Source organism: Anaerocolumna sp. (assembly GCF_032079385.1).
Taxonomy (GTDB): Bacteria; Bacillota; Clostridia; order Lachnospirales; family Lachnospiraceae; genus Anaerocolumna.
Map to the genome: position 1 here is coordinate 57,672 of NZ_DAMAUC010000009.1, position 108,316 is coordinate 165,987.

Genomic DNA, 108,316 nt, shown 5'->3' on the forward strand with positions numbered 1-108,316 from the left:
AAAAGAGTGGCGCAAAAGACAAAGAAGGCGGAAAAGAAACCTTTTACTTTTTAAAATATTAACATTGGTACTGGTAGTAACCGGTATTGGTTATGGGGGAAAAAAATTATACGGTAAATTTAATGCGGAGGCATCAAAAGACAGCCCTGCTTCTGAAACACCAAATATAGTGGAGCCTGTTGACGATTCAAAAGAAACGAATGAACCTGATCAAACAGATAACACTAATATTCCGGAGGCTCTGGATACAAAGGAGAAACCAAATTCTCCTGGAAACACAGATATAATAGATAAGGATCCATCCGAGAATCCTAATGATCATAAAGAGCCGGATTCACCAAAAAATTCAGATGAAAAGGAAAATCCGAATTCTTCAAAAAATCCCGATGAAGGAAAAGAACCAGATTCTTCAGAGAAGCCAGAGAACCCCGCAAAGCCAGAAAAACCGGATACTGGTAAGTCTGATGAGACCAAAAAACCTGATAATCCAAAAAAGGATGACGATACAGCGAAAGTTGATGACTCCTATTTTGATGATGCAGTCTTTGTTGGAGATTCCAGGACAGAGGGTTTTGGAATGTATTCCGGTTTAAAAAATGCTACTTTTTATGCTGAAAAAGGATTAATGGTAGATACTATCTTTAAAGATAAAGCGGTTAAAATTAATGGAGAGAAAGTGACCATTATGGACGCATTAAAGAAACGTTCTTTTGGTAAGGTTTATATTATGCTCGGGGTGAATGAACTTGGCTGGCCTTATGATGATGTTTTTATCGACCATTATAAAAAAGTTGTTGATGCAGTAAAAGAAGCGCAGCCACAGGCTGATATTTACATTCAAAGTATTATTCATGTGAGCCAGGAAAAAGATAAGAGTTCACCTTCTTATATAAGCAATAAGCAGATTAACAGAAGAAATAAATTAATCAAAGAAATGGCTGAAGAAGAAAGCGTTAATTATCTGGATCTAAACGAAGTTCTAACGGATAGCACAGGCAGCTTATTTGCAGATGCCTCCACCGATGGGTTACATTTAAATCAACGGTACTGTTTGGTCTGGAAAGATTATTTATTTAAACATACATTAAATTAAAAGGAGAAATGTAAGATGAGATTAAACAGAATGAAGAAAAAAATAATGATAGGATTAATCGGAACAGCTGCATTAATGGCATTTACCGGCTGCGGTAAAAAAGAAGCGAAAGACATTGATGTAAAAGCAACAGCAAACAGCTTGCTGTCAGAAATAAAATACGAAGATCAGCTGTCAGAAGTAAATTATGATATTGTCTATGATATGGAAGACATTAATATTACAGAAAGTGTTGTCTATGTAAGCAGCGGTGCTACCGCAGAGGAAATTGCCGCTATAAAATGCGAAACAAAAGAAGATGCTGCAAAAGTAGAAACTGCTTTAAAGGAACGGGTAGAGGAACAAAAGGAATCTTTTGAAAATTATGTTCCAGAAGAACTTGATAAATTAGGTAAAGCAGTTATCGTAAAATCCGGCAATACGGTAGTATTAAGTGTATCCAATGATGATGCAAAGGCAAAAGAAATTATTGAAAAAGCATCCAAATAATTGAAATATTATCGTGAGGGGAATATGTAAATTATAGAGTGTAAATTATTTTGTATCTTCCCTGAATTAATAAAAATAAAGGCTCTCAATTGGAGAATGTAAATTATATTGTGTAAACGCCTTGAATCAGTGAAAAATATCAGGACTTAAAGTTATTACTTTAGTTATAATTGCACATGGAAAGAGACTGTTGCAAAATGAATATTTTATACCAGATATAGATATAATATTAACTAAATCTTCCACATCTAGTATCTTTATTCCATTTTGCAACAGTCTCTTTTTATTTCACATATTATAATTTAATTTATGTTTTACTGAATCTCATAACTCAGAATAATATAAAATATCAGCCGTTTACATAGCAATATTTTTCTTAATTGCCTTCTTTCATGCGGATAATGATTCCTTCATCTCCGTCTTCGATTATTTCTGCATCATCTGCTGAGATACTTTCATCGTCAATATTATTTTCTTCTGAGTTATCAATTTCCTCTGTAGGATTCCACTCCTTCTCTAACTGTTCCAAATATTCCTGTGCTTTTTTACTGTCTGCCTTAGCAGGATCCAGCTCCATAGGGAATAAAACATTGGTTCCTTTATAATCTTCATTGACGGTAATCAGTCCGGTTGCTTCATCATAATTAAAGGCTTCCACACTAAAAAAGTTGGTATCTGACACTGCCAGATATAGGTTTCTATCCGCAAATATTTCTACGTTATCACATTCTATAATACGGTAATGTACACCGTCAATAACGTCTGCCACATAGCCCCCATTCATACTTGCAATGTTATATTGCCAAGGTTTCAACCCCTGAATCAAAGGTGTAACAAATAAACTTTCTTCAAAGTCCTTACTCATATCAGTGCCATCCACTTTTTCGATGGCCACAGCCACATAGGTTCTTTCCGGATGAAGATCCCATGAGGAAGCAACTCTTTCACTTATGGACTTTCCTGATACATGCCCAAGATAGGTAACCTTATATTCTCCATCGGTTACGGTTTGAATTACTTCCTTACCATCCTTTTCGAAAGCCTCACTTAGTAAATTATCTCCTACTTCTACCGCTGCCTCTTTGGGAGATAAATATTTATATGCTGCATAAATGGATGTCGGTAAAAGTAGTGCACATAATGCAATACTTGCTGCCATTAATATTTTTTTACTTTTCATTTTCATTTTGCCACTCTCCTTAATTTGATTTAATATCTTCTGATTCAGTTCTTCTGAAGGACATTCGGAAGGAGAAAGGGTAGCTTTTAAGATCTTATCTATATCAGGATATTCCATAATCTTGCACCTCCAGAAATTCTTTAATAAGTTTCCTTCCCTTATGAAGCCTGCTTTTGACAGTTCCTTTGGGTATATGTAATGTCTTCGCTATATCTTCCACAGACATTTCGGCGGTGTAGTACATATAAAGAACCGTCTGCATTTTTTCAGGTAGTTGTTTCATTCCTTCACGTACCGCATGAATTGTTTCTTTTCTTATTATTACAGACTCCGGTTGATTACTTATGTCATTCAGGTTCTGCATGAGATTTTCATCAAGTTCTTCCATCTGAATAATGTTATTTCTTATTGCATATTTTTTCTTTTGATTCTGCCATATCTTAACCGATATGCCCATTAGATAACTTTTGGGGTTGCCACTGCTGTCGAGTCTGTGGCGTAACTCAACAGCTTTTAAGATGGTATCTTGATACAGGTCATCAGCTTCTATCCTGCTTCCTGTAAGGTTACAACAGAAACTATATACATGCTTTTCGCATTCAGTGATTAAGTTATACAATTCATCCGCTGTCATTCCTGCTGTCTCCTTTCCAGTAATATCAACCTGTATTTTAACCTTCTTACTGTTTATTGTCGTGAGAATGGAATTGGTTCATTTTAAATTGATTTAAATTTAAGTTTGAAATTCCTAATGCAGTTAGAATTCCGTAATTCTTTTTCTGTCTCGCCAAATAGTAATTAAATGCATAATTCATAAAGATCACTTCAACTACTATCATAAATGAAGTATAAATGATAAACATACCACTTACATTGTCATAAGCATTTGCCATATTTGAAAACATGCTGATAGAAGATAAAAATGTAAATGTTATAAAAAACATAGCCGTTGAAATAGTTAAACATGTATAATAAATGATATAACTACTTAGATTAGATTTATGTTTGTAATTTTTTATAATAATTTTAATTAACTGCATGGAAAGTACTCCTTTATTCTCTATTGTAATCGGTAAGTACAAACCCAACATTTTACCTGACAAAGATATTATACCTTATTTTACCACTTATTTCTATAATATTTCCATTAAAAAGAAATGGGAAACCTTTATTCTGGTTTCCCATTCCTTTTTATGACTTACAGTTACTTATTAGCTTTTGTAGTTTTTGTACATCTTCATTTCCAGCGTATGAAAACCCCTCATTCTTTAACTGCTTTTTTCATCTGGCTTTTTTCTATCTTCCATTTATTCAAGTTAATCCTTTGTAATCGCCGATACTCCTGTATCTATATTAGTTTCCCCTATACTTTCACCAGCCAATGCTTTCGCTGCAGTTTTCATACCTTCATAGCCCATTACATCAGGGTTTTGAGCCATAGTACATAGGAGGTGTCCTCCATTAATTAACTCAAGAATTGTATCTGATTTATCAAATCCTACGCCTATAATGGTTTCACCGGCTTCTTGTATTGCAATACCAATACCTACAGTAGAGCCTTCATTTGCTCCAAATAAACCAACACAGCCTGAAGTTATATAGTTTGCTGCTATATCCTTAGATTTCGCTGCATCACCTTCGCCGTATTGTGTCTCAAGTAATTCAAAAGCAGTTCCTTCAAATGCAGAACGGAAACCTTTTTCTCTGGCTACACAGGATGCGGTTGCTGAATTCACATTAACAATACCAATTTTACCTTCTGCTATTCCTGCTGCCTTTAGGCCTTTAATCATTTCTTCACCTGCAGTTCTGCCTGCTGCTTCATTATCCGTTGCTAATGTCTGAATAGCTGGATAATCAGCGGCTGAGTCAACATAGATGATTTTTACACCTGCTGCTTCTGCTTCTTCCAGTGCAGAAGTAACAGCATCAGGGCCATTTGCTGCAAGAAGGATGGCATCGGCACCGCCGGCTACAGCATTATTGATACACTCAATCTGCTTTGCATCATCTTTCACATCGGGAGCCAGCCATTCATAATCAATATTGTCAAGTTCTTTCACTGCTTTTTTACATCCTGCATCCACATTAACCCAATGCTGGTCCATCTGGTCCATGGTTATTAAATATACCTTGTATCTTTCTGAATCAGCCTGTTTATTAGTATCTGTTGATGTCTCAGCTTTACTTTCATTCTCATTTTCTTTTGTGCCTGAACCGCTTGTAGGCTTATCTTTGGAACATGCTGCCACAAAAATCATGCATAGGCAAATGATAATTGATAATACCCTTTTCTTCATTGTTTAAATCCTCCCTTTTATATTGTTTTATTATTAAAGCTTTGTGCCTTAATCCCCAATTAATATGTAGTTAACTTGCTTTTCTTTTTCTATGCTTTCCAGTTCGCACCACAACGTCTAAAAGCACGGATACTACTACTATGATTCCTATGGTAATATTTCTGATTGCAACCGGTGCACCGGCAAATTGGAGACCATTTTGGAGAACTCCCCATATGGAGGCACCTACTACGGTTCCGAGAAGAAGTCCCTGACCACCAAGAGTGCTGACTCCGCCTATTACGGATGCTGCTACTGCATACATTTCATAGCTGTTACCGGCATCCATAGTTCCCATACCCGTTGTTGCACAAGTCATAAGTCCTACCGTACATGCACAGATGGCGCTAACCATATAAGCCTTAATTGTTGTAGTATGTACATTAACGCCGGAAAGTCTGGCCGCATCAACGTTACTTCCAATTGCGTAAATATGACGGCCGGTTCTTGTCTTACTTAATAAAAAGTTAAATACAATCCACATCACAATGGTTATCCATATTGCATTATATAAACCTGCTGTCTTACCATAATAGAAGAAATTTCGAAATCCTTTTGCTCTTTCCCCAATAGAACCGGTATTGTAATTGTTATTAACAATTTGTGCAATACCTCTTGCAATAGTCATTGTACCAAGAGTAGCTATAAATGGGGGCAGCTTACATTTAGATACCAATTCACCATTTAGTAAGCCTACCGCCAGGCAACAGATAAATGTAACTAATACCGCAGCCCAGGGATTCACTCCTTTTGTCATCATGGTTGCCGAAATCATACAACTCATTCCTACTACTGAACCTATGGAAAGATCAATATTACCTGTTATTAAAACATAAGACTGCCCAATACCGATAATCAAAATAGGCGCAATCTGACGAAGCAGATTGGCTATGTTCTTTCCTGAAAAAAAGATTGGATTAACGATACTAAAAACAATGCACAGAATTATAAGTCCTATGGTAACTGTGATTACCTGCCCCATACCCCTTACCGCTAATATTCTTTTTATCCTGTTTTGTTTGCCCATCTTAACCATTATAAATTCTCCTTCTATTTGACTATAAATATTGCGCAGCATTGTCAATTTTTTTATCAAAGCTGGTTGCGTATTGCAGAATAATATCCTGAGTTGCTTCTTCTGTCTTTAATTCTCCGGTGATCTTACCATCACACATAACAATAATCCGGTCACTAATTCCAATAACCTCAGGCAGTTCGGAAGAAACAAACAGCACTCCGATTCCCTGTTCTTTTAACTCATTCATCAGATTATATATTTCAACCTTTGCAGCCACATCAATACCTCGAGTAGGTTCATCAAATATCACTACTCTGGATTTTCTTCTGAGCCACTTTCCAACAACAACCTTCTGCTGGTTTCCTCCGGACAGGCTGCCTGCATTTACTTCAATATCAGGAAGCTTTATTTTTAAATCGGATACTGCTTTATCTGCCATCTCTTTTTCTATTGTACTATTTATAATTCCTGCTTTCTTACAAATAATATCCAAATTGGGGAGTGCTATGTTATCCCGAATACTAAGCTTTGTGCATAATCCGTCTTTTTTCCTGTCCTCGGGAACTAATACAATTCCTTGACTTATGGCGTCCATTGGCTTTTCTATTTTTATAGTTTTTCCATCCAGAATGATCTCGCCGCTTTCCTTGGCATCGATTCCAAAGATAGCCCTTGTTGTTTCCGTTCTTCCTGCACCCATAAGACCTGCTATACCAACAATTTCTCCCTCATATAAGTCTAAATTAATATTTCTGACCATTGGCCCGGCATTCAGTTTTTTAACTTCAAGGATTTTCTTACCTCTTTTGCATGTGATTCTTGGAAATTTCTCTTTAATATTACGTCCTACCATACAGGATATAATCTCCGGTAAAGAAGTCTCCTTGAAGTTCATACTATTGATGTACTGCCCATCCCGTAATATAGTCACCCGGTCAACAATATGCTCTAATTCTTCCAAACGGTGTGATATGTACACAATGCCGCAGCCTTCCTTCTTTAGTTTCTTTATAATCAGAAACAAGTCTTCAATTTCTTTGGCAGTTAAGGCTGAGGTTGGTTCATCCATAATTAAAATCTTGGAATCCGTAGATAATGCTTTTGCAATCTCCACCATTTGCTGCTTGGATACGGACAAGTCTCCCACAATCATTTCAGGATCAATATCAATATTTAAACTGTCCAGTATTCTTTTTGCTTCACTATTCATTTTGCTTGCAGACAGCATTCCATATCCGGTAATTTCCCGTCCCAGAAAAATATTCTGTGCTACCGTTAAATGAGAACACAAATTCAATTCCTGATGAATAATTGCAATACCAAGTTCCCCAGCCTTCTTAGCACTCATATTATCTACAATCTGACCAAAGATCTTTATAGTACCACTATCTTTGGTATATACACCGCTTAATATTTTCATTAATGTTGATTTACCGGCACCATTCTCTCCTAATAATGCCAATACTTCACCTGACTTTAAATCAAAAGATACATCATCCAATGCTAATACGCCCGGGAAGCTTTTCGATACATGTTCTAGTTCAACAATATATTTATCCATACATATACCTAATCTTTCTCTGTTTTGTTTATCTGTTATATAAAAGTATATCACCCCTATTAATCAATAACAGGGGTGATTCTTTGGATTTGGGGGTATATTCTTTTGATATATTAAGAAAATCCCCCGCTTGCAGAAGCGAGGGACTTCCCTGATGAAGTTACGCTATAACATGAATAGAGTCAAACTCATCTTTTGAATATTCTTTTAATACAGCTCCTTGTTCAATTATCATGAGACGGTCCGCTACCGATAGTGTATCCGAAATATTAACTGCTATAATAATGATTGTAATACCTTTTTTCTTCAGCTCATAAATCAGATCGGAAATATGTTTTCTAAGATACATGTCGGCACCTGAAAATGGCTGAATGCAGAAAACAATATTAGGGTTATACAGATGAAGCCGGTAATAGACCAGATTGTACAAAGAAGCCGGCTCAAGGTCCGTAAGATCATTTATATGAATTTCTTCACCTAGAATATTTTCATATTCTTTAATAATACTTTTCTTAATTTTTCGTTTCATAATCCTCTTTTCTATTTTCTTATCAATTAAAAAACAAAGATTATCTACATAATTTAAATTATAAAAAATCATTTTTTGAATGGAATCTTCCGAAATTACCGCTATGCCATTTTCCAATGCTTTTTTAGCTGCACTTTCGGAATATATCTGATTATTGTATAAAATCTGGCCGCATATTGGATTTAGTTCCCCATTCATTAAATCAAGCAAATCGGAATAAATGGTATTATTCCTGTCAAAAAGCACAACACACTCTCCCTTTTTAACAGAGAAGGACATTTTATTCAGGTTATTGGTGCAAATATTTTCAAATTCTAAAATTCCCTGACCAATGTACCTGTCTATTTTCTGCTTATTATCCGTAAAGGAAATAGTGTAAAACTTAATCAGATCATTTTTCATATCCTGATCATCTAATACTTTTATTATTGAACCATCCTTCATCAACGATACTCTGTCACAAATCGTGAACATTTCTTCATGATGATTACCAATAAATAAAAAGGAATACCCTTTATGAGAATAGAAATTAACCAATTGATACAGTTTTGATAAATCCACTACACTTAAGATATTGGTAATGTCACTGATAATTATCAGGTTGGCACCAGTAATAACAGCCTTAACCAGCTCAACACAACACTGTTGGAAAGGATTAAGATTAGCTGCCAGTTCATCGGGATTAATATAGATACCAATTTCTTTTAAGTATTTATTAACCTGTACCCTCAATACTTTATTATTAATTACATATTTTTTAAAGCCTCTCCGAAGAACAAAAATGTTGTCCGACACGGTTAAGTCCTGAATCAGCTTACTCTTTTGATCAATAACATACACACGGTTTATACTATTACTGCTATGCTCATAATAGTTAACCAATTCATTATTAATGTATATCCGTCCATAATCAATGGGGCTATTCTGGCAAAGCAGCTCGATAAGCTCCGGTTTTCCCTGCCGATTGATGGGGATAAGCCCCATGATCTCACCTTTATATATTTGCATATTAAAGTTATCCAGGTAAATAACCCCTGCATAGGACTTTGTAACATTTTCCATTCGAAGTATTTCTTTTCTCATAAGAACTCCCATCTGCGTGCTTAAGCAAGTAAAATCAGGATGTTGAAAGTGCATTTCTTTCAACCTGCAAGACATGCCGTTTTAGGGGCACAAACAATCAAATATGAAACTTAGAATTTCTTTTCACATTCCCCTACAGATTACTCTTTCACTTTTGGCAATGTAATAGTAACATCCGTTCCGACATGAATGGTACTTGTAATATAAATTCCGTATTCATCACCAAACAATAGTTTAATACGGTTATTTACATTTACTATGGCTATACCGCCTTGTTTACCTTTTAGTTGGATTACATCCTCCAAATAAGTAGACCTAAGTTTTTTATTCAGCAGATCCAGCTGCTCCTTTTCAATTCCAAGTCCATCATCTGATATTACAATAATCAGGCGATCCGTAGTTGCCTGTATCTTTATTCTCAAACTACCTTTGCCTATCTTACGCTCGATTCCATGATAAATGGAGTTCTCCACTATTGGCTGGAGGGTCAGCTTGGGCAATAAGAGCATTAATACATCCTTTTCCTCTTCCTCATATTCTACACTTACACTCAGCCTGTCCCCAAAGCGGTATTGCTGTATCATATAATAATTCTGTATATTGGACAGTTCATCTTCCAGCGTAACTAAATGATCCACATTGGATATGGTATATCTAAAAAAGGTGCCCAGAGCCTCCGTCATATTCGCCACTCCATCCATTCCTGCACACAAAGCTTCGCTTCGGATGCCTTCCAGAGTATTATATAAAAAATGTGGATTGATTTGATTTTGTAATGCTAAATACTCTGCCTGCTTCTTTGAAAGTTTAAATAGCTCTTTAGTATCTAACATTACTTTAAACCGCTTTGTGGCATCATCCATTTTCTCACTTAAGGGACACCTAAGTTCAAAAATTCCCTGCAAAATGGATCCCTCTGAAAACAGACTAAGCGTTTTATTCGTCTCCTGATAGGGCTTATATACCCACTTATAACTTAGATAAAGAAGTACTACAAAGAAAATATATCCCACAACTGCCAGTAGAATATACCTATTTTCCCGTAATGCAATAATAGTGAAAAATAATTGCATAATAAATGCAAGTAATGTCATTAAACAAAATAATATACCCACCCTAAAAGAAAGATACCTGCTTTTATGTTTCATCTTACTTCCTATCCCTTCATTATGAATATAACTTTCGATACTCATTTGGTTTCAAATTCGTATGTTTCACAAATGTTTTCGTAAAATGTTTAATATCACTGTAACCTACATTCTCACAGATTACCATGACACTATAATTGGTATCTTTTAAAAGTTCTTTTGCTTTATTAATACGCACCTCAGAAAGATATTCCAAAAATGTATAGCCGGTTTCTTTCTTAAACAAGGAACTAAAATAGGTAGCATTAAAACCAACTTTTCCGCTGACTTCTTCCAGTGTTATTTGCCTATTATAGTTATCCTGTATAAACTGCTTTGCATCTCGAATAGGTTTTGTATCACTCTGCCTCTTATCTTCTATTATCTTATCCATACTGTTAACAATAACGTCTGTAAGGTATTGATATAACTTATAAACAGAACCAATGTCATTGGCATTCATGCTAAAATTCTCAAGGAAATTATCTCCCCCTTCCACAGGAAGCTTATTGTAACGCATAGTAAATAAAAACAGATTACAGATCTCCTTGGTCATTTGAAGTAATTCATGTCCGCTGGTTTCCGGCCGGTTTCTTAAACCTTCCCTTATGTAATGAATGGCTCCAATAACTGCTTCTTTATCAAGCCTTTCCAGAGCGGTTCTCATATCTTTGTTAAAATCATGAAACAATCTGCTGTCTACAAAATTATTTGAAGTAATTAATTTGCCTTCTATTATCCTGTTGGTACCAAGTACTAATCTTTGCTGATATGCCCAGACAGCCCCCTTGTAAGAATCATCAATCATAGAAATATCATGTTCCACCGTACCAAGCCCAATGGTAACCTCTAAATTCTCAAATATTTCTCTTTGCAAAAGCAATTCATCCATTAGCCTCTTGCATTGGCGACGAATGTTCTTTTTACTGCCGGAATCGTAGTTTATAATGCCATAGATTATGTTATTTTCAAAATAATTCTCCATATCATAACAATATTCCTTTAGATTATTCTGAATTATTTTGAGTATTTTTTCTTCAAGAAAGGTAACTGTAGTAGAATAAGACCGTCCCACCCCATCTAATTTTACGATTATGATTTGAAATAAACCTTCCTTAAACCGGTATCCATAGTCATTATTTATAAAATCAATGGTTATGTTTTTTGTCCTATTATAAAATAGCACCGAGTTAAACAGACCGGTTCTTAATTTATAAATATTATTTCTTATACTTAGTTCTGACTGTTCTTCTTTCGTCAGCAGCTCCACCCGTTCCATGTATTGATTCTTTATCTTGGTTAAAGTGGCTAAAAGTTCATTCTTTTTAATTGGCTTAAGTAGATAGTCAATAACCCCATACTTAATTGCTTTCTGGGCATATTCAAATTGTTGATAACCGCTGATAATTACAAATTGGATATGGGGATTTATTTCTCTTGTTCTTGATATGAATTCCAAGCCATCATAACCGGGCATTCTAATATCTGTGATTATAATATCCGGATTGTTTAATTTTACTAACTCCAGTGCTTCAATTCCGTTATGTGCAATGGCTTCAACCTTCATATCGAGGGATTCCCAGTCAATTAATTTGTATATTAGCTGGCATATCTTATCTTCATCATCCGCTACAATTACTTTTAGCATCCTTGACTCCTTTCCAAGGATTCCGGGTAATAACCCAAAATACCTTGTGCATCCTTAAGGCTGCCAGGTACGATATAATCTTCTATGTCACATACTCTCTTCCGTATATATCCCCTAACATTCTTTCTCATTAGACATTTGATAAATACCAATGTATTTTAATATTATCTTATTCTCCGATTCTTTTATCTACTTGCCTTCTTTTTCCTTCTTTTTTTCTTCCGTATTTTAACACTTTTTACGGTTTCATTATATACATGTGACAATTTTTTGTCAAGATTTTATCAATTTTAGTAATTATGCATAAATTTTCTTTTAAATGTTTAATTCAAAACACAAAATTCTCTATGGGAATATTTAATCATAAAATAAGAGGTGTTCGCAAAAGATGCATACACAAATAGACTTTTAATGAAGGGGCAGTTACAAAATCAAATGAAAATACCAGCTATTTAGAATAAAGTTGATATTCGTCCATAACCGGTATAAGGCATCATTTCCAGGTATCCATTCAATTTATAATTAGAAATTTCTTTTGTTTATTTAGATATACTAGAAAATAACTGTTGCTTCATAGCTATTTAGCTCTTTAGCTATTAGCTCTTTGGCTATTAACTCTTTAGATATTAACTCTTTAGATATTAACTCTTTAGATATTCTGTAAAAATACCTGCCATATAATTAAGTGACCAACTTTAGAGACGAAGCAATTCCGAGATATCCCTGATAGTATGAGTCGCACTTGACAGAACCTGATTTTCCGAAGGGCTAAAGAGGCAGGAATCTATGCCGGCGTTTATAGCTCCCTGTATATCTGAGGATATGCTGTCTCCTACCATGATTGTCTTTTCTTTTTCAAAATCCGGAATATTATTAAAACAATACTCAAAAAATGGGAGAGCCGGTTTTTCATATCCCACTTTTTCCGATATGAACATCCCATGGAAAAGATCATAGATACCGGCATTTTTAAGCCTTTGTATTTGGGTTTCATATACCCCATTGGATGCGGAATATAATTTTTTTCCCTGCTCCTTTAACTGCAGCAGTGTTTCTTTTGCATTTTGAACCAGGTCAGAGCTGTCTCCGAGATGTTTCCGGAAACGAGATTCCGCTTCTTTCCCGCTGGCTTCTATATGATAGTGACTGAAGAATTCTCCAAAACGTGTGTTTAATACTTCTTCTTTACTTATTTTTCCCTGCTCCAGTAAGCTCCAGAGATTTCGGTTTATTTTTTGATATTGCTCCAGCATTTCGCTGTCATATTCTACCTCATAGGATTCAATCACCTTTCTGAATCCCCTTTTCTCTGCCGCATTGAAATCTAATAGTGTATTGTCGATATCCAATAAAAAAACCTGGTACATATTTTATTCCTCCATAGTTAGATGTTTTTTGAAAAATTCATAACAAATCCCTAACAGCGTTGATAAAAGGAAAATGCTGATAACGGTCCCTTCCCTGATCTGTAAGGGGGTATGTGCCAATACTGTTATAATTAAAGTGATTACTAAGAATATTATATCAAAGCTCATCCGTACAGCGGTAAATTTCTTTTTAAACACTTCACTAATGGTCAGGCAAAGGCTTTCTAATGGGAATTTTATAATTCCAATAGCAAGAACGGCTCCCAGGCTGATAGACGCTATGCCCAAACCAACCATATAAAGTACAATTCTATAAAAATAATTTTCTACCACAAATATAGAAAGTACATTATAGAGAAAAAAATTGATGATAGCTCCATTGGTGATAGTTGCGATTATTTGTATAGCATCCTTATAGTTTAACCGGGAACGCCGTAAAAGTAAATATGTTGCAAAGAAAAGCGAGTTAATCACATTGAGTATGGTACCAATTTTCAAATGAACCGTGTCAGACAATGTAACCGCTAATGCATTTAAAACGCTTTGGCCAATGGCTGCCTTTAGTTGCAGCGAAATTCCAAAACCAAAAAGCAAAAAGGATAAAATAGAGTAGAACATATATTTCGTGTATTTCTTATTTTTTTTAATCATTGTTTTCACCTCAGCGATATGATATCATAAAAATTCAATAAACAACTATGAGAATTATCATATTGGGGAATAAAAAGTTGAAAGAAAATAAATGCAAAGAAAGGTACCACAAAATCATTCTTTCAATCTGTTTATTTGTGGCAGTATCACATCTGCAAAACAGATATGATATGCAATGGGTGTAAAAATGAAAGTAAACCATAACTGTGAAATACCGGAAAGTCTAAGGGTTCTGGGCGTCGAGAAGAAGTTTTCCAAGGGAGAGAATATTTTTAAAGCCAGTAAAAAAATTTCCCATTGTTATTTAATTCTTTCCGGAACGGTAAAAATCTATATTGACCATGAAAATGGACGTCGGTCAATCCTTGATTTTGTGGGAAAGTCTGATTGGCTGGGAGAACTTTCTTTGTTCCGCGATGAAGACTACATTAAGGAGAATAAAGTTGTAGATGATACTGTCTGCCTGGAATTTGATTTGAAAGAAGTAAGGAATATCTGTAAAAAAGATGGGGAAGCCTCTTTTTACTTTGCCTCCTACATTTCTAATAAACTAATGCTTAGAAGTTACCGGATGAGTGAATATATGAATTATTCACTGGAAAAACGGCTTGCCTCGTTCATACTAAGACACCAGCAAAACGGAAGGTACAATCTATCCCATACGGATGTATCCGAGTATATGAATATCAGTTATCGTCATGTACTATTTGTTATGAAGAAATTTTGCGATGATGGAATTTTGAAAAAGGATAAGGGATATATCATTATGGATTACCAAAAGCTAAAAGAGATTTCAGACAGCGTCACTTAGACCTAAAACAACGATACGCTTAAGCTATTCAACACTTTTAGAAACAGTTGTTATTTGCAAAGAAAAGCTTTAACTAATGTGCTGAAAACCTCTGTTGCTGAATTTATAATAAAAAGGAGCTTTTGTTTTATAGCTGATTGTTCAGCTACTCTACAAAAAGCTCCTTATATAATTATCTATAACATATCAGTATAGTGACATATTACAGCGGTTGTTAGAAATCTACTTCGGTATCGTAATAGCAGGTATATAATAATTTTTCCATTTCTTTCGGGGTAATTGCTCTTGGATTGGATCCAGTACATGCATCACCTACAGCAAGTTCAGCAACTTTAGGAAGCTTTTCAAGGAATTCTTTCTCGTCAATAATTCCGCCTTCGTAATCCTTTATGCAACTAGGAATATCTAATTCTTTATTCATTGCATTGATATGTTTAATTAATGCATCTGCACTAGGTTCCAGTCCCAGGAATGCTGCAATCTCAGCATAACGTTTTGCTGCAATTTCATCTTTAGCATTATATTTAATAACCTTCGGAAGATACATAGCATTGGCACAGCCATGTACAATGTGACCGCCACTATAAGCAGCACCGGTTTTATGTGCCATTGAGTGTACAATACCAAGCAGCGCATTGGAGAATGCCATACCTGCAAGACATTGAGCGTTATGCATTTTAGCACGTGCTTCCATGTCTCCATTGTAAGATTTTATCAAATATTCACTTACCATTTTAATAGCATGAAGTGCCAATGGATCGGTATAATCACTATTTAGTGTAGAAACATATGCTTCAATGGCATGGGTCATGGCATCCATTCCGGTATGTGCTGTAAGTTTCTTAGGCATTGTTTCAGCCAGGTCAGGATCTACAATTGCAACATCCGGTGTTATATTAAAGTCAGCCAAAGGATATTTAACACCCTTTGCATAGTCTGTAATTACAGAAAACGCAGTAACTTCGGTTGCTGTACCGGAAGTAGAAGGAATAGCACAGAATTTAGCCTTTGTACGAAGGGTTGGAAAATTAAATGGTATGCAAAGATCTTCAAAGGTTGTCTCAGGATATTCATAGAAAGCCCACATTGCTTTTGCCGCATCTATAGGTGAACCACCACCAATTGATACAATCCAATCTGGTTGGAATTCGCGCATGGCTTCTGCACCTTTCATAACGGTTTCAACAGAAGGATCCGGTTCTACCCCTTCAAATAGCTTAACTTCCATTCCTGCTTCTTTCAGATAATCTACAACTTTATCTAAAAATCCGAAACGTTTCATACTACCGCCGCCTACAACAACGATTGCTTTTGTTCCGGTTAAAGTCTTTAAAGCCTCAATAGATCCTTTACCATGATAAACATCTCTGGGTATTGTAAATCTTGACATACTATTTCCTCCTTAATTATACCAAGTTTACATACTGTTTCTTTAATTCATACAGTATGTAGTTATATGTGATTGCTTTGTTTGTTTATATTTTAACAATCTCTTGCCTAAATGTAAAATGCAAAATTGTTTTATCGATATTCCATTATCGATATATTGATTGTTATTATATTTTTTGTGGTTTTTAGCTATTATTCGTTCAAATTTATCAAGAACTTGCTTATATAGAGGCCTTAATTGCCAAAAGCTGATTGATAAATATTTGTCACAGCATGCGGGTTATTCCAATATCGGAATATGGCTATTCCTATATAGACATACCTATAAAGAAAGAGGTTGCAGTAAATTTAGATGAAAATAAGTCATTGCTGCAAAACGCTTAACTGCAATGACTTATTTCTTATTACTTTTCTTTTCTATTTATATTCTTTAAAAGCAACCTCATTTTTTGCCTCTGATAATTTGTCAACAAATTTTCGTTCAAGTGCAGTGAGCTTATAATCTTTAGAATATATGAATACATCTTTATACCTGTGTCCGGAAGCTTTACATCTTCGCTGTGTGAGGCTGTATTGAGTTAACCATTTTTCCGATATGGGAGAGCCCCACATATAGGTTGTTGGAATGGTGCGTAGAATATCATACTGGCTGCACCAGTCATCAATACAAATACGTTTTGAAGTTTTCCCATTATTGTTTGCCCTGCTGTTGCTTTGCATCAGGTAAGGAATAATTGTATCCTCGTAAGATATCTCTGTATATTCTCTAAGTTCTTCATAGTTTATTTTTTCACACCGGATCAAAGGATGATTCACCGACATAAGTGCAAGATGCTCAAACTCCCACAGAATTTCATACTGCAGCTGTTTTTCCATCAAATAGTCAAAAAAATAGTTTTCATATTCTACCTGGTAGCGTATAATTCCCAGCCGGAAAGAGCCATCTGTTACATTATTGATTATCTGAAAGGAACTGGTTTCCTGGACATTTACGTTAATTCCCCTGTTTTCGTCTAGGTCTGCCATAAAACTTACAATAGCGTCTGTGATATAACCGGCCCTGGGTATGGATATACTGAAGTTCTGGGTGTTGCTATTAGCAGTTTCAGAAAGCGCCTCCATCTTTTCTATTTGCAAAAGTATATTCCTTGCATATACTAAAAACTCCTGCCCTTTTTGTGTTGGGCTCACTCCCCTGGAAGTTCGCTCAAATATAGCATATCCAAGGGAATCTTCTAATTCTTTAATTACTTTACTTAAAGTTGGCTGTCCCATAAAAAGATTTTCCGCGGCCTGGGAAATGGAACAGGTTCTCTCCACCTCAATTACGTATTTTAAATGCTTTGTATTCATTCAGATTCCTACTTTCCAGCTAACAGTATGTATGCAAACTAAATTATATCAATTGTTCTTTAAGATGTTTGGATAATACCGCAAGTGATGCAGCTAAATTTTCATTCTGTACGAGAATGTGATCCGGTACGGACAGATGCACCGGAGCAAAATTCCATATAGCAAGAACCCCTCCGGCTACCAGCTGATCGCATACAATCTGGGCTTGAGCTGCCGGAACGGTAATAATGCCGATATGCACCTTCATACGGCGGCACAAATCACTGACTTTCTCTGCAGGAAGAATTTTGGTACCATTGATTTCCAAACCAATATAAGCAGCATTATTATCAAAAGCTGCTACTATTCTTATTCCATAGTTTTTCAATTCTTCATATGCCAGCAAGGCATGTGCCAGTGAACCCACTCCAACCAGAACCGCTTCCTCAGTATTATCATATCCCAGAAGCTTCTCCATATTCGTAATTAATTCAGAAACAGAAAAACCAGCCTTTGGTTTTCCCTTTGATAAACTTACTGACGCAAAATCCTTACGTACCTGAACCTCATTAAGATGAAGCAATTCTGCAATTTTGGGTGCTGAGATGGTTTCTACATTATTCTTTTGCAACATTTTAAGTTGCTGCATATAATATGGCATCCTTCGCAATGCCTGTATGGTCACTGTACATTTATTATCATCCTTCACCGGAAAACACCTCTATTCATCCGTATTCATTTATTATAGTGTATACTATAAGCTGCTAATTCACAATAGTTTATTACCATCTCACAGGGCAGATTCCGGACTTGCACCGGTTAGTAACGTCCGCCGCCGGGCGCACAACCAAAAAGGAAGCCAAATTATTTTCAGCCTCCTTTTCCTTATACTATATATATTCCATCACTATATCTTCCACTTATGAATTTCTTTATCTCTAGATGTATTTGGGGTATTCCTGAACATAATCCCTAGTGATATTCCACGTGACTATTAAACGATTTCATCTCTCCTGAAACCAATTTCCCTTCAATAAATACAGCTTCTACAGTCGTTCCAAGCTCAAATGGATTGCCGTCGGTGATCACAATATCCCCATCCTTACCTATTTCGACAGATCCAACCCTGTCGGCAATTCCAATATGTCTTGCCGGGTTAATGGTTATAGCACGTAATGCATCAAAAGGTTTCATCCCTGATTTTACTGCAAGTCCTGCGCACAGCGGCAAATATTCCTGCGGAATAACAGGTGCATCCGTAATAATAGATACCTTGCAGCCAGCATTGGCTAGTACGCCTGGTGTCTCCCAAGTCTTATTACGAAGTTCGAACTTCGTAGGATGTCCAAAAGAAGGTCCCACTGCCAAAGGAATGTTTTCTTTAGCCAGTTCCTCCACAATCAGATGTCCTTCCGTCACATGCTCCAATGTAATATCAACTCCGAACTCTCTGGCAATGCGTATTGCGGTAAACATATCATTTGCCTGGTGGGCATGAGCTTTTAGCGGAATTTCTTTTCTGAGCACAGGAAGTAGCGCCTCCAGCTTTATATCAAATAAAGGACGCTTGCTTTCATCTTCCCCAGCCGCCTCAATCTTTCTCGCATATTCCCTTGCTTTAAATAACATCTCCCGTAATTTTGCAGCCGTTGACATTCTGGTAGTATCAAACTTATCGCGGTAACAACGCTTTGGGTTCTCGCCAAATGCACACTTCATAGCAATGGCTGGCCGGATCACCATATCGTCAATTCGCTTTCCAATTGTCTTAATCGCGGTAAAGGTACCTCCTAAAACATTGGAGCTTCCCGGCCCTGTTGCCACGGATGTAATTCCTGCCTTCACAGCCTTTAAAAATGCCTCATCCATCGGTTGAATAGCATCAATTGCCCTTAACTGGGGAGTAACGATATCATTCAGCTCATTATAATCCTGTCCTTCATATCCAATACCATATCCATCCAAACCAATATGACTATGAGCATCAATAAAACCCGGGTATATGTATTTACCAGCGGCATCAAATACCGCAGTCTCTTTATCAGGAATAATATTGGGTTCTATCTTTATGATTTTACCCTGTGAGACAAGAATGTCTGAAAGATAAGGCTCCTCATGAACTGCATCATTAATTGTTCCATTTTTAATTAGTAACATATTAAAATCCTTTCTTCTGTAATATTTATAGGGTGGTTGACCTTCATTCTGCATAGAATGGAGGTGATACATATGAGCAATAAGTTTGATATTAAAGATCTCATTCAATTTGCCATGTTCATTATAGCACTACTGATATTTATTTGTTTGTAACTAACGTAAAAAACCTTCCCTGTACTTTGCCCAGTCCAGGAAGGTTTTCTATTTTTCCATTGTTCAGCCACCCTGTGGCGATTGCCTTTTCTGATTATATTATAGCAAATTATCAGAATATAGCAAGTGTTAAACTATTACCCTACGTTCTGTGCTTCACTATGATTTAATGTTCTTGTTTCCTTATTGCTCCTATTCTTTTAATCTTCATTATAATAGATAAAATGCAGTTAATTATTGTAAGAACTTCCCACACAAATATTGCATTGGACATCCATACCCTCATTAAGTAATAATTATAGTTAAATAAATAAGGCCAAATAATTACAAATACTAAGAAAATTATTCTTAATATAAGTCTTATGACAATGCTAATTATTCTCCCTGCACTAGTGTTTTTATTTTTAATAGCATGCTTTTTCCCTTTAACTAAATTTAGAATCCTTATGCTAAAACTCACCACCGCTATTATAGATAAGCTGGAGAATATCAAATCCAGTAATATATAGGTATCATCATAACTAAATTTACTCATCTGGATACCATTTAGATTTTTAAGTGTATTGTCAGCAATTTGAGCGGGTACGCTAGAATCTAAATTGGCTAGTACAAATATAGCTTCTTGTTTTTCTAAATCTATAACAACCTGAGAAGAATAATTTGGATTACTTCCTCCATGTTTAATTACTTTATTCTCTATATCATTACTCCATCCATAAGAATAATATTTATCCATATTTACATATCCGGCAATTTCTCTGTCTACATCGTGGGATCTGATTATAGCACTTCTAAGCTTCTCCGGTATGTTACCGAATCCCAACTGGGCATTCAACCAAAACCCTAAATCCTTAATATTAGTAACCAAGTATCCTGCTGCCATATTACCATAATATCTGGGAGCTTTATATTCTAAGCTTTTACCAAAGAATAATTTATAACCTTTGGCAAGTTTAGCAGATACCTCTTCTTGACCGGTAGAAAAATAACTCTCTGTCATTCCTAATGGGAGCAATATATTATCTGTTATAAAATCCTGATATTTTTCTCCTGTAACCTCTTCAATGATAAGAGCTAATACATCATAATTAATAGTTGCATAACTATGTTTTATCCCAGGGTATGTATCTAATTTAATAGTTGATATATTCCGTATGGTTTTTTCAAGCATTTCATCTGAAGTTCCCTCCGGAATCAACTGGATACTCCATGAGGGAATGCCGCTGGTATGTGCTAGCAACTGATCAATAGTTATATCTGCTCGTTCACCGTTATAAGTAGGTGCAAACCAGGACAAATAATCCGTTACACGGTCTGAGCCTCTTAAATATCCCTCATCTTCCAATAATATGATAGCCAAAGCCGTAAATGCCTTTGTTGTTGAACACAATTCAAACAAAGATTCTTCCGTAACCTTCTCTTGATTTTTAACATCCGCATACCCGTAGCATTTATAATCTATCTTACCACCCTTTGATATTACCAGAGCCACCCCTGGAGTAGCTGACTTATTCATTATAGTTTCTACCATATTATCTACATTAGCGTAACTCCCTGCCGCAAAAAAAGCACTAAGTTCCTTCTTCCAAATTAGTACTGCAATTATTATTGCAAGTAAGGTAACTATTACTGTTGTTCCTGCTTTCTTTAATATTTTCATACCTGTATTCCTCTCCCCTATGAGTCTAACCCTTTATTTTATATTTCTATTATACACCGTTTCTAATTTTTTAGAAATTTAAAGTAAATAAAAATTTCGGGGCTGCAGCACTAATTCAACAGCAGCAATGGTCTTTCTTGGTTCCCCAGGTGCAATTTCCATGTAAATCCTATACATAATATAGTACAATATGTCTTTCTTTTTCTCAACCTTTTTGATATCCTAAGTACAACAAAACACCCTACCACTTTTACATGATAGGGTGTTACTATATTTCTGTTATTCAATATGGTCTGACTCAGTCAAACCACTTAAAAACGTTGATATTTTAATTATTTTGCCTGATTTAAAACTGCCTGTGCTGCTGCAAGTCTAGCAATTGGCACACGGTATGGTGAACAGGATACATAGTTTAAACCAACCTTATGGCAGAATTCGATAGTGGATGGATCTCCACCATGTTCTCCACAGATACCTAATTTTAATTTAGGGCTTGTTGCACGGCCTTTTTCAGCTGCCATTTGAACAAGTTGGCCAACACCTTCCTGATCAAGTCTTGCAAATGGATCTGATTCGTAAATCTTGTTAGAGTAGTAAGAATCTAAGAACTTACCAGCATCATCACGAGAGAATCCAAATGTCATCTGTGTTAAGTCGTTTGTACCGAAGGAGAAGAATTCAGCTTCTTCTGCGATTTCGTTAGCAAGTAAGCATGCACGAGGAATTTCAATCATAGTACCAACCATGTACTTGATATCAGAGCCGTATTCAGCGATTACTTTTTCTGCTGTTTCAACAACAACATCTTTAACGAATTTTAATTCTCTCTTCTCACCAACTAATGGGATCATGATTTCAGGAACGATATCGTATCCTTTTTCATTCTTAACTTCGATAGCTGCTTCCATAACTGCTCTTGTCTGCATCTTAGCGATTTCTGGATAAGTTACAGCAAGACGGCAACCTCTGTGTCCCATCATAGGGTTGAATTCATGTAAGGAGTCGCAAGTAGCTTTTACTTCTTCTACAGTAAGACCCATATCTTCTGCTAATTCTTTGATATCTTCTTCATTTGTAGGTACGAATTCATGTAATGGCGGATCTAAGAAACGGATAGTAACTGGTCTTCCTTCCATTGCTTCGTAGATACCTTTAAAGTCACCTTTTTGGAATGGAATTAATTCTTCAAGAGCTGCTTCTCTTGCTTCTACTGTCTTAGAAAGGATCATCTTTCTAATCTTAGGAATTCTATCTTCATTAAAGAACATATGCTCTGTACGGCAAAGGCCGATACCTTCTGCACCGAATTTAACTGCGTTAGCAGCATCTTCAGGAGTATCTGCATTTGTTCTAACTTTTAATGTTCTGATTTCGTCAGCCCATTGCATAAGTCTGTCAAAGTTACCACTGATAGAAGCTTCTTCTGTAGGAAGATCACCTACATAAATTTTACCGGTAGAACCGTCTAAGGAAATATACTCTCCTTCTTTGATTGTTTCTCCGCCAAGTGTAAAATATTTTGCTTCTTCATTGATTTTAATATCACCACAACCGGATACGCAGCAAGTTCCCATACCACGAGCTACTACAGCTGCGTGAGATGTCATACCACCACGTACTGTTAAGATACCTTCGGATGCATGCATACCTTCAATATCTTCTGGTGAAGTTTCCAAACGAACAAGGACAACTCTTTCACCTTTTTCATGATGCTCTTTTGCTTCATCAGCGGTAAAGTATACTCTACCTGCTGCTGCACCAGGAGATGCAGGAAGTGCACTGCCAATAGGTTTTGCAGCTTTAAGTGCAACCTGATCAAATGCAGGGTGTAATAATTGATCCAAGGATTTTGCTTCAATTCTCTTAACAGCTTCTTCTTTTGTAATCTTTCCTTCATCCACTAAATCGCAAGCGATTTTTAAAGCAGCTGCAGCTGTTCTCTTACCGTTACGAGTTTGTAAGAAGTAAAGTTTTTTATCTTCAATTGTGAATTCCATATCTTGCATATCTTTGTAATGATCTTCAAGTAAGGTTGCAATTCTCATGAATTCATCAAATACTTCTGGCATATCCTCATGTAGTTTTGTAATAGGCTGAGGAGTTCTGATACCTGCAACAACGTCTTCACCTTGTGCATTAATCAGGTATTCACCATAAATCTTAGCTTCACCAGTAGACGGGTTACGCGTAAATGCAACACCAGTTCCTGATGTATCACCCATGTTACCAAATACCATGGCTTGTACGTTAACAGCGGTTCCCCAATCTCCAGGAATATCATTCATTCTTCTATAGTAGATTGCACGAGGATTGTCCCATGAACGGAATACTGCTGTAACTGCTTCGATTAACTGTTCTGTTGGTTCCTGAGGGAATTCAGTTCCTTTTTCTTCTTTATATAATGCTTTAAATTGTGTAATAACATCTTTTAAATCTTCTGCTGTAAGTTCATTGTCATAATGAACGCCTTTTTTCTCTTTGATTTCATCTAAAACTCTTTCGAATTTAGATTTGCTGATTTCCATAACTACGTCAGAGAACATTTGAATAAATCTTCTGTAGGAATCGTATGCGAATCTGGAGTTACCAGTTTTCTTTGCAAAGCCTTCTACAGCAACATCATTCAATCCTAAGTTAAGGATAGTATCCATCATACCTGGCATAGAAGCTCTTGCACCAGAACGAACAGATACTAATAAAGGATTCTCGGTATCTCCGAATTTTTTGCCTTGTTCTTCTTCAAGAATTTTTAAAGCATCAAAGATTTGACCTTTAATTTCGTCTGATATAGTTTTATTATTGTTATAATAATCTGTACACGCTTCTGTTGTTACAGTAAAACCTTGTGGAATTGGAAGTCCTAAATTAGTCATTTCAGCTAAGTTAGCTCCTTTACCACCAAGCAGATTCTTCATATCCGCTTTACCTTCTTTAAACAAATATACCCATTTTGCCATTTTAGTCTTTTTACCTCCTAAAATATCTGTTAATTGTTTGACTCTATCGTCGACATCCAACATTATAACACATGTCACATAAATATGGGAAGTTATTTTTGCCTTTTTCATCGATTTTATAAAGATAAAATTGACTATTGACATAATTCCTTGTAAATATGCCCTCTCAAGGTGATTTTTTATAAGTTATTTTATCTTTATAAAGTTTTGACCCAATCAATTTCACACCATATTTCTGAAATATTGTTAAATCCCAGATTTTCCAAAGCCCAAATTCTCCAACATTATCTCACAACCTCTATCATGAAAGTCTGAATATACGCAAAAAGGACATCCCTTTCGGAATATCCTTTTGTAAGTTCAATCTGCTATATTATAATATTACCTTTAACATATGTTAAAATTCAAATTTCTTCTCAAAATAAGCCTTTAGGTCCGCAATTTTAATACGTTCCTGCTCCATTGTATCCCGATCACGAACGGTTACAGATTGATCTTCTTCTGATTCAAAATCATAGGTAATACAGAATGGAGTACCTATTTCATCTTGTCTTCTATAACGTTTACCAATATTACCTCTGTCATCGAATTCACAGTTATAATACTTGGATAATTCCTGATATATCTTTTCTGCTCCCTCAGAGAGCTTCTTGGATAATGGTAATACACCAATCTTAACCGGTGCTAATGCAGGATGGAAATGAAGAACCGTACGAACATCGCCTTCTCCGATTTCTTCTTCATCATATGCACCGCAAAGGAATGCTAATGTTACACGGTCTGCACCTAAAGATGGCTCTACTACATAAGGCACATACTTAATCTTCTTCTCATCATCAAAATAGCTCATATCCTCTTTAGATATATTCTGATGCTGTGTTAAATCATAATCCGTTCTGTCGGCGATACCCCATAATTCACCCCATCCAAATGGGAATAGGAATTCGATATCTGTTGTAGCTTTACTATAAAAGGAAAGTTCAGCCGCTTCATGGTCACGAACTCTCATTTCTTCTTCTTTCATTCCAAGAGATTTTAACCAGTCAATACAGAATTGTTTCCAGTATGCAAACCATTCTAAATCTGTATCCGGTTCACAGAAGAATTCTAATTCCATCTGTTCGAACTCTCTTGTACGGAATGTAAAGTTACCAGGTGTAATTTCATTACGGAAAGATTTACCCACCTGTCCAATACCAAATGGTATCTTCTTTCTTGAAGTTCTTTGCACATTCTTAAAGTTAACAAAGATACCCTGTGCTGTTTCCGGTCTTAAATATACTACATTCTTTGCATCTTCTGTAACACCCTGGAAGGTTTTAAACATAAGATTAAATTGACGTATATCTGTGAAATTATGTTTTCCGCAAGTCGGACATGGTATGTTATGTTCAGCAATATATTTGGACATATCTTCATGAGTCCAGGCATCTACAGCGCCTTCTAAAGTAAGATTATTATCATGAGCATAATCTTCTATGATTTTATCTGCACGGAATCTTTCGTGGCATTCTTTACAATCCATTAAAGGATCGGAGAAACTGCCAAGATGTCCGGAAGCTACCCATGTTTGTGGATTCATAAGGATTGCGCAGTCAACACCTACATTATAAGGATTTTCCTGTATAAATTTTTTCCACCATGCCTTTTTAACATTATTCTTCAGTTCAACGCCTAAGTTGCCGTAGTCCCAGGTATTCGCCAATCCTCCATATATTTCTGAACCCGGATATACAAATCCTCTGGCCTTTGCTAAGGCAACAATTTTCTCCATTGTTTTTTCCATCTTACTTTCATTCCTTTCAATAAGTTATCTAGTTTTCTTATCTTCATAATAGATATTCTAAAATTAAGCTTTTGTAAGTGAGCGGCCACCGCAATGCTTTCACTTTATAAAGAACATGCAAATATTTATAAATATATCATTCTGAGCCTGAACGGCGAAGAATCTCTATAAAAGAAATTCTTCGAGCTTAGAATTCAGCTTATCTGAATCAGCTCTCAGAATGACAGATATTATGGTTTATATATAATGACGGAAGCGCCTTCCTGTGCGGTTTGAATGGTGTAGGAATTCACTAATATACAATTAGCATAATACTTAATTGACCCTTCCACCATTAAATTCACATTGTCATTTATCATAACTACTTTATATTTTTCATTCTTTATAGCTTCCTCTTTCTTTACATAAGCACCGCCATCTTCCTTTACAAAAACATCAGGTAGTTCCAATTTGCTGCCTGAAAGAGCATCCACTCCTACCGTTACCGCTTCTACCTTGTTAAAGGCCGCATAAGCATCCAGGTTTTGATACGTTAATATAAGGACGGCAGAGTTTCCGTTCATCTCCAAGGAATCTATGATAATTGCAGTTTCTGATCCCAGAGTTTTATTAAACTTGTTGATTTCTTTTGCAATAAAACTATTTAACGCATCCAGGCTGTAGTACTCTTTACCAAATTCTTCTACCGTTGCTGCCTGTACCGTACCGTCTTTTTTGATTACAACGGTATTAGCCTCCGCATCTTTGGTATTTAACTTTATGTTTTTTCTTTTACAACCGGCCAACAGGATAAATGATAAGACCAGAATTGTATAAAGAACTGTCTTTTTCATAAAAGCTCCTCCATCTAGACTTAGAATAAGTTTTCTATCATTGTAACCTTAAAATAAATATATTTCAACTAAATTTTATATCAGAACAATTTCTCTAAAATTTCTAAAGATTTCATCTTTTTGTCTATGTAGTATTCTTTATAACTGTTCATGCATTGTTTTAGTTCTTCCAATACTTCCGTTGATACGGTAAATGTATACAATTTTTCAATGGAAGAGGTTATGATATATTGCATCGTGTAAATAGCAGAGGAACTCAGCCTTATGTTCTTTCCAATTACCTCTCCATGCTGGCAGTCCTTACAGATAAGGCCCCCTTCTCTACTGTTAAAAAAATAATAGTCTTCTTCATTTCCGCATTTCACACATTGAAATACTTGAGGTGCTACACCATGAATAACCAATATTTTTAATTCAAATATATACCGCACCAGGTTCTTTCCAATGGATTCCATGGTCAAGGCTCTAAGGGATTGGTACAGTAGTTTTAGAATCTCCGTCCCATCTTCATTCTCATTGGTAAAATAATCCGCCAGTTCACAAAAATAAATTCCATAATAGGCAGCTTCTATATCGTTTCTTAAAGCTTCAAAGTAATTTGATATGGTAACGGATATTAAATTATAAGAAGACCTTCCTTCATATAAAGAGAATTCACCAAATGAAAAAGGCTGACTACATGCCAAAAAGGCACTATTTGGTTTTCTAGCGCCTTTTGCAAATGCAGTTATTTTTCCACGTTCCTTAGTTAAAATAACCAAACGTTTATCATAATCTCCAATTGGCATGGCTGATAAAACCATCCCTATCATAGGCGTTGCCATCATCATTACAACCACCTTCTTTTATATCATTTCGTCTATAGCCTGCTGCATCTTCTATAGTACAGGCCGTATAGTTTAAATAATCAAGAATGGAACCTGTTTCTTCAAACTTTTTCCAATAATATGATTGATTCATCTAAATTCCCCCTAACTGTAAATAATAAGTGTAATACTTAAGTTCCTAATAATAGTTTATCCAACCATTTTCATTCTAAACTAATAAAAAAATACCATATCCTATTTTACGTAAGGGGTAAGTACTAATGTCCTTTAGAAATACGGAATATTTCTTCAAGGTATATTAGTATAATAAAAGTTTTCCTAATATAAACCTACAAATCTGTTTTGTTATATCCATAGTTTTTAATTAAGAAATCACTGTCTCTCCAGTCTTTTTTTACTTTTACCCAAAGTTGCAAATTCACCCGCATATCCAGAAGATTTTCGATCTCCTGTCTTGCCTGCATACCGATTTGTTTTAATTTTTCTCCTTTTTTACCTATGATAATTCCTTTATGAGAATCTCTTTCACAGATAATGGTAGCATCAATATCTACAAGCTTACCATCCGGTCTTTCTTTCATACTTTCAATTGATACGGCAATCCCGTGAGGTATCTCATCCCCTAAAAGTCTTAAGGCCTTTTCTCGTACTAATTCTGCAACAATCTGCCTTTCTGGCTGATCCGTAATAACATCCTCATCAAAATATCTGGGGCCTTCCGGCAAATACTTGAATATAGTCTGAATCAGAGCTTCTGTATTATCTCCTTTAAGAGCAGATACAGGCACTATATCCGCAAAGGAGCACACATCTTTATAAGCATCGATAAATTTTAAGATTTCCTCTTTTTTTACTGTATCCACTTTATTAATGACTAAAATAACCGGTGTTTTAACTTTATTTAGCTGCTCCACTATATGCTTTTCTCCAGCACCTATAAAAGTAGTAGGCTCAACCAGCCAAAGTATCACATCTACCTCTTTTAAAGTTCTCTCCGCAACTGACACCATATATTCTCCAAGCTTATTTTTCGCTTTGTGAATTCCTGGTGTATCAATGAAGATAATCTGCCCTTGTTCTGCGGTATAAACGGTCTGTATTCGATTTCTTGTGGTTTGAGGCTTATTGGATGTAATGGCAATCTTTTGGCCAATTAGATAGTTCATTAATGTGGATTTTCCCACATTAGGTCTTCCAATAAGGGTAACAAAACCGGATTTGTATTCATTCTTTTTCATATGTTGTTTGTATACTCCCTTTTTAACTAAGAGTCTTTATTTCTATAAATAAATCTCTGTTTTCTTCTATTTTCTTTTCATTTCCAATAACACAGATATTCCCTTCATCCACAATAGTTCTAATGATATCAGCAAGGTTACGAATATCTTCCATGGTTACATTTATAATCTCATCTCTTTGCTTTTGAATATCTTCCATGGTCATTCCTGTTAAATAGGCTCCCATAGAGGTGTTTCCTTTGATACGTGGTGTGCGGGGTGTGTCAATTCCACTAATGGTACCTATAATATACTTCGTCATGTCTCTCTCATCTACCGTAAAATTCTTTACATATTCATAAGCTTTCTCATAAATATCGTTAGTCTCTTTTATATTCGGATCCCTGTAGGAAGTAAAGTAACCATTACCGCTGATATTAGAGAACCCACACATACAGCCATAGGCTCCGCCCTTTACACGGATGTTATTCCAAAGATAATCATAGCTCATTATTACTTTTAATACTTCCAGAGCACCTGTATACTGATAACCTGCTTTTATGAAGTTTCCGGTTCTGGCTACATATTGAACCTGACTGGAAGTTTTAAATCCTTCATTCAATCGTTTTAATTCAAAATGTTCTTCCACCGACTCCGTTGGATCCTTTTTTAATTGCTCAACAAAAGGCAACAGCTTTCCGGATAATGTTTTCAAACCTTCTTCGTCAGAAGTAAAGCTGATAATCAGATTCTCTTTTCTAAAGATATAAACCATTAAGTCTTGCAAGTTCTTAATTAAGCCAGCAACTTCTTCTTTATAATTTTTCTCTAATCCTTCAATAAATTTTAGATAAGATATACCGCTGGTTTCTTCATTAAACCGGGCAGACTCTGAAAAATAGGAAGTAGCACGATTCACAGCCGCAATATGTCCTGCTGAATTTATTCGCATTTGCAGTCTTGATTTTACTTCTGAAATAATCTCAAGAAGACGTTTTTCATCGTCCAAATTGGTAAAGCTGATAATCTCTTTTAATAGATCAAAGGCATTGTCCATTTCGTCATATAATACCTTCACATCAATCTGAAATGCAGGTAAATATTCTAAAGGACTTCCCATCTTTCCATAAGTGGCTACATCAGAAGTAATACCTCCGGTATGAATATTAATTTCATTGGCAAGCTCTAGGAAGCTGTAATGTTCGGTATCAATATAGCCTAAAACCGTTGAAAGTAAGCCGGCATATGGAATTAATTCTTTAGGAACACCGCTTAAATCAAAAATCAAACGCATATAAGCAATTCCATTGGTGAACACATTGTGATGAGTAAAGGGTATTCCATCAATTTCCTCTTCATCGTTATAGATTGGCTGTGCCTTTTCACCAATATCCTCACGGCTTAACATTGGAATCTTCTCCACATCTTCTTTTGAGGACGGTTCTTCCTGATATTCTTTCAGATGTTTGGTATCTTCAATAATTTTCCTGATTTCTTCCTGTGTAAAGCTTGCTTTGTAATTAGCCAGCTTTTCTCTCAATTCCATTTCTCTTCGGGCAGATAATCCGGCTTGTGGTTTTAAGGTAACCAGTGTAACATGATCGTTATTTAGTAAATACTCTACGATTAACTTAGTATAATAATCTGTTCCGATTTTATCTTTTAAGAACTGAAAAACTTTATTGGCATTTAATAATGTAAATGGTTTGTTATCATCATACAGCCAGCTGCTTAACATTTGAATTCCATACATTAATCCCTTAGGGAATTGGCCAAAATCAGCCTCTCTGTATTTAAATTCATAAAAGTTTATGGCTGCTTTTATAGACTTTTCATCTAAACCGTCACGTACCAACTGTTCCAGTGTAGTGCGAATCAAGGAAGTAAACAGTTCTTTTTGTTCCAATTCTGCATTCTTTGCAATAATTGAGAAGGTGGGCTGAAAGATGCTGTTATCGTAACTGCTGAATACATCCTTACCAATTCCCGCATCCAAAAGAGCTTGTTTTAATGGAGCTCCCGGTGCAGACAGAAGAACGTAGTCAAGAATTTGCATAGCCATACCTAAATCTTTATCCAAACTGGTACCAATGGACATATTATAGCTTAGATACGTATTATTAACCGTACTCTCATTTTCACCTAAAGGGTAGAACATTTCTACATCATTTACCTTCTCAAAAGGGTGCTGATAACGGATCTCCGAATCTATGGATTTCTCATCAAAATACTGTAAGTATTCCCTGTCTATCCAATTTAACTTTTCTTCAATGTCCATATCCCCGTACAGATATATATAACTATTAGAAGGATGATAATATTTCTTATGAAAATCCAGAAACTCCTCATAGGATAATTCCGGAATAAAGTTTGGATCACCGCCTGATTCTACTCCATAAGCGGTATCCGGGAACAGAGAGTTTTGGATGGTTCTAAACAGCAGTTGTTCCGGTGAAGAAAACGCACCTTTCATTTCGTTATAAACAACCCCATTATATTTTAATTCTCCATCTTCACTGTCTAATTCGTAGTGCCAGCCTTCCTGCTTAAATATTTCTTCCCTTTGATAGATATTTGGATAAAATACTGCATCCAAATATACGTGCACTAAATTTTGAAAGTCTTTATCATTGCAGCTTGCCACCGGATACATTGTCTTATCCGGATAAGTCATTGCATTTAAAAAAGTATTCAAAGAGCCCTTTGTCAATTCTATAAAGGGATCTTTAGCAGGGAATTTTTTAGATCCGCATAACACGGAATGTTCAATAATATGAGGTACACCGGTACTATTAAAAGGCGGTGTTCGAAAGCCAATGGAAAATACCTTATTATCATCATCATTGGTAATTACGGCAATTCTTGCGCCGGTTTTTTTATGTTTAAAAAGTAGTCCCAAACTATTAAGATCTACTAAGTCTTCTTCTTTCAATAAGTCATAACCAGTTAATTCATTTAACTCTTTACTGCTTTTCAGATTCTTAGCCATGATTTCTCCTCCTTATTTACTTACCAGTAACTAACTACATTCTCCCATCGCATACAGCGTCTGCTTGCAGATGGGTCACTGCCACAAATCAGGGTGTAAATTATGCATTACAATAATTCACACTAGTTATCTGGTTATTATAACATAACCTTTTATTATTGTCATGAGAATAATAGTCATCATGAGAATATCTTTCCCATGAAAGGTAGGAACAATATTAATGTTCCATACCGTATTTGAGTAAAGTTATAGAATCTTCCCATCTTCCGGATGCAGTAGAGTTCATAATAACACTGATAAATTGTTTATCCTCATTTTCTGCTGCCGATACCAAACAACTTCCGGCTAAAGAACTGCTTCCTGTTTTTAATCCAATAGCATATTTATAAAATACTCCGCTGCCGTTTACTACTAATTTATTGGTAGACTTCCAAGTTACATCTTCACCGCTTAAGAATATATTTCGTGCTTTATCCTTTTCTGTTATTTCGCGTATAATATCCTTCTTTATTGCTTCCTGAGAGATTATTCCCATATCATAGGCAGTCGTATACTGTCCTTCTGCATCATATCCATCGGGGTTTTTAAAATTCGTATCATTTAGACCAAGTTCTTTGACTTTTTCATTCATTTTATTTACGAAAGCCTTTACAGCCTTTTTAACATCCGCGGATTTATCTTTTAAAATAATTCTTCCACCGTGAGCTGCTAAGGCATATGCAGCATCGTTGCCTGAAGGTAATAGCATTCCTTCAAGAAGCATTTGTACGGTTAATTTTTCACCTTCCTGCAGATAAGCACGGCTGGAATCCGGTGCGATTAATTGTATTTCCTGTCCTACCTTAACAGTATCATTTAGGTCACAAAGTTCCAAAATAACCAGTGCCGTCATTAATTTAGTGGTACTTGCCGGGTAAACCGGTTCGGTAGCATTCTTGTGGTATAACACCTTACCATTTTTACTATCAATAAGAATTGCACTTTTTGCATCAATAGAAATAGATGGATTTTTTATATTTAAAGCCATTTTAGGAGAAGAATTCACTTCCACACTTGGCTCTTCCCATTCAGAAGGATCTAATCCATCTGCGTTACTATAATATCCATCTTCTATGCTTTTATCTATAGGTTCCGGGGAAGGCTTTTCCGATTCATTCTCTTTTTCCCCTGTTTTGTCCTTTTTCGATTCCAATGTGGAATTTTCTATATCAGAAATTCCCATGGTCGTTTTATTCCTTTCGTTTATATCCTGATCTAACTCTTTTTTTGAGTCAGAATTGGCTTTATCCTGTAGTATTTGCTTGATTTCTTTATAAGATAAATCTTGAGATTTTTCCAGATCTTTTTCAGCACTTTCTTCGATGGTATACTGTATGGTTTTTATCAGCATAGTTCCAAATATTGCACCTAAACCTACAACCAGTACTGTTCCAATAATAAATACTGTTTTTTTCACGATTACGCCCATCCCTTCAATTTTTGATTCAATAAAATTGAGTATGCTTAAATCTATATTATTTATTATTATTCTCGTTATAGCCAATTTATATTATTCTATTATTTATTTCCAGTAATCGCAATAGTATTCTTTTTGTAATTTTAAAATATTTAAGTGTATTCCCTATAAACAAAAACTGTCATTCCTGGAGCACTTTATCCGAAACATCTCACATTTACATTGAGATGATTCTTCAGTCCAACTTCGTTGAACGATTGCTCAGAATGACAGTTTTTCAACAGCATTTTTAAACTATATTTATTCAAAATTTATACTGATATCTCCAACTCCCCCATCAATATCTAAGGAGTTTTCCGCCCTTACGCTATTCCAGTTTGTATTGGAGTATTTTTCTCCATTAATCTTAACATTTCCAAGACCTTTATCTATTTTTATATTGTAGTCATCCATTGATCCTATTAAATCCAGATCAACATTACCTACACCACAATCAATATCTGTTTTTCCAAATAAGTATCCCTTAATATCAACATTACCTACTCCGGAATCAATAGTCGTGTTATTTAAGGTAACTTCTTTAAAATTAACATTTCCTACACCGCCGTCAATTTCTGCGGACTGGGCAATAATGTTATTAGCTCTTATATCTCCGGCTCCGCCATTGATCTCTAATTCCTTGGTCTCAAGACCCTCAATATTTACATCTCCAGCTCCAGCATCGATTATAAATTTTTCTGCCACAAAATCTTTCGGTAAATATACAGTAACATCTGATTTAAGGTTACCATCGAACCAATTCCAGAACCAAAATCTTGTTCTGTTTTTCAAAGTCAGATTACCGCTAAAGCTTTTTTCAATCGTATAGTGTTCACTTACATTGTTTGCAACAATTTCTACTTTATCACTTTCTCCGGTACGAACTTTAAGAGTTCCCACACCATGATTTATGGTTATACTTTTTACACCATCAAAAGATTTGTTTATATCAATAGCTTCCCCGCTTGTAGTAAACCCATTGAATACTCCTGTCAAAGCAAAGATACCTGTTGCGATTCCACCAATTATGGTTACGGTTAAGAATATCGCAAATCCCATTGCAAGATATTTAATTACTTTTTGAAATTCATTCATTTTATATCCAGCCCTCCAAACATACAGGTTGAGTTAATAAAGATAGTTGGTGCATTCATATCAACTATAGTGGGTGCTTTGTTATCAACTCCACCAAAGATAGGAACATTAGATACCTTTACTTTTACGTTGGCAGGAACGAATATATCAATACCTCCAAAGATTGCCGTTGCATTGATTACAATGTCTTCATCAATGATGGCATTTCTTAAATCCAGTTCAACTCCACCAAAGATTGCATTGATTGTTGTCCCCAGAAACTTTTCTCCTACTATCTGATGTCTGCTTCCGGAGAAAACAGCAGTATATTCTGAGGAACCACCTTGATATGTTGGGTTACTACTTCTGCCACTTTCTCCTATGTGGAAAAAATTCTTAAATATCATGCTTAAACCTATAAACACGAAGATAACCGGTACAATTAATTTCCCAAATACTTCAAAGCTAAAAAAGTCTTGTATGGATAATAGTAGTAATATACCAATGGTCAATACAATAAGAGATGAGGTACGAAAACCATTCTGAAAAATACTAATCAGACTGGGAACAATAATGAATAAAGTCCACCATCCATCAAAAAATATATTGAACTTCCATAGATGAAATGCATTTCCTGCGATTATGACGCCAATTAGTATAAAAAATACTCCCCATAATGCATTCGATATTTTATTTCTCATATAGAAAACCTCCCAAATGCTAATTTTTTTATTTATGTTTCTATATGTATCATACTTTATCACCTATGCATTAACAAGTTACATTTGTCATATTGTTTGGCTGAAAAATGTCACATCTATTGCTCTTTACCAAATACTTGCTTCATGATTTATTATGGAATATAATAAACCATATGTTTAATGTAATGCTTCCTTTTTTAGTTCTTATCCCTGGATTCCTTATATTTTACATTCTATTAAATCGTACATAAAACCAGGAGGTATGTCCGTGTACAAAATATTAATTGTAGAAGATGATACAATCATTGCAAAATCAATGCAGAAACATATAGAAACCTGGGGCTACGAAGCAGGATATGTGACTGATTTTAAAGATGTTCTTTCAAAATTTGTCTCTTTCCAGCCTCAGTTGATATTATTGGATATTTCTCTACCCTTTTATAATGGTTTCTATTGGTGCAGCGAAATTAGAAAAGTATCTAAAGTCCCCATTATTTTCGTCTCCTCTGCTTCCGACAATATGAACATTGTTATGGCAATGAATATGGGCGGAGATGACTTTATCGCCAAACCATTTGATTTGTCCGTATTAATGGCTAAAGTACAGGCTATGTTACGGCGAACTTATGATTTTGCAGGACAGTCCAGCCTAATTGAACACAAAGGAGCCATTTTAGATACAAGTGATGCTACTCTAGCTTATAACGGTGAAAAGATTGACTTAACAAAGAACGATAATCGTATTTTGCAAATTCTTATGGAGAATAAGGGTAAAATCGTAAGCAGGGATTCCATAATGACTAAGCTATGGGAAACAGACAATTATATAGACGATAATACATTGACCGTTAATATGACAAGGCTTCGTAAGAAACTTGAATCTATTGGCTTAACTGACTTTATAATAACCAGGAAGGGAATTGGCTATATAATTGAATAATCAGAAAGGAATGGGGGACAAAAGAATATGAAAACTCCAGCCATTTTTTCTTATATCCGTCAGCATATTAAAACTTTTATTACTTTTATATTGTTTGGCATTATATTTATCGTTGTTTTATTTCTTTACAATCTGCCGGTAGAACCGGTTTTATACTCCGCTGTCTTATGTATAATAATCGGTATAATTCTCTTTATTCTGGATTTTATTCATTATTATAGGAAGCACAGATTACTATATCAATTACAAAAACAAGTTACATTAAGCATCGATGATCTTCCTCAAGCCAAGTCTTTGTTGGAAAAAGACTATCAGGAATTAATTCAGATTCTTTTTGCAGATAAAACTTCCCTTGTTTCCGGGGCAGATGCTGCGAGAAACGATCTGATCGATTATTACACACTATGGGTCCATCAGATTAAAACACCCATTTCTGCTATGAGGCTCCTTCTGCAAACCGAAGAAAACACTCAGAATTCGGAACTCTCTATGGAGCTGTTCAAGATCGAACAATATGTGGAAATGGTTCTTCAATATCTTCGCCTGGACAGTTACTATTCTGATCTAGTCATTAAAAAGTATAATCTTGATGAAATTGTCCGACAGGCAGTTCGCAAATATGCCAAGATATTTATAGGACAAAAAATCAGTTTGAATTACGAAGAGCTGAATTGCCAGGTATTAACAGATGAGAAATGGCTGGTATTTGTAATTGAGCAGCTACTGTCTAATGCATTAAAATACACCAAGGAAGGCAGTATATCTATTTATATGGAAGGAAAAGATAACAACACCCTGGTTATTGAAGATACGGGTATCGGAATAGCACCAGAGGATTTACCCCGGGTGTTTGAAAAAGGATATACGGGCTATAATGGACATGCCGACAAAAAATCTACAGGAATTGGCTTGTATTTATGCAAACGTATTATTAAAAATTTATCCCATACTATAGAAATAGAGTCTCAGGTAGGGAACGGTACAAAGGTTAAAATATGCCTGGATCACATTGATATAAGATTTGAATAATTTTGCTTTAATTCTTTTTCTATTGTACTTTTTGTTCACTTGCATATATCTCTTTTGAAAAAATTAATCTTACAAAAATGTAAGTTTCATTCAGGAAATGTAAGTCAAAGTTATGGCTGCTCATTTCCTTTCTTAGTATACTTGAACATGAAAAACACAAGGAGGTTACAACATGTCAATTTTAGAAGTAAATAATGTAAAGAAAGTATATACCACCCGCTTTGGTGGAAATCATGTTCAAGCTTTAACCAATGTATCTTTTACGGTGGAAGAAGGAGAATATGTAGCAATTATGGGTGAATCCGGTTCCGGTAAAACTACGTTGCTGAATATTCTTGCTTCCCTTGATAAGCCAACCAGCGGTGAGGTGTTGTTAAATGGAAAAAGTATTGTTTCCATCACTGAAAAAGAGATCTCTGCATTCCGACGTGATAATCTAGGTTTCGTATTTCAGGATTTTAATTTATTAGATACGTTTTCTTTGCAGGATAATATATTTTTACCTTTGGTACTTTCCGGCAAATCTTATGAAGAAATGAGCGACCGTTTAAAACCAATTGCAGCCAAATTAGGAATTAGTGATATTCTTGCCAAATACCCTTATGAAGTGTCCGGAGGTCAGAAACAAAGAGCAGCCGTTGCCAGAGCATTAATCACAGGCCCCCAGCTTGTTCTTGCCGATGAACCTACCGGTGCGCTGGATTCCCGTGCTGCTGACGGATTGCTTCGCCTATTTAACGAAATTAACGATGAAGGCCAGACTATCTTAATGGTAACTCATAGTATAAAAGCTGCCAGTCATGCAAAACGGGTACTGTTTATTAAAGATGGACAGGTATTTCATCAGCTGTATAAGGCATCTATGGACAATGAAGCAATGTATCAGAAGATTTCAGATACACTCACTATGATAGCGACAGGTGGTGCAAGAAATGAGTAAATTATTTTATCCAAAGCTTGCCGCCACCAATATCAAAAAAAATTATCAAACCTACATCCCTTATATCCTAACAAGTATTGGTACAATTATGATGTATTACATTTTGAAATCTATTTCCCTGGATAAAGGGCTGGACAGTATGTCCGGTGGTGACAGCTTAAAAACCATACTGGCTATGGGGTCTTTTGTAATAGGTTTATTCTCATTTATATTTTTATTCTATACCAATAGCTTTTTAATAAAAAGGCGTAAAAAAGAATTCGGACTTTTCAATATTCTTGGTATGGAAAAGAAACATATATCCCGAATTATGTTTTTTGAAACCATCTATGTATCAATCATTAGCATAATCATTGGTCTTCTTGGAGGTATTGTTTTATCCAAACTTATGTATATGCTTTTACTTAAATTATTAAGATTTAAAGTTCCAATGGGATATGCTATATCATTTAAGGCTGTTTATAATACTTTAATATTGTTTGGATGTATATTTTTATTAACATTTATAAACAACCTCAGGCAGATCCATTTGACTAAACCGATTGAACTATTAAAAGGAGGGCAGGTTGGAGAAAAAGAGCCAAAAACCAAATGGCTGCTCACTTTAATTGGCTTAGCCGCACTTTCAGCAGGCTATGTTATTGCTCTTATTACAGAATCTCCTATAGCCGCCTTATATATGTTCTTTATTGCAGTTATATTAGTCATTATCGGTACCTATTGCCTTTTTACAGCAGGAAGTATCGCACTTTTAAAACTGCTGAAAAAGAATAAAAAATACTACTATAAAACGAAACATTTTATCACTGTATCCGGTATGATGTACAGAATGAAGCAAAATGCCGTAGGACTGGCAAATATATGTATCTTGTCAACAGCTGTGCTTGTTATGCTGTCTACAACGGTATCATTATATATTGGTATGGAGGATGTGCTTCGTACCAGATATGCAAGAAACCTCTTAATCACTTCCACTGATATTACGGAAGAATATCAAGCAGGAATAAAGGATACTGTTTCAAATACCTTGGAACAGCATGGCACAGAAGCAGAAAATATACTGGAATACCGTTATCTGAGCTTTCCTGCAGTAAGAAATGAAGACACCTTCGTTACTGGTGATGAAGTAATCAACTCCTTTTCATCTGATATTAAAATGCTATATTTTATACCTTTGGAAGACTATAATGCTATGAATCATACCTCATATACCTTGGATCACAATGAAGTATTCCTGATTGCCAATGGAGAAAGGTATACCCAGGAAAACTTCACAATATTTGATACTCCTCTACACATAAAAGAGCATAATAATACTTTAGGTGAACGTCTGTCAGACATTGGAGATGTCATCGATAGTTATTATGTAATTACAAATGATGTGGATCAGTTAGAAGAAATGTACCGTCAGGAACAGGGGAATTCCGATGAAACCGTAAGTTATTTTCGGTATATTTATGGATTTGATATTAATACAGAGGACGAAGAAACCATTCAAATATCACAAGATATTAGCTCCTCTTTACATGATAAAGATTATGAAAATAGTTATGTGGAATCTGCTGCTGGATCAAAAGAAGAGTTCTTCTCCTTATACGGCGGTCTGTTCTTCCTTGGTATATTCCTAGGCGGATTATTCATTATGGCAACTGTACTAATTATATACTACAAACAGATTACAGAGGGATATGATGATAAATCACGTTTTGAAATTATGCAAAAGGTTGGTATGAGCCGTACCGAAATAAAGAAATCAATCGGAAGCCAGGTATTGACCGTATTCTTTCTTCCTATAGTAACGGCAGCTGTTCACATTGCCTTTGCCTTTAAAGTAATCACTAAATTATTAGCTCTGTTGGGCCTTACTAATGTAGTTTTATTTGCATGGTGTACACTTGGCACATTATTGGTTTTTGCAGTATTCTATGCAATCATTTATGTAATGACGGCAAAGGTTTATTATAAGATAGTGCGGTAGTATTTAGTCAGGATGCTTTGCTTAATATGGGTTATTCAGACCATATTAAGCAAAGCTGTTTATTGAATTATTAATTTTGGTTATTATAACCATTTTGTTTATAAAAAAATGGAGTAATACCAATGGAAACTATTAATCCTATGCGTATGAACGAAGAAATCACTTTCTAAGCTATGAATTAAATAACGAACTCTTTACAATGTGATTTTCTACATAACAAATATTATCTTATCATCTGCTAAATACCTATAGACAGCTTTACCCCCATAAATCAGATCGACCTTCCTGAGTATGGGATGCTATGTGGTTTTTGTGACTTTGGGAAATTCGCCATGGTTCTTATACGGTAGGAATCGCGACAATATTTAAAAATTGTGATGTCTGAGCCGGGTATAACCCGGCGAGTTCGCAATTTTTAAATATGCTTTAAGCGATTCCTATCGTATTAGAACCATCGAATTCCCCTATGGAACAAAAACCACATAGCATCCCATACTCAGGAAGGTCTGAATAACCTTAAGATGGGTAAAGCGTCCTATTTGAATAAACTATAGTTTATCTTTGAACATCCCTTTTCTTTTTAAATGTAACAATTACAACCCCTAATGTCCCTAAGCCTGCAATAGCCACCGGCATAATTGGCGATACGGATCGGCTCCTTGCCGACACCAAACGAATTATAGTAAGTAATAAAAGAAAGGCTGAAACAGCCACACAGATATGCAAGCAATTAATAAATCTGGATTATGATATAAATGGCCATACAAGAATCTTATTACAACCGGAAGAATAGTTCTTACAGGATGAAGTCTTTTCTATTCATCCTGTAATTTCCTGACTACTACTGCTAACCTTCCACAATACCCAACATTCCTTTCGCTGTTATCCGATATAAAAAAGTTATGTCAACTTCTAATTAAGACTGGGTTCACCTGTCCTTACTTTTCAATTATACCATCTGATTTACAGTTTTACATTACATTTATTAGATCAATTAATCAGAACATTCATTGACTTTATTATGGATATCATATAAAATTTATTTAAAGAAAGTATATATTTTGTATACCATGGTAGATTGGAGTTCTCTATGTATTATTTTATTGTAAATCCAAATTCCCGCTCCGGGAATGGAATTAAGATATGGTATTTAGTAAAAAACGAATTAGATTCCTTAGAAGTACACTATAGAGCTTATTTTACAGAACATAATCTGCATGCAGCAGAAATTGTTCAAGAAATATGCGAAAGTACCTCCGGCGTTAAAAATATAGTTGTTTTAGGCGGAGACGGAACTATGAATGAAGTTATAAACGGTATCAAAGATTATGATGAGGTAGTTTTGGGTTATATTCCCTCCGGTTCCAGTAATGATTTAGCGAGAAGCTTAAATCTTCCTAAAGACCCCATTGAAAGTCTTAAAAACATTCTGACTCCAAATCACTTTCAATATGTGGATACCGGCTGCCTTAATTCTGTTTCAAATGATTTTCAGCGTAAGTTCACAGTAAGCTGCGGTTTAGGTTTTGATGCAAATATATGTTTAGAAACCAACCGTTCCAAACTAAAGAAGGTATTAAATAAATATGGGCTTGGAAAGCTGACATATATCATGATTACTCTGAAAGAACTGGCCTCTACCCCATATATGGATGCTGAAATTACCATTGATAACAAGACTGCCAAATCCTATAAAAAAGTTTTATTAATAACAAGCATGATACATAAATATGAGGGCGGTGGTTTAAAAATTGCTCCTGCTGCCGATCCATACGATGGTAAGCTTTCCATATGTATGGTACATGGTTTGTCCCGTTTAAAGATTTTATTCCTGCTGCCAACTCTGTTATTCGGTAAACATACTGGTTTAAAAGGAATCGAAACTTTCGATTGTAAAACACTGGACATTACCTTGGATAATCCCGCTTCCATTCACTTTGACGGTGAAGTGCCAGGTATGCTCAATCACGTTAACATATCCTGCACTGCAAAGCAGCTCAGGATCATTAAATAAACTATTTATAGCCGCTCATCTTTCAGCTATGCTTTATAGTACTTATTATTTGTGTTAAAGATTCTATTAAGAAACAGTAAATAAAATAAAAAGAACTTTTTATTAAAATAGTGTCTGCTGAATTAAGCTTAGCTTGGCTTAATCATCAGACACTATTTATTAACTTTTATTCCAAAAACATTCTAATTCTGTTTCCATGGATTGTAAATCCACCGTAATATTAGGAAACCATTCTCTGGGGAATAAGCTTATATATTGTTTTTGCACAAAACGTTCATCCAGTAGAAGTATGGCACCTTTATCCTCCATAGTCCGTATTACGCGGCCGGCAGACTGCTGTACTTTATTCATCCCCTGATATAGATAGGAATAGTCGAAACCTCTGCCGTTAATACTGTCATAATAACTACGGAAAAGTTCACGTTCATTGCCCACCATAGGCAGCCCCGTCCCTACAATAACAGCACCAATTAACCTGTCACTTTTTAAGTCAATCCCTTCACTGAAGATACCACCCATGACGCAAAATCCTATTCTGCTTGTCTCAGGCTCTGTAGTGAATTCCTCCAAAAAGGCCTCTTTTTCCAATTCAGTCATATAACTTTTTTGAATGACCAGACCCTCCAAAGAACCTTCTGCCAATTGAGCAATACTATTTAACATCTGGTAAGAGGGGAAAAACACCATGTAATTTCCTTTTTTAGCACTTGTAAAGGAATATATATACTCACATATTCTTTTATACTCTGTTTCGTTACGCCTTGTATATTTCGTACTTACATCCCTTCCAATCATAAGCAGCCTGTTATCCGTATGAAAAGGTGATGGGGCATAAACTGCATAATCTTCTTCCCTTCCCCCTAATTGTTCCTTATAGTAATGAATGGGCAATAAGGTGGCAGAAAAGAACACCGCACTTTTTCCTTTCTCCAGACATTTATTTAGATTACAGGAAGGATCCATGCATAGCAATTTGATCCGAAATTCTCCTTGTTCATCATAATCGGTATAGGTCAGGTATTTTTCATTATAGATATCATAAATATTCAAGAAATGCCTGATATCAAGATATAGTTGGAGAACCTCTTCCTTTCCTTCTATATTGGAATTATCCTGTAAAAACTCATCATACTCAGTCATTAAACGAAGTAAATGAAGAACAAAGTCGGTAATGTTTTCAACCACATTACAATTATCGCATTCCCGCTTTAATTTTAGTAAATCTTCATTACAGGTTTGCAGCCTTCTTTCTAATTTTTTACTTACTGCCTTCACTAAATTTTTCACTGTCAGGAATTGCTTTTTATAAAGAACGGCACTATACATCTCTCTTGCCCGTTCAACCAGATTATGTGCTTCATCTATTAAGAATACATAGTCATTCTTTTTCTCATTTATAAAGAATCTCCGCAAATACACATTAGGGTCAAATACATAGTTATAATCACATATTATACTATCTGCCCAAAGAGTTACATCCAAAGACATTTCAAAGGGGCATACCATATGTTTTTCTGCATACTCCTGAATTAACTCTCTGGAGATTTCATTTTCATTATTTAATAAATCAAATACAGCATCGTTAACCCGGTCATAATGTCCTTTTGCTCGGGGACAGGCAGCGGGGTTACAATCCGGTTTATCTAAAATACATATTTTTTCTTTTGCAGTTATGGTAACGGACTTTAAATGCAGCCCTTTTTTAACTAGCAGCTGAAAGGTCTCTTCTGCTACCGTTCTTGTTATGGTTTTAGCAGTCAGGTAGAATACCTTCATAACAAATCCTTCTCCCATTGCTTTCACTGTGGGAAATACAGTAGAAATTGTTTTACCTACTCCGGTAGGTGCTTCTATAAACAGCCGTTTATCCCGTATAATCGTTCTGTAAACATCAGCAACCAGCTTCTTTTGCCCCGGCCTATATTCAAAGGGAAATTCAATTTCTTTAATACTTTTATTCCTGTATAAGGACCAATTATACTGCCAGGCAGCCCACTTCCCATATTCCTCTATCACTTTTTGAAACCAATCTTCTAAATCTTCTATGGAAAAAGTCTCTTCAAAATACCGGATATTCTCCGTTTCCATATTACAGTAGGTCATACGGATTCCGATGGTATTGTGCATATGCTGTTTTGCATAAATATAGGCATAACACATAGCTTGGGCACGATGTACCGGAACAGGCGCCTCTAGATGGCTTAGCTCCATATATACACCCTTGATTTCATCAATGACAATAGATGGACTTTCTTCTGGCAGACTAATAATACCATCCGCCCTTCCTTCTACTGTTATTTCCAATTCCAGCTCATCTCTCTTAACTGGCACCATAATACTAAGGGGGAATTCTGCATTGTAATTAGAACCCATCCTCTTTTGTATCTTTCGATGAATCCTGCTGCCTTCCTGCATAGCCTCGGTATCTTTTCTGCCGCCGGTTCTATTATCCAAATCGCCAGATTTTAGAACGAACTCTACCAGAGACCTTACTGATATTTTAATTTCATTCTTATCCTTTTCCATAACTACATCTCTTCCTACGAAAAAAGGTATCCAAATGGTGTGCCAATTAGATACCTTTCTTATTTTATGTTATATTGACCATGTATACTTAGTTCATATCTGTATTTTATCACTTATCCAGAAAGAAATAAACTATACCGTCAACTTTTCTTATAAATATTCTGTATAAATCTCATCATCGTCATCAAAGAGCCCTTTTTCATATCCTTTTGTCCAGTCAATGTTATTCGTTCTCCTGTGTTTTACCAAAGGTTTATTTGGTTTTTCAGACTTACCGCTGAATTCCTGATCCAGCTTCTTCTGTTTGACTTTTTTCTCTTTTTCTAATCTTTTCAGTGTCTCAAATTTGTCAGGCTGTTGCTCTCTTTCTTTTGTCTGACCAGATTTTGATCTGGATTCTGAGCGTTGGTTACCTTTGCCATAGTTTTTGTCGTTTTCGTAATCATCGTCTTTGTTAAAGGAATTACTCTTAAAATCTCTGTTTTTGTTGTAGCCTCCTGTTTTACCGGATCTCTCTTTATTCCCACCTTGAGAATTTCCTCCGAAGGAGGTTCGACCGGCAGGCCTATTCTCTCTTTTTTCCGGAATGGAAGCTCCTTTATTACCCCCATTATCACGACTTGTTCTTGGCTTGTAATTTTCATTCGATCTAGACTGTCTTCCTAGATTTTCTCTTGGTCTGCTATCCCTAGCATTGGTTGTAACCACTGAAGTTCTCCTCTCTTAACTTTGAAATACTTCTTTCATTAAAATATTGCTTATTATGACCGGAAAGCTTGTTTATAACTGCATTGTTTTACCACAATCATATTGTATATTTTATTCTATTTTAATATAAAGTCAATCACTTTTTGTAAATTTTAAGATAAATTTAAATAATTAATATACCTAGAATTACCTTGCTTTTTTGTAATAAATCTGTTAAAGTCAAATTGTTAGAAATAATAGAATTGGTTATCCTATTCTTATTGTTTTAATATTTATAGAGCCCAGGCAGACACCCTGTAAATGGGCATGAAAGAGAGGTATTTATGAGCGAACACGGATGCGGATGCGGTTGTGGACACGATCACGAACACGAACATGAACATGATCAGTTGAATGTAACATTAACACTTGATGACGGTACCGAATTAGAATGTGCAGTTCTTTGCATCTTCCCAGTTGGAGATAAAGATTATATTGCACTTGTACCTGTTGATAATGAAGATGAAGAAGAGGGAGAAATCTTCTTATACCAATTCATAGAGCATGAGAATGAAGAAATCGAATTACTTAATATTGAAAATGATGATGAGTTTGAAGCAGTTTCAGATGCTTTCGATGAATTAATGGACAGTGAAGAATTTGATGAAATGTTCGATGATGAGGAAGATGAGGAAGATGGCGAAGAATAATTCCTTTGTATTCCAATAGGACGCTTTACCTTGTAGTTGTTAATAAAACGTTACAATCATATAAGGTTTAAAACTATAAAAGGGCTGTTGTAAAATGAATGTTTTATACCGTATATGGAGGATCAGTCTAATTCTCTATATCTGTTATCACATTTCATTTTGCAGCGGCCCCTTTTATAATTAATATAAAATGGTAATCATAATTACTCCAATTCCACACTCTTATTGTGTCTCTTCTATAATAGTCAACAACATGTTCTGAATGCAAAATTCTAAGTCTAATGTCCTCTCCTTCTTTAACCGGTCAAAATAGATCACCAATCTGCCTTGTTTATTTTCTTTGATTTCACCAAGTCCATAGGTTTTATGCTCAACTTTTGTGCCGGGGATTAATTTTTCTCTGTCTAAGAGAATTTCTCCAACGAATCTGGAACAGGTCAGCTCCTTATTATAACGTTCTTTTACGGAATAGATATGTAAATATTCTTTGGCACGGGTCATGGCTACATAAAACAGTCTTCTTTCTTCTTCTAAATCTGCATCAACCACCGCTTTTCGATGGGGGGTAATGCCTTCGTTAGCATCTACGATAAAAACAGCTTCATATTCCAGACCTTTAGAACTATGCATAGTTGCCATAGTTACACTATCCCTGTCTTTGTTCTTCCTATTATTTGCTTGTTCCTTTAATTCTTCTTTATATTCTTCAATATGATCAAACCATTCTTCATAGCTTTTATATGGTTTTGCAGCTTCTTGCAATTCATTCAGGGTTTCCATTAGCTCGTCCCCTTTTATTCTCCGATAGTCTGCATATTCGGATAAATATTCTTCATAGCCGATTCCCTTTCGAATATAATTGATAGCCGCAAAAGGACTCATGGTTTTCAGCAGGTGTATATCATATTCCAGTTTATCAATCCGGTCTATCATCCAATCCTTGTCCTTATAATATTCCCTTAACTTTGGAAATTCCACATAAGGCTCATCAAAACATTCTCTGTTCAGATATCTTTTAGGGCGATTGGAAATCTGTAGAAATAGCCCTCTTTCCCTGCTTCCCATTGCTATTTTAATATAAGTTATAATATTGGCAGCAATCCAGTGGTCATAAATATTTGGAACCATATCCTTCATCTGAAAAGGAACGTTATATTCCATCATCTTTTCAATTAAGGCTCTTGGTCCGGTATTGGTTCGAAATAGTACAGCCATATTGGAAAATGGCATCCCCAGTTTATAATATTGCAATATATTCGCCACTACCATACTATTTTGTTCTTTTAATTCTTTGAAGGTTTTTATTACCACATCATGACCATATGGCTTAACCGCTTTTATGTTCTTGGCATATCTTTTTGTATTATTTTTTACTAAAGATGCGGCTTTACTTACAATATTAGCCGATGAACGGTAATTGGTATCCAGCAGTATCTTTTTAGCACTGGGATAATCATTTTGAAAGTTTAGCATAATTTCAGGCTTAGCACCACGAAAACGATAGATGGATTGGTCATCATCCCCTACAATAAACAGGTTGTTTTCTGGTAAGGCAAGAAGCCTTATAATTTCATACTGCACTCTATTAATATCCTGAAACTCATCAATTAAAATATATTGAAACTTCTGCTGCCATACCCTTAATATATCCGGTCTTTCTTTTAACAGTTCATAACACATAATCAGCATATCATCAAAATCTATCATATTAGCTCTTCGAAGCCGATTATCGTATGCCGTATATATTTTCTTAAAGACCTCTTCCGAACAGTTAATAGAATAATAATGTTCTAAGTCCAGTCCTTCCCCTTTAACCAAGCTAATTTCAGAGAATATGCCGGAAATAAAATCTTTTTCATCTTCAATCTCTAAATTATTCTGTTCAATAATCTCTCTCATATATTGGTATCTTTGTTCTTCACGGATAATATTAGACGCTTGAAAGCGATAGGCATATTTTAGAATTGTAAAAAACACAGCATGAAAAGTTCCAAAATTTACTCCATTACATTTACCGGAAGTCAATCGGAGAAACCGTTCTTTCATCTCTTCTGCTGCTGCCTTAGTAAATGTAATTACTAAGATATTATGAGGATTCACTCCGTATTCTTCAATCAACTTGGCAGTTCTTCTTGTAATAACAAGAGTTTTTCCAGAGCCGGGCCCTGCTAATACCAGCATGGGCCCTTTATTATGATTAATTGCTTTTATTTGTGATTCGTTTATATCCATAGGCATTAAAGATTGCTTAATTTATCTATAGCAATTTTGATGCGGCGAATGCTTTCTTCCTTACCGATTATATTCATGATTTCATATGCACCGCCTGGTGTTGACTGTTTTCCGGATACTGCCGTTCTAAGAGGCCATAATCCGGTACCATTCTTAATACCTTTTTGTCCGATATAATTCATAACTACTTCCTCAATAGCTGGAATAGAGTAATCCACTAAGGCTTCTAATAATGGTAATTGTTCCTTTAAAACCTCTAAAGATATTTCTTCATTGGTTTTCATCTTTTTATGAGTATACATGGCTGTATCATATTCCGGTAATTCGTCAAAGAAATCAATCAGATCCTTGATGTCCAGGAAAGTTTCTATTCTGGATTTTACCAAATCAGCTATTTTGTATAGGTCTAAATCTTTATGAATGGCTTCTTTAATATAAGGAATGGCCATTTCGTAATATTTTTCATTGTCCATTTTCTTAATATATTCGCTGTTCATCCATCTTAGCTTGTTCATATCAAAAACAGCTGGTGCCTTATTAATATGAAGATAATCAAATTCTTTTATTAAGTCTTCTAAGGAAAATATTTCTTCATTACTGGAAGAGCTCCAGCCAAGAAGAGCGATAAAGTTAACAATGGCTTCTGTTACAAATCCCTGCTCCAACAAATCTTCGAAAGAAGAGTGTCCGCTTCGTTTTGACAATTTTTTATGCTCTTCATTGGTAATCAAAGGACAATGTACATAAATTGGTTCTTCCCATCCAAAGGCTTGGTAAAGTCTTGTATATTTTGGTGATGAGGATAAATATTCATTTCCCCTAACTACATGAGTTATGCTCATAAAATGATCGTCTACTACATTGGCAAAATTATAGGTAGGAAAACCATCAGACTTTATTAGAATCATATCATCCAGTTCTTCGTTATCAACTGTAATATCTCCATAAATAGCATCATGGAATGTAGTGGTTCCCTCCGTCGGATTATTCTGTCTGATAACATAAGGCATGCCTGCTGCAAGATTTGCTTCCACTTCTTCTTTTGATAAGTGCAAACAGTGCTTATCATATTTTATGATTTCTTTATCTTCTTCTTCAGAAACCACGCTTTTTAGAGTTTCTAATCTTTCTTTGGTACAGAAACAGTAATAAGCCTCTCCCTTTTCAATTAATTCTTTTGCATATTTTAAATAGATGCCTTCCTTTTGACGTTCACTTTGTACGTATGGTCCGCATCCCCCATCTTTATCCGGTCCTTCATCATGAATCAAACCGGTCTTTTCCAGGGTTCTATAAATAATTTCAGTGGCACCTTCCACAAATCTTTCCTGATCCGTATCTTCAATTCTTAGAATAAAATCTCCGCCCTCATGTTTTGCAATTAAATATTCATACAGTGCGGTTCTTAGATTGCCAACATGCATTCTTCCTGTTGGACTTGGTGCATAACGAGTTCTTATTCTGCTCATGTTTTATCCTGCTTTCTTTATTTATCTGGGTATCATGCAGCTTTTATATATAATGAGCTGATAATGTGGTAAAAATCATTCTATTTTTCTGCTGCAGATATTGGTTATCATAGGTAATAATATAATCCATGTACTGGCGTATGTCAAGCATTGCAAAGTGTGATAAATGAATTATAATTCATATAAAATAAGAAGATTCTATACTAAAAAAACAAAAATAACTCCTATAAAATAATACTAAAGTTGTGATGCACAAAACCGGTATAGTATTCGTCCTTCTCCTCCTTTTTAATCAGATATTTGCATACTTGATTATCAGAATCTCTTTACCTCATTATTGATCCTTTGAAAACATATTTTACACCTAAATTCTATTGCAGTAATCCGTTTTACGTTATATGATAGAAACATATAAAAGATTCAAATGTAATAAACATAAAAATTAGAAAGAGGTGCACTATGTATTCAGCCAATGAAAAACGTTACGATACAATGATATACAACCGTTGCGGTAAAAGCGGTCTTAAACTTCCCGCTTTATCTCTAGGTTTATGGCATAATTTTGGTTCTTCCAATATATACGACAATATGGTTGATATGGTTACAACTGCTTTTGATCATGGAATTACACATTTTGACCTTGCAAATAATTATGGACCAAAGCCAGGTTCAGCGGAAGAAAACTTTGGAAGAATTTTAAAGAATGAAATGAAACCATATCGTGATGAAATTGTTATTTCATCCAAAGCCGGTTATTATATGTGGCCGGGCCCTTATGGTGAATGGGGAAGCAAGAAATATTTAATATCCAGTTTGGATCAAAGTCTGAAAAGACTAGGCGTAGATTATGTAGATATCTTTTATTCTCATAGACCAGATCCGGAAACACCACTGGAAGAAACCATGATGGCACTGGATCAGATTGTTCGTTCCGGTAAAGCACTTTATGTAGGTATATCCAGTTATAGTCCGGAGCAAACCAAAGAAGCTATTAAGATATTAAAAGACTTAGGAACCCCGCTTCTTATACATCAACCAATCTATAATATGTTTGACCGTTGGGTTGAAGATGGATTACAAGATGTACTGAGTAAAAATGGAGTTGGAAGTATCGCTTTCTGTCCATTGGCACAAGGCCTTCTTACCAACAAATATATCCATGGAATTCCCACAGATTCTCGTGCAGCGGACTCAAGAACCTCTTCCCTAACTTCAGAATCCATAAGTGAATCTGATATTGATAAAGTTAGAAAACTTGAGCAAATCGCCAAAGACCGTGGTCAAACAATGGCTCAGCTTGCATTGGCATGGGTACTGCGAAATGGAAAAGTTACCTCTGCATTAATTGGCGCCAGCAAATCTTCACAAATACTTGAAAACATTGATACTTTAAAGAACTTAAACTTTACCCAAGATGAATTAAAAGCTATTGATACTATATTAAAGTAGAGCATTATTAATCAGATTAAGACTTTTATAAAACATTAAACTGCCATTCTGAGCCCATATACAGCATATCCGAATAAAGATAAAGAATTACTCTTTTTAATGAGATTTCTCCTTTATTCAGCTGTGCTGAATATACCCTTAGAATGACAGTTTTGTACAGACAATATATCTTAATAAAATTGATCCATATTGTAGAATTCTCTCATATACTCTGAAAACTCTCCACTCATAATCATATTCATAGTAGATGCAAGGAATATAACCAATAATACAATACTGATTAAAATTACAACCAGACTTGCTCTTGCCCAATTCTTTTTAGAAGGGGGAGTATCATTGCTAAAAGCCCAAACTAACAGTAGTACCGGATACGCAAATATACCTACAAAAGGAATAAATGGTACCAACATAGATAACAACCAATTACCAAAGGAAATTGTTTTTTCTTTATCTTGTTCTTGAACTTCTTGATTAGTTTGATTTATCCCGGAATTATATTCCGTTATTGCAGAACCATTCTCACGGAATGAGTTTCCACAGTACTCACAGAAATTAGCATTCTCATTCTCTGTATTTCTACCGCACATTTTACAAATCATTGCTTGTTCATCCTTTCCTTTTCATATAACACCATTAATCCGATTATATCACATTTATCCAAAAAGCTAAACTTATTTTTATGGGGTTTTTATCCTTAGTGTTTGAAAAATACTGCAATCCCTTAGATTTGAACTATGCTTATCCAATCTGTTTCTACTCAAATTTGCCTTATAAAGCAAATTTGACCTTTAAAAGTATGAGACCCGTTTCATCTCATACTTTCAAAGGTCCAAATATCCTATATAGGCCAAAGTATACTTAGTTCCTCATCATCCGTCGGTCTTCATAGCTTCAATTGCACTGATTTTAGTTGCTCTACGTGCAGGATAATATCCTGAAACAAGCCCGATAACAATTGCAATTCCTGCTGCTACGAATGGCAGCCATATTGGAATGACTGAAAATTTAGTATTCTCCATATTATACATATAGTTTCCTGAAAATAATGATTTAAATAAAGGTTGACCGAACTTATTGATTCCCCATGAAGTTATGTAACTTAAGATGATTCCTATAATTCCTCCCATGAGTCCTATGATACCAGCTTCAAATAAAAACAATTTCTTTATGTCCCTGATAAAACAGCCCAGTACCTTCATGATACCAATTTCCTTCGTTCGTTCATAAATTGACATAACCATTGTGTTTGCTATATTAATGGCGGATACCAACATGGAAATAGCACCGATCCCACCTAAAACCATTTGAAGCATTCTAGAGGTTTCCTGCATTGGTTTTAAGAAAGTTCCTAAACTTGTTGGCTGGTATCCCATTTCCTTAATTGCATTTTGAACTTTATCTAAGTTTTTAACATTATCTACTGATATTTGTATACGTTCATAGGTCTCTAAGGATTTCAACGCTTTTTTACGATCTTCTGTCTTTAAAGAACTGGCATACTTTTTATAAAGACTTTCAAAGTAAGCAATGTCCATATAAACATTTCCGTCATATTGCCAGTTATCTGTCTTCTCCATCACGGCGTAATCTGTCACTGTCATGGAAAATTGCTTTTTACTTTCCTCTGGCATATATTCATATCCAAAGCGAAATATTATTTTGTCATTTTCTAAATCTACGGTAGTCGGTTCCCATCTTCTTGATCTGGGATCGTAAAAATTATTAGGAATTTCTGCACCCATTACCACGACTTTATTATTTTCATCTGTTGGATAACTTCCACTGGTTAAAGCCGGAAAATCAAAATCTTCAAAGGTACTGCTGTCCATAGCCATAATTTGTATGTAATTTTCGTACTTTCCACTGATTAACATGGCACTTTTACTGACAACTGGAGATACCGCCCTTACATGCTTTATTTCTTTTATCCGTTCGACCAGACTGTCATCCATTGATTGTTCCTTCATGTCTACATAATTACCTTCCTCATCCATGATCGGGGCATGCCTCTCAACTGTGATAGTGGTCAGACTACCCAGTTCCATGACCTGAGATTCGTAATTCTTATTCATTCCCACACCAATAGAAACCATAACCACAATGGAGATAGTACCAATGATGACACCAATAACCGTTAATGCGGTTCTTGCCTTACGTCTGCTTAAATTTCTTAGACCCATGATAAATAAGTCACTAATCTTCATACAGCTCAAGTCCTTTTTTGATTTTTCTCTTTGCTAACAATACTCCTATCCCTATTGATACGGCTAATGATACGGCAGTAATTCCTATTACAAATATCCAGTTGGAAAGCAGGGGATCTTTTGTTTTCATTCCTCCCATATCACCTCCCATGTCGCCTTCTATAAAGCCGCCTTCCATACCATCAATATTAATATCTGCACTTTCACTGATGATGGAATGATTAAAGGAATTGGCTGCATCTAGAAGTACTTGCACATTCATATCCTGATCTATTAATACTTTCATATTTGTTCTCCCTTCTAGTCTTTATATTATTCTCCTAATTCCATATCTTCTTTTTTTCTTAATTTTTTTAAATGCAAACCTAATACGATTTTTCTGCTTACAGGTATACCTACCACTAAGACACCAGCTTGAATAATTACAAACAGCCAGATTGGAAGGATTGGCTTTTTAACAGAGGCCTCCACCGGGAACTCTCCGCCCATACCGTCACCGCCTGGGAACTCAGGAACAAATTCTCCTTGAACTACGGATTCAAATTCTTTAGTAACTTTTACTTCTTCACCGTTACTATCTTCGAAGCTAATAACTAGATTACCTTTAGCAGTTCCCTCCAATGTTGGTATAATTTCCATTTCTACATATTCAGAAGCACCGGATTGTACATTTCCAATATAATACATATTTCCAGTAGTTAGTGTATAATCTCCTTCTACAGTAGCATATACATTGTTAAGAGTAGATTTACCCATGTTATAGAATTCAAAGGTAACTGCTGTAGGCTGGTTAACAGTAGGAGTACCCCAGGAACCTACATAGATATTATTTACAACCGGTCTTGAATTCTCTACTGCCTGCAAATTAATAGTTTCTGTTACTTTCTCGCCGATTTCACCGGTAGTTGGATTAACTTCCGCTCCGGCATATTCATATTCAAATTTAATTTCTAACGGATATGCTTTTGTAACTGCGTCTGACTTTACCTTTAATTCGATGGAATTCTCCTTGGTTTGTCCGGCAGATATCTTGTCAATATAGAAAGTATTACTGCCTTTGGTTACTGCAAATACATTCTCTGCCTGTGATACCGTTACTTTAATATTCTTGGCATCCACATTAGAATGAGTATTGTAGATATCGAATATGAAGTTAAATGTACTTCCTGCTCTTAATTCTTCTATGTCTGTTGAAAAGTTACTAATGATTAATTTCGGCTTACTGGTTGCTCCACTATTTTGTACATCCAATACATAAATAGTTGCGGGATCTGACTGTGGAGTTCCGCTATTATCTTTATAGTCACATTTTATTTCTAATGTATGTACACCTTCTGCAGCTTCGTTGGAAACTAATAAAGGCATGGTAATTCTTGCTTTTTTCCCACCTTCTAACTTCTCAAGGTATTGGTAAGGATCAGAATTAACAGGACTGAAATTAGTATTAGACAAATTAGTAGCTGCTATTTTTATTTCATTAATATCAATTTTACTTTTATTTATCAAATCAAAAGATACATCCACTCTTCCACCTGCATTTGGTGAGTTGGGACTTTGGGTTACATTACTGATTACAATATTGGGTTTTCCTTCAGAAGATACTCCGTCAGCCGCTGTTACCTCCAAATATAAAGTATTGGTAGCTGTATAAGGATTTCCTTTACTATCTTTATAAGAAATCTTAACTGTAACTGTTTTTAGCCCTCCTTTTGCTTCTTTTGAAACAATCAACGGAACTTTTGCATCAATTTTTTTACTTTGTTTTAAATTTCCTACTTTTACTGTTTTTGTAGTGTAATTAGGAAGAAAACTCTCAACTCCCAGTCCTTCAATTTCAACTTCTATATCTTTTGCCTCGGATGCACCTGCATTGCGTAAAGTAGTAACCAGGTTAAAAGTACTTCCAGCTTTTAATTCACCTGCATGTTTGGTACTGTCAATTTCAATTTTTGGTGCATTACTGTTTTCATCAATATTAATATAAATTTTATTTTCGGTCTTTGTTTCAACACCATCTATATCTTTTGAAGTCATATTAATGGTCAATGTTTTAGAACCAGCTGTTGCAGTTGATAAAATACTTACTGGGAGTATCACCTGAAAAGACTCTCCTGCAGTCAGTTTTCCATTATAACCTGCCTCCTGATTTAATTTGGAGTATTTAGGTGATATACCTGCTGCCTCATACCCATCTACACTAAAGCGTGTATTCAGAGCGGTTATTTCACCTTCATTCTTTATAACAAAAGATAAATCTGCACTGCTTCCTATGATAGCATTATCAAATGCAACATTATCAACTGTTAATTGTGCAGGTTCTTTTTCTTCTGAAATAACAACATCAAGACTTGGAACCTGAAGGGTAACTTCCTCACTTTGATTCTCCTCATTAAAAGCTGTATATTTAACGTAGATCTTTAATGGATAAGCACCAATCTTCGCCGTCTCTTTTACCTTTAAATCAAATTCTATGTAAGTAGTAGCAGCGGATATACCCACAGGTGGATTGTTTGATGAGTAACCGTCTGCGCTTAGTTGAATATTCTCAGCAGTAAAAGGTACATCTTTTTTATCCACTGAAATTCTTGGATTTGATATATAAGTACCTGTTGATCTAACTGGTAACTTAACATGAACTGTTTTACCAGGAATTCCAACAATATCATTTACTTTTTCAGTAAAGCTTAAAGATGCAGTGGCCGCATTCACGGATAATGGAGTTCCTGATAAATTGCTGATTATTAAAGCAAATATCACAATTAGCATTAATATTTTTCTTGCTTTTTTCATTCTTAATCCCTCTTCTTCCTTTTTAATTAGCTTTATTTATATCTCATTCTTCCTCAAGTCTACTCTGATTCCGTCCTTTATTTTTATGTATATGCATCTTTATTCTTTCGTAGATGCAATGTCTGACATATGGTCTATATTGTTGTCTTTTGACGGTGTTTCTGAATCAACTTCCTCCGGATACACAATATCTACATTCATATCAAAGATACCGTCTAAATCTATCTTTATATCTAGCTCTGTATCTGTATTACTTTTTGAATCTATATTCTCTTTTGTATCTGTAGTACTTCCCACATCTATTTTGTTCCTTGTATCTGAATTGCCTATTGTTTTTGCATTTTTGTCTTTCGCATTTTTGTCTTTCGCATTTGCATTTTTGCGTTTTGTGCTTGCGTTACGTTTCGAATTCTCATTTCTTTTCATATCCGCATTTCTGTCTTCATCTGCATTAACTCTCTCATCCGCATTTCGTTTCACATCTGCAGATTGTTTCCCATCCACATTGGTTTTTACAACCGCATCGGTTTTCATATCTACATTATTTTTTGATTCTGCATTATCTTTCGCAGCAACATTGGTTTTTGCAACTGTGCTGTTTTTCGCACTTACATTATCGTTTGCATCTACATTGATTTTTACATCCGGTTTATTCTCAGTTCCCTCCGGGCTCTGTTCTGAATCTTCATCATTATTCTGAGTAATATCCCGTCTGATTTCAATATCCTGAATTTTACCGTCCAATATATGTATAATCTTGTCTGCAAATTCTGCTAAACGTCTATCATGGGTTACCATTACAATGGTCTGTTTGTTTTCTTTAGCTATCTGACGTATCAGACCCATGACCTCCATAGTCGTTTTGGTATCCAGATTACCCGTAGGTTCGTCTGCAAATACAATTTCTGGTTTCGCAACAAAAGCCCTGGCAATACCAACTCTCTGCTGCTGACCGCCACTCATTTCTTTAGGTTTATGAGCAACACGGTTTCCCAAACCAACCTTTTTCAGCATATCCTTTGCCAGGGATTTTCTTTTCTTCGCCTTCACTCTTTTAAACACCAGAGGGAATTCTACATTCTCCAACGCAGTCATAGAATTAATCAGATTATAGGATTGAAAAACAAATCCTAAGTACCGCTGCCGAAATCTTGCTAAGCTGCTTTCGTTCATTCGATGTATTTTCTTTCCCTTTATAATAATCTGACCGGCTGATAGTTTCTCAATGCCGGCCATTAGATTTAGTAAAGTTGATTTACCTGAACCGGATGTTCCAAGCAAGCAACAGAATTCACCTTTTAAAATGTCAAAGCTCACATCATCTACCGCAAATATTCTCTCTGTTCCCATTCTGTATATCTTCTTTACATTCTTAACCTGAATTACAGTTTCAACCTGGTTTTGCACTCTAGCTCCACCTCCTAAATTATTCCTTGGTTTCTAAATAATCCTACTCTAAAAATCTTAAATAAAGACTATATAATTTCTTAAGAATTTCTGAATTCATAGCATATACTGTCATATTTTATATTATGACATTCCAATATGATCTTTGATTTTTGTTCTATTTTAATTTATTAATTATGTCTTATATCTTTTTTCTTTCCTGCACTCTTTCCAATTGTACTTTTTTTTCCTTTTCCCCCTTCTCTTCTCCTTCTTCCCCATTTTTCTTTTCCAGTCTGTAATCTATATATCTGACAAATAAGACTTTAATTAATGCACCTACTGGAACTGCCAATAACATACCCAGTAACCCGCCAATTGCATTACCGAATATTAAGGATATGATTACCAATACCGGATGAATCTCTATACTTTGGCTAAGTAATTTTGGTTGTATAACATTTCCATCCAATGTTTGAACAATAAACAGGGCAATAACGGCAATTAACAATTCCCTGTACTGTCCGTTAATAAGACATACGATTGCAGAACCTCCGTAGGCAATAAAAGGCCCAAGATAAGGCACTAAATTACCGATTCCTGCTATGATTCCTATAAGAAAAGCAAACTTCACCCCAACAACGGATAAGGTTAAGCTAATTAATATCATCATAACCACCGCATCTGTTAACTGCCCTCTGATATAGCCGCTAAATACATGGTCTACATCCTCTATAAATCTGCTGATTCTTTTATTTGACTTTTCACCTAATAAGGCTTTACCTACTTTACTAACAAACTTCTTAATCATAGCCCCATCAATCATAAAATATATGCCTATAATGGTAGAGAATATAAATGTAGTTAAGTAGGAGGATATATTACTAATAGAAGACACCAGAGAACTTGCCATAACTTTTAACCCATCTAATAACTTTGTGGAAACAAGTCTTACATAGTCTGATACTTCTTCGGATTGAATATCTAATTTATTTAATTGAACTAAAACAGAACTATAGAAATCATTGATATTCTTCTTGTAGGATTCTGCCAGTATTATAAGGTCATCAAAGTTAGCAAAACGGATTTGATCCGTTACGCTGAACACCAATAAGGATATTATACCAGATAACACAAATACAATAAGGATGATTGTAGTTAATACTGCTAATGTTCTGGGAGACTTGAGATGTCTTTCCTTCCCTTTTCTTCCTATCTTTATCTTTCTATAATTCTTTTCAAAGAATTCAATTACCGGATCAAAGATATATGCAAATACAAATGCCAAGACTATTGGCCTTGCTACTCTCACCAGCCAGGACAATTTATCCATGATAAATTGAAAGATTGCCGGTGCGCTTTTAGCAACTAAACTTAAGCTATAAATAATCATAGCTGTTACGATTACGTAGATGGATATTAAGGTGTATTTCTCATTCAGCTTTTTATTCAGTTTCATTCATTTTTTATCTCCCTATAATATTCTAGGTAATTATGAAATGATTCTTTCATATCATAATTACCTAGTTACATTTTTAAATATTAGATCTTATGTTCAATATAGTTCTTTATACATTCCACACAATTATCAATACCTATATAATCACTGCGCAGGGATAAGTGATAATTCTCTGCTTTTCCCCATTTCTCATTGGCATGGTAATTATAATAATTGGCTCTTCTTTTGTCAATTCTACGGATTTCTTCCTCTACTTTATCCTTAGGCATATGATCTAATTCCATCGCTCTCTTTTTCCTAAATTCTAAACTGGCCCATATAAATATATTTACTACATCCGGCATATCTTTTAGTATATAGTCAGCACATCTTCCTACTATTACACAAGGTCCTTCCTGTGCAACTTTACGTATTACGTCGGATTGAACAAGATATATTCTATCATCTAAAGAAAGATGAGTGAAACCAAGTTCCTGGCTGCCATAAGCATTTAATCCCATGGCAATAGAATAGAGTAAGCTATTGGTTGCTTTTCTTTCTGCATTCTCAAATGCTGCTGCCGCAAAACCACTTTCTTTTACTGCTCTGGCAATTAATTCGTTATCGTAGAAAGGAATGTTTAGGTTAGCTGCAAGCTTTTTACCGATTTCTCTTCCTCCGCTTCCGTACTGTCTGCTAATGGTTATAATTTTACTCATATAATCACTCCATTCTTTCATTTCAGGTAATATGTTCATGTACTAGTACATGGACGCACAAATGGTTATTGTTCTCTCCTATATTATACCATATTGCCAAGACTATGTGAACTTAATTTTTTTAAGTTTAATTTTTGAATAATATACCCATTTAGGCTAACAACTATCATACCATTTAGGCAAACAGCTATCAAAACCTTGACAAAATCTTGTTTAGCAAGTATACTAGCAAATGATAAGGGAGTAATTAGCACAATGTTTGTGTGATAAAGTCAACATACTGATGTTTTACATCTGGCTTTATAAACTTCAATTGCATTTAAAATTGTTAGTATAATGAGACTTATCTGCGGGAGAAGACTGCAGATTGGTCTTTTTTTGTACTAAAAATTAATATACTAAAGGAGTTTTTAAAATGAGTTTACTAGAGTTATTTCTGATTGCTGTTGCTGTTTCTATGGATGCTTTTGCTGTTGCTATTTGTAAAGGTTTATCCATGCACAAAGTCACCTTTAAGAAAGCTTTGACAGTAGGTTTGTATTTTGGGATATTTCAGGCGGGTATGCCCTTAATCGGTTACTTCCTGGGAGTGCAGTTTAGAGATATCATCACTTCCATTGATCATTGGTTTGCCTTTTTCTTATTAGCTTTTATTGGTATTAGTATGATCAAGGAATCCATGAGAAATGAAGGATGTCCAAGTGGTGATCTTGGTTTTAAAAACATGGTGATTCTTGCTTTTAGTACAAGTATAGACGCTTTGGCGGTTGGTATTACTTTAGCTTTTCTTAAAGTGGATGTTATTTATTCTGTTTCATTTATTGGTATTGTTACTTTTATCTTATCTATGGTTGGAGTTAAAATTGGAAATATTTTTGGAATAAGATATAAATCAAAGGCAGAATTGGTAGGGGGTATTGTGTTAGTCTGTATGGGGCTTAAAATTCTTCTTGAACATACGGGGATTTTGTGATTGTACTTAAATGTTGATGAGTCTCCTGCTATACTTTCTTAGTAGGGTTGTAGACAAGATGAGAGGAAGGGTAACTGTTAATAAAGTGTCTTTCTCTTGCTACGAGCATTTCAGCTCGATTGTTCGCTTTGAAAAGTCAACAAGTTGACTTCTCCAATCGTACAATCGGGCTGAAATGCTCGTAGCAAGAGAAAGACACTTTATTAACAGTTACCCTTCCTCTCATCTTGAGTTTACTTTGTTGGGGAAAGTATAGCAGGAGACAAGTTACGTTTTCGATTATAAAATATAAAATTTAGGAAACAGAAATGGGAAGTTAAAATATTGGTTATAGTTATAGGATGAATGGTTTGTTTTTGTTGGCAGATAAGAAAATAGCCGGGTGGGAATGTAATATAATGATAATCATTCCTCCGGCTATTTTTAGATATGTCTATTGGGGATAGGATGTTAATCCTATGGTTAGTTTTGTTTTTGGATATTTATATTGGATATTTTATTTTTATTGTGATTGTTAAGTATTTGTTCGATTTTATTATTCTTATTTTGCTCTTACTTTACTTTCGAATTTCTCCCTGTGGGAGCCATCGCAATATGGTTTGTTTTTGGATAGGCCACATCTGCATAAGTGTAGTTCGGATGAGGTTTCTATTGCTTTTCCTTCACCGTCTATTAATTCTGCTTCACCTTTTATGATAAGAGGTGCGTTATCTAATACTTGTACTGTTATCTTTGACATTTGTTTATCCTCCTTTATTTTAGTTCTTGTTTATTTAATTCATTTATTTGTAATAGTCCTAATAGCATATACTATTGTATGGATTTGGTTTCTTTGTTATTTGGGCAAAAAACCTGTCAATAAAATGTTTTTGCTTTTATTGACAGGTTTTTATATCTCTGATAGGCATTCATTTATTTAAATAAGTGTATGGTTCCTTCGTCATTCATTTTCTTTAATATGGTTACAATAATCGGGAACATAAATAATCCTAGTATTCCAAGGAGCTGAACTCCTACGAACATACAGATTAAAGTTACAACTGGATGGAGACCAATTTGCTGTCCTACTACTCTTGGTTCTAAGGCCTGCCTTACTGCAGTTATAATCAGGTACAAGATTAACATTCCAATACCGATTTTGGTATTTCCCAGTACGAACCCTATAATTGACCATGGTATTAAGATGGCTCCGGTTCCTAATATAGGCATTATATCTACAATTGCAACGACAACTCCCAGTAATATTGCATTAGGTATGCTTAAAATCGAAAATCCTAAGGACAATTCCACAAAAGTTATGGTTATTAGTGTAGCATATGCTTTGATAAATTTACCTAATGTTCCTATAATATTGTCCTTTATTCTGATTACCATCTGACGTTTTTCATCAGATAATTGTCTTAATACAAAGTCAACAATCTTGTGAAAATCAATTGTAAAGAAGAAAGAGGATACAATGGTGAATATTAGATTAATAATCATGGATGGAATTTGCGTAGCTATCCTGGTAACAGCCCCAATTACTGATTCTGACGTGGACTTTATGTAGCCAAAGACGGCATCATTTATAGTATCCAATCGTTCTTCTAAAAATGGTTCGATATTAGGGAATCTTGTAAGTAAATCATCATTTAATGAATTTAATGCCGGTTCTAACTTTTCTGCGTATAATCCGGGCAGCTTAGAAAATAATTCTACAATAAAGGATATTACTTTTGCTCCAACCATAATTGCTAACAATACGATAATACTATAAAAAACAAGCAGAATGAATATGGAAACAAAAGAACGTTTTACATGTGTTTTCTTTGATATAAAATCAATGGATTTACGCAAAATAGCCGCAACCAACATACCAATGACAAAAGGCATCAAAATAGGTAAAAAATATTTAAAGCCAATATAGATAATTCCCAGTGTCACTGCTATAAAAAGAAAATGTATCAAAAACGCTTTTTGTTTTTCCAAATTCATTCTGCCGCTCCTCCTTTGTTAACGAATACCTCTTAAAAACAGTTCAAATTTCTTAAGATCATCTCTTTTACCAACAACCACTACTTTATCATCTTCTCTAAGAACATAATCCGGAGTAATGTCGGTAATGGTATCTCCTTCGCGTTCAATAGCAATAATATTTAATTTATATTTTTGACGTAAATTTGCTTCTAATACAGTTTGACCTGCAATTTTATTCGTTAATTTCACTTCTGATATATTAATATCACCTTTTAATTCAATGCAATCCACTGTGCTGGATGATATCAGCCTGTTTGCAAGGCGTATTGCCATATCATTTTCTGGATAAATAACCTCCGCACCGATTTTTTCTAAAATCAAACCTTGCTCGTAACTAAAAGCTTTTGCTATTACTCTTGGCACACCCATACTGATAACATTTAGAGTGGTTAAAATGCTTACGTCAACCTTCTCACCAATACATACTATGACAGTACCACAGTTTTGTATTCCTGCATCCTCTAAACTTTCTTTATCTAAGGGTCCCACTACGAAAGCATTTTCCGTAATATTTCTTATTTGTTTGATTTTACTTTCATTATTGTCAATTACCAGTACTTCTTTTCCTGCATCTGCTAAAGTTTTTGCAAGTGCAAAGCCAAATCTTCCAAGACCGATAATACCAAATTCGATAATTGCTTTATGCTGTAACATTGCATATCCTCCTTAATAAAAAACATCTTACATTAAGATTATTTTATGCTGCAAATTAATATTCACAGCCTGTTTGGATAGCTATACGCTTATCCAATTGTAATACTTTCTTCTGAATAGGTCACACTTGATAGTGGTTTAAAGATCCATATAGTTGCTATAGTTAAAGGTCCCAAACGACCAATAAACATAGTAAATATAACAATCAATTTACTTATTACACTTAAATCTGGTGTAATTCCCGTTGAAAGACCAACGGTACCAAATGCAGATACCACTTCAAAAAGTATTTGAATAAATGTATATTGCGGTTCCAGAATACTGATAATAAAGGAATCAACACATACTAAAACAACAGATAAAAAGGTAAGTACAAATGCTTTATAAATAATTTCATTTGGCATCTTTCTCTTAAATGCGGTACAATGTTTATTGGTTGCTACACTTATTGTGCTCTTTATCAACGCAAAGAATGTAGTTGTTTTGATACCGCCGCCGGTTGATGCCGGAGATGCACCGATGAACATTAATATAATTAAAGCAAATAGACCTGCATTTGTAAAATTACCAACCGGATACGAACTAAAACCGGCTGTTCTTGCTGAGGTACTAAAGAAAAATGCACCTAACCAGGTAATGTCTTCTGTTAGTTTCAGTGTTACAGTACCTATAATTAGTAACGCTGCTGTCATAGTAATTACAACTTTTGAGTGCAGCGTAAATTTCTTAAAATTTCTTTTGTGTACAATCTCTTTAATTACAAAAAAGCCCAACCCGCCAAAAATGATCAAGCCACATGTAGTTAGGTTTAATAAGACATTATTTTGATATGGTATTAAGTTACGCAAACCTCCCAGAATATCAAAACCCGAGTTATTAAAAGCAGCTACCGAATGGAATAAACTGATTCCCAAAGCTTTCAGTGGTGGATAATCCTTTGAAAAGACGATAAAGCTTAGGATTGTACCTATTGTCTCAAAAAATAAGGTAACATAAAGTATGGATTTAACCAGCTTTACAATACCTTTCATAGAGTCCAGATTATACGCTTCTTTAACCAGTATACGATCTTTAAAGCTTACTTTTTTCCCAGCAAGTATAATAATACCGACTCCCACTGAAGTGACACCCAGGCCACCGATTTGAATCAACATAGCCACAACTGTTTGTCCAAAAACATTAAAATGATCTGCCGTATCCACAGCAATTAATCCCGTAACACAAACTGCACTTGTGGAGGTAAATAATGCATCAATAAAAGCCACTTCTACTCCATCATTCTGAGAGATAGGGAGATATAATATTAGTGCTCCCAATAATATTACCGTCATAAATCCAAGAGTAATAAATCTTCCCGGACTCATTTTCTTCAAAACAGCCATATTTCCTTCTTTCTGCAACGTACAAAATTGCTTACCATGAAATGTACTACTGCATAATAACACAATTAAATTGTAATATCAATATGGTAATTGTAAAATTTAGTTCTAGAAAATATACTTAATATTTAATGCCATAAACTATTAAAAAAATGACCATTTGGGATAATGGCCATTTTTTTAATAAACATTTAAATCTTTTATGAAAGCTCAAATGCACCGGTATAAAGTTGATGATATTTTCCTTTTTTCTCAATAAGTTCTTTATGGCTTCCTCTTTCGATTACTCTGCCTTGTTCTAATACCATAATCACATCAGAATTCTTAACTGTAGATAATCTGTGGGCAATAACGAATACCGTTCTTCCCTCCATCAACTTATCCATACCTTCCTGCACGATTTTTTCTGTTCTTGTGTCAATACTGGAGGTGGCTTCGTCCAATATTAGAACCGGTGGATCTGCTATGGCGGCCCTTGCAATGGCAAGGAGCTGCCTTTGTCCCTGTGAAAGATTTCCTCCGTCACCGGTTATCATCGTCTGATAACCCTCCGCCAAATGTCTGATAAACATATCTGCATTAGCTAATTTAGCTGCTGCTATTACTTCTTCGTCTGTGGCATCAAGCTTGCCATATCGAATATTATCTGCAACGGTTCCGGTAAACAGGTGGGTATCCTGCAATACGATGCCAAGGGATTTTCTTAAATCTGCTTTTTTAATTTTGTTGATATTGATATCATCATACTTAATTTTACCGTCCTGAATATCATAAAAACGGTTTATTAAATTAGTTATGGTAGTTTTACCGGCTCCGGTTGCACCAACAAAGGCGACCTTCTGCCCCTGCTTTGCATATAAAGAAATATTGTGTAATACAATTTTCTCTTCTGAGTATCCAAAATCAACATTATCAAAAACCACTTCTCCATGCATTTTCTTATAAGATACTGTACCATCACCATGAGGATGCTTCCATGCCCATATTCCTGTACGTTCCGGCACTTCTTCAATTTCACCCTTTTCATTAATTTTTGCATTTACCAGGTTTACATAACCATCGTCTGTTTCCGGCTCTTCATCCATTAAAATAAAGATTCGTTCTGCACCTGCTAAAGCCATAATAACTGCATTAATCTGATTGGAGATTTGTCCGACCGTTCCATTTAGGTTTCGTGACAATTGTAAAAAGGCTGCAATTCCTCCAAGAGTAAAACCGCTTACATGATGAATTGCTAGCAGAGAGCCCACTACCGCCACCAATACGAAATTCAAATAGCCGATATTACCTAATATAGGCATTAAGGAATTGGCAAATTTATTTGCATTGTAAGCACTTTGGCGTAGATTACCATTTAACTGGTCAAATTTCGCCTTGGATTCTTCCTCATAATTAAATACTTTAACGACTTTTTGACCCTCCATCATTTCTTCGATATAGCCGTTTAGAATACCCAGATTCTTTTGTTGTTCCATAAAGTGCTTCCCGCTTTTTCCGGCTACTTTCTTAGTGACCATTGTCATTAAAAGGATCATAAAGATCTCAACAATGGTTAAAGGTATATTCATTACAACCATAGAAATAAATACACTGATTATAGTAATGACCGAAGCCAGCAGCTGAGGTAAACTCTGGCTGATCATTTCTCTTAAAGTATCCGTATCATTGGTATATAGACTCATAATATCACCATGTGCATGACTATCAAAGAATTTGATCGGTAATGTCTGCATGTGGATAAACATATCATCTCTGATTTTCTTTAGAGTACCCTGAGATACTTTCATCATCATTCGGTTATATATATAAGTGAATACCACACCGCTGTAATAGATAAAAGCAAGAGTTAGGATACCTTTTAACAATGGGACAAAACTGGTTTCTGATTTATTTAATAATGGGGTAATATAGTCATCAAATAATACCCTAAGAAATAAAATACCGCTTAAATTTGCAAGAGAGCTTAATAGGATTGCTATAATTACAAAGAATAAGTAAAATTTGTATTCTCTTAAGATAATGTTTAACAATCTTTTAACGGTTTTTAGAGGGCTGGTTTTTGCAATCTTTTTTTCCCCTGCTTTATCTGCCATAGCTGCTCTTCTATTCTTCATCTGCGTCGGCCCCCTTTCCCTGTGATTCAAAAACTTCCTTATAAATGTCATTATTCTTTAATAGCTCTTCATGGGTTCCAAATCCATGGATTCTGCCATCATCCAGTACAATAATCTTATCCGCTTCCTGTACGGATGAAATACGCTGGGCAATTATAATCTTTGTTGTCTCCGGAATAGTTTCTTTCATGGCCTTCTGTATTAAGGCATCTGTTTTTGTATCTACTGCACTGGTAGAGTCATCCAAGATCAGAATCTTAGGTTTTTTAAGCAAAGCTCTGGCAATGGTAAGCCTTTGCTTTTGTCCGCCGGATACGTTGGTACCACCCTGTTCAATGTAGGTATCGTACTTCTGCGGAAATGTATCTATGAACTCACTGGCTTGGGCCAACCTGCAAGCTTCTATGATTTCTTCTTCAGACGCATATTTATTTCCCCATCTTAGGTTCTCTTTAATAGTACCGGAGAATAGGACATTCTTTTGAAGTACCATGGAAACCTGATCTCTTAACGTTTTAAGGTCATAGTCTCTTACGTCCACTCCACCAATCTTTATGGAACCACCGGTTACATCATAAAGTCTTGGTATTAATTGTACAAAAGTAGTTTTTGCACTGCCGGTACCACCGATAATTCCAATGGTCTCTCCTGAATGAATGGTTAAGTTAATATCTTCCAGATTTAAATTATCTTCTTTACCCGCATAGCTAAAATTCACATGTTCAAAAACAACAGAACCGTCTTTTACTTCGTATATTGGATTCGTTCTATTCGTTAAATCACTTTTCTCATCTAACACTTCCACGATTCTTTCCATAGCCGGTCTGGCCAAAATCATCATAACAAATATCATGGACAGCATCATTAAGCTGTTCAGGATTATGGCAGAATAAGTAAATAGAATCATAAGTTCACCGGTTGTCATGGTATTGGATACAATTTGCTTTGCCCCCAGCCAAGATAAAAGAAGTACAGAGCTATACATTGCAAATTGCATAACCGGAGCATTGAATATAACGTAATTTAATGCCTTTAAAAAGTATTGGTATATCACCTCAGATGCTTTTTTAAATTTATTTATTTCATGTTCTTCTCTCACATAAGCTTTTACAAACCGAATTCCAGTTAAATTCTCCTGTACACTGGCATTTAAAGCATCATACTTTTCAAATACTTTTACAAAATTAGGATGGGCATGCATGATTATCCAATATAGTGCAAAACCGAGAAAGGCTATTGTACCTAAGAATATAAGGGCTGCTTGACGGCTTATATAAAAACTCATAATCATAGATGCAACTAACATAATTGGTGCTCTTACCGCTACTCGAATTATCATTTGAAAGGCATTCTGAACATTGGTAACATCAGTGGTTAACCTTGTTATTAAACCTGACGTTGAATATTTGTCCGTATTGGCAAAGGAAAATTCCTGAATGTTATAATAGATCCCCTGTCTTAAGTTCCCCGCAAAACCAGAAGCAGCTCTGGCTGCATATCTTCCTGACAGTACGCCAAACAGTAAAGCTATCATAGAAACTCCCACCATAAGGAGTCCGCTTTTATATACATGCTCCATATTTCCGCTTCCTACGCCAATATCAATCATACTAGCCATTAGGTAGGGAATGATAATGTCCGCTATAACTTCTAAAATAATAAAAACCGGTGATAAAATGGCGGCTTTTTTATATTCACCCACATACTTTGCTATCTTTTTTATCATATAACTATCTCCTTTAAAAAATTGTTACTGCATTCTCAAAAAATCAATCGTCTATTTTTTTTGATAACTTATCTAATAATTCCTTGAGAATACCCTCCTCTTCCTTTGTCAATGCACTGGATAATAAGTTTTCCATATCAATTAATTCTTTATAAACCACATCATAAAGTTCATTACCTTTATCCATAAGGAGGATTTTTTTACACCGGCCGTCTTCGGCAGCACAAGCACGTCTTAGAATTCCACGGCTTTCCATTAAGTTCAATACACTTGTTACAGAAGATCCCCTTATATTAAATCTTTCTTCAATATCTTTTTGAAAGATATCACGTTTGGGAGATTCCCTATATACAAAACTGATGATTCTTCCCTGAATGTTTGTTAAACCATATTGGGAAATGTTCCTTCCAACTATTCTGTCAATTTTACGTGACAAATGAATTATCTTTTGCCCAATATATTCCTGCTTCAATTTCTGACCTCACTTTTCAATTAAAATTAATTAGATTTCTAACTAATTATAAATATGAAGTATATAAAAGTCAATATAAATGCTCTTGCAATTATCAAAGCTAGTGTATTTATTATGGTGATTTACTGTTTATAAAAATAGTATATAACCAGAAATCTCAATACTTACTTCAATTAAAAAGAAGAGGCTGTAAAAGCAATACCAGTCTCTTCTTTAGAGGTTAAAAGAATTATTCATCCATATTATCATTTTGAGCGGTCAAAACGCTTTGTGCCAAAAGCATTGCTCCATATTTCAATGCATTGTCGTCCGTAGCAAAGTCAGCATAATGCCAGGGAGAACTGCCCCCCTCTTTTCCAACTCCAAGCCAATAAAAAAAGGTAGGAACATATTCAGAATAAACTGCAAAGTCTTCAGAACCAAGACAAGGTTCGGTACTTACCACCGCTTCTTCTCCCATGGCTTGTACAGCCGCCTTATAGGCTAATTGATACATGGCTTCCGAATTACTTAAAAGTGGAACCCCGCCAGATTCATATGAAACTTCAGCTTTACAGTTGTAAGCACTTGCAGTATTCACAACAATCCCTTCCAGTCTTTTCTTAGCCAGTTCATGTCCTTTCTTAGATAAGGCACGAATGGATCCAGTCATATTAAGTTTGTCAACTATAAGATTATCTGGAGTTCCTCCGTGTATGGAGCAAATGGATACTACTGCTGAATCCAGAGGATCCATATTACGGCTTACAATAGTTTGGACAGCGCTAATGATACCGGCGCCACAAACAATGGGGTCAATGGTTTGATGAGGCATACCTCCGTGACCGCCTTTTCCGGTAATTTGGATTGAAAAGTTATCCTTGGCCGCCATAAGGCTGCCTTTTTTCACCGCAACTTTCCCCGTTACAATTTCAGGACGATTATGCAATCCAAATAAATAATCTATTTTTACTTTCTCAAATAGACCATGTTGGATTAATGCTGCCGCTCCGGTAGTGGTTTCTTCTGCAGGTTGGAATAGAAATACCACATCCCCGGTAAGTTTCTCGTTATGGTCTGTCAATAATTTGGCGGCTCCCAGTAAAGAAGTCGTGTGGAAGTCATGTCCGCAGGCATGCATAATTCCTTTTACTAAGGATTTCGCCTCTACCTCTGCTGTTTCTACACATTTTATAGCATCAATATCTGCGCGCAATCCTACAACCGGTCCGTTTTTACCGGTTTTTAAAATTCCTACTATCCCCGTATCCATTCCCAAGTCAACCATTTCAATTCCCAGTGCCATCAGCTTTTCTTTTATGAATTTGGTTGTTTCGTACTCCTCCATGGAAGTCTCGGGATGTTGATGTAAATGGGTTTTTATCTCTTTTAATTTCTTTTCTTCTAACTCTGTAATATATAACATGATGTCCTCCAAATACTATAAAAAGATTCCTTCTGGTAAATTTTATCTCTTTTTTAATTCTGTATAGAAGCGTTCTGTAACCGGTAAACTTAACCCATACTTTTTGCCTTCTTCCAATAAATAACCACTGAAGGTATCCAGTTCGTTTGGCTTTCCTGAATCCATGTCTCTTCGAAGGGAACTGGTGGCATCTTCTGTCTGTATATATAATAAATGTTTCAATTGTTCTTCTTCCATATTATCCGGGATAGAAACACCTTTTGTCCTTCCCACCAGACACGCCTCAGCCAATAAGTCTTTAAATTCCTCCACTTTTTTTGGATCTTTTCTCAATTCCCCGGTGGTAGCTCTGTAATATGCAGTTAGGACATTATATGCACAGTTTAAGATATATTTTTTCCATATAACCGCCTGGATATCCTCATCGACTACACACTCAACTCCTGCTCCCTGTATTATCTCATACATTTCTTCAATTGCTTTTTGTTCTTCTTTATCCGGTGCCTTTAAGCCAATATGCACGGAAGCATAATCACCTTTTTGGATAATGGTAAAGTCCTCATTACTTCCGGATACAATATAGATCAAAGCATCTAACACAATGCCTTTTCCCAAATACTTTCTTGCTCTTTCTCCCGGATTGGTACCGTTCATAATAGGTATTATAACGGTTCTTTCACCAACTATAGGTGCAATCTGACTGCACACTTGTTCCAGGGAGTAATTCTTCACACTGATAATGATATAATCCATAACGCCAAATTCTTCTGCTTTATCGGATACTTTCTCAGGCTTTACCGTAAAGTTTCCCATATATTCACTTTCAACAGAAATTCCTTTTTGGAAAAGAACCTCTTTTCTGGTACCTCTGGCATAAAACATAACATGAGGATATACTCTTGCTAAAGCTCCTCCAAGAAAACCCCCTACACCCCCAAGACCAACAACACATATCTTTTTGTCGGTTATGAATGTATTATTTTCTTTTTTAGTCCTGGATTCTTTCTTATCTCCAAGCATGTCTTTCATACCTCCTCTTGTAATTCCGTTAATTTATATATAAACTGTTATTTGTTTTTATTTAATGTTTTTAATACTTTGCATATAGAATCGATTTCTTCATCTGATAAATTAGAAATATCATCAAGCCGATTTTTAATTGAGGTAATGGTTTCTTCTTTAAAGTCCTTCTTTTCAAGATTTAAAAAGTAGCTAGTTATGGTACTGGTAATAGAACCAATTAAGCCAATACCAAAAATCATCAGAACCGCTGCAATCAATCTGCCTAAATTGGTGCTTGGCGATAAATCACCATATCCTACTGTGGTAGCAGTAACAAACGCCCACCATAAGGAATCTGTAATAGTCATATGCTCCGTATACATAATACCAACCGAGCCAAACAGAATAGCCACCACCGTAAAGAACAGCATATTCTTTAATCCATTGGTGTTTAGGAATAGATTTACCTTTCGAAATGCTTTTCTGGGAAATGCCCCAATAATACTTAATTTAAACAGTTTTGTCAGTCTGGTAATCCGAAGGACTCTTAATGTTGAGCTAAAAGGGAAAATTGCCAATAGATTAAATACATTTTCGATAAAAAATATTCTTTTATCTTTGGCTAATATAAATCTTACAAGATAATCTATGGTCAAAACAATTAAGATACCCCGATCTAGCCATATTTGCCATAAGGTTAATCCCTGATTGATATCAATCACAGCCAATATAGTACCCATTAATGCCAGTACACAAATACAATATTCATAAATGAGTATATTTCTTTTTTTCTTTTTCTTCTTATTTCTTTCTTTAATAACCTCTTCCTTACTCTTCTTAGATGCTGTATCCATTGTTTTACATCCCCAATTCTATATAATAGATGAAAGGTTGATGCTATTTGCATCAACCTATGCTTGTATTATACAGCCATTTTTTCGCTTGTCAAGAAAGCATTATTATTCTAAAATAATATTTCTGTTATATTTTTTGTATTAATTTTTATTATTTTTTAAGGGAAGCCAGTTCAGTACATTCTGTATCTTTTCATCCCAATATTTCCATTGATGATCCCCTGCTGATTCTTCATACGTTAAATCAAAACCTAAGTTCTCCAAATGTTCTTTCATGGCACGGTTGCCATTATATAAGTAATCTTCCGTGCCGCACCACATATACAGTCTTGGAAGTGGCTTACCGGATTCCTTTAATTTAGTTGCTAAAGCAGATAGATCATTCTCTTTTCCTATTACCTTATCCAAAGGTCCAAATATATTTTCAAAGAAATCTTTATCATTAGTACTTATATTCGCTAAGTCACTGCTGTTTAAAGCACCGGATAGAGAAGCTGCCGCGCAAAAACGTTCGGAACATCTTAGTGCAAGCTTGAAGGCACCGTAGCCCCCCATAGAAAGACCGGCCACAAAATTATCCTCTCTCTTTTCTGACATTCTTGGGAAGAATTCATGGCAGATAGCAGGTAATTCCTGAGAGATAAAAGTCCAATATTTATGCCCGTGACACATATCGGTATACCAGCCCAGATGTGTAGTGGGCATTACCACTGCAATACCCATTTCATCTACGTAGCGTTCTATAGATGATCTTCTCATCCAGGATGTATTGTTGCCGCCCATACCATGTAGAAGATAAAGGGTTGGGTACTTATCATCGCCATCCATTATATTATTAGGATTCATATGCTTATCACCCATCTGCGGTAATATAACATCCATCTGCATACACATTCCAATTACATTAGAGTAAAAATCAACCTGTAATAAAGCCATATCCATACCTCACTATTCTTTTTATAATTTAATATTACTGTTTTTCTTTGTAATTTCTTATTTTTTCAATAAGAAACTACATCTTCAGTTTACTATTTTGTAGAATATTATACCATAAAAATAGTATTGGTAGGAAATTTTTCTGTTAAAAATAATGTAAATTTAATTTTCAATATTAATACTTATCCTTTTAAGTATTAACAGATAATTATAAAAAATCATTAAAAAAAGGAGTCTTATGACTCCTGATTCTAATTACTAACCTATTCTTTTTTATTTAACTTCATTCTCTAATAATAGGTCCAATACTTTTTCTTTTACCTGATCCATCTCTATATCCAATGATACTGATAACTCGGAATACAATAGTTTTTCAGCCTGCTCCAGATATTTTTTATCTGCAACGGATATGTTTTTACCTGCTTTGTTTTTCTCGTCTTTCTCTAATAGTAATGTAAGTATAATTTCTGCTATTTCAAAAGGATTTCCCTCTTTTAATATTTTGCTATAAACTTTTTCTCTCTGTTTTCGGTCGGTTATTAAGTTCACATTACCATTCATGATTACATTAAATATATTTTCCGCTTCTTCTGAGGACATGACGCTTCTCATCTTAACCTTTTTGTTATTAATGGGAGTCATGATTCTTGTTTTGTCTTCATTCACAGGACGCATAATATAGAACAGTTTTGTTTCATCCGCTATGGTTTTTTCCGCAATTTCATCTATGAAACATGCTCCATAGTTTGAATACATAATGTAGTCACCTTGTTTAAACATTCTTTCACCTCCAAAACGTCAACTAAGTTGACAATGTTAATCATATCATATTTTAAATATTTAGTCAACCCGGTTGACATTCATCATCAATCCGTGTATATTAGTGCAGAGGTGATTCGTATATGGAAAATGAAAGAACTGATTATGGTCTATTAGATGATATAAGTGATAAGTATCTTCAACTAAGAAAGACTATAGAAGAAATGTGGAATAGTTCTTATAATGTTGCCATTACCAGTACAGAATGGCAAATTTTATCACTGATATATGGAAAAAAGCCTGCCATTGCAGAGATAACCAAAAAAGTTGATATAAGCAGGCAGGCTACACATAAAAATATTAAGTTGTTACATTCAAAAGGGCTTATTACCATTTATAATGTAGAAAACAACAATAGAAATAAATATTTGGAATTAACTTCATTTGGAGAAGCATGTTATTTAGACAGTAAATCAATGAAGGAATCCATCGAAAAGGATATCGTAACTAAAATCGGACCTCAAAATGCAGAAATTTTAAAAAACATACTGCAAATGGATTGGAATTAAGTTGGCTGAAGTTCGTTGATTTTTTCTCTATCTCCTTCTTGTTCACCAGTTAAAGATAGATTTTCAATATGGATTTCTTTTGCCAGCCGGCATGCTTTTATGGTATCTTCCAAAGTGTCCGCTGCTATTAGGAAACCACTGTTATGACAGAAATGTAAGGTATCTATACCACTGATATCCTTTATCTCTTCATCTCTTTTTCCCCTCCAGCTCTCCGGAAAGGATATTTTTAGCTCATTGGTATCCCGGTCTATCGGAACTCCCTGACCGGTATACCCTCCTCTATCGGAAGGTGATATGACAAATTCCATATCCGTTCCAACAATGAATCTTTTCCAAGGTGCTCCTATTGAAAGTACTGCTATATTATCTTCCTCATGATCCAGAGCCTCTTTAACAACCTCTTCTGCTCTCTCCACACTTTCTATTCGCAAGAATTTCTTCTCTAATATGGTCTTTGCTAAATTCATAGCTTCCTGAAAACAGGTATCCGGCTCTTCCTCAGAATCCCAAACAGGATTAAATAAGGATATTACTTCCGATATCTCATTTCTGCTGCCTGTATTATCGGATAAATCCAAGGACTGAACAAAAGATTCATCAAATTTTTCTGCTTCTTCTTCATTTAATATTAATGTACCAAACTTTCTCCATAGTAATCCAAAAGCTGCGTAAGGATTTCCATTTTCCCGAACTGGTGCCCCTTGCTGGTGATGGTCATATTCTCCGCCTCCAATGTCAAAAATAATGCCGTCATATTCTTCCGGCACCTCATAACCACGCTCAATTGTTATATTTGGATTTAAATAGGTTAATAAGGCAGCGCCAAAAACATCATCTGCATGGAATTTGCCGCTATGAGTAAAGGCCTTATCCGGCACTTGTTGTGATACTTGCATTCTACTATGTCCTTTCATGATCTGAAATTTTAAGTGGGAATACTTTCAGATTATTTCTTTAAAATTATTATTGAATTATTCTTTACAAAGTGTTATAATCTTATTCGGTTCACTAATTATTCATACTATTAGGCCGAACATATAATATCATAACATAACCTATCAAGTTATGAAATAAATATTTGCAGTCGTGGCGGAATTGGCATACGCGCTAGACTAAGGATCTAGTGAGCATTGCGCTCGTACGGGTTCAAGTCCCGTCGACTGCATTCGTTAAAAGTGAGAAAACCTTGAAAAGGATTTCTCGCTTTTTTTAATTATACTTAATTTCATTTTTATGGGCGTATTAATTCTGGGGGATGATTTCACACCATTGTTCAAAAGTAATAGCTTTTAGATAAGGCAGATAATTTATCATAACCTCTGATTTGCAAACTTTACTTCGAGTATAGGCTAACAAATGATTCTCAACTAATATGCGAGTTCTTTCACCTATTACGTTATAGGATTAACATAATATTCATGTTAGTATTATGTTAATAAAATCTAGGAGGTATTTTATGGCTACAATAAAACTTAAAATTGCAGAATTAAGAAAAGAAAAGGGCGTAGGGCAACAGGACTTGGCAAATCACCTAAGTGTATCTTTCCAGGCAGTCAGCAAATGGGAAACAGGTACCACAATGCCTGATATAACCTTACTTCCATGTATAGCTGAATACTTTCATGTTACCATTGATGAATTGTTAGGATTAAAACCACTTCCCCAGCAGGATTACATACCAAGGAATACGGATAATCACGATACTTTAAATGAAAAGGCAGATAATTTATATAAAAACAGAAAGTATTTCTGGAATAATGACTATCTTAGTTTTCTCATAAATAATGTATGGCACATAGATAGGCCCATTGATGTAATTGAATTCCGGTGCTGTGATGCTTACTTAGGACAGCAGTTACTGGAAATTTTTCCAAAGGGAAGCACCTATACAGGTGTCGATAATGAATATTATACGAATAAAGCAAGACTTAGATTTAACAATACGGATTTGGATACTTACTTTATTGAATCCGATATATATTCTTATAAAACAGATAAGAAATATGACATTGCCATTTGTCAAGCCGGTTTGAGGCATATGAATAATCCCATGGAGATACTAAAAATAATGACAGCTTCTGTTAAAAATGGGGGACTTATTGTCTGCGTAGATGTGAATAGAGAGCTGGAGCAGGATGGATTATATTTTGATACCATTGATTATGAGTATCTTTGCACTGCCTTTGATTTTCATAAAGTTTGGAAGAAAGAGCTGGAATGTGAAGGAAGGGATTATGCAATTGGAATGCGTTTACCATTTTATATGCAGCAATTAGGATTACATGATATTGATATTCGAGTAAATGATAGAGTCATGTATGTAAATCCTGAAATGGAAAACTATAATGGAATGATACAGGATTTTATTGCTATTAACGGCTTGGATAAGACTTTTAGCCCTTCCGAACAGGAAGATACAATAGAATTCCTGATGAATCACGGAACTGACAGAGCCCAGGCAAAAAACTATATGCAAAAACACGAGACATTAGTGGAATACTTTCGTAATACGGATAAGAAAAAATCCTTTTTAAAAGTGCAGGGATTATTAATTACTTATGGTAGAAAATAATATATTAATAAGTAATTCTACCCATAAGCAAATGGGAATGGACAATACCTCTATATCTTCGCTCCCATTTTATCATTCTGGCTTTTAGCTGCTTAGAAAAGTTAAGATTCTTATTTTAAGAAATTTTACTTAAGCAATATTAAGCAGGACGGAATCATGTAAAAACTTTATATGTATATTTAATCCTATGTACGAACATCTTTTGCGTATTTACTTATAATAATAAAAAGTATGTTTTTCACGGTGTATTGAATGAGAAAGAAATATTTATATCCAACTATGCTACGCTACCGTTACAATCAAGTATCAGACATGGTCTTTCAAGAGTTCCCTTATGAAATACAAGTTGTAGCCGAAAATCTATATGTTCCCTGGGCATTAGCTTTGAGTCCGGACGGAGATATCTATTTTACCGAGCGAAATGGACATGTGCGAAAAATTCAAAACGGCAGACTTCTTGAACAACCTCTTATTACTCTCCCTCCGCCTTTTTCAAGCCAGGGTGAAGGTGGTTTGATGGGTATCGCACTGGATCCGGATTTTATACAGAACCATTATCTGTACATCATGTATACCTATACAGAAAACAATCAAATATTTAACCGGGTTGCTCGATTAGTGGAACATAATAATATAGCAACCCTTGACAAGATCCTTCTTGATCAGATTCCCGGAGGAGCAATTCACAATGGAGGAAGAATAAAAATCGGACCGGATCAAAAATTATATATAACTGCAGGAGATTCCGGAAATTCTTCCTTAGCCCAGGACTTGTCAAGTTTGGCAGGTAAAATCTTGCGTATTAATTTAGATGGCAGCATTCCGGAAGATAATCCTTTCATGAATTCCCCAATATATAGCTATGGGCATAGAAATCCCCAGGGTTTAGCCTGGAGCGATAAAAATATATTATATAGTACGGAGCATGGGCAGAGTGCTCATGATGAAGTAAATATTATTTATCCCGGAGCCAATTACGGATGGCCGCTGGTGGAAGGGTATGATGTAATTAGTGATTTGCAGACACAAAGGCCGCTCATCCACAGCGGAGATGTAACATGGGCACCCTCCGGTATTTCCTTTATAAACCAAGGCTCTTGGGCAGGACGATTAATGATTGCATGTCTTCGGGGTGAGCAGCTGCTCCTCTTATCCTTAAATGATAGTGGAACTTCCGTAACAGACGTAACCCAATGGCTGCAATATGAATACGGTCGTTTACGGGAAGTTGTTCAAGGAGAGGATGGTTCTATCTATGTAACTACCAGTAATATGGATGGCAGGGGAATCCCACGTGTAGGTGATGATAAAATCCTGCGTTTTGTTCCAACACTGTAAATATAGTATGAATGAGGAAGTTATAGACCCCTTGACATCACCTTTTCCAATGCTATAATGAAATTGCTCTATAAAAAACAACCCAGATTAAAAAGGAAAAACTATGAGAATAAAATTTGAAGATCTACGAAATAAGTTTGAAAGCCTTTTAATAAGCAGAGGGTTTTCTCAGGAAAATGCACATAAAGCTGCTACCGTATTTGCCCAATCCAGTGCGGATGGTATATATTCACATGGAGTGAATCGTTTTCCACGAGTAATCTACTACTTAGATAAAGGATTGATTCAACCGAATGCTTTATGCGAAAAAATTTCCTCCTTTGGTTCATTGGAACGTTGGGATGGGAAACTGGGGTTAGGACCTTTAAATGCTTCTATTTGTATGGAAAGAGCTTGTGAACTGGCAAAAGAATACGGCATTGGTATCGTTGCCCTTAGTAACACCAATCACTGGATGCGTGGCGGCAGTTATGGATGGCAGGCTGCTAACAACGGCTGTATCGGTATCTGCTGGACTAATACCACTCCAAATATGCCCGCTTGGGGAGGCAAAAATCCTAAGATAGGTAATAACCCATTTATTATTTCCATTCCAAGATCTGGCGGAGCCCATGTTGTATTAGATTGTGCCATGTCACAATTTGCTTATGGTAAGATTGAAGAAGCCAGAATGAAAGGACAAAAACTTCCGGTACCAGGAGGATATGATACCGAAAATAATATGACTACCGATCCTGCTGAGATTGAGAAAACAGGCCGTGTACTGCCTATGGGTTACTGGAAAGGTTCCGGTATGTCTATCGTGTTAGATTTGGCTGCTGCTGTTTTATCCGGCGGTAATTCTTGTACCGAGATAGGGAAAAAATATGAAGAAGAAATTGCTTTATCCCAAATCATGATTGCAATTGATCCAAGTAAAATGGATACAAAAGAAATTTCGGATTCCATCATTAATACAGTAATTGAGGATATTAAGCAATCAGAGCCTATCAGTGAAGGGGGTAAAATCTTCTATCCGGGTGAAAGAGAATATTTAACCAGACAAGATAACATGGAAAATGGTATCCCCGTATTAGAAGAAGTTTGGGAAAAGATTAATGCATTGGAAAAATAGTGAGAATAAGTATATAAATTTAGCATATAAGGCAGTTATATTCGATATGGACGGTACCATGCTTGATACGGAACGCTTGGCTTCCATAGCATGGAAAAGAGCCGGAGAAGAATTAAATTATCCTATTACGGAAGAAATACTCTCACAAGTTCGGGGAAGAAATTTAACGGATAGTATACGAATATTTTCAGAGATTTTTGGAACTGACCAAGTCTATAAGAATGCCAAAGTTCTAAGAGACCGATATGTTGCCGACATGATAAAGCAAGACGGTGTCCCCACTAAAAAAGGTCTTTTCGAACTGTTATCATTTTTAAAAGATACCAATATAAAAATGGCAGTTGCCACTTCTTCAAAATCTGAAATTGCCAAAAAGCATTTAACAGGTGTGGGAATTTATAATTACTTTGAGGCACATATCTACGGCGATATGGTAGCCAAAAGTAAACCAAATCCGGAGATCTTTCTACTAGCAGCCCGTGAGCTTAAAGTAGAAACTCATGAGTGTCTGGTACTAGAAGATAGTAAGTCTGGAATACGGGCAGGTAAAAATGCCGGAATGTATTCTATTCTAATTCCTGATATGACCCCTCCGGATAAGGAAATGGCAGAAGATGCTTCTTTAATTTGTAAGGATTTAATGGAAGTATTAGAAATACTAAAAAACTCCATTGAATAATAACTCTGTTGCGAATAATGTATAACTCAGACCACCGGCCATTATCTGTTGCCAAAAGATTAGATTATTACCGGTGGTTTCTCTTATGTAGATACAATAAAGAACCTGCAATTTAGAATGGGGTATTTCTCAATCTAAATTGCAGGTTCTTTATATAAGAATGTTTTCTGGCTTTATTATAAGTTTCTCAACAAGCATCCATTCTTATTTCTTAATTAATTTCCTTTGACAAGTGTCAAATGCATCTCTTGTAGCCGGGTTACTAATCAGCCTGCCGTGATAATCGAATCTTGAACCATGGCAAGGGCAATCCCAAGTCAGTTCATTTTGGTTCCACTCTAAGCTGCATCCAAGATGAGGACATTTTGTTGTAACAAAATAATATCTATTTTCTTTGTCTCTGTATACACCATACTTTTCTCCATTGTAATTAATGGAACCAGCTTGATTAGGTTGTATATCTTCTAATTTGTCCTGGTGCATTTTTAAGCGTTCAGATAATTGACTTTTTGCAATGATTCCTGTATCTTTTAGCAATACTTTACTGCCGGAGAACATTAGTCTTCTCGGGTAGAATACTTTTTCATATTCGCTTTCTTTATTTACAATCATATCGCTAATAATCCGGGCTGCTGCCATAGAGCTGGTCATGCCCCATTTATTAAATCCGGTAGCAATATAGAGATTCGGTGTTCTTGCAGAATATCTTCCAATATAAGGTATACCATCTGGTGTGATACAGTCCTGATTAGACCATCGATACACGATACTAGCTTCCGGATACCATTTTTTTGCGGCCGTTTCTATTTTTTCATAAGCATCTAAAGGGTTATTATCTCCTGTTCTATGGTATCCGCTTCCAAGTATAAGATAATCACTGTACGTTCGAAAACTGAAACCATTTTTATCTTCATCCAAGTACATTCCATCCAATATATTATCCTGTTTTTTCCACCCTTGTAGTGCAGTAACATAACTTCTTTCCTGATGAAGTCTTAAAAAATAATATCCGGGTGTATTTATAAAGGGATAATGGGTTGCAATCACAATAGACTTTGCTTTTACATTTCCCTGTTCCGTTATAATAAGACCGTTCTTTTTTATCTCTATAATATTGGTATGTTCATAAATGGTTAGTTCCTTTGCTACTCCGTCCATAAACTTAATTGGATGAAATTGAGCCTGATTATGAAACCGAACTGCTGCTTTTACCTGGAAGGGTAAAGTAGTTTCTTTGGTATAAACAGCTGGGATTCCAATTCTTTTTGCTGCTTCTGCTTCTCTTCTTATTTTTTCTTCCCCTCTTAAGGAATATATATAATTAGGCAGAATTTCATAATCGCAATCAATGTGAAGATGATTGGATATTTCTTCGTATTTCTGAATAGCCATTTGATTTACCCTGGCATATTCTCTGGCTCTTTCTTCACCTTTATATCTTAATAATTTTTGATATATAAGACCATGCTGTGAAGTTATTTTTGCGGTAGTATTTCTGGTTGCTCCACTTCCCACCTGATCTTTTTCTATCACAACAACGTTAATTCCCCGTTCTTGTAACATATATGCAGTCAAAATACCTGCAAGTCCTGCACCTATAACTGCTACCTCTGTGTTAATATCATTCTTTAGAGTAAAAGATGGGGCTTCATTCCTGTATTCTTTCTGTCCCCATATAGATTCGCCCTTTTCTTTTCCGCTATTATGAGAAACGCTTTTTGATTTCCATAAAGTATCCATTTTATTCACCTCTGGGTTATAATTTCCAGATATGCCAAGGAATATTCATATTCACTATATTTGCTCTCTTATTTTGTAAATAGTATTCTATTCTAAATCGTCAAAATCAAATGCAGCTGCTTTGGTATAATTGGTTACTTTTGCTTCAAAGAAATCTGTTTTTGTACTGTTTAAATTGGAAAAACCTTCAATCCAGGCCATTGGGTTCTCTGTTATTTCAGGGTATAGTTCCTCTAATCCAATTGCCCTTAATCTTAAGTTTCCTAAATACTTAATATATTTATCGATTAATTCATTATTCATCCCCAATATTTCATTATTGGTAACATATTGTCCCCAAGCGATTTCATGTTCCACACCGGTACGCATCATTTCCCTGATTTCCTCTATCATTTCTTCTGTAAATAACTCAGGATTTTCATTTTTAAGTTCTTTCAATATATTCTGGAACAGAACCAAATGAGTAATTTCATCTCTGTTAATATATTTAAAAATGGTACTTGTGGCGGTCATCTTCCCCTGTCTGGCCAAGGTATAGAAGAAACTGAATCCCGAGTAAAAATAGATTCCCTCCAATATGTAGTTTGCAACTACCGCACGTAGGAAGTTCTCTGTACTAGAATCTTCATTAAACCTTTGATATATATTTGCAATGTATTGATTTCTTCTCAGAAGATATTTATCTTCTCTCCATTCATCATAGATTTTATCCCTTGTAACAGGATTGGTCACGGTGTCCAGAATATAAGAATAACTCTGGGCATGAATCTCTTCCTGAAAAGCTTGTATATTCAGGAGGGAAGATACTTCCGGAGCAGTAATATATCTTGATAGATTTGGCAGGTTTTCACTTTGTACGGAATCAAGAAAGTTTAAAAATGATATTATCTTATCAAAAGCATTTCGTTCTCCATTGGTCAGCAATGGAAATTGCTTAATATCTTCATTTAAAGAGATTTCCTCCGGTATCCAGAAATTATTTAACATGGTTCTGTAAAATACATTAGCCCAGTCATATTTAATCCGGTTCCATTCCCGTAAATTAGTTGTATTTCCATTGATTAAAGACTCCGTACCCCGCAGTCCCTGTTCATTAAATATCTTTTTCTTATTCATTTTTATACCCTTTCTATATGAGAATTTCAAATGATTTTCTTTCGAAATCCATTTATGGCTTCGCCTAACTGGAACAACTTGTACACTCATCCATTTCAAGTGACTGGTTTCTTACATAATAGATAGTTTTAACACCATTTTTCCAGGATTCTATATACAGGTTTAGTATATCCTTTGCGCTTAAACTTGGCGTAATGTAAAGGTTAAAGGATTGTGCCTGGTCAATGTGTTTTTGACGAATGCCACAGGCTTTTATGCTAAAAATCTGATTAATATAATGGGCTTCTTTATAAAGCCAGAAATTCTTCTCATTCAGGTCAGGAGCTGCTTTCGGTGTAAAGCTTCCCTTCTTTTCTTCTATAAAGAATTTCTGAAAGATCGGATCAATTCCTGCTGAGGTTCCTGCAATATTAGATGTGCTTCCGGTTGGAGCAACTGCCATAATATAGCCATTTCTTAAACCATATTTCTGTACATCTTCCTTTAATTTCAGCCAACGGGGTGAATTGTAACCTCGTCTCTCGAAATATTTACCTGACTGCCACTCAGAACCTTCAAACTCCGGATAGGCGCCTTTTTCCCTGGCAAGTTCCATAGAAGCCTTGATTGCCTCATATGCTATTTCTTCAAATAACAGATCCGCTTCTTTAAAATGTGCTTCACTTTCCCAGGTTATTCCCTTATTTACGAGATAATGATGATATCCACTGGTTCCAAGGCCTATCGCCCGGTATTTATCACTGGTAATTTTCGCTTCCGCCACCGGTGACTGATTTAAAGTTATCACATTGTCCAGCATACGAATCTGAAGTGGTACGGTTTCTTCCAATTCATCTATATTAACACGGCCAAGATTAATGGAATTCAGGTTACAGGTTACCATGTCGCCGGACTTTACTCTTGTTACTACATGATTTTCATTTTGATCCGTTACAATGCTTTCTTCAATCAGGGTAGATTCACTTACATTTTGTGCAATTTCATGGCAAAGGTTTGAAGCATAGATCATTCCGGCATGTTTATTAGGGTTGGCCTGATTGACAGTATCTCTAAAGAAAATAAACGGAGTTCCGGTTTCTACTGCACTTTTCATAATCTTTTTCATAATATCAAGGGCAGTTACTGTAACACGTTCCAGATTTTGATTTTTTTCACAGGCAAGATAATGTTGCGTAAAGGTTTTGTTGTCTTCATCATCATAAAAATCTTCTAAGTAAAATCCCATTTCTTTATGTACTTGATACGGGTCAAATAATGACCAACTTCCTCTTGCTTCCAATCTCTCCATAAAAAGATTGGGAATACTTAAAGCTGGGAAAATATCATGAGCTTTTCTTCTATCATCTCCATTATTGGTCCTTAGTTCCATAAATTCATAAAGGTCACGATGCCATATATCCAGTGTAATAGAGGCCCCGCCCTTTCTTCTGCCAAGCTGATCCACCGCCACCGCAGTATCATTATATAAACGAATCCATGGGATGACTCCTCCGGAAGCATTTTTATACCCTCTGATTTCACTATTTAGCGCCCTGATCTTTCCTGTATAGATGCCTAACGCACCACCATGTTTGGATACACTTGCGAACTTACTGTTCACATCATAAATAGACCACAGGTTATCCCCCACAACGGATATAAAGCAGCTGCTTAATTGATGATAAGGAGTACCTGCACTGGCAAGGGTTGGTGTGGCTACCGTCATCTTTAGCAAACTAAGCAGATCATAAAACTTTTTAGCATATTCCATCTTTTTGCTGCCTTCTGGAATGGCAAGATGCATAGCAATAGCAAGAAACCGTTCCTGTGGCAATTCCAATACTTCTTTATTAAAACCTTTAATTAAGTATCTATCTGTCAACAGTTTCAGGCCTTCGTAATTAAAGAGCAAGTCTCTCTCCGGTTTTATATAAGCACCTAACTCCTTAATCTCCTCTTCCTTATATTCCGTTATTAAATATTCTCCGTAATATTTATCCTTCACCAACTTATGTACTAATTCGGAAAAATCTCCATAGCCAAAATAATCATATCCTCTATTAATTGCGGCCTCTTTATATAAATCAGACATTAATAATCTTGCTGCAACATATTGCCAGTTAATATTTGTAGTTTTTACCGTATTACCGTGGGCATCTTTTGTGGTTTGAATCATCTTTTCTATGGCAGTTTGAATAAGAACTTTCTGTATTTCCTTTGTACTCATACCATCCCGAAACTGAATGTTGGAGTCCATTTCAAGCTCAATTGGGTCACAGCCCTCTAGCCCCTCACATACATAAGCTACCATCTTTTTTGTTTTTTCTACGTAAAGAGGTTCATAACTACCATCCCTCTTCTTTATTTTTATATCCATAACGCCCTTCCTTTCTCTCAGCAATAAATCATTATTAGAATATCAATCCACCCAGACAGCCTATATGTCTAAAATTAAGCGAGAAAAAGCCTCATAGTCAGAATGCAACTATAAGGCTTGAATTATATCTATATTTATTATAAATACTAGGTACAAAATAAAACTCATTTTACATGAGCTTACCCTAATAAATATAGCATGTCCTGTCCTCACAGAATTGCTATTCTATAAAACTTAGGCAGGTATTCTGACTTATACTTCAACATACATTTTCGCCTTCCCAGATATTCCAGTGGCCGATTTTTGCAATCCAGAAAATGTACTCTGTAAATACAGCAATGGGATTGTGCAGGATTCTCACCTATCTTCCCTATTAATTCCATAACCCAGGGGATTTGCCCAAAGCTTATCCTACTGAATTGGAAACCTAAATTCTTGGTTATTATTAAAATATACTATTCATATTAGGTTATTATAATATATAAATATTATCATTGCAAGTAAAATGCTCCCTGTATTATAGTGGGAAATTGTCGCCTGATAAAGAGCTATTTACAGTGTGGCATACGCGCTAGATTCAGGCTCTAGCAGCTGCAAGACCCTACGGGTTCAAGGCTGCATTTTTGAATTAAAAGGGACATAAATAATACTTAATTATACTGTTAAGACTACTATACCAAGTTAATTTTTATACTTTTTAAGTAAATTTCATAACCTTATACTTGACATAACTGAAAAAAGTAGTACAATATTTACGTTACTATTATTTGCAGTCGTGGCGGAATTGGCATACGCGCTAGATTCAGGTTCTAGTGGTCGCAAGACCGTGAGGGTTCAAGTCCCTTCGACTGCATACATAATTTTTATTAAAAGAAGCCGATTACTGCAATCGACTTCTTTTATTTTATATGTTAAAATAATCCCCAAAAACATAAAATAAGAGGTGCAAGCTTATGAATATAATAAAAGTCACAGAAAACAAAAAAGAATATATCGACCTGCTATTACTTGCAGACGAACAGGAAAGCATGATAGACAAATACTTGGAACGTGGCGAGATGTTTGTTCTAGATGATAATGGAATAAAAGCCGAATGCGTAGTTACAAAAGAAGCAGACGGAATTTATGAGATAAAAAATATTGCAACCAGACCTGATTGCCAGCGAAAAGGATATGGAAAAGCCCTGATAGAATTTTTGTTTTCTTACTATACGGATTGTAGAACTATGCTTGTGGGAACAGGTGACAGCCCACTCACTCTGGACTTTTATCAAAGATGCGGCTTTATTGAGTCACATCGTATAGAAAATTTTTTCACTGATAACTATGACCATCCTATATATGAATGTGGAAAGCAACTTGTTGATATGGTTTATCTAAAAAGGGAGTCATAAAGTTCCTCCTATTTTTGTTGCAATGTCCCGAAGTCATGGTATAATTTAGCATATCAAGTCCTTTTTAGGACAAATAAGTGATAGGAGGACGGAGTAAAAATGAAAAGAGCAAAGGTTCTAATGCTTCTGTTAATATCTGCTTTACTTTTTAGTGCATGTAATGGTGGGAAGCAGTCAGCAAAAGAAATTCCTGATGATTTTGGATTTGTTTATACCCACAATTTCACAGAAGTTGATACGTTTAATTCTACAATAAAAAACAGATTTCAATTTGACGAAGGAGACCCAAATGCTATAACAGATTTCAATTTTTCTGACGAGCAGCTACAGAAGATTTATGAGGCCTTTATAAAATATGACCTCCATGATCTGCCTGAAGAGATCGATCCGGATAAAGGCTATATGGCCATACCTCCATCCTATTATGAATTTCAATATGTATCCGATGGTGAGACTAAAAGCATATCCTGCAGTACAGGTGCCCACATAGACCAAAAGGGAATATCAAAGGCTAACAATAAATTTGTAAAGTTCATGACGGAAGTTTGGGAGTATGTTCATGAATCTGATGCATATGAACGTCTTCCATCCGGTCCACAAGTGGAATAAAACAAATAAAAAATCCGTTGTTCTGTAAGGAGCAGCGGATTTTTTAGGTTTAACAAAGTTATTCTGTTTTATTCTTTTTGTAACACACCAAAACAAATTTGTATTGGTTTGTCGGAAACTTGATAGGAATATTTACACTTGCTGGTATTGCCTAAGTACTTTTCTGCATTCTCCGGTGTGTCAAAATTTTTGCTGTCATAAGATGGTACCACTGGTGTGATCCAAGTCATATCCGACTCCATCTCCAATAACACAAAGTCCCTGCCTAGCTGAGCGTCAGGATTTTCAGCAAGATAATCTTTGAGAACAACAGACAAGTTAAAATCTAATACAATTGTGGCATCCTGTAGGTTTTCCACACTATAAACGGGACTGATAATCCGGTATGCTTCACCAATTAAATAGCTGACTGGTTCCTTTGGTGGTTCAGCAGCTGTCAGTACATAGCTTTCCTCTACCGCAGCTTCTTCACGGACACCCTGATAAATATAGCCTTCAGCGCCATTTCCCTGGCTGGCAAGAGCCGCAGGTTTGCTGAAATCATGCCCTCCACCTTTTCTAAGATTATCAAGTAAAATCCGGTTATTATCTAATATATACTCTGTGTTCAATGCCTCTAGTGCATCCACAGATAAAGAGGGTGGTGCAACCAGAACAGATAGGAACATATATTCATTTGTATTTCTTATTCTTGTGACATACTCGTCAAATGCCTCATAATTTTTACTGTAATCAGCAACACTATCCGGCCGAATGATCACATAAAAATTCGGTCTGTCTTCCCAGGATTCATTTTGAAACACAGTGCGATAGCGGCTTCCATGCTGAAGTAAAAAATCTTGTAGATCACCATTCCATTTTTCATGAAAAGCCCATTTAAGGCTATCCCACAATTCCCCTTTACTGGCATCATTAATCAAATTTATCTCTACAAGATAGTTATCTGATAATGGGTTATCAGCAAAAGCAAGTTTCATTGCTTCAGCAATCTCCCCATATTCTTTGGTGTCTAAACAATCATAGCCTTTGGATTTGCCTCCCTCCGTAAAGACATTCATGCGTATGTAGTAACCCTCCGTTGTTTTGGCGTAATAACCCTGGGAATAACCTTTCTTTTTATGCCAGCGAACCCACTCAAAAGTTGGCGTACTGCCGTATTTTTTCTGGATATACTCTGTCATAATCGTTTGGGCTTGTTTTTTGGAATACCCCCTGTTTCCACATTGTGTAAACAATACCAAAACCACTAACAACAATAAAGCTAAGCCATAATGAAGTTTTTTCATTCATTTCCTCCTTTGTATTCTTTATATTCCACCGTATTTTTCATGAATTTATTGAAAAAGCAGCCATGAATAATTGGACTTATTTGAAATTCCCTGGATAGAAATGCACACTTTTTCTTGGTGGAAAGTTGTACCCATTATATGTTGTGTACACAACAGCCTCTTCTTTATTCAAATTGGGATTGATACAGCTTATAATAAAACCCTTTCTTCTCTATCAATTCCTTATGTTTTCCCTGCTCCACTACCTTGCCTTCATTTACCACTAATATGGTATCGGCACCTTGGATAGTAGATAATCGGTGGGCAATAACGAAACAAGTTTTATTCTCCATAAGTTTCACCATTGCTTTTTGTATCTTTACTTCTGTTCTGGTGTCTACATTGGAAGTTGCTTCATCTAAAATCAGCATTTTGGCATCCAGCAGCATAGCTCTGGCAATGGTAAGCAACTGCTTCTGCCCCTTTGATATATTAAATCCATCCTCGCTGATTATAGTATGATAGCCCTCAGGAAGGCGCTTAATAAAGGAATGAATTCCTGCCATTTGGGCAGCCTTAGTCACTTCCTCCATAGTGGCATTTTCTTTACCGTAGGCTATATTATCAAAAATAGTTCCCCGAAATAGCCAAGTATCCTGTAACACCATGGCAAAGGACTTTCGAAGACTTGCTCTTGTCAGGTCTCTTGTTTCTTTTTCATCAATAAGAATCTCCCCGTCCCAAATATCATAAAAACGCATAAGAAGATTTATAACAGTAGTTTTTCCTGCTCCTGTAGGCCCTACAATGGCTGTTAGGCTGCCAGGTTTTGCTGTAAGATTTAATTTTTCGAAAATTAACTTCTCCGGTATGTAACCAAAGGTAACGTCTTTTAAATCCACTTCCCCTTCTACTTCTTCTAACTCTTGTGCTCCCTCTTTATCCAACACTTCCGGTGCTTCATCCATAAGCTTAAATACTCTCTCTGCAGCGGCGGCAGCAGACTGGAGTTCACTTATGATATTAGCTGTCTCACTTATGGGGCCGGAGAATTTACGGCTGTATTGTATAAAAGAAGATATATTACCAAGTGACATATTTCCTCTTAAATAAAATATTGCACCAACCACCGTAATAAAGGATAGTGAAATATTATTAATAAAGTTAACCGTCGGTCCCATGGTACTGCCGTAGAATTCGGCTTGATAATAAGCTTCCGTAGTTTCCTCATTTATAGCATCAAAACTTTCCATAACCGCATCTTCGGAAGCATAAGCCTCTATAGTCTTTAACCCTGATACCATTTCCTCAGTAAAGCCATTGAGCTCTCCTAATTTAGCCGAGCGCTTTCGAAAAAGGGGACGTACCTTTTTGGACATAAATCTTGTATATAATAGAGATAGTGGTATGGTAATCAGCATTACCCATACCAGAACCGGTGATATAATTATCATCATAACCAAAGAACCGACTACAATCATTACGCTGGCTGCTATTTGTACGATATCTGTAGAAAGGGAAGTATTAATGGTATCGATATCGTAAGATATTCTGCTGATAATATCTCCCGCTTGATTCCTATCAAAATATCCAACCGGTAATTCTACCAGTTTAGTAAATACGTCCTCTCTCATCTTATGGATGATTTTCTGGCTTAACTGAATCATTAATATGGAACGCAGATATGCAAAGAAAGAGGAAGCAATGTAAAACGCAACCATCCACCCTGCAAAATATAAAACATCATAAATAAGTACCTTTCCTTTACCCAGCTCGATGGCATCAATTGCATAACCGGATAACATAGGTCCTAAGAGTGCAAATACATTACCGGCAAGGGTTAGAATAATTGCAAGGGCTAATAACCATTTATAATGATATATATAAGGCCAGAGGCGTTTTAAAACATATTTGGTATCTCTTGGTCTTTCATTTTTTGTACTGACTCCTCTTTTTGCTGGTCCCGGATTTACAGCCATGTTTATGCCCTCCTTTCTTACATCATCTGTGAATGATAGATCTCCTGGTATACCTCACAGGTTTCTAACAAGGTTTCATGCGTTCCATAACCAGCCATTTTGCCCTCCTCAATTACAAAAATATGATCCAGTTTCATAATGGAACTAATTCTTTGGGCAATGATAATACTGGTAGTATCAGAATATTGTTCTCTAATTGCTTTTCTAAGCAGCGAATCTGTTTTATAATCCAATGCACTGGAGGAATCATCCAGGATTAATATCTCCGGATTTCCGGCTAAAGCTCTTGCAATCAATAACCTTTGTTTTTGACCACCACTCAAATTGCTTCCCTTAATGGCCAGTTTAAAGTCCAATTCTCCCTCCAGTTCCTGAACAAATGAGTCCGCCTGGGCATGTATAAGAGCCGCCTTTACCTGCTCTCTGGACAGTTCTCTTCCCAGCTTTATATTTTCATAAATTGTATCTGCAAATAATACATCATTTTGAAATGCTACACCGAATTTTTTACGAAGTTCCTGTTTATTATAGCTTTTTACATCTCTTCCATTAATAAGAATACGTCCCTGTGAAACATCATAAAAGCGCATTAACAGGTTGATCAAAGTCGTTTTTCCGGAACCGGTGGAACCTATGATGCCAAGGCTCTCACCTCGTTTTAGGCCAAAGCTGATGTCTTCTATACAAGGTTCTTTCGTATAAGAGAAAGATACCCCTCGAAATTCTATATGATATTTTGTCTGAACTGGCTCTATATCCATTTCTTTTAAGTCATCTTCTACAACTAATACTTCCTCAATACGAGCTGCGGAGGCACTGGCCTTAGAGTAGATTACAAATATTCTGGTAATACCAATAACAGCATTTAGCATTAGTGTAAAATAAGATAAGAAAGCCACTATCTTACCCGGTTCAGAGCTACCGCTGTTTACCCGGTAAGCACCGATAACAACCACCAGGGTAAGTCCTAGATTCAAAAGCAGATTCATCATAGGGTCTGTAATCGCCATGGTCATACCGGCTTTCAACTCTTTGTCAACAACCTCTGTATTCATTTTTTTAAAACGTTCCTTTTCATAGGGAGTTTTAGATAATGCTTTAATCACACGAATACCGCTGATATTCTCTCTTACTACCCGAACCAACCGGTCTGCAGAGGATTGTACCTGAATATAAAGGGGAATGCCTTTTTTCGATATGTAGAATACTACTAAAACAAGAAATGGGAAAATGCCCGCAAGAACTAATGTCAATACTGGTTCTAAGGTACTGGTGATTATGATTCCTCCAATTAGTAAGATAGGTGAACGCACTCCAAGCCTCTGCATCATACTAATCATGCTGTGGATGTTATAAGTATCCGAGGTTAACCTGGAGCCTAAAGAAGGTATTGTAAAATAATCGATCTGAGCACCGGATAAACTTTGAATCTTTTTGTATAAATCATGTCTTAAAGCCTTTACTGCATCTTTTGCTACTTTTGAAGCATTGCGATTTGCTTTAATATTAAAGGTTCTTGCCCCAACAGAAAGGAGAATCATAACTAATCCCCATAGCAAAATATATGAGATCTTCTTATACGGAATCACTTCATCTATAATATATGCTAACACCCATGGAAGACCTAGATCTAAAAATGTTCCAATCACTTTAATAAACAATCCATATAACATGGAACCCCTATAGGGTTTTAAATATGTAATCACTTTGTTCAAAGCAAAACCTCCCAAACCCGACTTTACCAATTCATTTTTTTCGGAGCTTACATTCAATTTTACAAAGCAGCGAGCTTTTCAACACTCTCATCTACTATAAAATACAATAATTATTCTATCATTGGTAAAAGTGACCGTCAAGTTAAGCAAGCAAATCTTTGTTATATTTTATATTATATGTACATTAATACCAGTTTTCTTATGATTTTCGTTCCATTAACGGGCAGATTGAGTATTTATTAAATAAATGGGTAAAACAACATAAGAAAAATAAAAAAGACCTGGATTAAAATATTCCCTGTTCCTATTTCGGAACAGGGAATATTTATATGTTATGCCTCAATAAATAATTTTTATATTTACTTTTTATTGGCTAGGAATTCATCTAACTGACGTTGTACTTCAGCTACATACTCATCCATACCTGCTTCTTTTAATTTCTTAATTGCCTTTGGATATTCCGTTTCAAAATCTACAAAGCCGGAACGGATTGCAGCTAAATCTTTGCCTGCAACTTCTCTAAGGGCAGTTTCTATTTCTTTTACATTTTCATTATTAAAACGGAATCCTATTGAATCGGATACAATAGCGTCATCATCCCATTTTGTATAATTATCAATGCTTTCCTGCTCTACATCCGGAGCAAACAATTGATAATTTTGATTTCTAAACATCCATTCATAGAAGAATTCATTTGAGGAAAGTTTATTAATTCTTCCATCCACAATTTCGTAATCTTTTCCTTCCACACCGTATAATGCGAATAAGTAATTTTCTTGTGAAGAATAAAGCCAGTTAAGGAACTTCATTGCTCCTTCCGGATTTGGTGCGGTTACAGGGATACATAATACTTCTCCGCCTGTTGAGGTAATATAACGAGGTTTTCCCGGAGCCAAAAGGTAGCTTTTTAATTTTGCATCTGGTGCATTGGCTTTAACAGAATCAATGATTTCCATTTCCTTACCTAAAGAGCCTTCTACCCACAGATATAAACCGGTCTGCATACGAGAGTCTCTTTCATTGTATTTGATTGTTAAATCTTCTGTATACAGTCCTTCTTTATACATGCTTTGGTTATACTGAGCAAGTTTCTGAAATGCTTCTGTTTCAAAATAACTGTATGCCTTTTTCGTATCTTCACCAAATACTACTAAGTCTTCCGCAGCGATCCAGTTATATTGTTCCTCTGTAAAATATCTGGTTAAAGGCTTAAAGATAACATCAGCAGGCCCTTTCATTTCAGGAAATTGTTCCTTAACTTTTATAGCAAACTCTTTTAAATCCTCAGCAGTTTTAATTTCTGTCATTCCAACTGCTTCTAATATATCCTGACGGACACATACTAATTGGAACATAGCGGAAGATGGTGCATAAGCAGATGGGATACCATATATTTTACCATCAATTGTTGCACCTTGAAGCTGTTGTTCCGGCAAAACTTTAAGCATATCCTGACCGTACTTATTAATCAAATCGTCTAGTGCCATACTTTGCTTCTTATTTACCATCGCTGCAAGATCAGGAAGACCGTCCCAATAAAGGTCTACTGGTTCATTGGCAGCTAACATAATGTCTTTTTGTTCCCAATATTGAGCCCAGGGTACAAAGGTAACTTCAACCTTTAATCCAAGATCCGCTGCCATTTTTTCAGCGAATTCATTTTTAAGGAATTCTGACATCCTGTCACTGGTTTCACCGGGATATAAAATAGTAAGTGTTTCAAGTTCTCCTTTTGCATTTCCCCCTTTTTTTCCACAGCCTGCTAACAGCGAAGCTGCTAACATCATTACTGCAAAAAGAATAAGTAATTTTTTTGATTTCATAAAAATATCCTCCTTTTATGTTTTTTATAGAATGCCTTTCAGGCATAATACACTCAGTTACTCCTTTACTGCCCCTGTCATAACACCATGAACAAAATATTTTTGAACAAAGGGGTATAGAAAGATGATAGGGCCTATGGTTATTACCGTTACTGCCATCTTAACCGTTTCTGCCGGTAAAGAGATTCCTCCTGCTGCCCCTGCCGGTACACGTCCTGAACTAATTGCATTAACATTGGATAATATGCTGTATAAATAATACTGTAATGGGAACAGATTCTTATCATTAATAAAGATTAATGAATGCCACCAATCATTCCAATATTGTAATGCATACATTAAGCCAACGGTTAATATGGCTGTCTTGCTTAGAGGCATTGCCATTTTTATAAATATAGTAAAATAATTCGCTCCATCAATCTCTGCTGCCTCATAAAGGGATGAGGGTATGCTGGAAAAGTAGGTACGCATTAAGAACATATTCCATACACTAAAGATGGATGGCAGGATTAGGGCTAAAATATTGTTCTTTAATCCATAAAAATTAACGCACACCATATACCAGGGTATCAGTCCCGCAGAAAAGATAATAGTAAAATTACAAATAAATGCAATGACGTTTCGATATTTTAATTTCTTTATTGAGATAGCAAATGCAAGCATACTGGTAATCAGCATAGCTCCTATTGTACCTACTACTGTAATAAATATAGTCACTCCATAAGATTTTAAAATTTTAGTACCGCTGTTGATAAATATGTACTTATAGGTATTAAACGTAAAATCTAAGGGAAGAATGGAATAACCCTTTCTTGCTATTTCCTGCTCTGATGAGAAGGAAACGCTGATGGTTAAAATTAGCGGATATAAGCATATAATCGCAAACAATCCAATAAAGCAATATGCAATAACCGTAACTAATTTATCTGTAAATAATCTATTTTTATTCATTAGAACAGCCCCTCCCCATCATTTACTTTCTTAGCGGCCCTATTTGCAATTGTTACAAGTATTAAGCCCATTAAAGATTGGAACAATCCTATTGCGGTAGAGTAAGAGAAGCCCAGAGTTCTCATGGTCTGATAAACGTAGGTATCAATTACGGTAACCTCATCGATTAGAACTGGATTGTTACCAACAATACCATAAATCATTCCGAAATCCCCGTAGAAAATTCGTCCGATACTCATTAAGGTAAGAACTACAACGGTAGGCTTTAACATAGGAATTGTTAAATAAAAGATACGTTGGAACTTATTCGCCCCATCTACTTTAGCTGCTTCATACAAGCTTCCGTCAAAACTGGACATTGCAGCCATATAAATAATAGAATTATAGCCGCTCCATTTCCATACGTTCGCTATAATAATAATTTCTTTCCAGTACTTAGGTTCTGCATACCAGCTTATAGGGTTCTTTCCAAAAAATCTTAATAAATTATTGGCAACACCCACATCGGTGGAGAATATTCCGTATATAATTGCACCTACTACAACCCAGGAAAGGAAATAGGGGAAAAACATCATACTTTGGGTAATCTTCTTATAAGTCTTGTTTCGAATCTCATTTAAAAAAATAGCTATAGTAATGGGAACGACGGTTCCAAATATAATACCAAAAAAGTTAATTACTAAAGTATTATAAGTTACTCTCCAACCCATACTGTTTTTTGAAAAGAAAAATTTGAAATTCTCTAACCCAACAAATTTGCTTCCAAAGATACCATCTACCACATTAAAGTCTGTAAATGCCATCCAAACTCCGCCAAAGGGTATGTAGCAAAATAGAATTAGTACGATTAATGCAGGTACGCACATGAAATACAAAATTCTATTTTTCTTTAACTCATAGAAAAAACCGTCTTTTCTTCTTTTCCGGCTTCGATTCAATGACTTTTCCGCAGCCAAATTCATATTAACCTCGATTCCGGTGCTTTAGCACCATTTAATAACGATAAAACTATTACCTCTCTACATTTGCTATTATCAAAGCGAATATTCCTAATCCGCTTACGCTGCCTGCTCATAACCTCATTATCACTACGCGGCATTTCAGCCGGAACCCTAACTCCTGCTGAAACAGGTAAGCCCGCTTCCCGGTGAGGTTAAATAGTATCTTTTAATTGTTCTTTAAATACGTGTAAATCAATATTTTTTCCAGTAACTCTTGCTTCTTCTGCTGCATACGCCATAATATGACTTTCGACTGATCTGTCAATGGAAGATCTGCTATCCACACCGTCTTTTTCCAGCATATCTAAGAAGTCCTCCATTAGGCCGGTATCTCCGCCTCCATGTCCGCCTTCCACTGAACCTGGGTGAATGACTCTTTGCTCATAACCTCCCACTGCATTGGGAGCAAAACGGGTCACTTCAATAATATTTAAACCATCATCCCCTCTTATTTCTCCATTCTCACACATAACTTTAATGGTCCGGCACATCCGGTTGGTAAATCCACTTAGATTAAAGCTGACCGTTACACCATTTTCGAATTCAACAAGAGATACCTGGTTATCACATACATCGTTATCACAACGGTATACACAACGTCCGTAAGGACTGGTCTCCAATGCTTTTAGCAGTCCTTCCTCTGTCTGATCCTGACTTACCACCGTAGCCGGCCACTGCCCTCTTACCGGCAGATAAGCTTTTCTCACATCAAACCGGCATTCTTCTGCTGCTTTACAGGTGAGACATCTATCGGAACTACCCATTGGTGCATTTTCTTCTTTAAAATAAGTTAAATTTCCATAAGATGAAATTCGTTTTGCATTGCTGTTTACTAACCAAGTCAGAATATCCATATCATGACATGACTTTTGCATAATCAGAGGACTGGCTAAGTCGCTTCTTCTCCAGTTTCCTCTTACAAAAGAATGGGCGATGTGATAATTACCTATGTTTTCATTATGCTGAATGGTGATTACTTTTCCCAATTCATTGCTGTCTATAATCTTCTTAATTTCTGCAAAAAAGTTTGTGTAACGAAGCACATGACAAACAATAACATGGCATTTCTTTTCATGAGCCTTTTCCTGTATCTTTACACATTCCAAAGGACTTGGGGAAATTGGCTTTTCTAAAAGAATATCATAGCCCAGTTCCAGTCCCTCCATAGCCTGTTCATAGTGATCTCTATCCATAGATGCAATAATAATGGCATCACATATTTTCCCTAACTGATAAAATTCTTCAATGGATTTAAATTGTCTTTCTAATGGTATATTAAATTTATCTGCTGCCATCTTTCTTCTTTTATCATCCGGTTCTACTACTGCAATAATGTCAGCTCTTTTACTGTTATAGGCATATTCTGCATAAATCATGCCTCTTTGTCCTGCACCTATTAAACCTAATTTCACTTTAACCTCGATTCCGGCGTTTTAGCGCCTGCGTTTATTTCTTTATCTTAATGCTTCCTAATGCCGCAAATAAAATAAGACTTGTAATTAAAAATAGCATTTGTATGCTTCCCATGGAAATGACCTTCCACTCTATTCTAAGATTCTTAAGCAGCTGTGAAGCTGCTGCTCCCAAAATTCCTCCAAAGAATCCGGTAACATAGGCGATAGATTGGGTCACTCCTAAATATGTGGTTTTACCCGACTCCGGCCCATGGATATATTGAATATTAACCGCTGCCATATTAAATGCTCCATTGCTTCCTGTTAACAGGATCTGAAAAACAGGAACCAACACAAAGGCATTATTAGCCGTAACAAAAGCCCACCCCATATAGCAAAATGCAATTATCACTCCACTGGCTTTTAATAAAAAGTTCCAAGAAGTTTTATCCGCCAAACTTCCCCACAAATAAATAGATATCATTCCAAATATATTTCCCAGCACTCCCACCACGGAGATAAAGGAATAGCTTAATTTAAGGGAATTAACCATATATATAGGAATAAAAGAAATCGAAAAATGAACTGCAAAATACCAAATACTTAAGAACAAAATAACTTTACGAAAATGTAAATCCTTTAAAGGCTTACTAATCATTTCAAGTAAAGAAGTATTATGCATCTGCTGTATATTAACTGGCTCCCCTATACCGGATAAAAGTATAAAATCCAGTATGGATATTACTAATACAAGAAGAAAAATAATAGTAAATCCAGTTAAATATTTATTGTTTATCTTATAATAATCCAGCATCCGCCCTATGATTAACGAAGCGGCCGCCACCCCAAGCATGGAGGTAATATCTTTGATGGCAAGAAACTTACCTCTTCCGCGAACCGGGGTCATACTCATATTCCAGCTGCTAAGCCCCGGCGTAACAAAACCTGCTGCCAGATATGCAAAAGAATAAATTATCATGATTACTATAAGCTGGGAAGCTTTTTTATGTAGTACATAAGGTACAAAGATAATGGTTCCCACTGAAAACCGGAACAAAAAGCAACATATGCATATTAGCAATTTTCTATGTTTTAATCTTTCAAAAATATAAGGGGAGAACATTTGTAATATACAGCCTAACTGTGGAATTGCACCTATTATTGCAATGTATCTTTCTGATGCTCCTAAATAGCTTAAATAGCCTACTAAAAAGGTCCCCGTTGTCAGTAAGCTAATCATGCCAGCTGTTAACCCGGAAAGGATTAACTTCTTTTGACCTCTTTTATATTCCTGTTCTGTTAGTTCATTGTTGTTGTAATATATTTGATGAAGCATCCTTTTTAATTTTGTAAACATAAGTATCCTTTTAATACCCTTGGGTATTACTCTTATTTTTCTTCTTCCGGGACTTGGGGATCCTCTAAGGGATAATATCCTTCAGGATAATAGGTATCCCAAATGTTAAAAAGCTCATCCCTCTTCTTATTATCAATACAAACCGTCCCAATTTCATAAAAACCATTTACTGAAATATTTTCATTATTCAGTTGTATGGGAGTGTTATCTAATAAGAAAAGTCCTATGGATATAGTATAAATCCCAACTTCCATATCCGGCAGTTGCAGGATTTCATTATGGGTGATATCACCTACCGACCATGACTCTGTGCTGTCTCCCAAGGTCAATTCATAAGATGTGTCCTTACCATGGGTTTGAGGTAATCCCTGGGGTTTTATTCGTAATTTTATTGTAAATGGCTGATAAACCTTTGCAGTTCCCATATTCACAAACCATAGCCGAAGAGGTAATGCACCCTTCTTTGAAACCACCTCCGGATAAGTGACCCTTCTTAGGGTTAGGTTATATCCCAAATCTAAGAGTATATTGGAAAGTCCACCATGCCATCTATAGATTTCCCTGCTCATATTAGTCTCACAAACATCATCCGTTAAATGTACCAACACCGGATTCTTCTTCCATATATGTTGAAGGTTTTGTTTTGCAAATCCCTCACAACAATCGATCCAATTTTCTTCATTGCACTTAACCAATAATCCAAATTCCTTATTCTTATCCTTCAAATAACCTATTAATTCCTTATTATTTAAATCAGCAAAAACGGTAGTACTCTCAAAAGAATCTAAATATCCGTCCCACTCCGCCCAGCTGTTATTTATTGTTGAAATAACAACTCCAACCAGGTTCTTATTTTCACCGATAAAACTTCCAACCCTTCTTATAAGTGCTGCAAAGGCATCTGACTGATGATTGCTTACCCATACCGGAATCTCCGGAACTAACATTAGAACGGGGTTTTTTACATTTTCAATTTCTTTGTTAATGAATTCTAAATTAAATTCACCCCGGTTTGGTTCTAAGAAAGTCCAGGGAAGCCTTACATAATGAATCTGACCCGCTCCAAAATTAGATGGTGTCTTACTTTGGGGTTTAAAACGAATTGTTTTCGTTTTATACTTCTCATAATTCTCAAGTGAATAAATTCCCATGTCCCCTCCTACTGCAGATGACTGTCTACTGTTTCTTTGAATTGTTTGATGTCTTCCTCGGTTATGTATGGCATGTTCCCCATTTTGCTGGCTTCTTCTTTTAAGACTATCATACATAAGGTATTGAACCGTCTTCCTCTTTTCATGTATTCCGCAGCTGCTTTTTGTAAGGATGTCTTTAAGGGAATACTGTCAGGATCTGCTTTCCACTCCCCAAAAGCTTCATATCGCAGCATACTGTCGCCTTCAAAAATAGGATAATTATAAAATTGTCTCTGTACCTGTACAATGTTGCTATTTTCATTTAATACCAATGACAGTCTGGTATCATACAGCCAACTTTCACTCCAGAATCCCTTTATTGATAATTCCGGAAAATACTTATGATAAAATTCAATTGCCAGCTCCATTGAATTTTTTACCCTGTCTGGAGTATAGCCGGGCCCGGAAGGAATGTGGAACGCTAAAACCGTATCTCCTTTTTTCAGTACGATATCCCATTCATTTTTACTAATTGTAGTCGTTTCTTTTTCTACAAATCCCATTGGGTTAATCCTATTGGCAATAATTAAGTCCCTAGTTTCATTCCATACAGAGGTGAACTTACCCTTCTCATCGAATACGTCATTAATTCCATCTCTTTGCCCATCTCTGCGGAATTCTTCCCCTCCATGTCTTAAAGCAATTACTTTTTGTGAATTCTTATTACGAAACATAGTGAATTCATCTTCAAAACGGTATGGTATAAAGAAAAATCGGTCCAGTAAAAATATAGAGCAAGTATAGAAATTCATATCCCATGGAAAATCACTTACTTTAGTATCATTGCTCTTAATCAATTTTTCTAATTGATTCTTTAAAGGCTGGTGAGGTATCTTTTCATAATACTCTTTTGGTATTCCTCTACTCTCCATTTGTTTCATGGAAGGCACTACACAAGATAGCAGCAACAAAAAGGAATATAAATCACCATGATTTTTCATACAATCGGGGGTAAGATTGGTATAAAAATCTTCATCACAACGGTTACGTGCCGAACACATATCATCTACCAGGAATTTAGTAAAATAGAATAACACAGAATCCTTTTCTATTTCTTCCAGGGCAGATAGTAGAAATTCCTTCTTATCTTCTGGGACATTATATTGATTCCATATTCCATATAAAAACTCCCGTTCAATTAAATATTCATTATTATTCGGTTCATATGTTACATACTTCTCTTCAATTCCTTTTGGCAGTTGATCGAACTTACAATAATCAATACAAGCCTTATATTCTAATTTTTGATCCATAGCGTTATTCCCTTTCTATTAAAATCTTACCCATTTGGTAATAACCGTTCTTTTCTCCTGCAATGGCAAGCTTTATATTACCAATTTCAGCTACGTCAGTTTCTATTCCTATTTCTAAATCATAGGTACCTTCTGGTACATTATCTGGAATTAAGAAGCTTTCTTCCCAAAGAATATCCATGTCCGGCAGCCACCCGCGAATGTCTTCCCTGCTCTTAAAAGTATATATTCCCTTTTCTCCAGCCAGTCTGACTACAAGAGTATAGGGATTGTAAATAGGTGCAACCCCTGTATTAGCCCATAAGCCACAGATATGAATCTGTTGTCCTCCCTTGACCTGGCTGTCAAAGATAAACTTTCTAAGTTCAAAACGATACCCCATTTTCTTAATCCAGTATTCTATTTTCTCTTTCCAAGGCTCTGGTACAGTAGTCCCTTTGCTGTTAAAGGAGGATATATGCCACTTTAATGATTCTTCAATAATATAATCAATATCCCATTCCTGATAATACCAATCATTCATATGCCAGCAGGCTTCAAACAAAACAGGCGCTGTTTCCCAGGCAGAGCCCATATTAAAGTTTTGAATATTTTCAGGATAAAAATCCAGCATATGGGACCATTTCTCACCATGGAATCCACCCATATCTCCCAGACAATCTACCCGGAAGCCAACCTTTGCCTTACGTTCCCTAATAATCTTAAGGGATAAGGGATCATGTAACAGCGCTTGAAGGGGAGTGATTTTAAATCCATCCAAATAGGCATCTGTAACCTTTCGAATTGCCTCTTCCTCTAAGAATTCCGTTCCGCCTCCTTCTCCCCAAGCTCCCACGATTGTCATGTCAACAGAGCTGATAATTGGATTTCCATCAAAATGCTTCCCAAATTCTTTAATAAAATTTGTCCAATATTCTATGTAAGGAGTGGTATTTGGATCTACTCTCCAAAAAGGAAATTCCGGTTCCTGGGGGCACTCTTTTCGAAACCATCCCGGTATATCCTCTTCTTCACTTAAGGCATAGGGAGAGCATCTAACCACCGCTGTACACCCTAAAGATTTTGCATACTCTAATTTATCCTCTAACAGCTTCCAGTCATAGAAACCTTTTTCACGTTCTATCTGCCTCCAGCCCACACTGCAGAAATACACTTTACTGTCGGGATGATTATAAGTTTTACTCTCTTCTGTAAACTTATACTTTTCTACCTTATTGCCCCGGTTGTCATAAACTTTTTCCTTACTTCCCATCAATTCAGGGGCAGCTATAAAACCAATGCCCGGATTTGTAATTACTGTATCAATTATTGTTGGATATATGGTAATTTTCTTATTCATAATCTTCTCCATCCCTACTGTAAATAATTAATTTTAAAAAGATTGCATCCTGAACTTTTATAGTAATCGGACAGTTCTGTCAGCTTAGATGTACTACAGTTCATCACGGCAGCCAGACAATCATAGCAGCGTATGCTGCCAAGTTGCTTGCCAAGTATTTTTACATTCAGGGCAATTTCATCATTTTTTACATTTTTGTTACATATGGCACAATGAACCTCTTTCATGAATTTCCTTTCTCAAACTTTAATTAGTACTTTTTAAAGAATTCAATGGGTTTTCCTATTCATTTTTATGGTTTACGTTGATTTGTTACGTTTGTTTACTAAAATTTATAGTTATTATAGCATTGAATTTTTGATTTGTAAATAATAAACCGTATAATTTTCACAATTTATTTTTTATTTCACTATACTATTTGACATAGGATGATTTAAATTGTATTATATATATTACGTAAATATCGCGAAACAAAAGATATAAATTTAAATAAGGAGGGGATCCTTTCTATGAGTACCATAAGAGATGTTGCAAAATTAGCTAACGTTTCTATCGCATCTGTATCCAGAGTGATTAACAATGATACCACTTACAAAATGACAGACGAAACTCGGGCCAGAGTATGGAAAGCCATTCATCAGTTGAATTACAAAGTAAATCCTGGCGGGAAAAGTCAGGCATCAAACACTGATAATAAAACCAATGTTAAAATCGGCTGCATTCTAAGTGTAACTAAGAAAAAATTTAATGATCCGTATTTTATGTCCATATTATCAGGAATTGAAGACAGACTATCCAGCAAAGGATATGATATATCATTTATTAGGACCGGGGCTGAATTGGAAGACAAAAAGACTTTGTTTGGTACCTTTAACGAATCGATAAGCGGTTTAATACTGATGGAAACTTTGGACGAAGAGACCTACGAATTCATTCGTAACCAAGTTCCCCATATTGTTGGTGTTGACACTGAGAGAGAAGAAATTGATAATGTGGGATATGACCATTACAATATCGCTACTTTAGCTGTAAAACACTTAATCGAAAGAGGCCATAAAAAAATTGGTTTTATTGGGGGAAGCGGAAGAAAAGGTAATATTAAAGAAAGTCAGCGTTATAAAGGTTATTACGCCACCATGCACGCAGAAGGATTAGCTGTAAATCCTGACTGGATTATCGATTGTATGTGGGACGAGGATATTTGTTCAGAGAAAGTGAATCATTTATGCGAAACTGATAATTATCCGGATGCTTTTTTTGCTGCAAGTGATTTAATGGCTATGGCAGCCCTTAATACTTTGTATAATAACAAAATATCCGTTCCGGACCAAGTAGCTATCATTGGCTTATCAAATATTGAAGTTTCAAAATATTCAAATCCACCTTTAACAACTATGGAAGTACCAACATTTGAGATAGGAACCGTAGCTGTTGACCTTCTATTAGACCGTATTAACGGGAATGATCTTCTTCCCAAGAAAGTAATTTTACCAACCAAATTAATAGTCAGAAGTTCTACTTAACAAGAACGGAATTTTACCGGCAAAGTTAATAGTCAGAAATTTTACTTATCAAGAATGGAATTTTACTAACCAAGTTAATAGTCAGAAATTCTACTTATCAAGAATGGAATTTTACTAACCAAGTTAATAGTCAGAAATTTTACTTAACAAGAAAGGCTTATTTCAAGGAAACTATAAATAGTTTATCCATGAAATAAGCCTGATATTTTAATTGCAACGGATTGTTATAATCCTTTGCACTATTTTATTTAATAATTGGAACAATCACATCACAGCGGATATTCGCAATCCGTTTCCCTGATGCATTAAGCTATTTTAGATTTTGCAACTTCAGCTAAAGAAGCGAAGCCTGCGGGATCGTTAATAGCCATGTCAGATAACATTTTTCTGTTCACTTCTACTCCGGCAACTTTTAAACCGTACATAAATTTGCTGTAAGAAAGACCGTTCATTCTTGCTGCAGCATTGATTCTTGCGATCCATAATTGTCTGAATTGTCTCTTTCTTTCTTTTCTACCAGCAAAAGAAGTTGATAATGCTCTCATTACGGATTGTTTTGCTACTCTATATTGTTTAGATCTGGCTCCTCTATAGCCTTTAGCCAGCTTTAATACTCTGTTATGTTTTTTCTTTGCGTTCATTCCGCCTTTAATTCTTGCCATGTTCTATTTCCCTCCTTATCACCAATATCTTATAGATATGGCATAATCTTCTTCATGTTCTTTACTTTTGTTGCACCAACTAAAGTTGCCTTTCTAAGATTTCTCTTTCTCTTAGTAGATTTCTTAGTTAAGATATGGCTTTTATAAGCTTTCATTCTCTTTAATTGTCCTGTACCTGTTTTTTTGAAACGCTTTGCTGCTGATCTGTTTGTTTTAATCTTAGGCATAATATGTCCTCCTTAATCATGATACAATTAAATCTCCCCATATGCGAATTCCGCCAGGTTGTCCAATTGTCTTATTTATATTATTTATGACATTTTTCAATAAAAATCATAAAGTTACTATGATTGAGATTTCCAAATGTTACTAACGTTTTTCAGTTAAAAACATAATCATGTTTCTACCTTCTAATTTTGCTGGCTTCTCAACGACTGCAACATCCTCAAGCTTTGAATAGAAAGCATCTAAAATCTGTCTACTGGATGTTATATGTGCCATTTCTCTACCACGGAAACGAAGAGCAACTTTAACTTTATCACCTTTTGTGATAAACTTTCTAGCTTGGTTGGCTTTCGTATTAAGATCGTTTGAATCAATATTTGGAGACAGACGAATCTCTTTTACATCCGTAACCTTTTGCTTCTTCTTAGCCTCTTTTTCTTTTCTGGCTACTTCATATCTGTACTTACCGTAGTCGATAATTTTGCATACTGGTGGTTTTGCTGTTGGAGCAATCTTTACTAAATCAAGATTTGCTTCTTTTGCAAGTTTCATGGCGTCTTTGGATGACATAATTCCTAATTGTTCGCCATCTTCTCCAATTACACGGATTTCTTTGTCTCTAATCTGCTCATTAATCATTAAATCGCTAATAGTTGTACACCTCCATAGGTTGAATCTTAAATCATTATGTTACTTGGCATAAAAAAAGTGGATAGCAAAGTCCATCCACGTTTCAACCGGATCAATCTCACTGATTTCATCAGTAAGCGCTCAAGAAATTCAGCAATACACAAACATGCCATGCTTGCAGCTTAAATTCCATAATCCAGAAATATTAACCAAAGTCACAACTAAGTGCTGAGGTGAGAGTGGATACTCTGCTTTGTTGTTATCGTCCATCCTTAATTGTTTAACTAAGGATTTACAAGCTTTTATAGTCTATCATATTATGAACGAAATGTCAATAATTTTTTTAACTTTTTTATACAGAAAATTTTTAACTTTTTAATACAGCTTTATCTCAGTCAGAACCGGAAGGGTGGAAGAACCTCCTACTCCCTTCCGAATTCGGATAATTTTAATTCTTTATTTCTATCTAAAACCGTCTGTATGCTCCAACTATGAACAAATAGTAACAGTGGATTGCCCTTCATATCCTTTACCTTCTTGGTATCGGAAGTAACATTTAGCTTACTTACATCAATTCCTTTATTTTCAATCCATCTGATATGCTCAAAAGCAAGATTCTCTAAGCGGATTTCTACTCCATATTCCGATTCCAGTCTGAATTTTAGTACGTCAAATTGTAGAACACCAACTACACCAACTATGATTTCTTCCATACCGGTATTAAATTCCTGGAAAATCTGAATAGCACCTTCCTGTGCAATCTGGGTAATACCTTTTAGGAATTGCTTTCTTTTCATAGTATCTACCTGTCGTACTTTTGCAAAATGTTCCGGAGAAAAAGTTGGAATACCCTCATAAGAAAATTTCTGATCCGGCATACAGATGGTATCGCCAATTGAGAATATACCCGGATCAAATACGCCAATAATATCTCCTGCATAGGCTTCTTCTATAATCTTTCTTTCTTGTGCCATTAACTGCTGCGGCTGAGATAACCGCATCTTCTTTCCGCCCTGTATATGATTTACTTCCATTCCTGCTTCAAATTTACCGGAACAAATTCGCATAAATGCAACACGGTCTCTATGAGCTTTGTTCATATTTGCCTGAATCTTGAATACAAAAGCCGAAAACTCATTCTTAATTGGATCTATCAGACCATCATTGGACTTTCTGGGCAATGGTGTGGTAGTCATGTTAAGGAAATGTTTTAAGAAGGTTTCTACACCAAAATTCGTTAAAGCAGAACCAAAGAACACTGGTGATAATTTTCCTTCACGTACTAACTCCAAATCAAACTCACTGCTGGCACCATCAAGTAATTCAATTTCATCTGCAAGAACTGTATGATTTTCTTTTCCAATAAGAGAATCCAGTTTTTCATCCCCTAATTCCACCTCAATGGTGTCCACTGTTTTTTGGCCATTATTCGCTGCAAAAAAACGGGAGATATGTTTGGTTTCTCTGTCATAAACGCCCTTAAAATTCTTACCAGACCCAATAGGCCAGTTAATTGGGCAGGTTTGAATACCAAGAACAGTTTCTATTTCATCTAATAATTCAAAGGTATCCCTTGCTTCACGGTCCATCTTATTAATGAATGTAAATATGGGGATATTGCGCATTACGCAAACTTTAAATAATTTCTTTGTTTGTGCTTCAACACCTTTGGAAGCATCAATAACCATAACTGCGGAATCCGCTGCCATTAAAGTACGGTAAGTATCTTCCGAGAAATCCTGGTGTCCCGGGGTATCCAATATATTAATACAAAAATCTCCGTAATTAAATTGCATAACGGAAGAAGTAACCGAAATACCACGTTGTTTTTCTATTTCCATCCAGTCAGAAACAGCGTGCTTTGCTGTCTTTTTTGCTTTTACAGAGCCAGCAAGGTTTATAGCTCCTCCATAGAGTAACAGCTTCTCTGTTAAAGTCGTCTTACCGGCATCTGGGTGGGATATAATTGCAAATGTCCTTCTTTTTTCTATTTCCTTCGTATAATCAGTCAAAATGAATCCTCCAAACTATATCTGTCGCAAATGATAATATGCTGCCAGCACAATTTTCCTATAGAATGCCTTGGTATATTACTTGCATATTTAATCTATATTCTATCCAATATTATTTTCTTCAAAACTATTTAATCGTATAATAATGTGTGATATTTGTCAAGGATTTGTAATGGTAAGATTGCGTTTAGTTAGTTTAGGATTTGTTTGGGCAGAGAAAATCCCTTGATGATA

The 108,316-nt window shown here is 35.6% G+C and carries 88 protein-coding genes, 2 tRNA genes and 1 riboswitch (1 of these 91 running past the window's edge); of the genes, 21 read left to right on the forward strand and 69 right to left on the reverse strand.

Annotation, left to right across the window (positions count from 1 at the left end):
- Both RT261_RS09045 and RT261_RS09050 read left to right on the forward strand, forming a co-directional pair.
- On the forward strand, positions 1-1,093 hold the 3' portion of the coding sequence (locus tag RT261_RS09045) for a GDSL-type esterase/lipase family protein (RefSeq protein WP_313131957.1). The gene continues 20 nt to the left of window position 1, outside the view; the window shows 1,093 of its 1,113 coding nt (coding positions 21-1,113); its start codon lies off the left edge, out of view; the stop codon is at positions 1,091-1,093.
- 15 nt (positions 1,094-1,108) lie between these two features.
- A complete protein-coding gene (locus RT261_RS09050) occupies positions 1,109-1,582 on the forward strand; it encodes a DUF4358 domain-containing protein (RefSeq protein ID WP_313131959.1) in 474 nt (157 codons plus the stop codon).
- Positions 1,583-1,958: 376 nt separating this feature from the next.
- Here RT261_RS09050 and RT261_RS09055 read toward each other — a convergent pair whose 3' ends face one another.
- The 11 genes from RT261_RS09055 to RT261_RS09105 form a co-directional block, all read right to left on the reverse strand.
- Positions 1,959-2,879: a hypothetical protein gene (locus tag RT261_RS09055; protein WP_313131960.1), complete on the reverse strand. Its 921-nt coding sequence runs from the start codon at positions 2,877-2,879 to the stop codon at positions 1,959-1,961.
- Positions 2,866-3,396 carry an RNA polymerase sigma factor gene (locus tag RT261_RS09060; protein ID WP_313131961.1) on the reverse strand — a complete coding sequence of 177 codons (531 nt, stop codon included), beginning with the start codon at positions 3,394-3,396 and terminating at the stop codon, positions 2,866-2,868. Before RT261_RS09060 ends, RT261_RS09055 begins: the two co-directional genes overlap by 14 nt.
- A 46-nt stretch (positions 3,397-3,442) precedes the next feature.
- Entirely contained in the window at positions 3,443-3,853 is a 411-nt protein-coding gene (locus RT261_RS09065; RefSeq protein ID WP_313131963.1) for a hypothetical protein, read from the reverse strand.
- A 225-nt stretch (positions 3,854-4,078) separates the two neighbouring features.
- Positions 4,079-5,062 carry an ABC transporter substrate-binding protein gene (locus RT261_RS09070; RefSeq protein WP_313131964.1) on the reverse strand — a complete coding sequence of 328 codons (984 nt, stop codon included), beginning with the start codon at positions 5,060-5,062 and terminating at the stop codon, positions 4,079-4,081.
- 70 nt (positions 5,063-5,132) lie between these two features.
- A complete protein-coding gene (locus tag RT261_RS09075) occupies positions 5,133-6,137 on the reverse strand; it encodes an ABC transporter permease (RefSeq protein ID WP_313131965.1) in 1,005 nt (334 codons plus the stop codon).
- Positions 6,138-6,159: 22 nt separating this feature from the next.
- Positions 6,160-7,680 (reverse strand): sugar ABC transporter ATP-binding protein, encoded by a 1,521-nt coding sequence (locus RT261_RS09080; protein ID WP_313131966.1) that lies wholly within the window; start codon positions 7,678-7,680, stop codon positions 6,160-6,162.
- A 160-nt stretch (positions 7,681-7,840) separates the two neighbouring features.
- A complete protein-coding gene (locus RT261_RS09085; RefSeq protein ID WP_313131967.1) occupies positions 7,841-9,292 on the reverse strand; it encodes an ATP-binding cassette domain-containing protein in 1,452 nt (483 codons plus the stop codon).
- A gap of 140 nt (positions 9,293-9,432) precedes the next feature.
- Positions 9,433-10,386, reverse strand: coding sequence for a sensor histidine kinase (locus tag RT261_RS09090; RefSeq protein ID WP_313131968.1), 954 nt, complete (start codon positions 10,384-10,386; stop codon positions 9,433-9,435).
- A gap of 73 nt (positions 10,387-10,459) precedes the next feature.
- Positions 10,460-12,067: a response regulator gene (locus RT261_RS09095; protein WP_313131969.1), complete on the reverse strand. Its 1,608-nt coding sequence runs from the start codon at positions 12,065-12,067 to the stop codon at positions 10,460-10,462.
- A 695-nt stretch (positions 12,068-12,762) separates the two neighbouring features.
- Positions 12,763-13,434: a YjjG family noncanonical pyrimidine nucleotidase gene (locus RT261_RS09100; protein WP_313131971.1), complete on the reverse strand. Its 672-nt coding sequence runs from the start codon at positions 13,432-13,434 to the stop codon at positions 12,763-12,765.
- Between the two features lie 3 nt (positions 13,435-13,437).
- On the reverse strand, positions 13,438-14,085 hold the full coding sequence (locus tag RT261_RS09105; protein WP_313131973.1) for a YczE/YyaS/YitT family protein: 648 nt from the start codon (positions 14,083-14,085) through the stop codon (positions 13,438-13,440).
- 175 nt (positions 14,086-14,260) lie between these two features.
- Between RT261_RS09105 and RT261_RS09110 the strand changes: the two genes are divergently transcribed.
- Positions 14,261-14,896 (forward strand): cyclic nucleotide-binding domain-containing protein, encoded by a 636-nt coding sequence (locus RT261_RS09110; RefSeq protein ID WP_313131974.1) that lies wholly within the window; start codon positions 14,261-14,263, stop codon positions 14,894-14,896.
- Positions 14,897-15,110: 214 nt separating this feature from the next.
- Here the strand turns inward: RT261_RS09110 and RT261_RS09115 are convergent, their stop codons facing one another.
- The 15 genes from RT261_RS09115 to RT261_RS09185 form a co-directional block, all read right to left on the reverse strand.
- Positions 15,111-16,286, reverse strand: a complete 1,176-nt coding sequence (locus tag RT261_RS09115; RefSeq protein ID WP_313131976.1) for an iron-containing alcohol dehydrogenase — start codon at positions 16,284-16,286, stop codon at positions 15,111-15,113.
- 416 nt (positions 16,287-16,702) lie between these two features.
- Positions 16,703-17,638, reverse strand: a complete 936-nt coding sequence (locus RT261_RS09120) for a LysR family transcriptional regulator (RefSeq protein ID WP_313131977.1) — start codon at positions 17,636-17,638, stop codon at positions 16,703-16,705.
- A gap of 43 nt (positions 17,639-17,681) precedes the next feature.
- Entirely contained in the window at positions 17,682-18,326 is a 645-nt protein-coding gene (locus RT261_RS09125) for a redox-sensing transcriptional repressor Rex (RefSeq protein WP_313131978.1), read from the reverse strand.
- A 263-nt stretch (positions 18,327-18,589) separates the two neighbouring features.
- Positions 18,590-19,774, reverse strand: a complete 1,185-nt coding sequence (locus RT261_RS09130; RefSeq protein ID WP_313131979.1) for an amidohydrolase — start codon at positions 19,772-19,774, stop codon at positions 18,590-18,592.
- Between the two features lie 319 nt (positions 19,775-20,093).
- Positions 20,094-21,587: a serine hydrolase domain-containing protein gene (locus RT261_RS09135; protein ID WP_313131981.1), complete on the reverse strand. Its 1,494-nt coding sequence runs from the start codon at positions 21,585-21,587 to the stop codon at positions 20,094-20,096.
- 332 nt (positions 21,588-21,919) lie between these two features.
- Positions 21,920-24,544, reverse strand: a complete 2,625-nt coding sequence (gene ppdK, locus RT261_RS09140) for a pyruvate, phosphate dikinase (protein ID WP_313132079.1) — start codon at positions 24,542-24,544, stop codon at positions 21,920-21,922.
- A 397-nt stretch (positions 24,545-24,941) separates the two neighbouring features.
- A complete protein-coding gene (locus RT261_RS09145; protein WP_313131982.1) occupies positions 24,942-26,330 on the reverse strand; it encodes a glycine--tRNA ligase in 1,389 nt (462 codons plus the stop codon).
- A gap of 230 nt (positions 26,331-26,560) precedes the next feature.
- Positions 26,561-27,163 (reverse strand): hypothetical protein, encoded by a 603-nt coding sequence (locus RT261_RS09150; RefSeq protein ID WP_313131984.1) that lies wholly within the window; start codon positions 27,161-27,163, stop codon positions 26,561-26,563.
- A gap of 80 nt (positions 27,164-27,243) precedes the next feature.
- Positions 27,244-27,993, reverse strand: a complete 750-nt coding sequence (recO, locus tag RT261_RS09155) for a DNA repair protein RecO (RefSeq protein WP_313131985.1) — start codon at positions 27,991-27,993, stop codon at positions 27,244-27,246.
- A complete protein-coding gene (locus RT261_RS09160) occupies positions 27,932-28,123 on the reverse strand; it encodes a hypothetical protein (protein WP_313131986.1) in 192 nt (63 codons plus the stop codon). Before RT261_RS09160 ends, recO begins: the two co-directional genes overlap by 62 nt.
- Positions 28,124-28,319: 196 nt before the next feature.
- A complete protein-coding gene (gene era / locus RT261_RS09165) occupies positions 28,320-29,228 on the reverse strand; it encodes a GTPase Era (protein WP_313131988.1) in 909 nt (302 codons plus the stop codon).
- Between the two features lie 22 nt (positions 29,229-29,250).
- Positions 29,251-32,196: an insulinase family protein gene (locus RT261_RS09170; RefSeq protein WP_313131989.1), complete on the reverse strand. Its 2,946-nt coding sequence runs from the start codon at positions 32,194-32,196 to the stop codon at positions 29,251-29,253.
- Between the two features lie 217 nt (positions 32,197-32,413).
- Positions 32,414-33,652 carry a D-alanyl-D-alanine carboxypeptidase family protein gene (locus tag RT261_RS09175; RefSeq protein ID WP_313131990.1) on the reverse strand — a complete coding sequence of 413 codons (1,239 nt, stop codon included), beginning with the start codon at positions 33,650-33,652 and terminating at the stop codon, positions 32,414-32,416.
- Positions 33,653-33,952: 300 nt separating this feature from the next.
- Complete coding sequence (locus RT261_RS09180; protein ID WP_313131992.1) at positions 33,953-34,786, reverse strand: DUF4097 family beta strand repeat-containing protein; 834 nt, start codon at positions 34,784-34,786, stop codon at positions 33,953-33,955.
- Positions 34,783-35,466 carry a LiaF transmembrane domain-containing protein gene (locus RT261_RS09185; RefSeq protein WP_313131993.1) on the reverse strand — a complete coding sequence of 228 codons (684 nt, stop codon included), beginning with the start codon at positions 35,464-35,466 and terminating at the stop codon, positions 34,783-34,785. The genes RT261_RS09180 and RT261_RS09185 overlap by 4 nt, the downstream gene beginning before the upstream one ends.
- A 268-nt stretch (positions 35,467-35,734) precedes the next feature.
- Here RT261_RS09185 and RT261_RS09190 point away from each other — a divergent pair, with 268 nt between their 5' ends.
- The 5 genes from RT261_RS09190 (at position 35,735) to RT261_RS09210 (ending at position 42,367) form a co-directional block, all read left to right on the forward strand.
- Positions 35,735-36,406, forward strand: coding sequence for a response regulator transcription factor (locus RT261_RS09190; RefSeq protein ID WP_313131995.1), 672 nt, complete (start codon positions 35,735-35,737; stop codon positions 36,404-36,406).
- Positions 36,407-36,433: 27 nt separating this feature from the next.
- Positions 36,434-37,435, forward strand: coding sequence for a sensor histidine kinase (locus tag RT261_RS09195; protein ID WP_313131996.1), 1,002 nt, complete (start codon positions 36,434-36,436; stop codon positions 37,433-37,435).
- A gap of 172 nt (positions 37,436-37,607) precedes the next feature.
- Complete coding sequence (locus RT261_RS09200) at positions 37,608-38,375, forward strand: ABC transporter ATP-binding protein (protein WP_313131997.1); 768 nt, start codon at positions 37,608-37,610, stop codon at positions 38,373-38,375.
- Positions 38,368-40,353, forward strand: a complete 1,986-nt coding sequence (locus RT261_RS09205) for an ABC transporter permease (RefSeq protein WP_313131999.1) — start codon at positions 38,368-38,370, stop codon at positions 40,351-40,353. Before RT261_RS09200 ends, RT261_RS09205 begins: the two co-directional genes overlap by 8 nt.
- A 1,090-nt stretch (positions 40,354-41,443) precedes the next feature.
- Positions 41,444-42,367, forward strand: a complete 924-nt coding sequence (locus tag RT261_RS09210; protein ID WP_313132000.1) for a diacylglycerol/lipid kinase family protein — start codon at positions 41,444-41,446, stop codon at positions 42,365-42,367.
- A gap of 159 nt (positions 42,368-42,526) precedes the next feature.
- Here the strand turns inward: RT261_RS09210 and RT261_RS09215 are convergent, their stop codons facing one another.
- Both RT261_RS09215 and RT261_RS09220 read right to left on the reverse strand, forming a co-directional pair.
- Positions 42,527-44,893, reverse strand: coding sequence for an ATP-dependent DNA helicase (locus tag RT261_RS09215; protein ID WP_313132002.1), 2,367 nt, complete (start codon positions 44,891-44,893; stop codon positions 42,527-42,529).
- Between the two features lie 150 nt (positions 44,894-45,043).
- Entirely contained in the window at positions 45,044-45,601 is a 558-nt protein-coding gene (locus RT261_RS09220) for a hypothetical protein (RefSeq protein ID WP_313132004.1), read from the reverse strand.
- Between the two features lie 323 nt (positions 45,602-45,924).
- Here RT261_RS09220 and RT261_RS09225 point away from each other — a divergent pair, with 323 nt between their 5' ends.
- Positions 45,925-46,290, forward strand: coding sequence for a DUF1292 domain-containing protein (locus RT261_RS09225; protein WP_313132005.1), 366 nt, complete (start codon positions 45,925-45,927; stop codon positions 46,288-46,290).
- Positions 46,291-46,512: 222 nt separating this feature from the next.
- Here RT261_RS09225 and RT261_RS09230 read toward each other — a convergent pair whose 3' ends face one another.
- Complete coding sequence (locus RT261_RS09230; RefSeq protein WP_313132006.1) at positions 46,513-48,522, reverse strand: ATP-dependent helicase; 2,010 nt, start codon at positions 48,520-48,522, stop codon at positions 46,513-46,515.
- A 5-nt stretch (positions 48,523-48,527) separates the two neighbouring features.
- Positions 48,528-49,991, reverse strand: coding sequence for a glutamate--tRNA ligase (gltX, locus tag RT261_RS09235; protein ID WP_313132007.1), 1,464 nt, complete (start codon positions 49,989-49,991; stop codon positions 48,528-48,530).
- Between the two features lie 459 nt (positions 49,992-50,450).
- On the opposite strand from gltX, the gene mgrA reads away from it, so the two are divergent.
- A complete protein-coding gene (gene mgrA, locus RT261_RS09240; protein ID WP_313132009.1) occupies positions 50,451-51,440 on the forward strand; it encodes an L-glyceraldehyde 3-phosphate reductase in 990 nt (329 codons plus the stop codon).
- A 170-nt stretch (positions 51,441-51,610) separates the two neighbouring features.
- Here the strand turns inward: mgrA and RT261_RS09245 are convergent, their stop codons facing one another.
- The 7 genes from RT261_RS09245 to RT261_RS09275 form a co-directional block, all read right to left on the reverse strand.
- Positions 51,611-52,039: a hypothetical protein gene (locus tag RT261_RS09245; protein ID WP_313132010.1), complete on the reverse strand. Its 429-nt coding sequence runs from the start codon at positions 52,037-52,039 to the stop codon at positions 51,611-51,613.
- A gap of 270 nt (positions 52,040-52,309) precedes the next feature.
- Entirely contained in the window at positions 52,310-53,644 is a 1,335-nt protein-coding gene (locus RT261_RS09250; RefSeq protein ID WP_313132012.1) for an ABC transporter permease, read from the reverse strand.
- Positions 53,634-53,930: a hypothetical protein gene (locus tag RT261_RS09255; RefSeq protein ID WP_313132013.1), complete on the reverse strand. Its 297-nt coding sequence runs from the start codon at positions 53,928-53,930 to the stop codon at positions 53,634-53,636. The genes RT261_RS09250 and RT261_RS09255 overlap by 11 nt, the downstream gene beginning before the upstream one ends.
- A gap of 26 nt (positions 53,931-53,956) precedes the next feature.
- Positions 53,957-56,434 (reverse strand): COG1361 S-layer family protein, encoded by a 2,478-nt coding sequence (locus tag RT261_RS09260; protein WP_313132015.1) that lies wholly within the window; start codon positions 56,432-56,434, stop codon positions 53,957-53,959.
- Positions 56,435-56,533: 99 nt separating this feature from the next.
- The gene (locus RT261_RS21150) at positions 56,534-57,841 is read right to left on the reverse strand and encodes an ATP-binding cassette domain-containing protein (RefSeq protein WP_331665443.1); all 1,308 of its coding nucleotides are present in this window, start codon (positions 57,839-57,841) and stop codon (positions 56,534-56,536) included.
- A 181-nt stretch (positions 57,842-58,022) separates the two neighbouring features.
- A complete protein-coding gene (locus RT261_RS09270; protein ID WP_313132017.1) occupies positions 58,023-59,279 on the reverse strand; it encodes an AI-2E family transporter in 1,257 nt (418 codons plus the stop codon).
- An 83-nt stretch (positions 59,280-59,362) separates the two neighbouring features.
- Entirely contained in the window at positions 59,363-60,016 is a 654-nt protein-coding gene (locus tag RT261_RS09275; protein WP_313132019.1) for a cytidylate kinase-like family protein, read from the reverse strand.
- 376 nt (positions 60,017-60,392) lie between these two features.
- Between RT261_RS09275 and RT261_RS09280 the strand changes: the two genes are divergently transcribed.
- Positions 60,393-60,950: a manganese efflux pump MntP gene (locus RT261_RS09280; protein WP_313132020.1), complete on the forward strand. Its 558-nt coding sequence runs from the start codon at positions 60,393-60,395 to the stop codon at positions 60,948-60,950.
- Between the two features lie 541 nt (positions 60,951-61,491).
- Here RT261_RS09280 and RT261_RS09285 read toward each other — a convergent pair.
- The 12 genes from RT261_RS09285 to RT261_RS09340 form a co-directional block, all read right to left on the reverse strand.
- Positions 61,492-61,689, reverse strand: a complete 198-nt coding sequence (locus RT261_RS09285; RefSeq protein WP_313132022.1) for a CDGSH iron-sulfur domain-containing protein — start codon at positions 61,687-61,689, stop codon at positions 61,492-61,494.
- Between the two features lie 173 nt (positions 61,690-61,862).
- Positions 61,863-62,924 (reverse strand): sporulation integral membrane protein YtvI, encoded by a 1,062-nt coding sequence (gene ytvI / locus RT261_RS09290; protein WP_313132024.1) that lies wholly within the window; start codon positions 62,922-62,924, stop codon positions 61,863-61,865.
- 18 nt (positions 62,925-62,942) lie between these two features.
- Positions 62,943-63,620 (reverse strand): potassium channel family protein, encoded by a 678-nt coding sequence (locus RT261_RS09295; protein WP_313132026.1) that lies wholly within the window; start codon positions 63,618-63,620, stop codon positions 62,943-62,945.
- Positions 63,621-63,709: 89 nt separating this feature from the next.
- Positions 63,710-65,002 (reverse strand): TrkH family potassium uptake protein, encoded by a 1,293-nt coding sequence (locus RT261_RS09300; RefSeq protein ID WP_313132027.1) that lies wholly within the window; start codon positions 65,000-65,002, stop codon positions 63,710-63,712.
- Between the two features lie 197 nt (positions 65,003-65,199).
- Positions 65,200-67,092 carry an ABC transporter ATP-binding protein gene (locus RT261_RS09305; RefSeq protein WP_313132081.1) on the reverse strand — a complete coding sequence of 631 codons (1,893 nt, stop codon included), beginning with the start codon at positions 67,090-67,092 and terminating at the stop codon, positions 65,200-65,202.
- 10 nt (positions 67,093-67,102) lie between these two features.
- On the reverse strand, positions 67,103-68,839 hold the full coding sequence (locus RT261_RS09310) for an ABC transporter ATP-binding protein (protein ID WP_313132029.1): 1,737 nt from the start codon (positions 68,837-68,839) through the stop codon (positions 67,103-67,105).
- Between the two features lie 43 nt (positions 68,840-68,882).
- Positions 68,883-69,311, reverse strand: a complete 429-nt coding sequence (locus RT261_RS09315) for a MarR family winged helix-turn-helix transcriptional regulator (protein WP_313132031.1) — start codon at positions 69,309-69,311, stop codon at positions 68,883-68,885.
- Between the two features lie 229 nt (positions 69,312-69,540).
- Positions 69,541-70,716 carry a M20 metallopeptidase family protein gene (locus RT261_RS09320; protein ID WP_313132033.1) on the reverse strand — a complete coding sequence of 392 codons (1,176 nt, stop codon included), beginning with the start codon at positions 70,714-70,716 and terminating at the stop codon, positions 69,541-69,543.
- 42 nt (positions 70,717-70,758) lie between these two features.
- Complete coding sequence (locus tag RT261_RS09325) at positions 70,759-71,736, reverse strand: ketopantoate reductase family protein (protein WP_313132034.1); 978 nt, start codon at positions 71,734-71,736, stop codon at positions 70,759-70,761.
- Between the two features lie 47 nt (positions 71,737-71,783).
- Positions 71,784-72,572: a potassium channel family protein gene (locus tag RT261_RS09330; RefSeq protein WP_313132036.1), complete on the reverse strand. Its 789-nt coding sequence runs from the start codon at positions 72,570-72,572 to the stop codon at positions 71,784-71,786.
- Between the two features lie 141 nt (positions 72,573-72,713).
- Positions 72,714-73,508 (reverse strand): alpha/beta hydrolase, encoded by a 795-nt coding sequence (locus tag RT261_RS09335; protein WP_313132038.1) that lies wholly within the window; start codon positions 73,506-73,508, stop codon positions 72,714-72,716.
- Positions 73,509-73,781: 273 nt separating this feature from the next.
- A complete protein-coding gene (locus RT261_RS09340) occupies positions 73,782-74,288 on the reverse strand; it encodes a CarD family transcriptional regulator (RefSeq protein WP_313132039.1) in 507 nt (168 codons plus the stop codon).
- Between the two features lie 122 nt (positions 74,289-74,410).
- Here RT261_RS09340 and RT261_RS09345 point away from each other — a divergent pair, with 122 nt between their 5' ends.
- Complete coding sequence (locus RT261_RS09345) at positions 74,411-74,836, forward strand: MarR family winged helix-turn-helix transcriptional regulator (RefSeq protein WP_313132041.1); 426 nt, start codon at positions 74,411-74,413, stop codon at positions 74,834-74,836.
- Here the strand turns inward: RT261_RS09345 and RT261_RS09350 are convergent.
- Positions 74,833-75,735, reverse strand: a complete 903-nt coding sequence (locus RT261_RS09350) for an MYG1 family protein (protein ID WP_313132043.1) — start codon at positions 75,733-75,735, stop codon at positions 74,833-74,835. The genes RT261_RS09345 and RT261_RS09350 overlap by 4 nt on opposite strands.
- Positions 75,736-75,919: 184 nt before the next feature.
- Between RT261_RS09350 and RT261_RS09355 the strand changes: the two genes are divergently transcribed.
- The 5 genes from RT261_RS09355 (at position 75,920) to RT261_RS09375 (ending at position 80,542) form a co-directional block, all read left to right on the forward strand.
- A tRNA-Leu gene (locus RT261_RS09355) sits at positions 75,920-76,004 on the forward strand.
- A gap of 291 nt (positions 76,005-76,295) precedes the next feature.
- The gene (locus RT261_RS09360; protein WP_313132044.1) at positions 76,296-77,411 is read left to right on the forward strand and encodes a DNA (cytosine-5-)-methyltransferase; all 1,116 of its coding nucleotides are present in this window, start codon (positions 76,296-76,298) and stop codon (positions 77,409-77,411) included.
- Positions 77,412-77,663: 252 nt separating this feature from the next.
- Entirely contained in the window at positions 77,664-78,749 is a 1,086-nt protein-coding gene (locus RT261_RS09365) for a PQQ-dependent sugar dehydrogenase (protein WP_331665445.1), read from the forward strand.
- A gap of 103 nt (positions 78,750-78,852) precedes the next feature.
- The gene (gene yiaK, locus RT261_RS09370) at positions 78,853-79,863 is read left to right on the forward strand and encodes a 3-dehydro-L-gulonate 2-dehydrogenase (protein WP_313132045.1); all 1,011 of its coding nucleotides are present in this window, start codon (positions 78,853-78,855) and stop codon (positions 79,861-79,863) included.
- Entirely contained in the window at positions 79,847-80,542 is a 696-nt protein-coding gene (locus RT261_RS09375; protein ID WP_313132047.1) for an HAD family hydrolase, read from the forward strand. Before yiaK ends, RT261_RS09375 begins: the two co-directional genes overlap by 17 nt.
- A 204-nt stretch (positions 80,543-80,746) precedes the next feature.
- Here the strand turns inward: RT261_RS09375 and RT261_RS09380 are convergent, their stop codons facing one another.
- The 3 genes from RT261_RS09380 to RT261_RS09390 form a co-directional block, all read right to left on the reverse strand.
- Positions 80,747-82,282, reverse strand: a complete 1,536-nt coding sequence (locus tag RT261_RS09380; protein WP_313132048.1) for an FAD-dependent oxidoreductase — start codon at positions 82,280-82,282, stop codon at positions 80,747-80,749.
- Between the two features lie 87 nt (positions 82,283-82,369).
- Entirely contained in the window at positions 82,370-83,398 is a 1,029-nt protein-coding gene (locus RT261_RS09385) for a ribonucleotide-diphosphate reductase subunit beta (protein ID WP_313132050.1), read from the reverse strand.
- A gap of 64 nt (positions 83,399-83,462) precedes the next feature.
- On the reverse strand, positions 83,463-85,754 hold the full coding sequence (locus RT261_RS09390; protein ID WP_313132051.1) for a ribonucleoside-diphosphate reductase subunit alpha: 2,292 nt from the start codon (positions 85,752-85,754) through the stop codon (positions 83,463-83,465).
- A gap of 220 nt (positions 85,755-85,974) precedes the next feature.
- A riboswitch (cobalamin riboswitch) is annotated at positions 85,975-86,200 on the reverse strand.
- A 323-nt stretch (positions 86,201-86,523) separates the two neighbouring features.
- Here RT261_RS09390 and RT261_RS09395 point away from each other — a divergent pair.
- The 3 genes from RT261_RS09395 (at position 86,524) to RT261_RS09405 (ending at position 87,757) form a co-directional block, all read left to right on the forward strand.
- A tRNA-Leu gene (locus RT261_RS09395) sits at positions 86,524-86,607 on the forward strand.
- Between the two features lie 100 nt (positions 86,608-86,707).
- A complete protein-coding gene (locus tag RT261_RS09400) occupies positions 86,708-87,148 on the forward strand; it encodes a GNAT family N-acetyltransferase (RefSeq protein WP_313132053.1) in 441 nt (146 codons plus the stop codon).
- Positions 87,149-87,247: 99 nt separating this feature from the next.
- Complete coding sequence (locus tag RT261_RS09405; RefSeq protein WP_313132054.1) at positions 87,248-87,757, forward strand: hypothetical protein; 510 nt, start codon at positions 87,248-87,250, stop codon at positions 87,755-87,757.
- 68 nt (positions 87,758-87,825) lie between these two features.
- On the opposite strand, the gene RT261_RS09410 is transcribed toward RT261_RS09405, so the two are convergent.
- The 12 genes from RT261_RS09410 to RT261_RS09465 all read right to left on the reverse strand — a co-directional run bounded on the left by RT261_RS09410 (position 87,826) and on the right by RT261_RS09465 (position 103,257).
- On the reverse strand, positions 87,826-89,043 hold the full coding sequence (locus RT261_RS09410) for a hypothetical protein (protein ID WP_313132056.1): 1,218 nt from the start codon (positions 89,041-89,043) through the stop codon (positions 87,826-87,828).
- 167 nt (positions 89,044-89,210) lie between these two features.
- On the reverse strand, positions 89,211-91,004 hold the full coding sequence (locus tag RT261_RS09415) for an ABC transporter ATP-binding protein (protein WP_313132057.1): 1,794 nt from the start codon (positions 91,002-91,004) through the stop codon (positions 89,211-89,213).
- A 17-nt stretch (positions 91,005-91,021) separates the two neighbouring features.
- Positions 91,022-92,710, reverse strand: a complete 1,689-nt coding sequence (locus RT261_RS09420; protein WP_313132083.1) for an ABC transporter ATP-binding protein — start codon at positions 92,708-92,710, stop codon at positions 91,022-91,024.
- A 368-nt stretch (positions 92,711-93,078) separates the two neighbouring features.
- Positions 93,079-94,542, reverse strand: a complete 1,464-nt coding sequence (locus RT261_RS09425; protein ID WP_313132059.1) for an ABC transporter substrate-binding protein — start codon at positions 94,540-94,542, stop codon at positions 93,079-93,081.
- Between the two features lie 57 nt (positions 94,543-94,599).
- Positions 94,600-95,493, reverse strand: coding sequence for a carbohydrate ABC transporter permease (locus RT261_RS09430; protein ID WP_313132060.1), 894 nt, complete (start codon positions 95,491-95,493; stop codon positions 94,600-94,602).
- Positions 95,493-96,455 carry an ABC transporter permease gene (locus RT261_RS09435; RefSeq protein WP_313132061.1) on the reverse strand — a complete coding sequence of 321 codons (963 nt, stop codon included), beginning with the start codon at positions 96,453-96,455 and terminating at the stop codon, positions 95,493-95,495. Before RT261_RS09435 ends, RT261_RS09430 begins: the two co-directional genes overlap by 1 nt.
- A 191-nt stretch (positions 96,456-96,646) precedes the next feature.
- Positions 96,647-97,906 carry a Gfo/Idh/MocA family protein gene (locus RT261_RS09440; RefSeq protein WP_313132062.1) on the reverse strand — a complete coding sequence of 420 codons (1,260 nt, stop codon included), beginning with the start codon at positions 97,904-97,906 and terminating at the stop codon, positions 96,647-96,649.
- Between the two features lie 34 nt (positions 97,907-97,940).
- Positions 97,941-99,245 carry an MFS transporter gene (locus RT261_RS09445; RefSeq protein WP_313132063.1) on the reverse strand — a complete coding sequence of 435 codons (1,305 nt, stop codon included), beginning with the start codon at positions 99,243-99,245 and terminating at the stop codon, positions 97,941-97,943.
- A 32-nt stretch (positions 99,246-99,277) separates the two neighbouring features.
- Positions 99,278-100,396, reverse strand: coding sequence for a DUF4832 domain-containing protein (locus RT261_RS09450; protein ID WP_313132064.1), 1,119 nt, complete (start codon positions 100,394-100,396; stop codon positions 99,278-99,280).
- Positions 100,397-100,404: 8 nt separating this feature from the next.
- Complete coding sequence (locus RT261_RS09455; RefSeq protein WP_313132066.1) at positions 100,405-101,691, reverse strand: acyltransferase domain-containing protein; 1,287 nt, start codon at positions 101,689-101,691, stop codon at positions 100,405-100,407.
- Positions 101,692-101,695: 4 nt separating this feature from the next.
- Positions 101,696-103,030 (reverse strand): DUF4832 domain-containing protein, encoded by a 1,335-nt coding sequence (locus RT261_RS09460; RefSeq protein WP_313132067.1) that lies wholly within the window; start codon positions 103,028-103,030, stop codon positions 101,696-101,698.
- A 14-nt stretch (positions 103,031-103,044) separates the two neighbouring features.
- Entirely contained in the window at positions 103,045-103,257 is a 213-nt protein-coding gene (locus tag RT261_RS09465; protein WP_313132069.1) for a hypothetical protein, read from the reverse strand.
- 282 nt (positions 103,258-103,539) lie between these two features.
- Here RT261_RS09465 and RT261_RS09470 point away from each other — a divergent pair, with 282 nt between their 5' ends.
- Positions 103,540-104,553, forward strand: coding sequence for a LacI family DNA-binding transcriptional regulator (locus RT261_RS09470; protein ID WP_313132071.1), 1,014 nt, complete (start codon positions 103,540-103,542; stop codon positions 104,551-104,553).
- A gap of 305 nt (positions 104,554-104,858) precedes the next feature.
- Here the strand turns inward: RT261_RS09470 and rplT are convergent, their stop codons facing one another.
- The 4 genes from rplT to RT261_RS09490 all read right to left on the reverse strand — a co-directional run bounded on the left by rplT (position 104,859) and on the right by RT261_RS09490 (position 108,082).
- Entirely contained in the window at positions 104,859-105,215 is a 357-nt protein-coding gene (gene rplT / locus RT261_RS09475; protein WP_313132072.1) for a 50S ribosomal protein L20, read from the reverse strand.
- Between the two features lie 29 nt (positions 105,216-105,244).
- Positions 105,245-105,442, reverse strand: a complete 198-nt coding sequence (rpmI, locus tag RT261_RS09480; RefSeq protein WP_091684934.1) for a 50S ribosomal protein L35 — start codon at positions 105,440-105,442, stop codon at positions 105,245-105,247.
- A 142-nt stretch (positions 105,443-105,584) separates the two neighbouring features.
- Positions 105,585-106,079, reverse strand: coding sequence for a translation initiation factor IF-3 (gene infC / locus RT261_RS09485; RefSeq protein WP_313132075.1), 495 nt, complete (start codon positions 106,077-106,079; stop codon positions 105,585-105,587).
- A gap of 413 nt (positions 106,080-106,492) precedes the next feature.
- Positions 106,493-108,082, reverse strand: coding sequence for a peptide chain release factor 3 (locus tag RT261_RS09490; RefSeq protein WP_313132077.1), 1,590 nt, complete (start codon positions 108,080-108,082; stop codon positions 106,493-106,495).
- Positions 108,083-108,316: the final 234 nt, after the last annotated feature.

Coding starts and splice junctions, on each gene's coding strand:
- RT261_RS09050 (WP_313131959.1), top strand. CDS start 1,109: ATGAGATTAAACAGAATGAAGAAAAAAATAATGATAGGATTAATCGGA.
- RT261_RS09055 (WP_313131960.1), bottom strand. CDS start 2,879: ATGGAATATCCTGATATAGATAAGATCTTAAAAGCTACCCTTTCTCCT.
- RT261_RS09060 (WP_313131961.1), bottom strand. CDS start 3,396: ATGACAGCGGATGAATTGTATAACTTAATCACTGAATGCGAAAAGCAT.
- RT261_RS09065 (WP_313131963.1), bottom strand. CDS start 3,853: ATGTTGGGTTTGTACTTACCGATTACAATAGAGAATAAAGGAGTACTT.
- RT261_RS09070 (WP_313131964.1), bottom strand. CDS start 5,062: ATGAAGAAAAGGGTATTATCAATTATCATTTGCCTATGCATGATTTTT.
- RT261_RS09075 (WP_313131965.1), bottom strand. CDS start 6,137: ATGGTTAAGATGGGCAAACAAAACAGGATAAAAAGAATATTAGCGGTA.
- RT261_RS09080 (WP_313131966.1), bottom strand. CDS start 7,680: ATGGATAAATATATTGTTGAACTAGAACATGTATCGAAAAGCTTCCCG.
- RT261_RS09085 (WP_313131967.1), bottom strand. CDS start 9,292: ATGAGAAAAGAAATACTTCGAATGGAAAATGTTACAAAGTCCTATGCA.
- RT261_RS09090 (WP_313131968.1), bottom strand. CDS start 10,386: ATGACATTACTTGCATTTATTATGCAATTATTTTTCACTATTATTGCA.
- RT261_RS09095 (WP_313131969.1), bottom strand. CDS start 12,067: ATGCTAAAAGTAATTGTAGCGGATGATGAAGATAAGATATGCCAGCTA.
- RT261_RS09100 (WP_313131971.1), bottom strand. CDS start 13,434: ATGTACCAGGTTTTTTTATTGGATATCGACAATACACTATTAGATTTC.
- RT261_RS09105 (WP_313131973.1), bottom strand. CDS start 14,085: ATGATTAAAAAAAATAAGAAATACACGAAATATATGTTCTACTCTATT.
- RT261_RS09110 (WP_313131974.1), top strand. CDS start 14,261: ATGGGTGTAAAAATGAAAGTAAACCATAACTGTGAAATACCGGAAAGT.
- RT261_RS09115 (WP_313131976.1), bottom strand. CDS start 16,286: ATGTCAAGATTTACAATACCCAGAGATGTTTATCATGGTAAAGGATCT.
- RT261_RS09120 (WP_313131977.1), bottom strand. CDS start 17,638: ATGAATACAAAGCATTTAAAATACGTAATTGAGGTGGAGAGAACCTGT.
- RT261_RS09130 (WP_313131979.1), bottom strand. CDS start 19,774: ATGTTACTAATTAAAAATGGAACAATTAATGATGCAGTTCATGAGGAG.
- RT261_RS09135 (WP_313131981.1), bottom strand. CDS start 21,587: ATGAAAATATTAAAGAAAGCAGGAACAACAGTAATAGTTACCTTACTT.
- ppdK (WP_313132079.1), bottom strand. CDS start 24,544: ATGGCAAAATGGGTATATTTGTTTAAAGAAGGTAAAGCGGATATGAAG.
- RT261_RS09145 (WP_313131982.1), bottom strand. CDS start 26,330: ATGGAAAAAACAATGGAGAAAATTGTTGCCTTAGCAAAGGCCAGAGGA.
- RT261_RS09150 (WP_313131984.1), bottom strand. CDS start 27,163: ATGAAAAAGACAGTTCTTTATACAATTCTGGTCTTATCATTTATCCTG.
- recO (WP_313131985.1), bottom strand. CDS start 27,993: ATGATGATGGCAACGCCTATGATAGGGATGGTTTTATCAGCCATGCCA.
- RT261_RS09160 (WP_313131986.1), bottom strand. CDS start 28,123: ATGAATCAATCATATTATTGGAAAAAGTTTGAAGAAACAGGTTCCATT.
- era (WP_313131988.1), bottom strand. CDS start 29,228: ATGAAAAAGAATGAATACAAATCCGGTTTTGTTACCCTTATTGGAAGA.
- RT261_RS09170 (WP_313131989.1), bottom strand. CDS start 32,196: ATGGCTAAGAATCTGAAAAGCAGTAAAGAGTTAAATGAATTAACTGGT.
- RT261_RS09180 (WP_313131992.1), bottom strand. CDS start 34,786: ATGAATGAATTTCAAAAAGTAATTAAATATCTTGCAATGGGATTTGCG.
- RT261_RS09185 (WP_313131993.1), bottom strand. CDS start 35,466: ATGAGAAATAAAATATCGAATGCATTATGGGGAGTATTTTTTATACTA.
- RT261_RS09195 (WP_313131996.1), top strand. CDS start 36,434: ATGAAAACTCCAGCCATTTTTTCTTATATCCGTCAGCATATTAAAACT.
- RT261_RS09200 (WP_313131997.1), top strand. CDS start 37,608: ATGTCAATTTTAGAAGTAAATAATGTAAAGAAAGTATATACCACCCGC.
- RT261_RS09205 (WP_313131999.1), top strand. CDS start 38,368: ATGAGTAAATTATTTTATCCAAAGCTTGCCGCCACCAATATCAAAAAA.
- RT261_RS09210 (WP_313132000.1), top strand. CDS start 41,444: ATGTATTATTTTATTGTAAATCCAAATTCCCGCTCCGGGAATGGAATT.
- RT261_RS09215 (WP_313132002.1), bottom strand. CDS start 44,893: ATGGAAAAGGATAAGAATGAAATTAAAATATCAGTAAGGTCTCTGGTA.
- RT261_RS09225 (WP_313132005.1), top strand. CDS start 45,925: ATGAGCGAACACGGATGCGGATGCGGTTGTGGACACGATCACGAACAC.
- RT261_RS09230 (WP_313132006.1), bottom strand. CDS start 48,522: ATGGATATAAACGAATCACAAATAAAAGCAATTAATCATAATAAAGGG.
- gltX (WP_313132007.1), bottom strand. CDS start 49,991: ATGAGCAGAATAAGAACTCGTTATGCACCAAGTCCAACAGGAAGAATG.
- mgrA (WP_313132009.1), top strand. CDS start 50,451: ATGTATTCAGCCAATGAAAAACGTTACGATACAATGATATACAACCGT.
- RT261_RS09245 (WP_313132010.1), bottom strand. CDS start 52,039: ATGATTTGTAAAATGTGCGGTAGAAATACAGAGAATGAGAATGCTAAT.
- RT261_RS09250 (WP_313132012.1), bottom strand. CDS start 53,644: ATGAAGATTAGTGACTTATTTATCATGGGTCTAAGAAATTTAAGCAGA.
- RT261_RS09255 (WP_313132013.1), bottom strand. CDS start 53,930: ATGAAAGTATTAATAGATCAGGATATGAATGTGCAAGTACTTCTAGAT.
- RT261_RS09260 (WP_313132015.1), bottom strand. CDS start 56,434: ATGAAAAAAGCAAGAAAAATATTAATGCTAATTGTGATATTTGCTTTA.
- RT261_RS09270 (WP_313132017.1), bottom strand. CDS start 59,279: ATGAAACTGAATAAAAAGCTGAATGAGAAATACACCTTAATATCCATC.
- RT261_RS09275 (WP_313132019.1), bottom strand. CDS start 60,016: ATGAACATATTACCTGAAATGAAAGAATGGAGTGATTATATGAGTAAA.
- RT261_RS09280 (WP_313132020.1), top strand. CDS start 60,393: ATGAGTTTACTAGAGTTATTTCTGATTGCTGTTGCTGTTTCTATGGAT.
- RT261_RS09285 (WP_313132022.1), bottom strand. CDS start 61,689: ATGTCAAAGATAACAGTACAAGTATTAGATAACGCACCTCTTATCATA.
- ytvI (WP_313132024.1), bottom strand. CDS start 62,924: ATGAATTTGGAAAAACAAAAAGCGTTTTTGATACATTTTCTTTTTATA.
- RT261_RS09295 (WP_313132026.1), bottom strand. CDS start 63,620: ATGTTACAGCATAAAGCAATTATCGAATTTGGTATTATCGGTCTTGGA.
- RT261_RS09300 (WP_313132027.1), bottom strand. CDS start 65,002: ATGGCTGTTTTGAAGAAAATGAGTCCGGGAAGATTTATTACTCTTGGA.
- RT261_RS09305 (WP_313132081.1), bottom strand. CDS start 67,092: ATGGCAGATAAAGCAGGGGAAAAAAAGATTGCAAAAACCAGCCCTCTA.
- RT261_RS09310 (WP_313132029.1), bottom strand. CDS start 68,839: ATGATAAAAAAGATAGCAAAGTATGTGGGTGAATATAAAAAAGCCGCC.
- RT261_RS09320 (WP_313132033.1), bottom strand. CDS start 70,716: ATGTTATATATTACAGAGTTAGAAGAAAAGAAATTAAAAGAGATAAAA.
- RT261_RS09325 (WP_313132034.1), bottom strand. CDS start 71,736: ATGCTTGGAGATAAGAAAGAATCCAGGACTAAAAAAGAAAATAATACA.
- RT261_RS09330 (WP_313132036.1), bottom strand. CDS start 72,572: ATGGATACAGCATCTAAGAAGAGTAAGGAAGAGGTTATTAAAGAAAGA.
- RT261_RS09335 (WP_313132038.1), bottom strand. CDS start 73,508: ATGGCTTTATTACAGGTTGATTTTTACTCTAATGTAATTGGAATGTGT.
- RT261_RS09340 (WP_313132039.1), bottom strand. CDS start 74,288: ATGTTTAAACAAGGTGACTACATTATGTATTCAAACTATGGAGCATGT.
- RT261_RS09345 (WP_313132041.1), top strand. CDS start 74,411: ATGGAAAATGAAAGAACTGATTATGGTCTATTAGATGATATAAGTGAT.
- RT261_RS09350 (WP_313132043.1), bottom strand. CDS start 75,735: ATGCAAGTATCACAACAAGTGCCGGATAAGGCCTTTACTCATAGCGGC.
- RT261_RS09360 (WP_313132044.1), top strand. CDS start 76,296: ATGGCTACAATAAAACTTAAAATTGCAGAATTAAGAAAAGAAAAGGGC.
- RT261_RS09365 (WP_331665445.1), top strand. CDS start 77,664: ATGAGAAAGAAATATTTATATCCAACTATGCTACGCTACCGTTACAAT.
- yiaK (WP_313132045.1), top strand. CDS start 78,853: ATGAGAATAAAATTTGAAGATCTACGAAATAAGTTTGAAAGCCTTTTA.
- RT261_RS09375 (WP_313132047.1), top strand. CDS start 79,847: ATGCATTGGAAAAATAGTGAGAATAAGTATATAAATTTAGCATATAAG.
- RT261_RS09380 (WP_313132048.1), bottom strand. CDS start 82,282: ATGGATACTTTATGGAAATCAAAAAGCGTTTCTCATAATAGCGGAAAA.
- RT261_RS09385 (WP_313132050.1), bottom strand. CDS start 83,398: ATGAATAAGAAAAAGATATTTAATGAACAGGGACTGCGGGGTACGGAG.
- RT261_RS09390 (WP_313132051.1), bottom strand. CDS start 85,754: ATGGATATAAAAATAAAGAAGAGGGATGGTAGTTATGAACCTCTTTAC.
- RT261_RS09400 (WP_313132053.1), top strand. CDS start 86,708: ATGAATATAATAAAAGTCACAGAAAACAAAAAAGAATATATCGACCTG.
- RT261_RS09405 (WP_313132054.1), top strand. CDS start 87,248: ATGAAAAGAGCAAAGGTTCTAATGCTTCTGTTAATATCTGCTTTACTT.
- RT261_RS09410 (WP_313132056.1), bottom strand. CDS start 89,043: ATGAAAAAACTTCATTATGGCTTAGCTTTATTGTTGTTAGTGGTTTTG.
- RT261_RS09415 (WP_313132057.1), bottom strand. CDS start 91,004: ATGGCTGTAAATCCGGGACCAGCAAAAAGAGGAGTCAGTACAAAAAAT.
- RT261_RS09425 (WP_313132059.1), bottom strand. CDS start 94,542: ATGAAATCAAAAAAATTACTTATTCTTTTTGCAGTAATGATGTTAGCA.
- RT261_RS09430 (WP_313132060.1), bottom strand. CDS start 95,493: ATGAATAAAAATAGATTATTTACAGATAAATTAGTTACGGTTATTGCA.
- RT261_RS09435 (WP_313132061.1), bottom strand. CDS start 96,455: ATGAATTTGGCTGCGGAAAAGTCATTGAATCGAAGCCGGAAAAGAAGA.
- RT261_RS09445 (WP_313132063.1), bottom strand. CDS start 99,245: ATGTTTACAAAATTAAAAAGGATGCTTCATCAAATATATTACAACAAC.
- RT261_RS09450 (WP_313132064.1), bottom strand. CDS start 100,396: ATGGGAATTTATTCACTTGAGAATTATGAGAAGTATAAAACGAAAACA.
- RT261_RS09455 (WP_313132066.1), bottom strand. CDS start 101,691: ATGGATCAAAAATTAGAATATAAGGCTTGTATTGATTATTGTAAGTTC.
- RT261_RS09460 (WP_313132067.1), bottom strand. CDS start 103,030: ATGAATAAGAAAATTACCATATATCCAACAATAATTGATACAGTAATT.
- RT261_RS09465 (WP_313132069.1), bottom strand. CDS start 103,257: ATGAAAGAGGTTCATTGTGCCATATGTAACAAAAATGTAAAAAATGAT.
- RT261_RS09470 (WP_313132071.1), top strand. CDS start 103,540: ATGAGTACCATAAGAGATGTTGCAAAATTAGCTAACGTTTCTATCGCA.
- rplT (WP_313132072.1), bottom strand. CDS start 105,215: ATGGCAAGAATTAAAGGCGGAATGAACGCAAAGAAAAAACATAACAGA.
- rpmI (WP_091684934.1), bottom strand. CDS start 105,442: ATGCCTAAGATTAAAACAAACAGATCAGCAGCAAAGCGTTTCAAAAAA.
- infC (WP_313132075.1), bottom strand. CDS start 106,079: ATGATTAATGAGCAGATTAGAGACAAAGAAATCCGTGTAATTGGAGAA.